At 67.3% G+C, this 113,739-nt stretch carries 98 protein-coding genes, 2 tRNA genes and 3 pseudogenes (1 of these 103 only partly in view); 56 read left to right on the top strand and 47 right to left on the bottom strand.

What is annotated here, in order from left to right; translation table 11 throughout:
- The 3 genes from AC1RU4_RS17195 to moaA form a co-directional block, all read right to left on the bottom strand.
- Window positions 1-169, bottom strand: partial view of a DMT family transporter gene (locus AC1RU4_RS17195; RefSeq protein WP_492892340.1) — the 5' portion only. It extends 758 nt beyond the left edge of the window; the window shows 169 of its 927 coding nt (coding positions 1-169); it begins with the start codon at window positions 167-169; the stop codon falls past the left edge of the window.
- A gap of 105 nt (window positions 170-274) precedes the next feature.
- On the bottom strand, window positions 275-1,498 hold the full coding sequence (locus AC1RU4_RS17190; protein WP_492892339.1) for an MFS transporter: 1,224 nt from the start codon (window positions 1,496-1,498) through the stop codon (window positions 275-277).
- 139 nt (window positions 1,499-1,637) lie between these two features.
- On the bottom strand, window positions 1,638-2,687 hold the full coding sequence (gene moaA, locus AC1RU4_RS17185; protein WP_492892338.1) for a GTP 3',8-cyclase MoaA: 1,050 nt from the start codon (window positions 2,685-2,687) through the stop codon (window positions 1,638-1,640).
- 200 nt (window positions 2,688-2,887) lie between these two features.
- Between moaA and AC1RU4_RS17180 the strand changes: the two genes are divergently transcribed.
- The gene (locus AC1RU4_RS17180; RefSeq protein WP_492892337.1) at window positions 2,888-3,292 is read left to right on the top strand and encodes a gamma-butyrobetaine hydroxylase family protein; all 405 of its coding nucleotides are present in this window, start codon (window positions 2,888-2,890) and stop codon (window positions 3,290-3,292) included.
- An 82-nt stretch (window positions 3,293-3,374) separates the two neighbouring features.
- Here AC1RU4_RS17180 and AC1RU4_RS17175 read toward each other — a convergent pair whose 3' ends face one another.
- From AC1RU4_RS17175 to AC1RU4_RS17160, 4 genes are all read right to left on the bottom strand, one after another.
- A complete protein-coding gene (locus tag AC1RU4_RS17175; protein WP_492892336.1) occupies window positions 3,375-3,977 on the bottom strand; it encodes a L,D-transpeptidase in 603 nt (200 codons plus the stop codon).
- Window positions 3,978-4,210: 233 nt separating this feature from the next.
- Window positions 4,211-4,792, bottom strand: coding sequence for a DUF2059 domain-containing protein (locus AC1RU4_RS17170; protein WP_492892335.1), 582 nt, complete (start codon window positions 4,790-4,792; stop codon window positions 4,211-4,213).
- Between the two features lie 17 nt (window positions 4,793-4,809).
- Window positions 4,810-5,517: a ribose-5-phosphate isomerase RpiA gene (gene rpiA, locus AC1RU4_RS17165; RefSeq protein ID WP_492892334.1), complete on the bottom strand. Its 708-nt coding sequence runs from the start codon at window positions 5,515-5,517 to the stop codon at window positions 4,810-4,812.
- Between the two features lie 108 nt (window positions 5,518-5,625).
- The gene (locus AC1RU4_RS17160) at window positions 5,626-6,117 is read right to left on the bottom strand and encodes a hypothetical protein (protein ID WP_492892333.1); all 492 of its coding nucleotides are present in this window, start codon (window positions 6,115-6,117) and stop codon (window positions 5,626-5,628) included.
- 187 nt (window positions 6,118-6,304) lie between these two features.
- Here AC1RU4_RS17160 and AC1RU4_RS17155 point away from each other — a divergent pair, with 187 nt between their 5' ends.
- The gene (locus AC1RU4_RS17155) at window positions 6,305-7,003 is read left to right on the top strand and encodes an HAD-IA family hydrolase (protein ID WP_492892332.1); all 699 of its coding nucleotides are present in this window, start codon (window positions 6,305-6,307) and stop codon (window positions 7,001-7,003) included.
- Between the two features lie 74 nt (window positions 7,004-7,077).
- Window positions 7,078-7,152: transfer RNA gene (locus AC1RU4_RS17150), tRNA-Val, on the top strand.
- 129 nt (window positions 7,153-7,281) lie between these two features.
- Here the strand turns inward: AC1RU4_RS17150 and AC1RU4_RS17145 are convergent.
- Complete coding sequence (locus AC1RU4_RS17145; RefSeq protein ID WP_492892331.1) at window positions 7,282-7,563, bottom strand: hypothetical protein; 282 nt, start codon at window positions 7,561-7,563, stop codon at window positions 7,282-7,284.
- 287 nt (window positions 7,564-7,850) lie between these two features.
- Complete coding sequence (locus tag AC1RU4_RS17140; protein WP_492892330.1) at window positions 7,851-8,309, bottom strand: hypothetical protein; 459 nt, start codon at window positions 8,307-8,309, stop codon at window positions 7,851-7,853.
- Window positions 8,310-8,986: 677 nt separating this feature from the next.
- On the opposite strand from AC1RU4_RS17140, the gene AC1RU4_RS17135 reads away from it, so the two are divergent.
- Complete coding sequence (locus AC1RU4_RS17135) at window positions 8,987-9,424, top strand: hypothetical protein (protein ID WP_492892329.1); 438 nt, start codon at window positions 8,987-8,989, stop codon at window positions 9,422-9,424.
- A gap of 37 nt (window positions 9,425-9,461) precedes the next feature.
- Here AC1RU4_RS17135 and AC1RU4_RS17130 read toward each other — a convergent pair whose 3' ends face one another.
- Both AC1RU4_RS17130 and AC1RU4_RS17125 read right to left on the bottom strand, forming a co-directional pair.
- Complete coding sequence (locus tag AC1RU4_RS17130) at window positions 9,462-9,812, bottom strand: hypothetical protein (RefSeq protein WP_492892328.1); 351 nt, start codon at window positions 9,810-9,812, stop codon at window positions 9,462-9,464.
- Window positions 9,813-9,814: 2 nt separating this feature from the next.
- On the bottom strand, window positions 9,815-10,567 hold the full coding sequence (locus AC1RU4_RS17125) for a hypothetical protein (protein WP_492892327.1): 753 nt from the start codon (window positions 10,565-10,567) through the stop codon (window positions 9,815-9,817).
- A 338-nt stretch (window positions 10,568-10,905) separates the two neighbouring features.
- On the opposite strand from AC1RU4_RS17125, the gene AC1RU4_RS17120 reads away from it, so the two are divergent.
- Window positions 10,906-11,598, top strand: coding sequence for a GIY-YIG nuclease family protein (locus tag AC1RU4_RS17120; protein WP_492892326.1), 693 nt, complete (start codon window positions 10,906-10,908; stop codon window positions 11,596-11,598).
- Between the two features lie 19 nt (window positions 11,599-11,617).
- Here AC1RU4_RS17120 and AC1RU4_RS17115 read toward each other — a convergent pair whose 3' ends face one another.
- The 12 genes from AC1RU4_RS17115 to AC1RU4_RS17060 form a co-directional block, all read right to left on the bottom strand.
- The gene (locus AC1RU4_RS17115) at window positions 11,618-13,012 is read right to left on the bottom strand and encodes a phage terminase large subunit (protein WP_492892325.1); all 1,395 of its coding nucleotides are present in this window, start codon (window positions 13,010-13,012) and stop codon (window positions 11,618-11,620) included.
- A 53-nt stretch (window positions 13,013-13,065) separates the two neighbouring features.
- The gene (locus AC1RU4_RS17110) at window positions 13,066-13,530 is read right to left on the bottom strand and encodes a hypothetical protein (protein ID WP_492892324.1); all 465 of its coding nucleotides are present in this window, start codon (window positions 13,528-13,530) and stop codon (window positions 13,066-13,068) included.
- Window positions 13,527-14,138: a recombinase family protein gene (locus AC1RU4_RS17105; RefSeq protein WP_492892323.1), complete on the bottom strand. Its 612-nt coding sequence runs from the start codon at window positions 14,136-14,138 to the stop codon at window positions 13,527-13,529. Before AC1RU4_RS17105 ends, AC1RU4_RS17110 begins: the two co-directional genes overlap by 4 nt.
- On the bottom strand, window positions 14,135-15,010 hold the full coding sequence (locus tag AC1RU4_RS17100) for a hypothetical protein (RefSeq protein ID WP_492892322.1): 876 nt from the start codon (window positions 15,008-15,010) through the stop codon (window positions 14,135-14,137). The genes AC1RU4_RS17105 and AC1RU4_RS17100 overlap by 4 nt, the downstream gene beginning before the upstream one ends.
- Window positions 15,011-15,028: 18 nt before the next feature.
- Complete coding sequence (locus AC1RU4_RS17095; protein WP_492892321.1) at window positions 15,029-15,259, bottom strand: hypothetical protein; 231 nt, start codon at window positions 15,257-15,259, stop codon at window positions 15,029-15,031.
- 600 nt (window positions 15,260-15,859) lie between these two features.
- Window positions 15,860-18,184, bottom strand: a complete 2,325-nt coding sequence (locus AC1RU4_RS17090; protein WP_492892320.1) for a DUF5906 domain-containing protein — start codon at window positions 18,182-18,184, stop codon at window positions 15,860-15,862.
- Between the two features lie 200 nt (window positions 18,185-18,384).
- A complete protein-coding gene (locus AC1RU4_RS17085) occupies window positions 18,385-18,627 on the bottom strand; it encodes a helix-turn-helix transcriptional regulator (RefSeq protein WP_492892319.1) in 243 nt (80 codons plus the stop codon).
- Between the two features lie 213 nt (window positions 18,628-18,840).
- A complete protein-coding gene (locus tag AC1RU4_RS17080; RefSeq protein ID WP_492892318.1) occupies window positions 18,841-19,035 on the bottom strand; it encodes a helix-turn-helix transcriptional regulator in 195 nt (64 codons plus the stop codon).
- Window positions 19,036-19,127: 92 nt separating this feature from the next.
- A complete protein-coding gene (locus tag AC1RU4_RS17075; protein ID WP_492892317.1) occupies window positions 19,128-20,186 on the bottom strand; it encodes a hypothetical protein in 1,059 nt (352 codons plus the stop codon).
- Window positions 20,177-21,352, bottom strand: a complete 1,176-nt coding sequence (locus AC1RU4_RS17070) for a tyrosine-type recombinase/integrase (protein ID WP_492892316.1) — start codon at window positions 21,350-21,352, stop codon at window positions 20,177-20,179. Before AC1RU4_RS17070 ends, AC1RU4_RS17075 begins: the two co-directional genes overlap by 10 nt.
- Before the next feature lie 463 nt (window positions 21,353-21,815).
- Window positions 21,816-22,643 (bottom strand): hypothetical protein, encoded by an 828-nt coding sequence (locus tag AC1RU4_RS17065; RefSeq protein ID WP_492892315.1) that lies wholly within the window; start codon window positions 22,641-22,643, stop codon window positions 21,816-21,818.
- Window positions 22,644-22,775: 132 nt separating this feature from the next.
- Window positions 22,776-25,697, bottom strand: a complete 2,922-nt coding sequence (locus AC1RU4_RS17060) for a glycosyltransferase family 25 protein (RefSeq protein ID WP_492892314.1) — start codon at window positions 25,695-25,697, stop codon at window positions 22,776-22,778.
- Window positions 25,698-26,207: 510 nt separating this feature from the next.
- Here AC1RU4_RS17060 and AC1RU4_RS17055 point away from each other — a divergent pair.
- The gene (locus tag AC1RU4_RS17055) at window positions 26,208-26,921 is read left to right on the top strand and encodes an SOS response-associated peptidase (RefSeq protein WP_492892313.1); all 714 of its coding nucleotides are present in this window, start codon (window positions 26,208-26,210) and stop codon (window positions 26,919-26,921) included.
- A gap of 53 nt (window positions 26,922-26,974) precedes the next feature.
- On the opposite strand, the gene AC1RU4_RS17050 is transcribed toward AC1RU4_RS17055, so the two are convergent.
- The 3 genes from AC1RU4_RS17050 to AC1RU4_RS17040 all read right to left on the bottom strand — a co-directional run bounded on the left by AC1RU4_RS17050 (window position 26,975) and on the right by AC1RU4_RS17040 (window position 30,237).
- The gene (locus AC1RU4_RS17050) at window positions 26,975-28,486 is read right to left on the bottom strand and encodes a tripartite tricarboxylate transporter permease (RefSeq protein ID WP_492892312.1); all 1,512 of its coding nucleotides are present in this window, start codon (window positions 28,484-28,486) and stop codon (window positions 26,975-26,977) included.
- A gap of 12 nt (window positions 28,487-28,498) precedes the next feature.
- Window positions 28,499-28,984 (bottom strand): tripartite tricarboxylate transporter TctB family protein, encoded by a 486-nt coding sequence (locus AC1RU4_RS17045; protein WP_492892311.1) that lies wholly within the window; start codon window positions 28,982-28,984, stop codon window positions 28,499-28,501.
- A 284-nt stretch (window positions 28,985-29,268) separates the two neighbouring features.
- Entirely contained in the window at window positions 29,269-30,237 is a 969-nt protein-coding gene (locus tag AC1RU4_RS17040) for a Bug family tripartite tricarboxylate transporter substrate binding protein (RefSeq protein ID WP_492892310.1), read from the bottom strand.
- Window positions 30,238-30,460: 223 nt separating this feature from the next.
- Here AC1RU4_RS17040 and gor point away from each other — a divergent pair, with 223 nt between their 5' ends.
- The 3 genes from gor (at window position 30,461) to AC1RU4_RS17025 (ending at window position 35,202) form a co-directional block, all read left to right on the top strand.
- Window positions 30,461-31,870: a glutathione-disulfide reductase gene (gene gor / locus AC1RU4_RS17035; protein ID WP_492892309.1), complete on the top strand. Its 1,410-nt coding sequence runs from the start codon at window positions 30,461-30,463 to the stop codon at window positions 31,868-31,870.
- 183 nt (window positions 31,871-32,053) lie between these two features.
- Window positions 32,054-33,439, top strand: coding sequence for a class II 3-deoxy-7-phosphoheptulonate synthase (locus tag AC1RU4_RS17030; RefSeq protein WP_492892308.1), 1,386 nt, complete (start codon window positions 32,054-32,056; stop codon window positions 33,437-33,439).
- 137 nt (window positions 33,440-33,576) lie between these two features.
- Window positions 33,577-35,202 carry an FAD-dependent monooxygenase gene (locus AC1RU4_RS17025; RefSeq protein WP_492892307.1) on the top strand — a complete coding sequence of 542 codons (1,626 nt, stop codon included), beginning with the start codon at window positions 33,577-33,579 and terminating at the stop codon, window positions 35,200-35,202.
- Window positions 35,203-35,209: 7 nt separating this feature from the next.
- On the opposite strand, the gene AC1RU4_RS17020 is transcribed toward AC1RU4_RS17025, so the two are convergent.
- A complete protein-coding gene (locus tag AC1RU4_RS17020; protein ID WP_492892306.1) occupies window positions 35,210-36,214 on the bottom strand; it encodes a zinc-binding alcohol dehydrogenase family protein in 1,005 nt (334 codons plus the stop codon).
- A gap of 181 nt (window positions 36,215-36,395) precedes the next feature.
- Here AC1RU4_RS17020 and AC1RU4_RS17015 point away from each other — a divergent pair, with 181 nt between their 5' ends.
- From AC1RU4_RS17015 to AC1RU4_RS16995, 5 genes are all read left to right on the top strand, one after another.
- A complete protein-coding gene (locus AC1RU4_RS17015) occupies window positions 36,396-36,749 on the top strand; it encodes a winged helix-turn-helix transcriptional regulator (protein ID WP_492892305.1) in 354 nt (117 codons plus the stop codon).
- A gap of 57 nt (window positions 36,750-36,806) precedes the next feature.
- Window positions 36,807-38,156, top strand: a complete 1,350-nt coding sequence (locus AC1RU4_RS17010; RefSeq protein WP_492892304.1) for a glycosyltransferase family 4 protein — start codon at window positions 36,807-36,809, stop codon at window positions 38,154-38,156.
- A gap of 93 nt (window positions 38,157-38,249) precedes the next feature.
- Entirely contained in the window at window positions 38,250-39,923 is a 1,674-nt protein-coding gene (locus AC1RU4_RS17005) for an NAD+ synthase (protein WP_492892303.1), read from the top strand.
- Between the two features lie 155 nt (window positions 39,924-40,078).
- Window positions 40,079-40,882: a pentapeptide repeat-containing protein gene (locus AC1RU4_RS17000; protein WP_492892302.1), complete on the top strand. Its 804-nt coding sequence runs from the start codon at window positions 40,079-40,081 to the stop codon at window positions 40,880-40,882.
- A gap of 47 nt (window positions 40,883-40,929) precedes the next feature.
- The gene (locus tag AC1RU4_RS16995) at window positions 40,930-42,276 is read left to right on the top strand and encodes a glutamate--tRNA ligase (RefSeq protein WP_492892301.1); all 1,347 of its coding nucleotides are present in this window, start codon (window positions 40,930-40,932) and stop codon (window positions 42,274-42,276) included.
- Window positions 42,277-42,313: 37 nt separating this feature from the next.
- Here AC1RU4_RS16995 and AC1RU4_RS16990 read toward each other — a convergent pair whose 3' ends face one another.
- Entirely contained in the window at window positions 42,314-43,378 is a 1,065-nt protein-coding gene (locus AC1RU4_RS16990) for a DUF2865 domain-containing protein (RefSeq protein ID WP_492892300.1), read from the bottom strand.
- 235 nt (window positions 43,379-43,613) lie between these two features.
- Here AC1RU4_RS16990 and AC1RU4_RS16985 point away from each other — a divergent pair, with 235 nt between their 5' ends.
- Window positions 43,614-44,144, top strand: a complete 531-nt coding sequence (locus tag AC1RU4_RS16985; RefSeq protein WP_492892299.1) for a CreA family protein — start codon at window positions 43,614-43,616, stop codon at window positions 44,142-44,144.
- 156 nt (window positions 44,145-44,300) lie between these two features.
- Entirely contained in the window at window positions 44,301-45,377 is a 1,077-nt protein-coding gene (locus AC1RU4_RS16980; RefSeq protein WP_492892298.1) for a D-alanine--D-alanine ligase family protein, read from the top strand.
- A 143-nt stretch (window positions 45,378-45,520) separates the two neighbouring features.
- Here the strand turns inward: AC1RU4_RS16980 and AC1RU4_RS16975 are convergent, their stop codons facing one another.
- Window positions 45,521-45,826, bottom strand: a complete 306-nt coding sequence (locus AC1RU4_RS16975) for a hypothetical protein (protein ID WP_492892297.1) — start codon at window positions 45,824-45,826, stop codon at window positions 45,521-45,523.
- A gap of 270 nt (window positions 45,827-46,096) precedes the next feature.
- Here AC1RU4_RS16975 and cysS point away from each other — a divergent pair, with 270 nt between their 5' ends.
- From cysS to AC1RU4_RS16960, 3 genes are all read left to right on the top strand, one after another.
- Entirely contained in the window at window positions 46,097-47,506 is a 1,410-nt protein-coding gene (gene cysS / locus AC1RU4_RS16970; protein WP_492892296.1) for a cysteine--tRNA ligase, read from the top strand.
- Window positions 47,503-48,015: a GNAT family N-acetyltransferase gene (locus AC1RU4_RS16965; RefSeq protein WP_492892295.1), complete on the top strand. Its 513-nt coding sequence runs from the start codon at window positions 47,503-47,505 to the stop codon at window positions 48,013-48,015. Before cysS ends, AC1RU4_RS16965 begins: the two co-directional genes overlap by 4 nt.
- 149 nt (window positions 48,016-48,164) lie before the next feature.
- Entirely contained in the window at window positions 48,165-48,413 is a 249-nt protein-coding gene (locus AC1RU4_RS16960; protein ID WP_492892294.1) for a DUF2188 domain-containing protein, read from the top strand.
- Between the two features lie 30 nt (window positions 48,414-48,443).
- On the opposite strand, the gene AC1RU4_RS16955 is transcribed toward AC1RU4_RS16960, so the two are convergent.
- On the bottom strand, window positions 48,444-49,055 hold the full coding sequence (locus AC1RU4_RS16955) for an LOG family protein (RefSeq protein ID WP_492892293.1): 612 nt from the start codon (window positions 49,053-49,055) through the stop codon (window positions 48,444-48,446).
- A gap of 230 nt (window positions 49,056-49,285) precedes the next feature.
- Here AC1RU4_RS16955 and AC1RU4_RS16950 point away from each other — a divergent pair, with 230 nt between their 5' ends.
- The 7 genes from AC1RU4_RS16950 to pssA all read left to right on the top strand — a co-directional run bounded on the left by AC1RU4_RS16950 (window position 49,286) and on the right by pssA (window position 56,179).
- Window positions 49,286-49,789: a peptide deformylase gene (locus AC1RU4_RS16950; protein ID WP_492892292.1), complete on the top strand. Its 504-nt coding sequence runs from the start codon at window positions 49,286-49,288 to the stop codon at window positions 49,787-49,789.
- 143 nt (window positions 49,790-49,932) lie between these two features.
- Window positions 49,933-50,820, top strand: coding sequence for a YghX family hydrolase (gene yghX, locus AC1RU4_RS16945; RefSeq protein WP_492892291.1), 888 nt, complete (start codon window positions 49,933-49,935; stop codon window positions 50,818-50,820).
- A gap of 168 nt (window positions 50,821-50,988) precedes the next feature.
- Window positions 50,989-51,414 (top strand): ArsR/SmtB family transcription factor, encoded by a 426-nt coding sequence (locus AC1RU4_RS16940; protein WP_492892290.1) that lies wholly within the window; start codon window positions 50,989-50,991, stop codon window positions 51,412-51,414.
- A 19-nt stretch (window positions 51,415-51,433) separates the two neighbouring features.
- Entirely contained in the window at window positions 51,434-53,359 is a 1,926-nt protein-coding gene (locus tag AC1RU4_RS16935) for an ABCB family ABC transporter ATP-binding protein/permease (RefSeq protein ID WP_492892289.1), read from the top strand.
- An 80-nt stretch (window positions 53,360-53,439) separates the two neighbouring features.
- Entirely contained in the window at window positions 53,440-54,456 is a 1,017-nt protein-coding gene (locus AC1RU4_RS16930; protein ID WP_492892288.1) for a patatin-like phospholipase family protein, read from the top strand.
- Between the two features lie 68 nt (window positions 54,457-54,524).
- A complete protein-coding gene (locus AC1RU4_RS16925; RefSeq protein ID WP_492892287.1) occupies window positions 54,525-55,223 on the top strand; it encodes a phosphatidylserine decarboxylase in 699 nt (232 codons plus the stop codon).
- 95 nt (window positions 55,224-55,318) lie between these two features.
- A complete protein-coding gene (pssA, locus tag AC1RU4_RS16920; RefSeq protein ID WP_492892286.1) occupies window positions 55,319-56,179 on the top strand; it encodes a CDP-diacylglycerol--serine O-phosphatidyltransferase in 861 nt (286 codons plus the stop codon).
- An 85-nt stretch (window positions 56,180-56,264) separates the two neighbouring features.
- On the opposite strand, the gene AC1RU4_RS16915 is transcribed toward pssA, so the two are convergent.
- Together AC1RU4_RS16915 and AC1RU4_RS16910 are read right to left on the bottom strand one after the other, a co-directional pair.
- Window positions 56,265-56,531 (bottom strand): transferase, encoded by a 267-nt coding sequence (locus AC1RU4_RS16915; protein ID WP_492892285.1) that lies wholly within the window; start codon window positions 56,529-56,531, stop codon window positions 56,265-56,267.
- Between the two features lie 345 nt (window positions 56,532-56,876).
- The gene (locus AC1RU4_RS16910) at window positions 56,877-57,461 is read right to left on the bottom strand and encodes a protease inhibitor Inh/omp19 family protein (protein WP_492892284.1); all 585 of its coding nucleotides are present in this window, start codon (window positions 57,459-57,461) and stop codon (window positions 56,877-56,879) included.
- 270 nt (window positions 57,462-57,731) lie between these two features.
- On the opposite strand from AC1RU4_RS16910, the gene AC1RU4_RS16905 reads away from it, so the two are divergent.
- Window positions 57,732-58,508 carry an SDR family NAD(P)-dependent oxidoreductase gene (locus AC1RU4_RS16905; protein WP_492892283.1) on the top strand — a complete coding sequence of 259 codons (777 nt, stop codon included), beginning with the start codon at window positions 57,732-57,734 and terminating at the stop codon, window positions 58,506-58,508.
- Between the two features lie 12 nt (window positions 58,509-58,520).
- Here the strand turns inward: AC1RU4_RS16905 and AC1RU4_RS16900 are convergent, their stop codons facing one another.
- Complete coding sequence (locus AC1RU4_RS16900) at window positions 58,521-59,390, bottom strand: LysR family transcriptional regulator (RefSeq protein ID WP_492892282.1); 870 nt, start codon at window positions 59,388-59,390, stop codon at window positions 58,521-58,523.
- 201 nt (window positions 59,391-59,591) lie between these two features.
- On the opposite strand from AC1RU4_RS16900, the gene AC1RU4_RS16895 reads away from it, so the two are divergent.
- Together AC1RU4_RS16895 and AC1RU4_RS16890 are read left to right on the top strand one after the other, a co-directional pair.
- The gene (locus AC1RU4_RS16895; protein ID WP_492892281.1) at window positions 59,592-60,608 is read left to right on the top strand and encodes a DMT family transporter; all 1,017 of its coding nucleotides are present in this window, start codon (window positions 59,592-59,594) and stop codon (window positions 60,606-60,608) included.
- Window positions 60,609-60,714: 106 nt separating this feature from the next.
- On the top strand, window positions 60,715-61,053 hold the full coding sequence (locus AC1RU4_RS16890) for a rhodanese-like domain-containing protein (RefSeq protein WP_492892280.1): 339 nt from the start codon (window positions 60,715-60,717) through the stop codon (window positions 61,051-61,053).
- 39 nt (window positions 61,054-61,092) lie between these two features.
- Here the strand turns inward: AC1RU4_RS16890 and AC1RU4_RS16885 are convergent, their stop codons facing one another.
- Together AC1RU4_RS16885 and AC1RU4_RS16880 are read right to left on the bottom strand one after the other, a co-directional pair.
- Complete coding sequence (locus tag AC1RU4_RS16885; RefSeq protein WP_492892405.1) at window positions 61,093-62,472, bottom strand: transaminase; 1,380 nt, start codon at window positions 62,470-62,472, stop codon at window positions 61,093-61,095.
- Window positions 62,473-62,646: 174 nt separating this feature from the next.
- A complete protein-coding gene (locus AC1RU4_RS16880; protein ID WP_492892279.1) occupies window positions 62,647-64,029 on the bottom strand; it encodes an aspartate aminotransferase family protein in 1,383 nt (460 codons plus the stop codon).
- Between the two features lie 264 nt (window positions 64,030-64,293).
- Between AC1RU4_RS16880 and AC1RU4_RS16875 the strand changes: the two genes are divergently transcribed.
- The 4 genes from AC1RU4_RS16875 to AC1RU4_RS16860 all read left to right on the top strand — a co-directional run bounded on the left by AC1RU4_RS16875 (window position 64,294) and on the right by AC1RU4_RS16860 (window position 68,505).
- Complete coding sequence (locus AC1RU4_RS16875; protein WP_492892278.1) at window positions 64,294-65,703, top strand: glutamine synthetase family protein; 1,410 nt, start codon at window positions 64,294-64,296, stop codon at window positions 65,701-65,703.
- Between the two features lie 173 nt (window positions 65,704-65,876).
- On the top strand, window positions 65,877-66,986 hold the full coding sequence (locus AC1RU4_RS16870; protein WP_492892277.1) for a polyamine ABC transporter substrate-binding protein: 1,110 nt from the start codon (window positions 65,877-65,879) through the stop codon (window positions 66,984-66,986).
- Between the two features lie 121 nt (window positions 66,987-67,107).
- Window positions 67,108-68,082, top strand: a complete 975-nt coding sequence (locus tag AC1RU4_RS16865) for an FkbM family methyltransferase (RefSeq protein ID WP_492892276.1) — start codon at window positions 67,108-67,110, stop codon at window positions 68,080-68,082.
- A 27-nt stretch (window positions 68,083-68,109) separates the two neighbouring features.
- Complete coding sequence (locus tag AC1RU4_RS16860; RefSeq protein ID WP_492892275.1) at window positions 68,110-68,505, top strand: VOC family protein; 396 nt, start codon at window positions 68,110-68,112, stop codon at window positions 68,503-68,505.
- A 7-nt stretch (window positions 68,506-68,512) separates the two neighbouring features.
- Here AC1RU4_RS16860 and AC1RU4_RS16855 read toward each other — a convergent pair whose 3' ends face one another.
- The 8 genes from AC1RU4_RS16855 to AC1RU4_RS16820 all read right to left on the bottom strand — a co-directional run bounded on the left by AC1RU4_RS16855 (window position 68,513) and on the right by AC1RU4_RS16820 (window position 75,498).
- Window positions 68,513-69,109: a cation efflux transmembrane domain-containing protein gene (locus AC1RU4_RS16855; protein WP_492892274.1), complete on the bottom strand. Its 597-nt coding sequence runs from the start codon at window positions 69,107-69,109 to the stop codon at window positions 68,513-68,515.
- Window positions 69,110-69,126: 17 nt separating this feature from the next.
- The gene (locus AC1RU4_RS16850) at window positions 69,127-70,035 is read right to left on the bottom strand and encodes a lipid A biosynthesis lauroyl acyltransferase (protein ID WP_492892273.1); all 909 of its coding nucleotides are present in this window, start codon (window positions 70,033-70,035) and stop codon (window positions 69,127-69,129) included.
- Between the two features lie 43 nt (window positions 70,036-70,078).
- A complete protein-coding gene (locus AC1RU4_RS16845) occupies window positions 70,079-71,101 on the bottom strand; it encodes a zinc-binding dehydrogenase (RefSeq protein WP_492892272.1) in 1,023 nt (340 codons plus the stop codon).
- Window positions 71,102-71,137: 36 nt separating this feature from the next.
- Complete coding sequence (locus AC1RU4_RS16840; protein ID WP_492892271.1) at window positions 71,138-71,890, bottom strand: SDR family NAD(P)-dependent oxidoreductase; 753 nt, start codon at window positions 71,888-71,890, stop codon at window positions 71,138-71,140.
- 162 nt (window positions 71,891-72,052) lie between these two features.
- On the bottom strand, window positions 72,053-73,333 hold the full coding sequence (locus AC1RU4_RS16835) for a beta-ketoacyl-ACP synthase (RefSeq protein ID WP_492892270.1): 1,281 nt from the start codon (window positions 73,331-73,333) through the stop codon (window positions 72,053-72,055).
- A gap of 149 nt (window positions 73,334-73,482) precedes the next feature.
- Window positions 73,483-74,667: a beta-ketoacyl-ACP synthase gene (locus AC1RU4_RS16830; RefSeq protein ID WP_492892269.1), complete on the bottom strand. Its 1,185-nt coding sequence runs from the start codon at window positions 74,665-74,667 to the stop codon at window positions 73,483-73,485.
- On the bottom strand, window positions 74,660-75,175 hold the full coding sequence (locus AC1RU4_RS16825; RefSeq protein WP_492892268.1) for a 3-hydroxyacyl-ACP dehydratase FabZ family protein: 516 nt from the start codon (window positions 75,173-75,175) through the stop codon (window positions 74,660-74,662). Before AC1RU4_RS16825 ends, AC1RU4_RS16830 begins: the two co-directional genes overlap by 8 nt.
- A 41-nt stretch (window positions 75,176-75,216) precedes the next feature.
- Window positions 75,217-75,498 (bottom strand): acyl carrier protein, encoded by a 282-nt coding sequence (locus tag AC1RU4_RS16820; RefSeq protein ID WP_213360002.1) that lies wholly within the window; start codon window positions 75,496-75,498, stop codon window positions 75,217-75,219.
- Window positions 75,499-75,778: 280 nt separating this feature from the next.
- On the opposite strand from AC1RU4_RS16820, the gene AC1RU4_RS16815 reads away from it, so the two are divergent.
- A complete protein-coding gene (locus AC1RU4_RS16815; protein ID WP_492892267.1) occupies window positions 75,779-81,154 on the top strand; it encodes an alpha-2-macroglobulin family protein in 5,376 nt (1,791 codons plus the stop codon).
- The gene (gene pbpC, locus AC1RU4_RS16810) at window positions 81,151-83,232 is read left to right on the top strand and encodes a penicillin-binding protein 1C (protein ID WP_492892266.1); all 2,082 of its coding nucleotides are present in this window, start codon (window positions 81,151-81,153) and stop codon (window positions 83,230-83,232) included. The genes AC1RU4_RS16815 and pbpC overlap by 4 nt, the downstream gene beginning before the upstream one ends.
- Before the next feature lie 3 nt (window positions 83,233-83,235).
- On the opposite strand, the gene AC1RU4_RS16805 is transcribed toward pbpC, so the two are convergent.
- Window positions 83,236-83,442, bottom strand: coding sequence for a DUF1127 domain-containing protein (locus AC1RU4_RS16805; RefSeq protein ID WP_492892265.1), 207 nt, complete (start codon window positions 83,440-83,442; stop codon window positions 83,236-83,238).
- Between the two features lie 480 nt (window positions 83,443-83,922).
- Between AC1RU4_RS16805 and AC1RU4_RS16800 the strand changes: the two genes are divergently transcribed.
- Window positions 83,923-83,996: transfer RNA gene (locus AC1RU4_RS16800), tRNA-Gln, on the top strand.
- Between the two features lie 138 nt (window positions 83,997-84,134).
- On the opposite strand, the gene AC1RU4_RS16795 is transcribed toward AC1RU4_RS16800, so the two are convergent.
- A complete protein-coding gene (locus AC1RU4_RS16795; RefSeq protein WP_492892264.1) occupies window positions 84,135-84,920 on the bottom strand; it encodes an SHOCT domain-containing protein in 786 nt (261 codons plus the stop codon).
- Window positions 84,921-85,345: 425 nt separating this feature from the next.
- Here AC1RU4_RS16795 and AC1RU4_RS16790 point away from each other — a divergent pair, with 425 nt between their 5' ends.
- Together AC1RU4_RS16790 and AC1RU4_RS16785 are read left to right on the top strand one after the other, a co-directional pair.
- A complete protein-coding gene (locus AC1RU4_RS16790) occupies window positions 85,346-86,482 on the top strand; it encodes a Ppx/GppA phosphatase family protein (protein WP_492892263.1) in 1,137 nt (378 codons plus the stop codon).
- Window positions 86,479-87,228, top strand: coding sequence for an RlmE family RNA methyltransferase (locus AC1RU4_RS16785; RefSeq protein WP_492892262.1), 750 nt, complete (start codon window positions 86,479-86,481; stop codon window positions 87,226-87,228). Before AC1RU4_RS16790 ends, AC1RU4_RS16785 begins: the two co-directional genes overlap by 4 nt.
- Here AC1RU4_RS16785 and AC1RU4_RS16780 read toward each other — a convergent pair.
- On the bottom strand, window positions 87,225-88,673 hold the full coding sequence (locus AC1RU4_RS16780; protein ID WP_492892261.1) for an MFS transporter: 1,449 nt from the start codon (window positions 88,671-88,673) through the stop codon (window positions 87,225-87,227). The genes AC1RU4_RS16785 and AC1RU4_RS16780 overlap by 4 nt on opposite strands.
- A gap of 303 nt (window positions 88,674-88,976) precedes the next feature.
- Between AC1RU4_RS16780 and guaB the strand changes: the two genes are divergently transcribed.
- The 7 genes and pseudogenes from guaB (at window position 88,977) to AC1RU4_RS16745 (ending at window position 100,065) form a co-directional block, all read left to right on the top strand.
- Complete coding sequence (gene guaB, locus AC1RU4_RS16775; RefSeq protein ID WP_492892260.1) at window positions 88,977-90,467, top strand: IMP dehydrogenase; 1,491 nt, start codon at window positions 88,977-88,979, stop codon at window positions 90,465-90,467.
- Between the two features lie 61 nt (window positions 90,468-90,528).
- The gene (locus AC1RU4_RS16770; protein WP_492892259.1) at window positions 90,529-90,966 is read left to right on the top strand and encodes an MAPEG family protein; all 438 of its coding nucleotides are present in this window, start codon (window positions 90,529-90,531) and stop codon (window positions 90,964-90,966) included.
- 31 nt (window positions 90,967-90,997) lie between these two features.
- Window positions 90,998-92,299, top strand: coding sequence for an RsmB/NOP family class I SAM-dependent RNA methyltransferase (locus AC1RU4_RS16765; RefSeq protein WP_492892258.1), 1,302 nt, complete (start codon window positions 90,998-91,000; stop codon window positions 92,297-92,299).
- Window positions 92,300-92,394: 95 nt separating this feature from the next.
- Window positions 92,395-93,996 carry a glutamine-hydrolyzing GMP synthase gene (gene guaA, locus AC1RU4_RS16760; protein WP_492892257.1) on the top strand — a complete coding sequence of 534 codons (1,602 nt, stop codon included), beginning with the start codon at window positions 92,395-92,397 and terminating at the stop codon, window positions 93,994-93,996.
- 316 nt (window positions 93,997-94,312) lie between these two features.
- Window positions 94,313-95,568, top strand: a pseudogene (locus AC1RU4_RS16755) (tyrosine-type recombinase/integrase).
- A 298-nt stretch (window positions 95,569-95,866) separates the two neighbouring features.
- Entirely contained in the window at window positions 95,867-98,188 is a 2,322-nt protein-coding gene (locus AC1RU4_RS16750; protein WP_492892256.1) for an AAA family ATPase, read from the top strand.
- On the top strand, window positions 98,185-100,065 hold the full coding sequence (locus AC1RU4_RS16745) for a UvrD-helicase domain-containing protein (RefSeq protein WP_492892255.1): 1,881 nt from the start codon (window positions 98,185-98,187) through the stop codon (window positions 100,063-100,065). The genes AC1RU4_RS16750 and AC1RU4_RS16745 overlap by 4 nt, the downstream gene beginning before the upstream one ends.
- 112 nt (window positions 100,066-100,177) lie before the next feature.
- Here the strand turns inward: AC1RU4_RS16745 and AC1RU4_RS16740 are convergent, their stop codons facing one another.
- Window positions 100,178-100,669 carry a helix-turn-helix transcriptional regulator gene (locus AC1RU4_RS16740; protein ID WP_492892254.1) on the bottom strand — a complete coding sequence of 164 codons (492 nt, stop codon included), beginning with the start codon at window positions 100,667-100,669 and terminating at the stop codon, window positions 100,178-100,180.
- A gap of 262 nt (window positions 100,670-100,931) precedes the next feature.
- Here AC1RU4_RS16740 and AC1RU4_RS16735 point away from each other — a divergent pair, with 262 nt between their 5' ends.
- From AC1RU4_RS16735 to AC1RU4_RS16685, 11 genes and pseudogenes are all read left to right on the top strand, one after another.
- Complete coding sequence (locus tag AC1RU4_RS16735; protein WP_492892253.1) at window positions 100,932-101,285, top strand: DUF2958 domain-containing protein; 354 nt, start codon at window positions 100,932-100,934, stop codon at window positions 101,283-101,285.
- Window positions 101,286-101,645: 360 nt separating this feature from the next.
- The gene (locus AC1RU4_RS16730) at window positions 101,646-102,191 is read left to right on the top strand and encodes a S26 family signal peptidase (RefSeq protein WP_492892252.1); all 546 of its coding nucleotides are present in this window, start codon (window positions 101,646-101,648) and stop codon (window positions 102,189-102,191) included.
- A 45-nt stretch (window positions 102,192-102,236) separates the two neighbouring features.
- The gene (locus AC1RU4_RS16725) at window positions 102,237-102,572 is read left to right on the top strand and encodes a DUF736 domain-containing protein (protein ID WP_492892251.1); all 336 of its coding nucleotides are present in this window, start codon (window positions 102,237-102,239) and stop codon (window positions 102,570-102,572) included.
- 4 nt (window positions 102,573-102,576) lie between these two features.
- A pseudogene (locus AC1RU4_RS16720) lies at window positions 102,577-103,500 on the top strand (lytic transglycosylase domain-containing protein); the annotation flags it as partial.
- A pseudogene (locus tag AC1RU4_RS16715) lies at window positions 103,479-104,840 on the top strand (TrbI/VirB10 family protein); the annotation flags it as partial. The pseudogenes AC1RU4_RS16720 and AC1RU4_RS16715, both read left to right, overlap by 22 nt.
- Before the next feature lies 1 nt (window position 104,841).
- Window positions 104,842-105,072 (top strand): DUF2274 domain-containing protein, encoded by a 231-nt coding sequence (locus AC1RU4_RS16710; RefSeq protein WP_492892250.1) that lies wholly within the window; start codon window positions 104,842-104,844, stop codon window positions 105,070-105,072.
- Between the two features lie 192 nt (window positions 105,073-105,264).
- Window positions 105,265-105,573, top strand: coding sequence for a ribbon-helix-helix domain-containing protein (locus tag AC1RU4_RS16705; RefSeq protein ID WP_492892249.1), 309 nt, complete (start codon window positions 105,265-105,267; stop codon window positions 105,571-105,573).
- Window positions 105,570-108,782: a helicase-related protein gene (locus AC1RU4_RS16700; RefSeq protein ID WP_492892248.1), complete on the top strand. Its 3,213-nt coding sequence runs from the start codon at window positions 105,570-105,572 to the stop codon at window positions 108,780-108,782. The genes AC1RU4_RS16705 and AC1RU4_RS16700 overlap by 4 nt, the downstream gene beginning before the upstream one ends.
- A complete protein-coding gene (locus tag AC1RU4_RS16695) occupies window positions 108,779-109,564 on the top strand; it encodes a DUF4391 domain-containing protein (RefSeq protein ID WP_492892247.1) in 786 nt (261 codons plus the stop codon). The genes AC1RU4_RS16700 and AC1RU4_RS16695 overlap by 4 nt, the downstream gene beginning before the upstream one ends.
- A complete protein-coding gene (locus AC1RU4_RS16690; RefSeq protein WP_492892246.1) occupies window positions 109,561-111,510 on the top strand; it encodes a GmrSD restriction endonuclease domain-containing protein in 1,950 nt (649 codons plus the stop codon). Before AC1RU4_RS16695 ends, AC1RU4_RS16690 begins: the two co-directional genes overlap by 4 nt.
- A 41-nt stretch (window positions 111,511-111,551) precedes the next feature.
- Complete coding sequence (locus tag AC1RU4_RS16685; protein WP_492892245.1) at window positions 111,552-113,588, top strand: site-specific DNA-methyltransferase; 2,037 nt, start codon at window positions 111,552-111,554, stop codon at window positions 113,586-113,588.
- Window positions 113,589-113,739: the final 151 nt, after the last annotated feature.

The raw sequence follows: 113,739 nt of genomic DNA, 5'->3' as shown, positions 1-113,739 counted from the left end.
GCGTGCACAGCATCAGCGCGGCGATCAGCCCGCGCACCGCCATCACCTGCGAGGGCGGCAGGCCCTGGCCCGCCAGCACCAACTTGGAGAAGGCATCGTTGCCGGCGAAAAACACCGAGCCGGCGACCATCAGGAGGATGCCGCGTCGATTAGCTTTGGTATCGTACATGGAACATGGCCGGGGAAGGCGGGCAGCGGGATCGGGCAGCGGGGGAAGCCTCGGCGGGGCGGCGCCGTCCGGCCCTCGCCATCGACGAGATAGCAGGGGCGTGGTTCAGCAATCCTTACCGGCGGCGACGGCATCCGGCAGCGTGTCGGCATCGTCGATCTCGGCGGGCTGATGCACCACCGGGGCGCCGCGGCGCTCCAGCGCGTAGGACCAGGCGCACAACGCCAGCGCGGCGAGCGCGATCACCGCGCCGACCCAGGGCAGCGACGCGTAGTCGATGCCGAGCGTGAGCGCCGCGCCGCCGATCCAGGCGCCGGAGGCGTTGCCGAAATTGAACGCGCCCTGGTTCAGCGTCGAGGCGAGGTTGGGCGCGCCGACCGCGCTGTCCACCACCCGCATCTGGATCGGCGCCACCACCGCGAAGACGAGGATGCCCCAGACGAAGACGGTGACGATGGCCGGCATCTCATGGGCGCTGGCGAACACCAGCACCACCAGCACCAGCGCGAGGCCGACGAAGATGCCCATCAGCGAGGGCATCAGCTTCCAGTCGGCCAGCTTGCCGCCGAGGATGTTGCCGATGGTGATGCCCACCCCGAACAGCAGCAGCACGATGGTGACGGCGTGCGGCGTCAACCCGGTCACGTCGCGCAGCAGCGGGGCGATATAGGTGAAGACGGTGAACAGGCTCGCCGAGGCGAGCACGCTCATGCCCATGGCGAACAGCACCTGCGGGCGCTTCAGCACCCCGAATTCGCGGATGATGTTGCCGCTGGTGTGCGGGATGTTCGACGGCAGCCACACCGCGATGGCGGCGACCGCCAGCATGCCGATCAGCACCACCGCCCAGAAGGTGGAGCGCCAGCCCAGCGCCTGGCCGAGCGCGGTGCCGAGCGGCACGCCGAGCACGTTTGCCAGCGTCAGCCCCGCGAACATCAGCGCGATGGCGCTCGCCCGCTGCCTGGGCGGCACCAGGCTCGCCGCCACCACCGCGCCGATGCCGAAGAAGGCGCCGTGGCAGAAGGCGGTGACGACGCGCGCGCCCATCAGCGTCCAGTAGTCCGGGGCGACGGCGCACAGGAAATTGCCGAGCACGAACATCGCCGACAGGCCGATCAGCGTCGCCTTGCGCGGCAGGGCGTTGGTGATGATGGCGACGATCGGCGCGCCGATGACCACGCCCATGGCGTAGCCGGTGACCAGCAGGCCGGCGGCGGGGATGGTCACGCCGAGATCGGCCGCCACCTCGGGCAGCAGGCCCATGATGACGAACTCGGTGGTGCCAATGCCGAAAGAGGCCATGGCCAAGGCCAACAGCGGCAGCTGCATGGGGGACTCGCGTAAGCTGAAGCGGTGGATTCGGCCGTTACCTAGCAGTAAGGACCGCTCTCACAAATGCACATGCTGTTGCAATGCAGCAATATCATCTCACGCGATGCAGCCATGCAGGCGGCGCGGGAGCGGAAAATCAGCCGCCGGTCACGCTCATGTGACGACGAAGCGCCGGCGGACGGCCGGGGCGGTCGATGACGAAATCGTGACCCTTGGGCTTGCGGAAGATGGCGTCGTCGAGCGCGACATGCAGGCTCTCGTCGCTCTCCGAGGCGCGCAGCGGCGCGCGCAGGTCCGCCGCATCCTCCTGGCCGAGGCACATGTAGAGCGTGCCGGTGCAGGTGACGCGCACCCGGTTGCAGCCCTCGCAGAAATTATGCGTCAGCGGGGTGATGAAGCCGAGCCGCCCGCCGGTCTCGGCGATGGAGACATAGCGCGCCGGCCCGCCGGTGCGGTAGGCGATGTCGGTGAGGCTCCAGCGCTGCTCCAGCCGGGCGCGCACGGTGGAGAGCGGCAGGTACTGGTCGAGCCGCTCCGCCCCGGTATCGCCGAGCGGCATCACCTCGATGAGCGAGACGTCCATGCCGCGCCCGTGCGCCCATTCGATGAGGCCGGGGATCTCGTCCTCGTTCTCGCCGCGCAGGGCGACGGCGTTGAGCTTCACCTTGATGCCGGCGGCCTGCGCCGCGTCGATGCCGGCCATCACCTTGCCGAGGTCGCCCCAGCGGGTGAGCGCGCGAAAACGTTGCGGATCCAGCGTGTCGAGCGAGACGTTGATGCGCTTCACGCCGCAGGCGGCGAGCTCGGAGGCGAATCTGGCGAGCTGCGAGCCATTGGTGGTGAGGGTCAGTTCTTCCAGCGCGCCGGTGTCGAGATGGCGCGACAGCGAGCGGAACAGCGTCATCACGTCCCGCCGCACCAGCGGCTCGCCGCCGGTGAGGCGCAGCTTCTTCACGCCGCGCACCACGAAGGCGGAGCACATGCGGTCGAGTTCCTCCAGCGTCAGCAGCTCCGGCTTCGGCAGGAAGGTCATATGCTCGGCCATGCAGTACACGCAGCGGAAGTCGCAGCGGTCGGTCACCGAGACGCGCAGATAGGTGACGGCCCGGCCGAACGTGTCGACGAGCGGCGCCCGCGGAACGTCCCGCAAGGCGAGGTCGATGCGATGTTCGCTGGCTGAGGCCAAGGCGCAAGCTCCCGTGACGGCTCCGGCAATGCGGGGCACCCCCCTTATCTATTGGCTCGGAGCCTCCGTGCCAAGTCGGCCACCCCTATCGCTTGATCGCTGATATCACTCGATTTTGCCGCATCGCACGCGGATGTGACGGGCTTGGCGGCGCCCGCACCCTCGCTTATGTGAAAGGCGACACCCGAGAGGAACCGCCCGTGACCGAACCCGCGCCCAACGCCTCGTCCACCGCGTGGCCGACCGAGCTGCGCGTCCACAAGGACCGCCGCACCCTGACCGTCAGCTTCGAGGACGGCGCGAGCTTCGACCTGCCGGCCGAATATCTGCGCGTCGAGAGCCCGTCCGCCGAGGTGCAGGGCCATTCGCCCGCCGACCGCAAGCTGGTGGACGGCAAGCGCGAGGTGCGCATCCAGGAGGTGCTGCCGGTCGGTCACTATGCCGTGCGCCTGCTGTTCGACGACACGCATTCCACCGGCATCTTCACCTGGGAGACGCTGCACCGGCTCGGCGTCGAGCACGAGGAGCGCTGGAAGAGCTATCTCCAGCAGCTCGCCGCCAAGAACCTGTCGCGCGACCCGGCGGGCACGGTGCGCCGGCACTGAGCGCGCCGATCAGCACTGAACGTGCCGATGACGGGCGCCGGCCTCGAGGCCGGCACCCGGTTCGCAGGAGCCGCCCGGCGGCTCAGTTCTGCAGCACGTAGACGGTGGTGCCGACCCTGACGCGCTCGTAGAGGTCGGCGACGTCCTCGTTGGTCATGCGGAAGCAGCCGGAGGAGACCGCGTGGCCGATGGTCTCGGGCTCGTTCGACCCGTGGATGCGGTAGAGCGAGGAGCCGAGATACATGGCGCGGGCGCCGAGCGGGTTGTCGATGCCGCCGGGCATGTAGCGCGGCAGCTCCGGCCGGCGCTTCAGCATCTGCGGCGGCGGCGTCCAGCCGGGCCATTCGGCCTTGCGGGTAATGGTCTTGGTGCCCGACCAGCGGAAGCCGTCGCGGCCGACGCCGATGCCGTATTTCAGCGCCGTACCGTCCGGCTGGATGAGATAGAGCCGCCGCTCGCCGGTATTGATGACGATGGTGCCCGGCTGGTACCTGCCATTATAGGCCACGGTCTGCCGCCGGATCGGCGAGGAGGCCCCATAGCCCGATTTCGGGCCGACGCCGAAATCGAACGGCCTGGGGAAGATGCCGAGAAAGGCATTGTCGAGCGCCATGGCCGGTGCCGCCGCCAGCATGGCCGAACCGGCCAGGATCGCCGCGGCGGCGAAAGTCTTCAGTCCCATCATATGCCCCATAGGAATGGACAGCCCAAACGGGCGCACACGCGTCCGTGCATCCCGGCTTTGCCGCGCAACGGAGGCGACGCCGACGGAACATCGCCGTCATTATGCCGGGCAATCGCAAACGCATGGTTGACGTTCGCGTGACGCTGCGACGCGGAAAAGGACGACGTCCGAAGGCGTTAGGCGGGCCGTCGCCGCGCCCGCGCGCACCCGCCCTCGATCCGCCCGACGCGAGGTCAGATGGTGAAGCCGCGCTTCTTCATCTCCGCGCGCACCCGGCCCTCGATCTCCTGCGCGAACTTGGCGCTCCAGGTCTGGATGCCCTTCAGCCCGTCGTCGAGCAGTTCCTGGCGCTGGGCCACCAGCTTGCGTCCGGTGGGCGAGCGATAGAAGGTCAGCAGCTCGGTGAGCTCCGCCTCGGTGAACTGCGCCGCATAGGTGCGGGCGAGGATGGCGGTGATCTCCGAGCGGCGGGCCTCATATTCCGGCACCAGCGACGTCGCCACGTCGCGCAGGTCGCGGATCAGGTCCGGGTTGGCCTGCACGAAGCTGCCGGCCGCCTGCTCGATGATGGTGGGGATGATCGAATCGAAGCTGCTGGCCTCGCCATTCGCCACCAGCAGCTCGTTGGCGAGCTTCATGCGCTCCGGGCTCGGCGCCGCGGGAGTCGCGGCCGGGGCGGTCTGGGCCATGGTGAAGGGCTTGGTCTGGGCGAAGGCCGGCGCGGCGCCCCCTGCCGCCGTCAGTGCCAGCGCGACCAACGACGCGCCGACAATCCCGAACCCGGCCGCGCGACGTCCTGAAAACGGAACGTTCATTCAAATCTCCCTGACGCTCATGATTCGGCGCGGTTGATGGTGGTCGCGCCGGCGGGGCTCGCGAGGATGACGCGGCTCGCCAGATTTATGAAGAGGCCGTGTTCCACAACGCCCGGCACGTCCGCCAGCCCGGCGGCCAGCGCCGCCGGATCCGGGATCGCGCCAAAGGCGGCATCGAGGATCAGGTGGCCCTGATCGGTGACGAAAACATGACCGTCGGCGGTGCGGCGCAGCGTGAGCACGCCCTGGCAGCCGGCGGCGCGGGCGGCGGTGGCGATGCCGCGCCGGATCGCGGCGACGCCGAAATCCACCACCTCGATCGGCAGCGGGAAGGCGCCGAGCGTCTTCACCAGCTTGGAGGCGTCGGCGATGACGATCATCTCGCGCGAGGCCGCCGCGACGATCTTCTCGCGCAGCAGCGCTCCGCCGCCGCCCTTGACGAGGGCGAGGCCCGGCCCGACCTCGTCGGCACCGTCGACGACGAGGTCGAGCACCGGATGGTCGTCGAGCGTGCCGAGCGGCACGCCGAGCTTCTCGGCCAGCGCGCGCGTCTGCTCCGAGGTCGGCACGCCGACCACGTCGAGCCCCTCGGCGACGCGCTCGGCGAGCAGCTCGACGAAATGCTTGGCGGTGGAGCCCGTGCCGAGGCCGAGCTTCATTCCGCCGCGCACGGATTCCAGCGCCAGCGCAGCGGCCTGACGCTTCAGGGTTTCGACATCGGACACGTGGACGCTCCCGGCATAGTGGACACGCTGCCTACCTCCGAAATCCAGCCGGAACAAGCCCGCGCCGGGGGAATAAGCGCGTGCCGTCCCGCCGTCGGTCCGCGCATTTCAGCGCGCGGACGCGGTGCACACGACCGAGGCTTCCACCCCGCCGCCCTCCTTGGGCATGTCGCGCACATAGCAGACGCTCATCGCGCCGGTCTTCACGTTGACGCGGAACACGCCGGTTTCGCCGGAATAGCGGGTGGAGACCATGTCATAGGTGCCGGGCTCGCCGGGGCCGGCGCTGGCGTCGCGCGGGAAGCACTTGGTGACGCCGATGACGCTGCCTTCCGGCCGCTCGAACTGGCAGGCGGAAACCTCGCCGGTACGCGTGTTCACCGAATAGAGCCGGTTGGCCTGAACCGAGGGCGGGGAGCCGAACACATAGGGACCGTCGCTGCCGCCCGCGGCGGCGGGCGCCGAGGAGGTGCCGGCGGGCGGGGTGGCCGGCGGCGTCTGCGCCAGCGCGAGCCCGCCTGCCAGTACGGCCGCCGGAAGGCCGAGCGCGGCCGAAAAAGCAGTCCGGCGCAGGAAGGCAGGGAATCGCATCGTCGTCATAGGGTCTCTCCCGAATGCGTCGCCTCAATAGCATCGCGGCACGTGCGGCGCACCGTCGCCGAGGCACGGTCAAGCTGGACAGGGAAAGCGGCAGGATTGTAGGCATGTTGCATCCCGTGCCCGCCGATTTCGCCAGACCGTCTTCGCCAGGTCGATTTCGCCAGGCCGTCCACCGGAAAGCCGCCCCATGACCTCCGCCGCGCCGTCCGCCTCCCGTCCGGCCGTCATCGCCTTCGATCTCGACGGCACGCTGGTCGACACCGCGCCCGACCTGCTCAACACGCTCGACATCGTGCTGCGCGAGGCCGGCGCGGCGCCGCTGCCGCGCGAGGAGACCCGCAAGATGATCGGCGCCGGGGCACGGGCGCTGGTGCTGCGCGGGCTGGATGCGGCCGGCATGGTGCTGGACGAGGAGCAGCTGGAGCATCTCTATCTGCGCTTCCTCGACCATTATGCCGACCATATCGCCGACGAATCGCGCCCGTTCCCCGGCCTTCTCGACGCGCTGGACCATCTCTCGGCGCAGGGCCATGTGCTGGCGGTATGCACCAACAAGCTGGAATGGCTGTCGCGCCGGCTGCTGGAGCGGCTGGAGCTCGCCGATCGCTTTGCCGTCATTGCCGGGGCGGACACGTTCGCGGTCCACAAGCCGGATGCCGGCCATCTCATCGGCACCATCCGCGAGGCGGGCGGCGATCCGGCGCTGGCGGTGATGGTCGGCGACAGCCTCACCGACGTGACGACGGCGAAGAATGCCCGCGTTCCCTCCATCGTCGTGCCGTTCGGCTATACCGACGTGCCGGCCGCCGAACTGGGCGGCGACGTGCTGATCGGTCACTTCGACCTGCTGCCGGAAGCGGTGGCGCGGCTGCTGGCGCGCGGCTGAGGCGTGGAAGAAGCGCTCACGCCGCTTGACACCTGTCGGGTGGACCCAGTAAATCCCGCCACCTTGATGGCGGCGGGCGATTAGCTCAGCGGGAGAGCACTCCCTTCACACGGGAGGGGTCGCAGGTTCAATCCCTGTATCGCCCACCATCGATTTCAAGGACTTAGCGGAAATTCACAGGCCGGCGGACGGCTCCGGGGTAACTCCTGGGGTAGCGGCGACCGCTGCCGCGCCGCGCGTCTCGCCGGGTATCTTCGGGTAACGGCGCGGCGCGCGATTCACGAATCAAGCCCGCCGAAGCCGGCCGGGCGCTCATACGCAGCATCATGGATCGCCGCGTTAAGCTGCATGTCCATCAGAATCAGCGCGTGGTTCAGGATGTCGCAGCCAAGGTAGGCCGTCGTGCCGACCGGGACCTTGGATGCCCAGCGGCAGACGGATTGCCGGAACGCGCGAAGCTCGCGCTGCATCTCCTCGGCCTCCGCTGCCGACAGGTGCTCTGCGTCCGCCTCGCCATTTCCGTCACGCCTCCTCACGCGGGCGCCGAGACGGCCGGCCACGGACATATCCCCAGCTCGCCTCCCGCCGCGCCTCGCCAAGCGCGGCCTCAAGGAACTGCTGCCCTATCAGGAGGGCACGGACGGTGGCGCGCGGGTCGCCACCGCAGGCGGCGACGGCCTCGTCAACATCAGCGTCGGAAATCGGCTCAGGCGCCGGAGGCGGCGCTCGGTCGGGCTCGGCCATGGTGGTTGCTCCTCTTGGGCACCCACTACAGCACAGGAACAAATAGGGAACAAGGGAAACCCCGCCGGATCGCTCCGGCGGGGCTGGTCTTCATCGGGACGGTTCAGGCGGCGGCCATCCTGTCTGCTTGGGCGACCAGCGCCCGCGCGTGCTCCACCTGCTCGTCGAAGTTCTGGAGAGCCGCTTCGTCCTCGTCAGGGCGCTCCTCCCAGTAGGTCCCGAGAGCACCCACCGCGTTCACGGCCGCGTCGATCAGCGCAAGGGCCTCCTCGTCCTCGGCATTCTCCTCGCGGCGCCGCGCCTTCAGGAGGAACCGCTCCACGCAGGTCATCAGTTCGGCGGGCATGTCGAAGTCCTCCTCGCCCTCCTCGCAGGTCGCGGCGGCGTCGGCCATCAGGTCCACAAGGGCCAAGAAGATGGCCCCCGTGCGGGTGCCAATCCGCTCCACCCGCCCCCGCTCCACGAGCCCGGCGATGTGCCGGAGCTCAACAGCAGCCCGGAAGAAGTCGGGCTGGTCGTCACGGTCCCGGAGGACCGCGTCAATCGCCTTGTTCACGTACATTTTCAAACAACCATGTTGTTCGGCGCTGTCGGCGCCGGGTCACGTCTCCGGCCGGAGTGGCCATCGATCTGGCGCGAGCAAAGCGCACCGGCAGTTGGAGGCCCATCACACCAGTTCAGGAGGGCAGAGGCGGCGAACTAGCGTCATCGCCAAGCACGGCGCCGGGCGCGGGACGCACCTGTGCTGGGCCGAGTGGCCGATCCCGGTGCCGGAGCGCCCACTGGAGGCGGCGTAGCAAAAAACCTCTCGGCGGCCCCTTGCGCCACTGCAGCAACCTCCCCATCTCGGTAGAGGTAACGAAATAGCCGCAGCGGTTCGGGGGCATCTCGTAGGCATAAAACAGCAGAACCCCCACTGTTGGCCTAACCACCACGAAGGCGGCTACCGAAAGGGACCCTCGTGGGGAGATACAGGAGGATGCGAGTGATCGCATTTGTCTGTGTCGAAGCCAGCCGGTCGGGAGCGTCGAGCACTTACCGTCTCGTCGTGGGGTGTACCATTCACCCGGCGGTGGCTTCGGTGGTCGCTTGGTTCGCCCGGCTGTTCTGAATGGAAGGGCGCCCCGGGAACGGGGCGCCCTTCTCTCGTTTTTGGGCAGCCTTTTCTCTCGCCACGCCGCAGCCTGCCATGCCAGATTTACCGCTATCCCTCGCGTTCACCCATTGGCGGTTAAGGCAATGCGTTTTCTGGCTCTCCTCCCGGCCTTGGCCTTGGTGGCCCAGCCGGCCCTTGCGCAATCGTCGAAGGAGTACGCGGCGATGGCGCGGCGTTCATGGGCAGCCTTCGAGTGCGCCTCGGTCGCTAGCTACTCAAAAAACAAGGAGCAAGGTGAGCGGCTATTCAGGCTAGGATACGAACTTGGAAAGAAATATTTCGACGCCCTATCACAGAAGAAAGTAGACGAAGTAGACGTAAAATCTGTACCAATTTATTTTTATTTGACATCTGATATACCAAGTACAGACTTTGCACTTGGGTCAATATGGATGCTGGCTCAATACAGTAGCGAAATAGATATTACAAAAGATGCTGTTGGAAAGGCATTCGATTTCAATATTTGGGAGGCGAATGCGAAGACAAAATTCAACAAAGCCAATTGCGATCTGATTCAGTAGAGGGCGAGCGCGGCGGCCTGTAGCCGCCGCCCCTCATTCAATGCACCGTCCGCTCGCGGCTGCAAAGCGACATGCTGGCGAGGAAGAAGCCGTAGGCAACAACCTGCTGGCGGGAGAACTCGCCCAGCCGGCCGGACGGTGGCGACTGGATCCAAGCGACCCGCCGACCCACTCGCCTCGACATCAGCCCGAACATGGCGCCGAGCGGCGCGGCCGGCACGCCGTAGCAGCGGGCAAACCGGACCACATCAGCCGGCTCCGGCCAGCGGTCGCGGCTCCCGGCCCAAGCGAGAAGGGCGAGGTGTGCAAGGCGGAGGTCCTCGCCGAGGACGGCGCCGTAGCCCTCGGCAATCCGCCGGTCAGTCTCGGCCAGTTCAGCGCGCGTCATCGTCACGCCTCCTTCGCGGCAAGCGCGTCAATGTCGCGCTGGGCGAGCGCGGCGCCGATCCGGGCCGCGCCGTTGCGGCGGCCGGACGCGAACTCGCGGTCGGCATTCATGGCGCGCTGCTGGGCCTGCCGGACGGTCAGGATGGCGGCCTGCGCCCGCCGCGTCTCCTCACCAACCAGCCGCTCGGCCAGCTCGGCCGGCGAGGCCGTGCGCTCGCGGCGCGGCGTGCGGTCAAGGAGCGCGGCGACGGCGGCGCCGAGCACCGTGTCGCTGGTCGAGATGGCGAGCACGGCGGCCGTCTTCAGCTCGGCCGGGCCGGCACCGGAGAGCTGGGCGACGATGTTGGTGCGGCGGGCGTCACCGAGGCCGTGGCGGGCGAGCGCAATGGTCGGCGAGGCCCAGAGCGCATCGGAGGCACCAAGGCCGGTGCCGAGGGCGTCGAGGGCGCGCAGGATGGTGTAGCGGTCCTCCTCGCTGGCGGCGCGGACATCGGTGCGGGCCTTGGCGCCCATCCGCTTCCCGGCATTCTCGGCCTCCGCCCGGCCGAAGCCAGCGCGGCGCGCGCTCTCGGCGGCGTTCTCGGCCTCCTTGGCGATGGCGGCCTCCAGCCGGTCGATCAGCCGGCGGTGCCGCTCCTCAAGGCCAAGGGCGGTGGTGGCAGCCTCGGCCAGCTCAGGCACGCCAAGGAACTTGCCCGGCGCCGGGAGCGTCGGGGGTGCTTCATGCTGTAGCGAGGGGGTGGTGTCGTCGGCCATGGGGCTCTCCATCAAGAGGGTTGCCGGGCCGAGGCGCGCCGCCATGCGCGTGTCGGGGACGCCACCGCCCCGGATGTGCGGACAACTCTAGGTGGAGGCTTGGCGTTGGGCGAGTGCTAGTCGTTGGTGCGAAGAATTTGGTACAAAAATGTCGTGTTTTCCGGTTGCAAAGACTGTTGGCATCTGATTGCTGTGGCGTCATGCCAATGATGTTAAACACCCTTTTGTCCGCAGCCGGCTTCGACTTGGGAGCAGTCCGGCTCATCCGACACCGAGACAAGAGCGCCGACAAAGGGCGGACGCCATATGACCTGTGGCGAGACGCGCCGGACGACTTCATGGCCTACCAGTCGGCGCAGAACGGGCGCAATCTAGCCCTGAGCGATGCGACGTGGGCGGTATTCGTCGTAACTCCTGAGCAAGATACGCTTTTCGCCGGCATGTGGCAGGCAAAGTATCGGAGCAAGAACGAGACGCCATACCCACGGGTCCACGCCAGTGGAGTTGACGAGGTCGGGACGATTGACCTCTACCATTTGGAACATGACGCACGACTGGACGACCTTTGCGGACGCCTTGTCATAGATTGGGGTGCGGGCACCCGGTCATGGGTGCAGTATGCCAACCGTCAGAACAAAAGGATTTTGGAGGTTCGGCGACGGTTCTCTGAACCCGAATTTCCGGGATACCTGCATCTCCGAGAGCCGCTCTCGCGAGTAGCAAGTTTTCCAGCAGGATGGCGGACCGCATTAACAGCGGCACGCGGCGTCTACCTGCTGACATGCCCGCGTACCCGTGAACAGTATGTTGGTTCAGCCACCGGCAATGAAGGGTTCTTTGGCCGGTGGATGGAGTATGCTTCCAATGCCCATGGAGGTAATATCGGCCTCAAGAGTCGAGAGCCCTCGGACTATATGGTTTCAATACTTGAGGTCGTTGGATCGTCTGCGACAATTGTAGCGATTTTGAGCCTTGAAGATACGTGGAAGAGCAAACTTCAAAGTCGCGAGATGGGTTTAAATCGAAACTAGCGAGCGAACTGATCTGCTCCTACATCACCCTGCGCTCAAGGCGGGGCGGGTCGGTAGAGACGAGGTAGGAGCAGGCGTCCAGCGCGTGGTCGGGACCATCGGTCTGGCAGTCCTCGGGGTTGCGGTGCGAGCGGCCGAGGTATGGCACGGTGTTTAGGAAGTAGGCACAGCGCGCCGAGACGTAGAGCCCCGGCCGCACGCCATCTCCGGCATCACGCATCAGCTCGCGCAGCTTCGGCAGCCGGGCCGTCCGGCGCCCCTTCACAGAGGGCCAGAAGAAAACCCCCTCGCGGCGGAACAGCGTGGCGACGTCGGCCTGGTCCATGGCCTGCGAGGCGAACTGCGCGCAGTCGAGGATGCCGCTCGCCCGGCGGGCGGGGATGCCCCAATGGGCGAGCCGGTCGCGGATGTCGCCGGCCACCTCGGACACCGGCGCGCGGGTCCCCCGGTTCAGGTCATCCTCGTATGCGGTGTGGACCTCATCGAACAGGAAGAACGACCCCTTGGGCATGAATGTACTGCCGATGTAGGCACCCGGGGAGATGGCCGCGAACAGGACGACGGCCGGCGCGGTGGTGCCCCAGTCGCACGAGAACCGTATCGCCCAGTTCACCGGGCGGGAGAACGGCCGGTCCAGCGGGTCGGGCGGCGCAACGACGTTCCGCGCCTCATCGAACACGCCGCCGAAGTAGTCACCGGCGATGGCGGTCCAGTCACCATCTATCCATGCCTGCGCCAGGCCGGGGTCAACCTTGGCGACGGCGGCGAGCTGCTTCTCATACTCCGCCGGCAGGCGCGGGTTGTCGGTCAGCTTGGACGGGCAGCGCACATAGGTGCGGCCCGATATCGGGTCCTCGACCGGGCGCCACGCCGGCCGGCGGAAGATGTACCGCTTGGCGATCACCGCGTGCCCCGGGCCGCCCGGGTTGGCGGTCATAATCATCCGGGTCGGGATGCCGGCGGCCGAGCGCAGGCATCCCCGGAGGAAGTCGAACAGCGAGAGGTCAGCGTACTGGCCCACCTCCTCGGCGACAATGCAGTCGAAGCTCTTGCCCTGTAGCGGCAGGAGGTCCTTCATCGTCTCAAGGTGGCGCATCTCGATGTAGGCGCCGTTCGGCAACCGGAATATGTGCTCGGCGGCGTTGTGGCGGACGCCCGAGCCGAAGCGCAGCCGGAACACCGAGAGCAATTCGTGCTCCAGCTCCGACAGCGCGCCCTGGGTCTGGCGGGTCACGAGGGTGCGGGACTGTGCGCCCCACCGCTCGGCGCGGCGGAACACCTCAAGGATCACAGCGTAGGTCTTGCCGCCACCGCGCCCACCGTCGAGGAGGAGGTCCCACTCCTGCGGCAGCGAGAGCACCCGCTGCTGGAAGGGGGTCGGGGCGATGTCGATGGTGCCGGCGCCGGGGAGCATGGCGGTACTATATTGCTGCCGCCAATGCCCCGCCCGCGCGGATCGTTGTTGCCCTACTCGGTGTCGGGATCGGGCTTCGCGTCGATCATCTTGTTGTAGTCCTCGGGCGACATCGCCGCCGGCAGGTTTATGTTCACCTGCACATTGTTGGTGCCGGCCGCCGCCTCGCCCTCGCGGTATCCGTGGCGGGCCTTCAGCAGGAAGATGCCGGCGACGATGTTGCCCTCATCGGACGCCCGGCGGAGGTTGTCCACCAGCGCGTCGTGCTCGCGGGCGAGCCCCTGCTGGAATGCCTCGTCCACCTCCGGCTGCTCACGGCGGCAGCGCACGAAGGCGCCGTGGCCCATGCCGAGGGCGCGGGCGATGGTCGCAACGCTGCAACCCCGGCCGGCCAGCTCCTCGACAAGGGCGAGGCCATGCTCTGTCACCACCCACTTGGATCGGCCTCCGGTGCCCTCGGGCGGCATCTCAAGGCGGGCGGGGAGCGGCGGCTTGGCCTTCTGGGGATGGTCGGTCACGGTGGAGCCTCCTGTTGCTCGGCGTCAAACTCTTGGCAGATGCGGTGGGCGAGGCCCTTCCCGCAGTGCAGCTCACGGGCGATGGCGTTCACGCCCAGCCCCCGGGCGCGCAGGCCACGGATCGCGGTGGCGACGGTGTCGGGCGCGGGCGGGCGCCCGAGCCGGGTGCCGGCGGAGCGGGCGCGGGCGAGGCCGGCGCAGGTCCGCTCGACGATCATCGCCCGCTCGAACTCGGCGAACACGCCCGACATCTGGAGCAGCGCGCGCCCGGCGGGCGTCGAGGTGTCGAGGGCCTGCTGCTCAAGGAACAGGTCGCAGCCGAGCGAGCGGAGCGCCTCGAACAGCCCAACGAGGTCATGGAGGGAGCGCCCGAGGCGGGAGACGTCCCACGCCATCACGATGTCGAAGCGGCGGCGGGCGGCGTCCCGCATCAGCCGGTCCAGCCCCGGGCGCACAGAGCTGGCGCCGGATGCCGTCTCGACATACTCGTGGACGACGGCCCAGCCGGCGCGGGACGCCACATCCCGGAGCCGGAGGAGCTGGTTATCGGCCGTCTGGTCGCCGGTGCTCACCCGGGCGTAGATCGCGGCGCGGCGGCGGGGGCTCACTTGCGCCCCCAGTGCCAGACCGGCTCGCCGTCGCCCGGCGCAAACTGCTGCATCTTGTCGACGATGTGGCCGCCGCCCTCATGCGGGATGGGCGCGTCCAGCCCGGCCGGCAGCACGAGGTGGTAGACCGGGATCATCTGCGCGGGGTCGAAGCCGAAGGACTGGATGGCCTCGGCGCGGATGGCGTCCCGCTGGTCGGCGGGGAACTCGTCCGGGTGCTGCGAGCCGTGGCGGCGGCCGAGCTCATCCATCATCGCGCCAAACGTCCCGGCGCCCTCCCAGTCGCAGGCGAGCCACCGCTGGAAGCCGTCCTCAAAGGTCGTGCGGATGCCGTAGCCCTTCAGGTGGTGCATGTCCCAGGACAGGCCCGAGCGGACGGTGGCGACCCGCCACGGGTGGAGGTGGCGCAGCAGCTCGGTCAGGCTCGCACCCTCGGGCCGCCAGAGGAGGTCGACCAAGAGCGCCTGCTTGGTGCCGGCCCGGCAGGGCTTGGCCTCGGCCTTGGCCGCGAGGTTCATGCCGCGCGGGCGCTTGGTGGTGGTGGGCTTCTTGGCGAGGGCCGGGCGCACGAGGCGGTCGATTGCTGCCTCGCGGCGGTCGCGCTCCTCGGCCTCGGCAGCGCGGGCCTGCCCGAGGGTGGCGATGGCGGCCCAGACGCGGCGGCGGCCCGCCTTCACGTCGGCGAACCGCTTCACCGGCTCGGCGCTGGCGGCATTGTACAGGGCGACAAGCTGCGGCCCGGAGAGGGGCGACAGGTCATCTTCGCCGCCGATCCATAACAGGCCGAGGTCAACGGCCGCCTGCTCGGCGGCGGTGGCGGTCGGGTGGAAGGCGATGGACAGGGTGGCGGGGTCGATGGTGGCGAAGGTCATGGTGTGGTTCTCCATTTCTCAGAGGGGGCGGCAGGCAGGGCGGCGGGACGGGCTCGCCCGGCCGCAGCGGTGGACGACGATCACAGTCTCGGCGGAGGCACGCTCCCGGGCGCGCAGGTCGGCGAGCAGGGCGAGGCCCCGCGCCTGTGTCGCCGAGATGTGCGTGGGCGGGGGCGTCACCTTCACCGGCTGCGCGTGGGCACAGCCGGCGAGGAGGAGCGCGAGGGCGGTCGGGGCAAAGGCTCTCAAGTGGCTCTCCATTTCTCATCTCAATCAGGGGTTGTATATCGAGCGGAACGTAGCGTGGAGTGGTGGTATCCGTCTACCCCGGAAACGACCGTTTGCGGGGCGCCCAGAAGGGACCGATTCAGCCTTGGAAACGCTGGCTTCCGGCGAGGTCACCGCGAGGGGGTTTTCGGGGCGGCTGGCCGCCGATCTTGTTGCCGAGGCCCCGGCTGCCATCCGGCAGGCACCAACGGCCGGCCGGCGCGCCCTTTTTGGCAGGTCGATGCGTGGTGTTGCGTGGCACTATGCCCAAAGACATCGGCGAGGGAACCGCGAGACGGTTTCCGACCGGGCGGGAGAACCGTCTCGGAACCGTCTCGCCCCTAACCTCTTGCTCGCCTTACTCTTTCTTCTTCTATAAGACGGTTAGACGGTTAGACGGCAGAAAGCGTCCCGGTGCCGGAGCCGTGGGCAAGCCGCCGCTCGGCCGCCCCTCGGGTGCCCGGCACCGGGAAAGCGGGAACCCCCGGCTAACCGTCTAACCGTCTCGCGAACCACTTTTCTTCCACGGCACCAGACACTTAGCGCCGAGACGGTCGCGAGACGGTTCGAGCAGCGAGACGCCTAGAACGGGACGTCATCGCCCGGCAGGCACACGACGTCCCAAGCCGCCACGCCGTCCTCGCCCCACTCGACCACCAGCCCGCGAGCCTGCGCCCAGCTCCGCCGCGCCTCGGGCAGGGGCGGCATCCACCACCCCCGCGCCTGCCTGCTATGCACGCGCACACGGCCGGCCTCGCCGCCTGCCTGCTTCAGCTCATGGGCGATCCGCTCGCTCAGGCCCGGCTTCACCTCGCTCACCAACCGCCGCGCGACCGCCCATGTCAGCAGGTCGCCAATCGGCAGGAACACGCGCTGCCCATCATGCAGCGTCGGCCACCGACCGTCCTCGCGCTCGACCGGCGGCGTCTCGCCACGCATCAGCAGCTCATGCACCACCGCCGCCGCGCCGCTCAGGCTCGCCATCTTCTGGGCCATCAGCTCGCCGGTCTGCGGGACGTTCCAGCGCGGGTGCCAGCCGTCGAGGTCCATCGCCAGCAGGTCGTGCAACATCGCCGCCAGCCCGCCATTCTCCATTTCCTCAACGAGGGCGGAGAAGTAGGCCTTGTCCCCCTTCCGGGCGTCGGACACCGAGAACGCGGCGAAGCGGCGCTCGTCAATGGAGGCCGGCACCACCCAGTCCTCGTTGCTCGACATCACGATGTGGAGGTGGTTCGGCGACTGGAAGGAGTTGGTGCCCTTTCCCTCGATCTGGAGCGTTGGCTCCGTCACCATCAGCTTCAGCGCCGCCTCGGCCTCGCGGTCGCCGCGCCACTCCACCTCATCGGCAAAAAGCAGGCAGCAGTCGCGCAGGTGGAGGTTAAACCGGCTGGTCAGCAGCCGGCCACCGCCGATGTGCAGGCCATGCTGGCCGAACATCCCCGCCATCGCCCGGGCGAACAGGCCCTTGCCGGTGCCCTTCCTGCCCCGGAAAACCAGCGCGACCTCGGCCGGCACCGCCGGCTGCTGGACGGCGAAGGCGGCCCACCGCACGATGTACTCGGCCGCAGCCTCGTCGCCACCGGCGAGCACGTCGTGGATGTGCGCGCGCATCAGCGGCCACCCGCCGGCCTTCGGCACGACACCGAAGCCGCGCCACAGGTTCATCTGCTCGCCAACCTCCTCGCCCTCGCCGGGCGCGAAGACGAGCGAGTGGCTCTGGCGGCGGTGCGGCCACCGGAGCCACGCCTCGCCGAGCGGCTTCCGCACCGGGTTTCCCTCCTTGTCCCTCGCGACCTCCACCTGCCGGTTCATGTATCGGTTTCGGAAGTCGTCGAAGCTCTGGAGCGTCACGACGTTGCGAAGCTCGCCCTTCATCCCGCTGGGCGCCGGCACGAACTCCAGCACCCGCGTCTTCCCCTGCTCGTTCATGAGGACGACATGGCGGAGGTTCAGCTCGGCCAGCTCGGGCTCGTGGGCGACCTCGCGCGCCCGTTCGATCTGCCGCGCCGCATACCGCTGCGGCTTCGGTTGGTCGAGGACATGGCCGGAGATGACAAAGTCGGGATCGAGGATCACCGCCGCCATCTGGTCGTCGGTGCAGCCGGCCCGCACCATCTCGGTCAGCACGGCGAACAGCGCCTCGGACCGCGAGGGATACCGGGTCGGGTCGTCGGGATCGTCGCCGTTCTGGATCAGCGCCTTGGTGCGGGTCGAAACCGCCGCTGGCAGATCGTCGAGGCTGTCGAGCCGGGGCAGGTCGCCGGAAATCTCGACGCGGCCCGGCGCGCCGCCCGCTGTCGAGCGGGCACTGCCGGCTGGCGATCCCGGCGTGGCCGGGAATTCCTCCAGCCGGTACCGGCGGCCCCAGTCCTCGGCCACGACGCGGGCGAGCGCCGGCTTTCGGCCCTTCTCGCGCTTCTTGTCGCCGGGGACGTTGATAGTGCCCGGCAGACGCATGATGCGGTCAATGTTGTGGCAAGCGTCAGCCTGCAACGCGACCTCAATCGCAAGGTTGCGGCGCTCGACCGGCAGGTGCCGCTCCTCGTCTCCGGTCTCGCCCGGCAGCGGCACCGCCTCGGCAAGCAGCCAGAAGGCCTGAAAGCCGCCGCCGCTGTCGATGATGATGCTGGGCGGCGGATCGTACGCACGCAGCAGGCGCTCGGCACGCTCTCGCTCCCTGTCGAGCGGCTCGCCGTGCCGGGGGTCGACATCGACATGCAGGGCACGTGCGGCGGCGATGTCCGCCTTTTTAGCCTTCTTGGTGAGCGGTCGGAAGGCATCATTGACCATGAAGTAGAGGTTCCGCTTGCCGGCCCACCGCACGAGCCACGCACGCATCTCGGACTCCCGCTCGGGCGAGAAGGTCTTGGTCTCGGTCGAACCATCCGGGATGATCGCCGTCAGCACCCATGGTCCATCGGCACGCCACGCCCGGAGGAACCGCACGGACGCATCAATGTCCGGCTTCGGCGCCAAGCCTTCGCCCTCGACCGGGACAGCGGAGGCCACTACCTTAGGGGTGCTAAGGTGGTGACCGAAGCTCTCCTTCTCGCCCCCGGCGGCCGTCCCAGCGGCGTCGGGGGCGGTCCCCCTCATCTCCTCCTCCATCACGCCATCGCCTCCATCCACGCACGCACGTCAGCGGCGCGGTAGCGGACAGCCCGGCCGACCTTCAGGAAGGGCGCACCGGCTCCGGTGGCGCGGTACTCCTCGAGCGCCTTGGGCGAGATGCCGGTCATCTGGGAAACCTGCTCGGTGGTCAGGTACTCGGGCGTCACCGGGACGCGCCAGCGCGGCAGGATGCGCGCGGCGACCGCCTCGGCGATTGCGTCAATCGTCTTCTGGTCCATGGACTTTCACCAAGGGGGCCGCCAGAGGCAGGCGGCCGGTTGGCGACAGGGCGTCGGCGCAAGCGCGCCCGCTGGGTTGCCCCGCGCCCTGCATCGGGCGCTCCCCGCGCGCGGCACGTCCCAGCCAGCCGGCGCGGTTTCATAGTCCAATTGCGTACGCTACCGCTGCCGGCAGGGCGGCGAAACCCCGTCCGGCCCGCGATCCGTTGTTGCTCAGGCGCGCCGCGCCTCGGCGCGCCCGGCGACCCAAGCGGCGACCTCGCGCTCCAGCCAAGCGACCTTGTTGGCGGAGAGGTGGAGCTGGCGGGGAAAGTCCCCGCGCCGCACCATCTTGTAGATGGTCGGCTTGGAAAGGCGGGTGCGCTCGGCGACCTCGCCGATGGTCAGGAGGGTGTCAGGGTTCAGCATGTGCGGCTCCTCGGTTAACTGCGGGGAGCCTCGCCGATATCGCCGTCCGCCGAAATTCCGAAACACGCCCCGGTCCGGCCGGGGAGCGTCTCCTAACCTGCCGGTGTCTTTCGGGGGCGCTTCTCGAAGACGCCCAGTGCCACCAGCCGCTCTAGGGTAGAGACTGCATCGTACTGCGCCCGCTGTTTCTTGGCATCGTCGGTCTTAAAGACCGCCGTGTCAGAGTAATTCTGCCACAAATACTTCAGAAAGACGTCTCGCACAAAGCGGCTCATTTCGGAGGGTTCATCACGCCGCCCCACCGCGAACTCACCTCCGGCCTGCCACCACATCTCTACAGCAGCTTCGGCGAGGGCGTTCTCGTGTTCACTCGGGCGGCCGGGCAGCCGGAGCATGGCCCGGATGTCGTCGAGCACCAGCGAGAGGTCGAACAGGCTGTGTGCCAGATCATCCCGGAAGGGAGGCTCGGCTTCAAAGCCCAGCTCGACCGGCAGCCGGCTCTCGACCCTCGCCAGCATCTCGTCGGCGACGAGGGCACGGAGGGAAAGCGGGGCACGCTCCCAAGCGTTCCTCAGGGCCTCAATGGCGGCGACACCGTCCTTGCCGAACTCCGCCCGGAGCCCGCGCGCTTGGTCATCACCGAGGCTCCTGCGCTTACCTTCGACCCTCGCCAGCAAGAGCCTGCGTTCCTGTTGGGCTCCGGCTTCAACTGCCGCCAACAGGAGCTTCCGCTTTTCCTCGGCACCGGCTTTGGCCGCCTCCAGCAAGAGCTTTTGCTCGCCATCGGCCACAGCTTGCCGGAACTTCCGCTCATGTTCGGATTGGGCCGCGACCGCCGCAAAAAGGAGCTTCCGCTTCTGCTCTCGCTCGGCTCCGCCTTCAGCCTCAGCCAAGGCCTGCCAGAGCTTCTGCACTTCTTCTGCCGCCAGCAGCGAGAGCTTCCGCTCTCGTTCGGCTTCGGCTTTGGCCGAAGCCGGCAGCACCAAGAGCTTCTGCTCCCGCTCTTGTTCACGTTCGGCCTCGGCCGCCGCCGACAAGAGCAATAGCTTCCGCTCCCGCTTCCGCTTCTGCTCGGCCTTGTCCGCCAACAAGAGCTTCCGCTTCCGCTTCCGCCGTTGCTTGGTCGGCCGCTTGTCGACGTTCAGCTCCACTCCTGCCCCCACCGCACCAGCGCCGCGCGCTTCTCGTCGAGGTAATTGTATCGGTTGTAGATGCCGGCGACACCGTCGAGGACATGGCCGAGCACACGCTCTATGTGCTCCTGCGGCACGCCGAGCCGCGCCATGTGCGTCGCGGCCGAGCGCCGGAGGTCATGCAGCGTCCAGTCCTCGACGCCCGACAGCTTGTCCAGCCGGGCCTTGGCCTTGGAGAAGCCGGAGACGGGCCGCCGGCCGGCGGTTGTCGAGAGGAGGAAGTCACCCCCACTCCAGACCGGCAGCGCGTCCACGATGGCGAGGGCCGGCGGCGACAGCGGCACCACCTGCGGCCGGTCGGTCTTGTAGTGGCTCGCCGGGACCTCAAAGGCATCCATCTCGGGCAACCGCCATCCGCGCTGTAGCTGGGCGACCTCGGCCCGCCGCTGTGCCGTCAGGATCAGCAGCCGGACCATCGAGCCGAAGGGGTAGTTCATCTTGCCGGCCGCGTCCCAGACCGCCCGCAGCTCCTCCATCGTCAGCACCCGCTCGCGCGCCGCGTAGGCGAGGTTGGGCCGGCGCATCCCAGCCATCGGGCTCGCCGGGATTAGGCCCCGGTCGGCAGCCCAGTTAAACAGCTTGGTCACGTGCTTTCGGACCTCGCGCGCGAGGCTCACGCCGCGCTCCTTCTCGACCTTGTCGAGCAGCTCATGCACCGCCGGCCGGTCGATGTCGGTTATCGGCACTCCCCGCCATGTCGGCAGCACATGGTTCTCGAACAGCTTCTCGGTGTCCCGCCACTTCACCGTGTGGGTCTTGGCGTACCGCTCGATGAATGTCTCGCACACGAGGTCAAAGACGCGCTCGCCCTTCTGGCGGACCTCGCTGCGGTGCTGGTCGGCGGGATCGTCACCCCGGTCGGCGAGGGCGAGCGCCGAGCGCGCCCGCTCGCGGGCTGCCGACAGGTCAATCAGCGGGTAGGAGCCCAGCGTCATCCGGCGCAGCGGCCCGCGCTTCCCGCCCTCGCCACGCCCGGCGACCCGGTACATCACCGACCAGCTCTTGCTCCCCTTCTCGGTCACGCGGAGGGCGAGGCCGGGCATCGCGAGGTCGAACACCTCCAGCCTCTGGCCCGGCTCCGGCGCGATCTTCTGGACCCCCATCTCAGTCAGCTTCTTCTTCACCCTAGCACCTCCCGGGTAACTCTGGGGTAACGTATCAGCCCGCCTTTCGGCGCCGCTGGACGATATGCCCGGAGACGGGTATAGCCTACAGGTGCTTGAGATTAAAGGGTTTCAGTAGATGCGGCGAGAAAAAGGAATCCCGGCCTAGACTGCGGTTCCGTCCCTTCACACGGGAGGGGTCGCAGGTTCAATCCCTGCATCGCCCACCATCGCCGTCGTTTCCAATGACCGAGCCTGTTCCGCAGACCCGCGGGTAGCGCATCCCTCGGGTGCGCCCCTGCGCGACGGGCCGCCCCGCGGTGAGGCGGCGCCTGCTCCCGGCGCCTTTGCCGTCCGCCGCGCCTCCCGGCTAGGAAGCCGCGACGCGGGAAACTCTGGCACCGAACGATCAATGCGCCGGGTTCAGGTCGAATGGCGTTTCATGCCGCAATCATGCAGATGAAAGATCGAGAAATTCCGATAATCAAGATGCGTGATCGTCTGCGCGGGTTTTCCATTCCAGAAGATCGATGTTCTTATAATTGTCTTTGATGGAACTGTGAAACAGATCCTGAATCTTCCGATAATTTCCAGGGAACAGTTCCGTGTCTATACCAAGAAGGGAGGCTGCGATTCCGACATGCATCCGATCGGTGAAAATCTTGGAATATCCTGACACGATCTTGAAAAATGGAACGATGTCCTTCATTTCGTTGGCCAGGCTGCTGATGTCGAACCCGTTGCCAAAAGGCAATGCATCTGGATGCCGTTCCTTGTCCGTGCGGAAGAAATATCCAAACGGGCTATGAGCTTTGCCTTCTCCAAGATCGATGTCCAGATAAAACGCCATGTCATGGCAGAATATCGAAAATGGATTGGTGGTTTTGCTGCAAAATTCGTCGCGGCAAAAATAAGTCACTCGTCCGTCGTCATTCGATATTGGAGAAAGTTCATAGGTTGTAGGAAGAACGATAACGTGAGAAGCAATTTTCATCATCTTTGCAACGAAATCGCGAGATCCCGGCCAGTTCTTGCACCATGCCCCGCCGCCGCCCGCTAGGATCACGCAGTCATTCATGCGGTAGCCAATCTTGAGAAGATTGTCTGCTATATCGGACAGGGTTCTGCGCGGTGTGATCTTGACGTCGAGATTCCGGTGAAAGAAAAACTGGGTCGTGCCGGTATGAATAAGGGCATCGCCCCAGTTTCCGGTATTCGGAACATAAATCGCAATTTTTCCTTCGCACGTCTTTCTTATGTGCTCGTGAAGGACGTCATAGCATTCGGCATTTCGGAGATTTATGGTTTTCATGAATTTTTCCATAAAACATGAATATCCTTTATCCGGCCGTGCATCCGAATGCGGCTCTGCCCCGAGGGGCATGGCGGTCCGGGTCGCCCTGCAACCTTCGCCGTCCTGCCGGCGGGCCGATGAGCCTTGAGGCTACATGTCATAGTCCGGCAGATACCAGCGATAGGTCTGCGCCACGCTTTCCAATGTACGGATTTTCTGGAATTCCGAGGTGCCGATATCGCTGTCCTTCAGCACCTGAATGGCGGCGTTCGGCCTGATGACAAAGCAACGCTCCTTATAGGCGAAGGTCAGGGCGGACAGTGGCCCGACGTCGAAGGGCAAGTCGCGCCGCTTCACAAGCTCCAGCAAAAAGGCAAAGCTGTCGAAACGCAGGCCAACGGCATGCGAGCCTATGGCGGAGCCGTCGGTCCGGTAGAGGTATTTTCCGGCCGGTTTGATCCACTTCGAATCCCAGTTGTACTGCAGCGTGCCCAGCTGCATGACCATCCAGTCCTTCGGAAGCTCGTCGAAGGCGGCGGCGAATAGTCTTTTTACATTTTGGTGAAAAGCCACGTCATCATCGAAGACCATCAACGTCTCGACCCGGTCGGCAATGGCATGCTCCAGGATCGTCTGCCAGGTCGCGAGATAGGCCCAGGCGCCGGCCGAGGCGATGGCCTTGCGTTTGGCGCGCTGCTCTTCATAGGCCACGCGGGCGACCTGGCTGTCATAGTCGCGATAGAACTGCCACGAGGACCTGACCGGCCGCACCGCAACAGGCGTGCTCGCCAGCGGCAGCGACGAATAGGCCTCGAACGCCGCCGCGATCTCGGGCGACCGGCCGTCGATCGCTGAAATCCGCTCGGCAGCGATTCCCGCGCGGGACAGGCGCCGCTGCACTGCGTCCCAGCGATCGGGCCTGCGATCGAGATTGATGACGCAAACGCGCTGGAACGTGCCGTTTATGCTGCGGTCCACGATGGCCGGAGCGGTGATGCGGCTCCAGCCGATCTTCGGCCGCAATGCGTGCCTGTCGAGCAGGAGGGAAGCGGGCAACGCAGATGCCGCCGACGCGCCGAGATCCGCCGCTATCTCGGGCAGGGTCGACGCCGCGCCGGAAGATCCAGCCGATTGCGCCAGGGACAGGCGGACGAGCCAGTCGCCAAGCGCGGCCGGGGTTTCAGGGCGCTGGTCGACATCGCCGACCGCGGCCACCAGCGGCGCCGCCGCGATGGCGATGACCGGCAACCGGCCATGGCCATCCAGTGGTCGCTGGCTGAGCTGGATGGTGCCGTCCGTGCCGCGGTGCCCGAACGTTGCGGCGTTTTCGAAGCGTTTCGACGCCTCCAGCACGGAGTCGATCCACATGCCGCCGGCCACGCGCAATTCATCCGTGGCAAGGCAAAAGAACTGACCGCCGAGTTGCCGCGCCAAATCGATCGCTTGTCCGAGCCGCGTGTTGGGCGATCGGCGCAGATCATGCAGGAGATGCACCTCCTGGTGAATGCTTAGCGCCTTGATCCACGCCTGTAGTTGCGGATCCTGCGTGATCGAACAGATGATCAGCGCCCAGTCGTAGTCGGTGGAGGCATGGGCAAGCCATGCTTCCAGCGCTTCCTTCGTCTCGTCCAGCGTGGAGGCGAGCAGGCAGAAGACGATCTTCGGGCGAGCCGTGGGCTGCAGCGTCAACGGCCAGGCGTGGCGGATGAGGCCGGTCTGTACCAGGGAGGTGTCGAACTGCGATCGGGTCGCGTTGAGAGACGATTTGTAGATCGTTTCGAAGCCGCCCTCCTGCTCGTTCTGCTGCACCCAGCGCCGACGGCGTGCCATGGCGATCATCGGAATCTTCTGCCGCTGGGCATACAGGGCGACGAACACGTCGGCCATGTTGCGGTGGGCAAAATCGGCCCATCGCAGATCCAGTTTGCTGCTGTGGTAGCAGAATGCGTTGGTGCCCAGTGCATGCACCGTGCGGTCGTGGAGCAGTTCGAGAGCAAAGTAGAAGACGTTGCGGGAGACCGGCTCGTAAAAGTTCTTGAGCGGCTGCTGCAGCAAGGACCCATGCAAGCCGACAAAGGCATGATTGGAGTAGCGTCGCAGGGCGGCGACCGATTTTTCAACATAGTCGAGCGGGTAGACGAGATCGTCGTCGACGACGACGCGATAGCCCGGCTCGTCCTGGACATCGATCCAGCCGAACTTTCCCGCATCGCCCTTGTCGTCCCAGTCCTGCGAGCGGCGGATCTCTATCCGGGGATGGATCAGGAAGCCGGGGACGTCGGGATAATCGTTCAGGAATACCCGGACGATGTCGCATTGCGGCAGCAGGCAGGCCACGGCATCGGCGAGCATCGTCCGCCGTTGGGGGATCGAGGCGAGGGAAGCGATCACCGGCTCGCCCAGATCGTGGCGCGTCCGTGCCTGATGGCTGTCCACATCGACCGCGGCGATCTCGATAGACCGGACGGCAAGGCGGGCGCCCATCTTGGGCCCGGTCGCCACGAGCTGGAGGCAGATGCGCGGAATCCGCGCCGGAACGAAGATGAGATGCTCGGTGACGCCATTGCCGCAAGGCAGCCGGGGTCCCCATTGAGTACCCGCTTCATCGAACACAAGCAGCATCGGTCGCAGGTTGCTTCCCGCCGGCTCCGCCAGATTCACGCGGATGCGCAGCGGGCGGTGGCAGGGCACGGGGATGGGGGAGGATGCGATCCCCGGTGCGCCGTCGGCCTGGTCGAGTTCGATAATGCCGCCGTCATGCAGCCTTACCGATCGGTGGCGGCTCCAGCCGTCCCACCCCTTCGCCAGATCGTAGGACAGCAGCTTGGTCAGCTGCAGGGCCGGACGCGGCGACGGACCGGCGGGTTCTGCCTCCGTCGCCGGAGGAGCGGATCCGGCCGGTGCCACCACGTTCTGTTTCAGCAGCGCGCCCCAGGCATCCAGCCTTGTCTCGACCTGGGCGAGATGCGCGTTGAACAGCGTCGCCAGGATCGACCCGGCGTCATCCGGCGCAGAAGCCGGCGGCTGCCCCGATGCCGCCGGGTTGTCGTTTTCCGATTCAGGGACGTTCATGAGACGGTTTCTGGCTCCAATTGATCTACAGCACGTGCAGCGCGACCGGCCCGGCGATGGCGCATGGCGAGACGATGGGCTGAAACCGCATCGCTACCCTTTCGCCGGCTTGCCGGCGGGGGCCTGCCGGCGGAGGTGGAAACGACACGTCGTGCCCCGCCGCCGGGCCGGGCAGGGGGCTCGATCTCCCGGATGGCGGCTCGGCGTGCCGTCCCCGAGCGACGTCTGTTCCCCGGCCCTGCGCGTGCGAGCGAGCGTTACCGGGCTACGGGCCTTCCACAACGTCATTGCGCACTCTTCGTAAAGGTTATGGGGGGAGCCTATACGCCCGGTCGAAGAGGCGGCAATACAAACCGACCCGGAATCGACGGCCCTCTTGGCGCATCCTGTCGCAGGACGATCTCGCTGCCCGGTCCGTGCCGTCGCCGCGGCCGGTGGCGATGCCGCCAAGGCTGTGCGCGAGGCGCCCGGCGCGGTTGATCGGCCGCCCGCACCCGCTAGGCTGGCCCCATGTGCAATCTCTACAGCCTCAGGACCAATGCGCAGGCGATCGCCGATCTCATCGGCACGCTCGACAATCTCGCCGGCAACATGCCGCCGCAGCCGGGGATCTTTCCCGACCAGCCGGCGCCCATCGTGCGGATGGCGGCGGACGGCACGCGCGAGCTCGTCCGCGCCCGCTGGGGCATGCCGCCGCCCGTGTCCCTTGGCGGTCCGCCGGTCACCAATATCCGCAACCTCGCCTCGCCGCACTGGCGAACATGGCTCGGGCCGGCGCATCGCTGCCTGGTGCCGTTCACCAGCTTCTCCGAATACGCGCCGGCGCCCGATCCGGCCACGGGACGCCGGGATCTGGTCTGGTTCGCCGGCGACGCCTCGCGCCCGCTCGCCTTCTTCGCCGGGCTGTGGACGCCGTGGCACGGCCGGCGCGGCACAAGGGCCGAGCCGGTGGAGGGGCGGCACGAACTGTTCGGCTTCCTCACCTGCGAGCCGAATGCCGTGGTGGCGTCCATCCATCCCAGGGCGATGCCGGTGATCCTCACGACGCGGGAGGAGCGCGAGGCGTGGCTGCGCGCCCCCTGGGACGAGGCGCGTGCGCTGCAAAGGCCATTGCCCGACGACGGGCTCGCCATCGTCGCGCGGGGACCGGCGAAGGCGGATCCCCCCGAAGCGGAAGAGCGGGAGACGGCGCGGCCGGCTGCCGCGCAGCTCAGCCTGTTCTGAAACGGAAATGCCCGGCGCGAGGCCGGGCATCCCATGGTGCGGCGGAAGCGGGCTCAGTCCTCGTCGGCGCCCACCGGGGCCTTGCGGCCGGTGAGGAGATAGAACAGCAGCGGCCCGAACAGCGCCAGCGCCGCCAGCGCATAGAGCGTCGCGGCGATCGGGCTCTGGAACAGCACCAGCGGGTCGCCGACGCTGATGGCGAGCGCCCGGCGCAGCTGCTGCTCGGCCAGCGGGCCGAGGATCAGCCCGACCACCACCGGGGCGATGGGATAGTCGTAGCGGCGCAGCACATAGCCGAGCAGGCCGAAGATCAGCAGCATGCCGAGCTCGACCAGCGACGGGTTGGCGCCGAGCGTACCGAGCGTCGCGAAGACGAGGATGCCGCCATAGAGCCACGGCCGCGGGATCGCCAGCAGCCGCACCCAGATGCCGACCAGCGGCAGGTTGAGGATCAGCAGCATGATATTGGCGATGAACAGCGAGGCGATCAGGCCCCAGACCAGGTCCGGGTTGGTGGCGAACAAGAGCGGGCCGGGGTTCAGCCCATATTGCTGGAAGCCGGCCAGCATGATCGCCGCCGTCGCCGAGGTCGGCAGGCCGAGGGTGAGGAGGGGCACCAGCACGCCGGCGGCGGCCGCGTTATTGGCCGCCTCCGGCCCGGCGACGCCTTCGATGGCGCCGTTGCCGAACTCGTCCGGCTTCCTGCACAGCCGCTTTTCCAGGGCATAGGACAGGAAGGTCGGGATCTCGGCGCCGCCCGCCGGCATGGCGCCGATGGGGAAGCCGAGGAAGGTGCCGCGCAGCCATGGCTTCCACGAGCGCTTCCAGTCCTCCCGGTTCATGAACACCGAGCCGCGCACCGGCTCGATGATCTCGTCCGCCCGCGCGCCGGCGGCGGCCACCGACAGCGTCTCGCCGATGGCGAACAGCGCCACCGCCAGCGTCGTCACCTCGACGCCGTCGAGCAGGTCCGGCACGCCGAAGGAGAGGCGCGCCTGGCCGCTCTGCAGGTCGATGCCGATCAGGCCGAGCGCGAGGCCGATGAACAGGCTGGTGAGCCCGCGCGTCACCGAGGAGCCGAACGCCGCCGACACCGTGGTGAAGGCGAGGATCATCAGCGCAAAATAATCCTCCGGCCCGAAGGAGATGGCGATGTCGACGATGGTCGGCGCGATCAGCGCCAGGCCGATGGTGGCGATGGTGCCGGCGACGAAGGAGCCGATGGCGGCGGTGGCGAGCGCCGGCCCGCCGCGCCCGGCGCGGGCCATCTTGTTGCCTTCCAGCGCGGTGACGATCGAGGAGCTCTCACCCGGCGTGTTGAGCAGGATCGAGGCGGTGGAGCCGCCATACATGCCGCCATAATAGATACCGGCGAACATGATCAGCGAGCCGGCCGGGTCGAGCTTGAAGGTGATGGGCAGCAGCAGCGCCACCGTGAGCGCCGGCCCGATGCCGGGCAGCACGCCGACGGCGGTGCCGAGCATCACGCCGAAGAAGGCGAAGACCAGGTTCATCGGCTGCAGCGCGACGAGAACACCCTGGCCGAGAGCGGCAAATGTTTCCATGACAGGGAACCCTTAGAACAGCCGCTCGAGCGGGCCGGCCGGCAGCGACAGCTGGAGGCCCTTGGCGAAGACGATGTAGATGACGAAGCACATCACCGTGCCGGCGAGGAAATGCGCCCAGATCGGGCCGCGGCCGAAACCCTTCGCCGTGGCGGCGAACAGCCAGCCGGTGGCGATGGAGAAGCCGAGGAAGGGCAGCAGCGCGATCTGCCCGATCAGCCCGGCGAGCACCCAGGCGATGGGGCGGATCTCGTCGCGCGGGCGCGCCTCCTCGATGCCCTTCATCGCCTCGAACAGATTGGCGATGGCGAGCAGGGCGAGGCCGGCGGCGATGAGGGTCGGGAAGGCGGCCGGCCCGACCGACGAATAGGAGGGGATGGACGCCAGCCGCCACGCATCCCAGCCGATGACGGCGGCCAGCACGGCCAGCGCGAAGGCGATGACGAAGAGGGCCTTGTCCGGCTTCGACCGGGACGGAACGGGGTTCGGATGGGACATCGGGTGCCTCTCATGGACAAGGCGCATCGGGGATGGGGCAGAAGCCGGCGCGGCCCGGCAGGGGCGTCCGGCGCGTTTCAGGAGGCGGGCACGGGCCGGGCAGCGACCTCGGGTGCAGGTCGCGTACGGGGCCGGGTGCGGGCCAAGGCGTGGCATGGGGCGGTTGTCGGGCGGCTATCGGGCGGCCATGGGGCGGCTAAGCAAACGCCCGGGCGCACGAGGCGTCCGGGCGGGGAGGGAGCGGCGGGCGGGCGGCCTGTGCCGCCGGCCTCAGGCGGTCGCGCTCACTGGGCGAGACCGATCTCCTTCAGGATGGTCGTGGTGTTGGCGATGTCGAGGGCCAGCTGCTTGTCGAACGCCTCGCCGGCGAGGAAGGTGTCGGCCCAGCCCTTCTGCGCTAGCAGGTCGGTCCAGGTCTTGGACTTGGCCATCTTCTCGATGGTCTCGGTGATCGCCTTCTTCTGCTCCGGCGAGATGCCGGGGGCGGCGGCGACCATGCGCCAGTTCTGGATCTCGACGTTGACGCCGGATTCCTTGAGGGTCGGCACGTCCTTCGCCTCGGGCAGGCGGGCGGCGCTGGAGACGCCGAGGATGCGCAGCTTGCCGGCCTTGGCCTGGGCGTCGAACTCGGAAAGGCTGGAGATGCCGACCGTCACCTTGCCGCCAAGGATGGAGGCGAGCGATTCGCCGCCGCCGGAGAAGGCGATGTAGTTGAGCTTCTTCGGGTCGACGCCGAGCGACTTCATGATCAGGCCGGCGGCGATATGGTCGGTGCCGCCCGCCGAGCCGCCCGCCCAGGAGACCTTCTGCGGATCGGCCTTCAGAGCGGCGACGAGGTCGGCCATCGTCTTCAGCGGCGAGGAGGCCGGCACGGCGATCGCCTCATACTCGCCGGTGAGGCGGGCGATGGGGGTGACCTGCGAGAGATTGACCGGCGACTTGTTGGTGATGATGGCGCCGACCATGACATAGCCGCCGACGATCAGCGCGCTGGGGTCGCCCTTGCTGGTATTGACGAACTGGGCGAGGCCGATGGTGCCGCCGGCGCCGGGCACGTTGGCGACCTGGACGTTGGAGACCAGCTTCTCGGTCTGCAGCGCGTGCTGCATCGAGCGGGCGGTCTGGTCCCAGCCGCCGCCGGGGGCGGCGGGCGCCATGATCTTCAGCTCGCTCACCTGGGCGTTGGCGCCGCTCATCGGGACGAGGCTGGCGAGCGCGGCAGCGACGACGACACCGCGAAACATCTTGGACATTGGTTTCCTCCGCATTTTTTGGCTCAGGAGAGCGACGTGCCCGAGGCTTATCCCGCCCCTTTACCGTAGCGCGAAGCTAGTGCGCCGCCGGGGTCGTGTCGAGTTCCACGGAAGGATGAGAAAGCCGACGATCAGCCATGCGCCGGCTTGACGTCGGCGGGAAGCGGGGCGACATCCAGCAACGGCGTCGCAAGGGGCGGCGCCACGGGCCGGGAGCCGCGCCATGACCAGTTACGACGTCGATCTGTTCGTGATCGGGGCGGGTTCCGGCGGCACGCGCGCCGCCCGCATTTCCGCCGGCTATGGCGCCAAGGTGAAGGTCGCCGAGGAATACCGCGTCGGCGGCACCTGCGTCATCCGCGGCTGCGTGCCCAAGAAGCTGCTCGTCTACGCCTCCCGCTTCGCCCATGAATTCGAGGACGCCGCCGGCTTCGGCTGGAGCGTGGAGGGCGCGCGCTTCGACTGGCCGACGCTGATCGCCAACAAGGACCGGGAGATCGCCCGGCTGGAGGGCGCCTATCGCGCCAATCTGGAGCGTTCGGGCGTGGAAATCGTGCCGCAGCGCGCGGTGGTGGAGGGGCCGAACGAGGTGCGCCTCGCCGACGGCACGCTGGTGGTCGCCCGCAACATCCTGATCGCCACCGGCGGGCGGCCCAATCTCGGGCCGGCCATCCCCGGCCGCGAACTCGCCATCACCTCCAATGAGGCGTTCCATCTCGGCCATTTGCCCAAGAGCATCGTCATCCAGGGCGCCGGCTATATCGCGCTCGAATTCGCCTGCCTGTTCGCCGGCCTCGGCTCGAAGGTCACGGTGGTGCATCGCGGCCTCAGGCTGCTGCGCGGCTTCGAGGACGAGGTCGCCGAGCGCCTCGTCGCCGAGATGCGCGCCAACGGCATCGCGGTGGAGCTCGGCGCCACCATCGACGCCATCGCCCCGTGCCGCGACGGGCGCCGGGTGAGCCTGCATGACGGGCGGGAGATCATCGCCGAGCAGGTGATGCTCGCCATCGGCCGCTCGCCGAACTCCGCCGGCATCGGGCTGGAGGCCGTCGGGGTCGAGATCGGCGGGAACGGCGCCATCAAGGTCGATGCCGGCTCGCGCACCAATGTGCCCTCGATCTACGCGGTGGGCGACGTGACCGACCGGGTGCAGCTGACCCCGGTCGCCATCCGCGAGGGGCACGCCTTCGCCGACACGGTGTTCGGCGGCAAGCCGTGGACGGTCGACCATTCGCTGGTGCCGACCGCGGTGTTCACCGAGCCGGAGATCGGCGTCGCCGGCCTCACCGAGGCGCAGGCGCGCGCGCAGGGCCGCCGCGTCGACATCTACAAGACCGATTTCCGCCCGATGAAGGCGACGCTGTCGGGCCGCGCCACCCGCACCTTCATGAAGCTGGTGGTCGACCAGAAGGACGACAGGGTGATCGGCGTGCACCTGATGGGCGAGGCCTCGGCGGAGATGATCCAGATCGTCGGCATCGTCATGACCATGGGCGGCACCAAGGCGGATTTCGACCGCACGCTGGCGCTGCATCCCAGCGCGGCGGAGGAGCTGGTGACGCTGCGCACCCGGCACGCGTCGAGCGACCAACTGCTGCCGGAGCAATCCGCCGAATCGACGCCGGCGATCTGAGCGGCTGCCTTCTTCCCTCTCCCCGTCGGGAGAGGGAGCCGAGCCGTTCGGTGGGCGCCGCTGCAATCGGGCGACGGCGCGGGTGCTCTGGCATTGGCCGCGCGCTTGGGTGTATAAGGCCGGCCTTTCCGCGCGGGAAAGGAGAAAACAGCCCGCGCGAATTTGCCGTATGAGGAGGCAGACATGTCTGAACGCTGGACGCCGGATAGCTGGAGGGCCAAGCCCATTCAGCAGGTCCCGGATTATCCGGACGCTGCGGCGCTTGCCGCGGTGGAGCGTCAGCTTGCTTCGTTTCCGCCGCTGGTCTTCGCTGGCGAGGCCCGCCGGCTGAAGCGCGAGCTCGCCAAGGTGGCGAAGGGCGAGGCGTTCCTGCTGCAGGGCGGCGACTGCGCCGAGAGCTTCGCCGAGCATTCGGCCGACAATATCCGCGATTTCTTCCGCGTCTTCCTGCAGATGGCGGTGGTGCTGACCTATGCCGGCGCCTCCCCGGTGGTGAAGGTCGGGCGCATCGCCGGCCAGTTCGCCAAGCCGCGCTCGGCGCCGATGGAGAAGATCGGCGATGTCGAGCTGCCGTCCTATCGCGGCGACATCGTCAACGACATCGAGTTCACGCCGGAGGGGCGCATCCCCGATCCGCGCCGGCAGCTGGAGGCGTACCGCCAGTCGGCGGCGACGCTGAACCTGCTGCGCGCCTTCGCCAATGGCGGCTATGCGAATCTCGCCAATGCCCACCAGTGGATGCTGGGTTTCATCAAGGACTCGCCGCAATCCGGCCGCTACCAGGCGCTGGCCGACCGCATCACCGAGGCGCTCGACTTCATGCGCGCCATCGGCATCGACCCGGAAACCAACCCGGACATGCGCTCGACCGATTTCTTCACCAGCCACGAGGCGCTGCTGCTCGGCTACGAGCAGGCGATGACCCGCGTCGATTCCACCACCGGCGACTGGTACGCCACGTCCGGCCACATGATCTGGATCGGCGACCGCACCCGCCAGCCCGACCATGCGCATCTGGAATATGCCCGCGGCGTGAAGAACCCGCTCGGCCTGAAATGCGGCCCGTCGCTGAAGCCGGACGAGCTCATCCGCCTCATCGACATGCTGAACCCGCAGGACGAGGCCGGCCGGCTGACGCTGATCGCCCGCTTCGGTGCCGACAAGGTGGGCGACCACCTGCCGGCGCTGGTGCGCGCGGTGCAGCGCGAGGGCCGCACCGTGGTGTGGTCGTGCGACCCGATGCACGGCAACACCATCAAGGCCGGCTCGGGCTACAAGACCCGGCCGTTCGACCAGATCCTCAAGGAGGTGAAGGACTTCTTCGCCGTCCACGCGGCCGAGGGCACCTTCGCCGGCGGCGTGCATCTGGAGATGACCGGCAAGAACGTCACCGAATGCACCGGCGGCGCGCGGGCGATCTCGGATGCCGACCTGAAGGACCGCTACCACACCTATTGCGACCCGCGGCTCAATGCCGAGCAGGCCATCGAGATGGCCTTCCTCGTCGCCGAGCTCTTGAAGCAGGAGCGCTCCGGCCGCGCCCGCCCGGCTTTCGTCGCCGCCGAGTGACGAACGGCTTCTGAGATCTTCGGACGGCGCCCCCCACGGCGCCGTCCGTTCTCGTCTCTCTTGCCTCCCGCCGTCCGCTCTGGCCTTTGGCCGCGCTCTCTTTTAACCAGGAGACCGATCCAGCGGAGGCGATGCCCGTGCCGAACTCCCCCCAGGATGTGCTCCAGGATGTGCTCATCGTCGGCGCCGGCCCGGTCGGGCTGACGCTTGCCGCCGTGCTTGCACGCCACGGCGTGCGGGCGCGCGTGGTCGACAAGCTCGCCGGGCCCTCGCCCTATTGCCGGGCCATCGGCGTCACCCCGCGCACGCTTGAGGTGATGGAGGACCTCGGTCTCGCCCGCGACATGATCGAGGCCGGGCTGTGGCTCGACGGGCTGCGCACCATCGTGCACGGCTATCCCCCGCGCGATGCCGAGAACGAGTTTTCCGATCTTCCCTACGCCCAGCTCGGCGTGCCGCAATATGCCACCGAGCGCATCCTCGCCGGCCATCTCGCCGGCTGCGGGGTGGAGGTGGAGCGCGGGGTGGCGCTTGCCGGCCTGGCGCAGGACGCAGACGGGGTCTCGGCGACCTTCGCCGACGGTTCGACGGCGCGCTTTGCCTATGTCGTCGGCTGCGACGGCGCCCATAGCGCGGTGCGCCGGGCGCTCGGCATCGCCTTCGAGGGCGAGGCCCTTCCGATGGAGTTCATGCTCGGCGACGTGCGGATCGACTGGGACCTTTCGCGCGCGCGGGCGCTGTTCGCCATCAGGCCGATCCCGGATGCCGCGCCGGACTTCCTCGTCGCCATTCCGCTGCCCGAGCGCGGACGCTACCGCGTTTCCATGCTGGCGCCGGAGCGGCTCTGGTCGATGGGCGCAGGCACCGATCAAGGCACCGATCACGGCATCCAGGCCGACCGGCCGGGCGCGACCCTGGCCGACATGCAGGACGTCGCCGACCGGGTATTGCCGGACCCGGCGCGGCTCTCGGACCTGCGCTGGTCGTCGATCTTCCGCATCTCCATGCGGCTCGCCGCCCGCTATGGCGAGGGGAGGGCCTTCATCGCCGGCGACGCCTGCCACATCCACCCGCCGACCGGCGGGCAGGGCATGAATACCGGCATCCAGGACGCCTATAATCTCGGCTGGAAGCTGGCGCTGGTGCTTGGCGGGCAGGCCGATGCGGGCCTTCTCGCCAGCTACGGGGCCGAGCGCCGGCCGGTGGCCGAGGGCGTGATCGCCCGCACCACCGAGCAGACGATGAATTTCGGCCGCGCGCGCAAGCCGGAGGACCGGCTCGCCGACACCCAGCTGCTGGTGAACTACCGCGGCGGGCCGCTCAGCCGGTCCGCCGCGCCGGATTCCGCCGGCGCCGGCCCGGTGGCTCCCGGCGACCGGCTGCCGGACGTGCAGGGCTTGCGCCGGCATGGGCTCGGCTTCCCGCTCCGCCTGTTCGATGCGGTGCGCGGGCCGGAATTCGTGCTGCTGACCACTGCGCGCATGGGCGAGATGTCGGCGCTGGAGACGCTGGCGGAGCGGTTGCGCAGCCATGCGCGCATCCCCTTGCGCATCGTCGCGGTGGCGCCGGGGGAGACGCGGCTGGAGGAGCCGCCGGGGGCGACGCTGCTCTACGACGCCGCCGGCATGTTCGCCGCCGCCTTCGGCCCGGCACCCGGCGCCATGCTGGTGCGGCCGGACAAATATGTCGGCTGGTGCGGACCCGCCGGCGACGCCGAGGCGGTGCTCGCCTATCTCGAGGCGATCGGGCTGGCTGTCGCCTGAACCGCCATCACCAGCCCTCCAGCACGATCTTGCCGATGGCGCGGCCGCTCTCCAGCGCCGCATGGGCGCGCTTGAGGTTCCCGGCGGTGATCGCCCCGTAATGCCCGCCGAGCGTGGTGCGCACCGTGCCGGCGTCGACGAGCCGCGCCACCTCGTCCAGCAGGCGGTGCTGCTCGATCATGTCGGGCGTCTCGAACATCGAGCGGGCGAACATGAACTCCCAGTGCAGCGAGGCGCTCTTCTGCTTCAGCATGCGCACGTCGATGAGGTCGGGGTCGTCGATCAGCGCCACCTGCCCCTGCGGCTTCAGCGCCTTGATGATCTCCTCCCAGTGCCGGTCGGTGGCGGTGAGGCTGAACACATGGTCCGCCCCGTCGATCCCGGCCTGCGCCAGCTCGTCCGACAGCGGGCGGGAATGGTCGATCACCACATGCGCGCCGAGCGTCTCCAGCCATTCCCGGCTCTCCGGCCGCGAGGCGGTGCCGACCACGGTGAGCCCGGTCAGCGCGCGGGCGAACTGCACCGCCAGCGAGCCGACCCCGCCGGCCGCGCCGACGATGAGGATCGCCCCCTTGCTCTCCCGCGTCAGCCTGAGCCGGTCGAACAGCCCCTCCCAGGCGGTGATGGCGGTGAGCGGCAGCGCCGCGGCCTCGGCAAAGCCCAGCGAGGCGGGCATGTGGCCGACGATGCGCTCGTCGACGAGATGATATTCGGCATTGGTGCCGGGCCGGGTCAGCGCGCCAGCGTAATAGACGCGGTCGCCGGGGCGGAACAGCGTCACCTCGGCGCCGACCGCCTCCACGGTGCCGGCGGCGTCCCAGCCGAGGATGACCGGCGCCTCCGGAGTTCCGGCGCGGCGCATGCGCACCTTGGTGTCGACCGGGTTGACCGCGACGGCCGCCACCGCGACCTTGAGGTCGCGCGGGCCGGGCACCGGGGCCGGGGCGTCGAAGCCGAAGAGCGCGCGCTCCTCGGCGATGGGCAGCGAATCGATATAGCCGATGGCCTTCATGGCAGGTCTCCTGCGCGGGCGCGAATGGTGCATTTCGACGCCGAATGTCGGCAAGCCATTGAAAAGACGCAAGAACGTACGAAATTGTCGGCTGGTATCGAAAATGTAAGCACCTTCCGCCGCCGCCATTCGCGCCCTACATTCGGCGCTTCGGGCGGAGGCGTTCCGGCGGAGATCGGCCATGGCGAGGCGTCACAGCAATTATACCCGCGGTACCGGCTGCCCGGTCGAGGCGGCGCTGGAGATCATCGGCGCGAAGTGGAAGGGCGGGGTGATCTATCACCTGCTCGGCGGCGAGCTGCGCTTCAGCGAAGTGCAGCGGCGCATGCCGACCGTGTCGCAGCGCATCCTTTCCAAGGCGCTGCGCGAGCTGGAATCCGACGGGGTGATCGCCCGCACCGTCTATCCCACCGTGCCGCCGCAGGTCGGCTACCGGCTGACCCCCGAAGGCGAGATGCTGCGCGCCGCCGTGCTGAACCTGCGGGAGTGGGGCGCGCGGCGCACGCAGCAATACGACTTCGCCGCGGCGGAATAAGACGCTAAGTACGCGGTGGGGATTCGTTCCGCATGGGGGCGGGACGCGGATCATGCGATGCCTGACGACATTTCTCTGCGCGCCGGCGGCGGACCGGCGCGGATCGTTCTCGATCTCACCGACGTGGTGATCCTGATCTGCGGCGGCGGCGGCGTCGGCGGCATCATCCGCGTGGTGGTGCGGCTGGCGCGCCATGCCAGTGCCGCCGAGGCAAGCGCCGCCGACGCTGGCGCTCCGGTGACGCTCGCCTTCTACCATCCGGTCCGCCGGGCCTATGTCGCCATCGACCCGGCGCTGTTCGCCGACGACACCTGGACGCGGCCGACCGACCTGCGCGTCGCGCTCGGGCTGATCGGCGTGCCGGTGCCGTTCATCGGCACCCGGCATTTCGGCGAGCCGCTGCGCCGCTTCTGGCACATCGCCCGCCGCCGCTTCAACAACTGGCGGGCCGCCCGCCGCGAGAAGGTGCCGGCCGGCGGTCCGCCGCTCGGCTGGGCGCTGCGCCCGCTCGATATCGCGCCGGGCGAGCGCATCCGCGCGGCGGTGCTCGGCATGGCCTGGATGGTGCCGAACCATGTCGAGCGCCTGCGCGCGCTCGGAAATGACGTCGAGATCGTCACGCTGATCCACGACCTCATTCCCATCGTCGCCGCCGACGAGGAGGCCGCGCCCAACCCGGCCTTCGTGCACTGGTTCGGCAATCTCATCCGCGAAACCTCGCGCTTCCTCGCCGTCTCCCGCTACACGGCCGACGAGGTGAAGCGCGAGATGGCGAAGCGGGGCGTGTCCGTCGAGCGCATCGACGTGGTGCCGCTCGCCCACGAGTTCGAGTTCGACGGCACGCCGGACCGCTCGGTGGTGCCGGCCGGCGATTTCGTGGTCACCGTCGGCTCGCTCGGCCACAAGCGCAAGAATCTCGACCTGCTGCTGGAGGTCTGGGGGCTGCTCGCCGAGCGGCTCGGCGCCGAGCACCTGCCGGCGCTGGTGATCGCCGGCGCGCATGGCAAGCAGGCCGCGCGGCGCGAGGCGGCGATCGCCCGTCATCCGGGCCTCAAGGACAAGGTGGTGCTGGTCGACCGCCCCAACGACGCCAGGCTCGCCGCGCTCTACCAGGCCTGCCTGTTCAACGTGTTTCCCAGCCGCTACGAGGGCTGGGGCCTGCCGATCGGCGAGGCGGCGTGGTTCGGCAAGCTGAGCCTCTGCGCCAATGTCACCTCGATCCCCGAGGTGATGGGGCCGGCGGCGGACTATTTCGACCCGCTCGACGCGCAATCCATGGCCGCGGCGCTGGAAAAGCCGATCCGCGACCGCGCCTATCTCAAGGGCCGCGAGGAAGAGATCGCCGCGATGGGCTTGCGCACATGGGCGGATGTCGGCCGCAACCTCGTGGCCAAGCTGTCGAGCTGAGAGACCGATTGCCGCCCATCCCGCGCCGCCGTGCGAGTTTCATTGCCGAGTTGCCGGCGAGCCATTAAATCAGTTTCCATGTCCAGCGCCCCGATGCCCAACGAACCTCGCGACCAGCTCCTCATCGCCTTCGCCCAGCTCAATCCCATCGTCGGCGACATTGCCGGCAATGCCGAGAAGGTGCGCGCCGCGCGCCGGCTCGCCGCCGAACAGGGCGCCGACCTCATCCTGTTCACCGAGCTGTTCGTCTCCGGCTACCCGCCGGAGGACCTGGTGCTGAAGCCGGCCTTCCAGCTCGCCTGCCGGCAGGCGGTGGAGGCGCTGGCGGCCGAGACCGCCGATGGCGGGCCGGCGGTGCTGATCGGCACGCCCTGGGTCGAGGCGGGCAAGCTCCACAACGCCGTGGCGCTCCTGGACGAGGGGCGCATCGCGACGCTGCGCTTCAAGGTCGACCTGCCCAATTACGGCCCGTTCGACGAGAAGCGCGTCTTCGTGCCCGGCCCGATGCCGGGGCCGATCCCGTTCCGGGGCGTGCGGCTCGGCGTGCCGATCTGCGAGGACATCTGGACGCCGGACGTCGTCGAATGCCTCGCGGAGACCGGCGCCGAGCTGCTGCTGGTGCCGAACGGCTCGCCCTATCGCCGCTCCGTCTATGACGAGCGCACCAATATCGCGGTGGCCCGCGTGGTCGAGAGCGGCCTGCCGATGGCCTATGTCAACCAGGTCGGCGGCCAGGACGATCTGATCTTCGACGGCGGCTCCTTCGTGCTGAACGCCGACCGTTCGCTCGCGGTGCAGCTGCCGAATTTCCAGGAGCGCGTGCGCATCACCCGCTGGGAGCGCTGGGCCGATGGCTGGCGCTGCGAGGAGGGCGCGCGCGCGCCGCTGCTGGTCGAGGACGAGGCGGATTATGCCGCCTGCGTCGCCGGACTGCGCGACTATGTCGAGAAGAACCGCTTTCCCGGCGTGGTGCTCGGCCTGTCCGGCGGCGTCGATTCGGCGCTGGTGGCGGCGATGGCGGCCGATGCGCTGGGGGCCGCGCGCGTGCATTGCGTGATGCTGCCCTATCGCTACACCTCGAACGAATCGCTCTCCGACGCGGCGGCGGTCGCCGAGGCCGTGGGCTGCCGCTACGACATCGTGCCGATCGCCACGGCGGTGGAAGGGCTGGAGGCGAGCCTCGCGCCGCTGTTTTCCGGCACCGAGCGCGGCGTGACGGAGGAGAACCTGCAGTCCCGCGCCCGCGGCACCATCCTGATGTCGATCTCCAACAAGTTCGGCTCGATGGTGGTGACCACCGGCAACAAGTCGGAAATGTCGACCGGCTACGCGACGCTCTATGGCGACATGAACGGCGGTTACAACCCGCTGAAGGACCTCTACAAGACCGAGGTGTTCCGCCTGTGCCACCTGCGCAACCGCTGGAAGCCGGCCGGGGCGCAGGGGCCGGACGGAAGGGTGATACCGGACAACATCATCACCAAGCCGCCGACCGCCGAGCTGCGCGAGAACCAGAAGGACCAGGACAGCCTGCCGCCCTACGAGGTGCTGGACGCCATTCTCGAAGGCCTGATCGAGAAGGAGATGCCGGTGGCCGACATCTGCGCGCTCGGCTTCGAGCCGGCGCTGGTGGCGCGGGTGGAGCGGATGCTGAACATCGCCGAATACAAGCGCCGGCAGGCGGCGCCGGGGGCGAAGATCACCACCCGCATCTTCGGCCGCGACCGCCGCTACCCGATCACCAACCGGTTCCGCGAGACGGCATAGGGTCTTGCGCTGGCCGTCCCGGTTTCACGGGGCGGACACGGCGCCCTGCTTCCAGTCCCGCAGTCGTGATGCGCGGACCCGGCATCCCGATGCTATCACCTGTCCTGCCTGTGGTTTCGCAAGGCTTGCTGCCCTGGGTTGAGCGGAGGCGCGCTGTGAAGGCGGCGGTGACGATCGGGTTTGCGACGCTGCTGGCCGGATGCCTCGCGCTTGCGCCCGTCGCCGCACAGGACATGCTGCGCCATCTCGACCTGAACTCGCCGCAGATGACGATGGCGGAGATGAGCCGCGCCGATGTCGAGGCCCTGATCGCCGCGGCGAAGCCGGGCGCGCCCGTCGATCTCGCGGGGCGCCGGCTCAACGGCCTCGATCTGTCCGGCCTCGACCTGACCGGGGCCAACTTCCGTACCGCGCTGCTCAACCGGGTGAATCTCTCCGGCGCGCGGCTCGATGGCGCGGTGTTCGATCAGGCCTGGATGCTGAAGGCCGACCTTTCCGGCGCCAGCCTGAAGAAGGTCGGCCTGTTCGGGACGCAGGCGCAGGACGGCCGGTTCGTCGGCGTCGATCTCTCCGGCGCACGCATCGCCGGCGATTTCTCGCGCGCCGACCTGGGCAAGGCCAATCTCTCGGGTGCCGATTTCAGCGCCGACATGCGCAACCAGTCGATGGGCCTGATGCGCGGCGTGCTGAACTCGGCCAATCTCGAGGGTGCCGATCTCGCAGGCGCCAATCTGTCTCGCGCCCAGCTCCGCTATGCCAATCTCCGGGGAGCCAATCTGGCGGGTGCCTCGCTGGTCGGCATGGAGGCCGCCGGTGCCGACCTCACCGGCGCCAATGTGGCGGGCGCGGATTTCAGGAACGCCGATGTCGATTCGACACGGCTGATCGGCCTGGTCGGCCTCGCGGCGGCGAAGAATCTGGACGCTGCCAAGAATCTCGGCCTGTCGATACGCAAGTGACGAGCCGGCGCGGTTGTAAGCTGGCCCCGCCTCGGCGATAACGCGCCATGACTGCTCCCACGCTTCGCTTCGCCCCTTCGCCGACCGGCCTCCTGCATGTCGGCAACGCCCGCACCGCGCTCTACAACGCGCTCTATGCCCGGCGCGAGGGCGGATGCTTCATCCTGCGCTATGACGATACCGACACCGCCCGCTCCACCGCCGCCTTCGCCGACGCCATCGGCGAGGACCTCGCCTGGCTCGGCATCGTGCCGGACCGGGTGGAGCGGCAGTCGGCGCGCACCGCGCTCTACGATGCCGCGGTCGACAGGCTGAAGGCGCTCGGCCGGCTCTATCCCGCCTACGAGACCGAGGAGGAGCTGGAGGCCCGCCGCCTCAGCCGCCGCCGGCGTGGCCTGCCGCCGGTCTATGACCGCGCCGCGCTCGCCCTCAACGACGCCGACCGCGCCCGGCTGGAGGCCGAGGGGCGCCGGCCGCACTGGCGCTTCAGGCTGCAGGGGCGCGCGGTCGCATGGGACGACCTGGTGCGCGGGCCGCAGAATGTCGATACCTCGGCGCTGTCCGACCCGGTTCTGGTGCGCGGCGACGGCTCCTATCTCTACACGCTGCCCTCGGTGGTGGACGATATCGACCTCGGCGTCACCCATGTGGTGCGCGGCGAGGACCATGTGACCAATACCGCGGTGCAGATCGAGATTATCGAGGCGTTGGGCGGCGCGGTGCCGGCTTTCGGCCATCACAACCTGCTCACCCTGCCGAGCGGGGAGGGGCTGTCGAAGCGGCTCGGCCACCTGTCGCTGCGCGCCATGCGCGAGGAGGGGGCGGAGCCGCTGGCGGTGGCGGCGCTGGCGCTGTTCACCGGCACCTCGCTGGCGGTGGAGCCGGCCGCCGATCTCGACGCACTGGCCGCGAAGATCGATTTCTCGGCGATCTCCCGCGCTCCCGCCCGCTTCGACCCGGCCGATGTCGCGGCGCTGACCGCCGGCACGCTGCACATCTTGCCCTTCGCCGCGGTGGCGGAGCGGCTGGAAGTGCGGGGCGTCGGCGGCGGCGAGCCGTTCTGGCTGGCGGTGCGCGGCAATCTGTCGAGATTCGACGATGCGGCGCGCTGGTGGCGTGTGGTGGAAGGTCCGGTCGCGCCGGTGATCGGCGCGGAGGATGCCGGCTTCCTCGCCGAGGCGGCGCGCCTGCTGCCGCCCGAGCCATGGGCGGGCGAGGTCTATGCCGACTGGCTGGCGGCGGTGAAGCCAGCCTCCGGCCGCAAGGGGCGGGAGCTGTTCCACCCGCTGCGCGCCGCGCTCACCGGCGCCGGGAGCGGGCCGGAGCTGAAGGCGCTGCTGCCGCTGATCGGGCGCGAGAAGGCCCGGGCCCGCCTGCTCGGCAAGACCGCCTGAGCATCTCGCCGCCCGAACATCCTGCCGCCTGAACTGCCTATTGCGGCTGCGGCACCGGCGCCGGCTGCACCTTGGGCGCCTGGCTCTTGGGGGCCGGCGTGCCGGGCGGGGTCGCCGGGCGCGGCTGCGCCATCTCGCGCGAGGCGTCCTCGGTCACCACGATGTCGCCCTTGCGCAGCGTGGCGTCGGTCTCGCTGCTCAGCGCCTGCGCCCAGCTCATGCCCGCCGGACGGCAGGAGCAGGCCGCGGAATACTGCTTCTTGAACAGCAGGGCGTTGGGCAGCGACATGTAGGTCTGGCCGCTGACGCTCACCGCGTTCTCGATATTCTCGCCGGGATTGCGATAGACGAACAGCCGCGCCTCGGTGCCGGGGCACTGGCGCTGGCACTGCGCCTCGTCCTGGCCGAAGCGGGCCGGGGAGCCGGCATAGGAGATCGGAAAGAAGAAGCCGTCGCAGGTGCGCACGCACACGGTGCGATAGGACGAGACCTTCGGCATTTCCAGCGGCTGCACGTCGAGCGGGCCGGCCTCTTCCTCCGGCGCGCCGGGCACGCCGAACAATTGCTCGAAGAAATTGCGCGGCCTGCGCGCGCCGCCGCCGCCCTGCGGCTGGCCGAGCGCCGCCTGGTATTGCGGGCCGCAATTGTTCTGCGCCAGGGCGTAGATGAGCTGGCGGCGCTGCTCGTCATTGCCGCTGCGCTGGCCGCGCGCGTCGATCATGGTGCGGTCGAGCGCCGAGCGTGCCTGGGTGAGCCGGCGGTTGAGGCCCTCGCATTGCGGCGGCAGCTGCGGCTGGAAGATGAGGAAGCCGCGCTTGTCGCAGCCGAGCTGGCGCACCTGCGCGGTCAGGTCGGCAATGTCCTGCTGCTGCTGGGCGATGACCGGGCCGAGATCGCGCTGGCCGCCACCGCCGCCATTGTCGAGCTGGGCGAGCTGGCCTTCGAGCCGGATGCAGGCGCCGGCCGCCTCGCCGCCGCCGACATTGCCGGGCGGCAGGCCCTGCGCCGGGGCGGAGCCCGCGCTCAGGGTCAGCAGCGCGAGCGCGGCGGCGAGGGCGGAGCGCAACGGGCGGGCGCTGATATGGGAGGCGCGTGCGGTCATCGGTCGGTACTGTCCCTGCGCGTCACGGCCATTCGGCCTGTCGGCGCGCGAATCCAAGGTTCCGCGCACAAGGCACGGCGAGATTGGCCAAAGTTTGAACCCGCATCCGTCCGCCGAGGCAAGCCCGCCGGAAATCGTACCGGCGGACGCCCTGGCGCGCGAAGCGGGCCGGCGCGTTGTATGCGCCGCGGCGCTCCCCATATCACGCTCGCCCCGGCTTTGGAGACACAAGTCCATGAACATGCGCCGCCTCTCTGCCCTGCTCGTCGCCGCCGTGCTCGGTTTTGGCCTCGGCGCGGGCCTGTCCACTGCGGCGCGGGCCGACGGCCCCGACCTGATTTTCAAGAAATCCACCGTGTGGAAGTTCCTCACCCCGGACGACAAGCTCGCCACCTATGCCATCGACGATCCGGTGGCGGAGGGGGTCGCCTGCTATTACACGGTGCCGGAAAAGGGCGGCGTTTCCGGCATGCTCGGGGTGGCGGAGGAAGTGTCGGATATTTCCATCGCCTGCCGGCAGGTCGGGCCGATCGCCTTCAAGGGCAAGTTCGAGCAGGGCGAGGTGGTCTATCGCGAGAGCCGCTCGCTGATCTTCAAGAAGATGCAGATCGTGCGCGGCTGCGACGTCAAACGCAACGTGCTGGTCTATATCGTCTATTCCGACAAGCTGATCGACGGCAGCCCGAAGAACTCCACCACCAGCGTGCCGGTCATGCCCTGGGGCGCGCAGACCGAGGCGCCGCGCTGCGCCGATTTCGTCAGATAGGCCGCGCGACGGCCGGGCGTCGGCGGCGGGCGTTTTGTCGCGCCTTAACGATTTGGTGACGATCCCGGACCCTCAATCGCCGCCAGCCGCGTGATGCGGCCGCTTCCGCACGCATCCGGTCGCGGCCGGTAAACCAGAACTTCCGGGGACGTTTCCGTGACCGATCACTCCGCCGCCGCCAAGCTTCGCATCGCCGTGCTGTTCGGCGGACGCTCGCCCGAGCATGACGTCTCGGTGCTGTCGGCGACCAACGTCATGCGCGCGCTGGACCCCGCCCGCTACGACCCGGTGCCGGTCTTCGTCACCCGTGACGGGCTCTGGCTGCTGAGCGCGTTCGAAGACGGCAGGCTGTCGAAGCCTGCGGGCGGGACCGAGCTCTGCCTGGTGCCCGGCGGGCGCGGACGCATGATCGGCCTCCCGGCCGACGGCGCCGCCCATGACCTGCCGCCGATCGACATCCTGTTTCCGGTGCTGCACGGCATGCACGGCGAGGACGGCGCGGTGCAGGGGCTGGCCGAGGTCGCCCGCGTGCCGCTGGTCGGCTGCGGCATTCTCGGCTCGGCGACCGCGCTCGACAAGGATATCGCCAAGCGGCTGCTGCGCGAGGCCGGCGTGGCGACGGCGCGGTCGATCGCCATACACGCGTCCTCTCCGCCCTCCTTCGCCACGGTCGAGGCCGAGCTCGGGCTGCCGGTCTTCGTCAAGCCGGCGCGGCAGGGTTCCTCGGTGGGTGTCAGCAAGGTGGCGAGCGCCGATGAATTCGAGGCGGCGCTGGCGGAAGGCTTCAAATACGACACCAAGCTGCTCGCGGAGGAGTTCGTCCGCGGCCGCGAGATCGAATGCAGCGTGCTGGAGGATGTCGACGGCGGGCTGTTCGTCTCGCGTCCCGGCGAGATCGTGCCGGCCGAGAGCCACGGTTTCTACAGCTACGACGCGAAATATATCGACGCCGACGGCGCGGTCATCAAGGTGCCGGCCGAACTGCCGCAAGGCATGGAGAGCCTCGTGCGCGAGGTGGCGGCGGATGCGTTCCGGGCGGTCGGCTGCGACGGCATGGCGCGCGTCGATTTCTTCCTGACCGATGACGGGCGGGTCCTGCTCAACGAGCTCAACACCATCCCCGGCTTCACCGATATCAGCATGTATGCCAAGGCGATGGCGGCGAGCGGCGTCGACTATGCCGAGGTCATCGACCGCCTGGTGGCGCACGGGCTGGCCCGCGCCGGCCGGTAGGCGCAAGAGCCCTGTAGGCATCGGAACGCCGCGTCGAAAAGCGAAGCTGCCCGCGGCGTTCGGCTGCGGGCGGCTTCAAAATCCGGGCGTCGGCCGGTTTCGCGCGCCGACCCGAGGGGGTTAGCGCGTCACGTGCAGCCGCGTTATTTGCAGGTGATGGCGACGGTATCGCTGGTGGTGCGCACCGACTTCGCCGAGACCGAGACCGGCATGGCGTCGGTCTTCACCTTGCCGAAGCTCACCGCGCGCTCGAAATCGTGCACCCGGCACCAGGCATCGGCGATGGCCTGCCCGCAGACGCCGCCGGCGGCGACGCAGCTGTCGATTCCGTAGCCGTCCGACATGTCGACGACGAAGATGTTGTCCGCTTCCTCGGCCATGGCGAGCGTGGGCGCGAAGAGGAGGGCGGCGGCGAAGAAGGCGGTACGGATCATGGGGGCGACGCGCATGGCTGGCTACTTCTGCGGGAGTGCTCGTTGGTGGCGAGCGGACAACGCAGAGGACGACAAAAAGTTTAAGCCGACGCTAAAGATTCACGGCTGAGCGAACCGCGCGTCGAATTCGGCGTGTGGATAGCCCTCCGACCCCACCGCCGTCAATCGGGAACGGCCGCGTCATGCCGCGGCCTTGACGCGGCCGTGCAAACGGAACAAGACGCGCGGCCGCCCCCGCGAACACCCATCGCGGGCATTTCCGGCGGCATGAGGGAAGGCGAACATATGTCGGCAGCGTCCGGGGCAGAAAATTCGGGAACCGCTCTGCCCGAGCTCAGGCTCTACAACACGCTCACGCGCCAGCGCGAGGCCTTCGCGCCGCTCGATCCGGCGCTGGTGCGCATGTATGTCTGCGGCCCGACCGTCTACGACCTCGCCCATATCGGCAATGCACGCCCGGTGATCGTGTTCGATCTGCTGTACCGGCTGCTGCGCCACCTCTATGGGCCGGCCCATGTCAAATATGTGCGCAACATCACCGACGTGGATGACAAGATCAACGCCCGCGCCGCCAGCGAATTCCCCGGCCTCGACCTCAACGAGGCGATCGGCAAGGTGACGTTCTCCACCGAGGCGCAGTTCCACGACGATCTCGAGGCGCTCGGCGTCCTCCACCCCGATGTCGAGCCGCGCGCGACCGAGCACATCGCCGAGATGCGCACGCTGATCGACCGGCTGGTGGCCTCCGGCAACGCCTATGTCGCCGAGGACCATGTGCTGTTCTCGGTGCCCTCCATGCCGGATTACGGCGCGCTGTCGCGCCGGCCGCTGGAGGACATGATCGCCGGCGCCCGCGTCGACGTCGCTCCCTACAAGCGCGACGCGATGGATTTCGTGCTGTGGAAGCCGTCCAAGCCCGGCGAGCCCGGCTGGGCGTCTCCCGCCGGCATCGGCGTGGCCGGCCGTCCCGGCTGGCATATCGAATGCTCGGCCATGTCGTGGGCGCATCTCGGCGAGACCTTCGACATCCATGGCGGCGGCATCGACCTCGTCTTCCCGCACCATGAGAACGAGGTGGCGCAGTCGCGCTGCGCCTTCCATTCCGGCATCATGGCCAAGGTGTGGATGCATAACGGCTTCCTGCAGGTGGAGGGCGAGAAGATGTCGAAATCGCTCGGCAATTTCGTCACCATCCGCGACCTGCTCGCCGACTGGCCGGGCGACGTGCTGCGCCTCAACATGCTGAAGACGCATTACCGCCAGCCGATCGACTGGACGGTGAAGGGGCTGGAGGAGACGGCGAAGACGCTGGAGCAGTGGTTCGACGCCGCCGCCCCGGACGCCTATCCGCGCCCGGCCCCGGCGGTGCTGGAGGCGCTGGCCGACGACCTCAACACCCCGAAGGCCATCGCCGAGATGCACGGGCTGAAGGACCATGCCGGCAAGAAGGCGCTCGGCGGCACGCTGGCCTTCCTCGGCTTCGAGGCGTCGCGCATGGCGCAGTGGAGCGCCGCCCGCGCGCCGGAGCTCGACATCGGCGCCGTCGAGGTGGAGGCGCAGATCGCCGCGCGCATCGAGGCGCGGCGCAACCGCGACTGGGCGACCTCCGACCGCATCCGCGACGAATTGCTCGCCCGCGGCGTGGCGCTGAAGGACAACAAGGACGGCACCACCTCATGGGAGCCGAAGCGATGAGCGCCAACCGCACCGCCCGTCCCGCCGCAAGCCTGCGCCCGTTCCTGCCGAGCGACACGCCGGCGCTTGCCGCGATCCTCTCCGCCGCGATCTTCGAGCTGACCAGCGAGGATTACGATCCCGACCAGCAGGATGGCTGGGCGGCGGAGTTCAGCGACGAGCCGTCCCTGGCCGAGCGGCTTGCCAACTGCCTGACGCTGGTGGCCGAGCGCGACGGCGAGCCGGTGGGCTTCGTCGCGCTCGCCGACAACCGGGTCATCGCTTTCCTCTACGTGCACCCGGAGGTCGCGGGGGAGGGCGTCGCGGCGCTGCTGTGCGACGCCATCGAACGCCTGGCCGCGGCGCGCGGCGCCACCAGCCTCATCGCCGATGCCAGCGATACCGCGCTCGGCTTCTTCCAGAAGCGCGGCTACGTGGCCCGCCAGCGCAACACCGTGCTGCACGGCGCGGTCTGGCTCGGCGATACCACGGTGGAGAAGAACCTCGCCGGGACGGCTGCCGACAGCTGATTCCGAAGTGGCGCGGAGACGCTGCGCGACCGCTCCAAAGAGCCGGCATGGAGCGCGGTGCTGAAGGGCGGTCTTGCCTACCGAGCACTTGCTTCTTCGTATGTTCCTGATATGTTCTGATTCTTGTCACGGGCTTCCGGGAGGTTGGAATGAGTAAGGATCAGGATCGTACCGTCTATCGAAATGCCGATGGCCATTGGGTCAACAAGCGCAACGATGCCGATAAGGCATCGAGCGTCCACGACACTCAGGCCGAAGCACAGGCTGCGGCACGTCAGATGTTGGCCAAACAGGGCGGTGGAGAACTGACGCTCAAGGGCGTCGATGGCCAGATTCGCAGTAAGGACACCATCGCTCCGGGCAACGATCCAAACCCACCCCGCGACCGCGAGCATTGATCTGCGGGTCGCGGGACCTGTTCCCGCCCCTCACATCCGGTCGAGCACCTGCTCGGCGGCGGCGCCGTGCAGTTCGCTCTCGCTGACATTCGAGACGGCGGTGGCGAGCTTGGGCATCACCGCCCGCACGTTGTGGGCGACCAGCAGCTTCACCGGGCGGGCGACATTGACGAAGCCCGAGCCCTGCATGTGCTCGAACAGCCGCAGCAGCGGATCCCAGAACCCGGCGACATTGAGCACCATGACCGGCTTGCGGTGGCGGTTGAGCTGCACCCAGGTGAGCTGCTCGACCAGTTCCTCCAGCGTGCCGATGCCGCCGGGCAGGGCGAGGAAGGCGTCGGCGCGCTCGAACATCAGCCTTTTGCGCTCGTGCATGTCGCGGGTGACGATGAGCTCCTCGGCGGGCTCGAAGGCCTGTTCCTTGCCGAGCAGGAAGTCGGGAATGATGCCGGTGACATGGCCGCCGGCCTCGGCGCAGGACCGGGCGACCGCACCCATCAGCCCGACGCCGCCGCCGCCATAGATGAGGCGGATCTCCTCATTGGCGAGCAGGCGCCCCAGCTCCAGCGCGGCTTCGAGATAGATGGAGTCGTCCCCGGAGGACGCTCCGCAATAGACGCATAAGCTCTTGATCTTCGACATGCTCACCATGTTGCTATGGCCGGAGGACGCATTCAAGCATGCGGCCTCGACCTGAATCATGGCATCGCGCCGGGGACTGTGCAATGCAGCATGTCGCCCCGCACCCGAAGCGGGCCGGGCGATGGCCTCCCGACCGCGGGAACGGGGCGAGGGACATGCAAGGAACGGACATGCAAGGAGATGAGGCCCATGCGCATTGGTGACACGCTCACGACCACCCGGACCTGTTCATGACCGCCCGTCCCCTCGTCATGTTCCCCGATCCGCGCCTGCAGCGGGCCTGCGAGCCGGTGACCGTGTTCGACGATGGCTTGCTCAGGCTCGCCCTCGATCTCGTCGATACGATGCGGGCCGCACCCGGCGTCGGCATCACCGCCGGTCATGTCGGGGTATCCGCGCGGCTGGTGGCGCTCGAGCTGCCGGGCGATCCCGAGCCGCAGATCTATGTCAATCCAGTCATCGTCTGGACGTCGGATGAGCGGATCCGCCACGCGGAGGGCAGCGTCTCGATGCCGGGGGCCACCGAGGAGGTCGAGCGCGCGGCGCGCCTGCGCGTGGTCTATCAGGACATCGAGGGCGCCCGGCACGAGGAGGAGGCCGAGGGCTTGCGCGCCGTATGTCACCAGCACGAGATCGACCAGCTCGACGGCATCTTCTGGCTGCAGCGTCTGTCGCGGCTGAAGCGCGAGCGCGTCATCAAGCGTTACGAGAAGCTTCAGCGCAGCGGACGCTAGGGCGATGTCCCGATCCCCGTCGCGGCCGCCGGCCAGGCCGGCGGCTCTCCCGAAAACTTGATACGCACCGGGCCGTTGCTGTCCTTATTGTCGCATGAGGGCGTGGCCGACGAGGGGCTTGGCCGACGAGGGAAATGGACAGAATGACCCGTCTCACCGCGAAGGATTTCCCGCAGGAGCTGCTGGAGCTCTACGATTTCTATGCGCATGGCAGGATCACCAAGCGCGAGTTCCTCGATCGCGCCGGCACGTTCGCCGTCGGCGGCGTGACGGCCGCGGCGCTGCTCGCCTCGCTCAGCCCCGATTATGCCCTGGCCCAGCAGGTGCCGTTCACCGATCCCGACATCGTCGCCGACTACATCACCTATCCCTCGCCCAATGGCCACGGCCAGGTGCGGGGCTATTTCGTCCGGCCGGCAAAGGCGGCGGGCCCGGTACCCGGCGTGGTGGTGGTGCACGAGAACCGGGGGCTCAATCCCTATATCGAGGACGTGGCGCGCCGCCTCGCCAAGGCCGGGTTCGTCGCGCTGGCGCCGGACGGGCTGTCGTCGGTGGGCGGCTATCCCGGCAACGACACCAAGGGCCGGGAGTTGCAGAGCCAGGTCGATCCCACCAAGCTGATGAACGATTTCTTCGCGGCGATCGAATTCCTCCGCGCCAGTTCCGCGACCATCGGCAAGGTCGGCATTACCGGCTTCTGCTATGGCGGCGGGGTGGCGAACGCGGCGGCGGTCGCCTATCCCGAACTCGCCGCCGCCGTGCCGTTCTACGGACGGCAGGCGCCGGCCTCGGACGTGCCGCGCATCAAGGCGCCGCTGCTGCTCCACTACGCCGAGCTCGACGCCGGCATCAATGCCGGCTGGCCGGCCTATGAGGCGGCGCTGAAGGAAAACGGCAAGACCTACGAGGCCTATATCTATCCCGGCACCAATCACGGCTTCCACAATGATTCGACGCCGCGCTACGACGAGGCGGCGGCGAAGCTGGCCTGGGATCGCACGCTCGCCTGGTTCAACCGTTATCTGGCCTGAGTTTCCGCCCTGAGTTTCCCTGCCTGAACCTCCCGGCCTGAGCGGACGAGCGCGTGCGGCTGCGGAAAGCCGCGCGGCCGTGCGCCCTGCTTCGCCCTGAGCGGGGGAGGGTGGCATTCTGCCGCCCGTCGCTTGCGTTCATCGTCCATCGACGATAAACGATCCCGCATGTCCTGCGCCTCGATACCCTCGCCCGACGACGATCTCCTCGCGGCTCGCCTGCGCGCGCTCGGCCATCCGGCGCGGCTCGCCATCCTGCGCGCGCTCGCCACGCGCGAGACCTGCCTGTGCGGCGAGATCGTGCGGGTGCTGCCGCTCGCCCAGTCCACCGTCTCGCAGCATCTCAAGGTGCTGAAGGAGGCGGGGCTGATCGCCGGCACCGTCGAGGGGCCGCGCTCCTGCTATTGCCTCGATCGGGACAATCTCGCCGCGCTCGGCGCCGAGGTCGCCGCTTTGCTGGCCGATGTCGCCGCACTCGCGCAGCCCCCCGCCCAGCGCAACCCAGCCCTGCCGGAACCCGGCGAGCCCTTGGCAGCCTGCCCCGATCGTCCTATTTCCACAGCGCCCGCCGGCGAAATGCCGGCCGGCTCCTGATCACCCGGAAAGCGTTCCCATGTCCGCACCCGAGGGCGGCACCGCCCTGTCGCGCCAATCCACCAAACCCGATGGGTCGCCGAATGGCAGCCTGCTGGTCGCGCTGCGCGGGCTGACGCCCTATCTGTGGCCGGCCGACCGGATGGACCTGCGCGCCCGCGTGCTGTGGGGCCTGCTGCTGCTGGTCGCCGCCAAGATCATCACCATGTCGACCCCGTTCCTGTTCAAATGGGCGACCGACGCGGTGGCGGAGGGCGAGGGCGCCCGCATCTCCACCGATACGATCAGCCTGATCGTCGCCGCGCCGGTGATGCTCACGCTCGGCTACGGCCTGTCCCGCGTCGCCATGGCCGGCCTCACCCAGTGGCGCGACGGGCTGTTCGCCAAGGTGGCGATGCACGCGGTGCGCCGGCTGGCGCTGGAAACCTTCGAGCATATGCACGCGCTGTCGCTGCGCTTCCATCTGGAGCGCAAGACCGGCGGGCTGACCCGCGTGCTGGAGCGCTCGCGCGAGGGCATCGAGACCATCGTGCGCATGCTGGTGCTGCACCTGGCGCCGACCATCCTCGAATTCGTGCTGGTGGTCGCCATTCTGCTCTGGCAGTTCGACTGGCGCTACGCCGCCGCCGCGGTGGCGATGATCGGCGCCTATACGCTGTTCACCTTCATGATGACCGAATGGCGCATGGGCATCCGCCGCTCGATGAACGAGAGCGACACCGACGCCAATGCCAAGGCGGTGGACAGCCTGCTCAACTACGAGACGGTGAAATATTTCGGCGCCGAGAAATGGGAAGCCGATCGCTACGACCGCTCGATGGCCCGCTACGAGCGCGCCTCCATCCACACCCACACCTCGCTTGCCTGGCTGAATGCCGGGCAGGCGACGATCTTCACCCTCGGCCTCACCGCGGTGATGGTGCTGTGCGTGTTCGACATCCGCGCCGGGCGGCAGTCGGTCGGCTCCTTCGTCATGGTCAATGCCATGATGGTGCAGCTCTACCAGCCGCTGAACTTCCTCGGCATGATCTATCGCGAGATCAAGCAGTCGCTCATCGACATCGAGGCGATGTTCGCCATCCTCGCCCGCTCGCCGGAAATCAGGGACAAGCCCGGCGCCGTGCCGCTGGCGCTGAAGGGCGCCGCCATCCGCTTCGAGGATGTGCGCTTCTCCTACGATCCCGAGCGCGAGATCCTCAAGGGCGTGTCCTTCGAGGTGCCGGCGGGGCGCACCGTCGCCATTGTCGGCCCCTCGGGCGCCGGCAAGTCGACCATCTCGCGGCTGCTCTACCGCTTCTACGACGTGGCGGGCGGGCGCATCACCGTGGACGGGCAGGACATCCGCGATGTCAGCCAGAAGAGCCTGCGCGCCGCCATCGGCATGGTCCCGCAGGACACGGTGCTGTTCAACGACACGCTCGCCTACAATATCCGCTACGGCCGGCCGGACGCCGCCGACGCCGAGGTCGAGCGCGCCGCTGAGCTGGCGCAGATCGACGGCTTCGTGAAGCGCACGCCCAGGGGCTACGCCACCGAGGTCGGCGAGCGCGGCCTCAAGCTCTCCGGCGGCGAGAAGCAGCGCGTCGCCATCGCCCGCACCATCCTGAAGGACCCGGCGATCCTGCTGCTCGACGAGGCGACCTCGGCACTCGACAGCCATACCGAGCGCGAGATCCAGGATGCGCTGGAGCGCGTCTCGCGCGGGCGCACCACGCTGGTGGTGGCGCATCGCCTCTCGACGGTGGTGAGCGCGGACGAGATCATCGTGCTGGAGCACGGCCGCATCGCCGAGCGCGGCACCCATGCCGAGCTGATGGCGCGGCGCGGCCTCTATCACTCCATGTGGGAGCGCCAGCGCGAGGTCGACGAGGCCAAGCGCACGCTGAGCCGCGGCGAGGACGATCTCGCCGACCCGATCGTCAGCCCGGCCGACGCCGCCGCCTGAGGGCAAATGAACGGTTGCGGCCGCCGCCGGCGCGATCATAATGCCGGCAGTTCCGATGGGTCGAACCCCGAGGGCGGCACATGGATAGGCGCAGGGTCGCGATCGCGTGCCAGGGGGGCGGCAGTCATGCCGCCTTCGCCGCCGGGGTGTTGCAGCACCTGCTGACGACCCGCATGGATGAGATCGACATCAAGGGCCTCAGCGGCACCTCGGGCGGCGCCATCTGTGCGGCATTCGCCTGGGCGGGGCTCGTCGACGGAAAGCCGGACGAGGGCGCGTCGGGTCTCCAGCATTTCTGGGACATCGCCAAGGCCGACGATCTCCTCGACCTGTGGACGAATTATTGCGCGCGGTTCGCCGGCAACCTGCCATGGACGCTGGAGCTCAGCCCCTACCACTATCCCGCCACCGCCGCCGCGACCCTGCGCGGCTGGCTCGCCGGCACCCTGCCGCTCGACCGCCTGCCGCGGGGCGCGGGGCGCAACGAGCCGCGGCTGTTCGTCGGCGCCACCGACGTTCTGTCCGGCGAGCGCTGCATCATCGAGGGCGCCGATCTCACCTATGACGACCTTCTCGCCTCGGCGGCGATCCCGAGCCTCTATGAGGCGGTGCATACGCGCGGACGCCATTTCTGGGACGGGCTGTTCAGCGTCAATCCGCCGGTTCGCGAGCTGATCCGCCTCGACATCGACGAGGTCTGGGTCGTCCAGATCAATCCCGGCGTCAGCGCCGGCGTGCCGACCACGGTGAACGACATCGTCGACCGCCGCAACGAACTCGCCGGCAATGTCTCGCTGGCGCAGGAGCTGCACTTCGTCGCCACGGTGAACGAGCTGCTGTCGTTGAACGGCGGGGCGCTGGTCAGCGAGCACGGGCCGCTGCGCCATGTGCAGATCCGCGTCGTCGACGCCGAGCTCGCCCAGCACGACTACGCCTCCAAGCTCGACCGGCGGGCCTCCTTCATCAACGAGCTGATGGACCGCGGCCACCATTACGCGCATCGCTTCTTCGACGAGCGCTCGCTGTGGCCGCGCGAGGGCGCCTTGCCGCGCCGCCCGAAAAATGTGAGCGCGGCGCCGCATTCCGCGGCGGTTTGACCCTCGCCGCCATTTGACGCCATCCCCGTGCGGCACTACCTGTGCCTCAGCATCGTGCGGGAGAGGTCATGTCGGTCATCGATTCCATCCGCGGCGGCCTCGTGCCGATCCACCGCGAGGGCTACCCCTTCATCCTCATCGGGGTCGCGGTCTCCCTGCTCCTGCTCTGGCTGTTGCCGCCGCTCGGCTGGATCGCGGTGCTGATCACCGTGTGGATCTGCTATTTCTTCCGCGATCCCGAGCGCGTCACCCCGCTGCGCGCCGGCCTCGTGGTGTCGCCGGCGGACGGGCGGGTCTGCCTGGTCGGGCCGGCGGTGCCGCCGCCGGAGCTCGGGCTCGGCGCGGAACCCATGGCGCGCATCTGCATTTTCATGAACGTGTTCGACGTGCATGTGAACCGGTCGCCGCTTGCCGGCCGCATCGAGCGCATCGCCTACAAGCCCGGCAAGTTCCTCTCCGCCGATCTCGACAAGGCGAGCGAGGACAACGAGCGCTCCGGCCTCGTGCTCGACACCGCGCTCGGGCGCGTCGGCGTGGTGCAGATCGCCGGGATGGTGGCGCGGCGCATCGTCGGCTTCAAGCAGGAGGGCGACGTGCTGGCGCCCGGCCAGCGCTTCGGCCTCATCCGCTTCGGCTCGCGGGTCGATGTCTACCTGCCGGTGGGGATCACCCCGCTGGTGGCGGAAGGCCAGCGGGCGGTGGCGGGCGAGACCGTGCTGGCCGACGCGGCCGTGCTGCCCGGCGCCGTGACGTTCCGGGTGGATTGAAAGCCGGGGGACCGGGTTGCCGGGCGGAGCGTCCGCCGGGTGGACGAAATGCCTCCCGGCAGCTTCCCGTGCCCTGATGTGAGTGAGGCGGACCGATGTCGAACTTCTTCGAGCCCGATGCGCCCGAGACGCGCCGCCGCCGCTTCCAGGCGGTGCCGGTGCGCATCCTCATCCCCAATGTGGTGACGCTGCTGGCGCTCTGCGCCGGCCTCACCGGCATCCGCATGGCGATCGAGGGGCGCATGGAGCTGGCGCTCGGCGCCATCGTCATCGCGGCGGTGCTGGACGGCGCGGACGGGCGGCTGGCGCGGATGCTCAAGGGCACCTCGCGCTTCGGCGCCGAGCTCGACAGCCTGTCGGACTTCGTCTGCTTCGGGGTGGCGCCGGGGCTGGTGCTGTATATGTGGGGCCTCGACACGCTGGGCTCGGTCGGCTGGATCGCCGCGCTGGCCTTCGCCATCTGCGCCGCGCTGCGCCTCGCCCGCTTCAACGTGATGCTGGAAGACCCCAACAAGCCGGCCTTCGCGGCGGATTTCTTCACCGGCGTGCCGGCTCCCGCGGGGGCGATCTGCGTGCTGCTGCCGGTCTATCTGGAGCTGATCGGCCTGCCGCGCCTCGTCGCCTCGCCGGCGGTGGCGGCGTTCTACTGCCTCGCGGTCGCCTTGCTCATGGTATCGCGGCTGCCGGCCTGGTCCGGCAAGAAGCTCGGCAGCCGCATCCCGCGCGACGCGGTGCTGCCGCTCTTCGTCTGCGTGGTGCTGTTCGTGGCGGTGCTGGTCACCTGGCCGTGGACGGTGCTCGCCGTCCTGTCGGTGGGCTATCTGGCGGCGCTGCCCTTCTCGGTGCTGCGCTATGCCAGGCTCGCCCGCGAGCACGAGGCGCAGGTCGTCGCGGGCCTGCCCTTCCCGCATGCGGAGGCCGACAAGGCGCTGGGACGCCCCGACCACCTCAATTGAGCGGCCGGGCGCAGCGCGTCGTCAAAGGCGGCAGAAGCTTAAAATCAGGGCAGCCATCGAGGCAGCCGACGGGCGGCGCAAAGGCTCAGCGCGCGCGATCCGCCATGGCGGCGACGCGGGCGGCGAGCGGCGCGGCGGGAAACGCCTGGCGCAGGATCCGCAACGCCTCGGCATCGGTGCGCGGGCGCGCCATGTCGAGATGGCTGCGCATCAGCGCCGCCACCGAAGGCATCTCCAGCTGCCGGCGCGGAAAACTCGGCGACAGCGTCGCGCGCTCATCGAGCCGCGAGGTGAAATCCCCGTTCTGCTCCATCGCGCTCGCCGACATCATCGTTCCCTCGTTCCCCAGCATGACAACCGCCTCCGATTGGAATCGCGAATCAATCAGCTTTCCTCATGCACACCATGGGCCAGCCCCGGTGCCAACGCACGGATAATCTCTAAGTTCCCGACTTTGTGAAGATAAGCTGTGTTGTCGCGAACACATCCGCAATAGCCCCAACACTAGTGTCGATGTGCAGGATTTTATTTCGAATACTGTCGCATTTGTTTCATTTTCGCCCGAAAAAAGGTCGGGCGGCAGACGATCACACGCGCCGCAACGCCGGCGCGGGCGGGGTACGGTGCCGAAAATCCCGTCGATGCAATGGGTTAACCCAAGCGGGCCCTTGGCGCGCCGCGTTGATTGTGAGCCCGTTCAGGTGCGGCTGAGCGCCACTCTGGCGCCATCGCCGGTCGCGGTGCCGTCATAGCGGCCGTCGCCGGCCGGCTGCAGCCGGGCGGTGACCTTGCCGAGATGGTTCTGCAGCACGATCTCGTTGCCCCAGACGTCCCAGCCCTTGGTCATGAAGATATCGTTCGGGCAGCCGACATCGGCATTGGCGGCGAAGCCGGACATGCCGCGCTCGGTGGAGAGCGTCACCTTGCAGCTCTTGGCGCCGTTGTCCCAGGTGAAGTTCCAGTTGCCGGCGAGCTGGGTGCGCGCGGCGCCTGGGTCGGCATAGGCGACGCCGCCGGGGGCGGTGGCGGCGGGCGGGGTCAGCGGAACGGAGGTGGCGGCGCTGGCGGTGGCGCGCGGGGTGACGGCGGCGTCGGCGGTGGCGGCGGCCGCGCCATAGGTCGGGGGTACCGGAGAGCTTTCGACCGAGCCGGTCGGGGCGGGGGTGATGCGGTTCGGGTCGACCGCCGCCGCCTTGGGCTCGCCGAAACCGTCGAGAGCGGTGCTGCATCCTGCGAGCAGAATCGCGACGGCGGATACGGCGGCGACGGCGGTGATCTTCATCGACTTCAAACTCCCCGCGGGCTCTCACCGAGCCTGCGCCGACTCCGATACCTTTTTTGGGCACCGGCGCCTTCATGTGCAACCCATTTCTTGTCGCCAAGGATCGTGGCGTCAGCATGGCCCCCTTGCGGCAACCCGTTGCGGCACGCGCCGGCTCCCCAACTTGGACAACGAAGCCTTAACCGCGCGGCAGGCCCGTCTCCGCCGCTGTGGACGAGGCGCCGGCGCCGGAGTATGTGCGGTGCAGCAACCTTGCCGTGGAGTGCGCCCATGTCCAGCTACCAGATGCTCGATCCCTCGACCCTCGTCGTCCTGATCACCGGCGCCACCTCCGGCATCGGCGCGGCGACGGCGCGGCGTTTCGTCCTCGCCGGCGCCAAGGTCGTCGCCACCGGCCGCCGGGCCGACCGGCTGATCGCCCTGCGCGACGAGCTCGGCCCCGCCCTGCTGCCGCTGGAAGTGGATGTGCGCGACAACGAGGCGCTCACCGCCGCGCTCGCCGGCCTGCCGCCGGCCTTCGCCGGCATCAACGTCGTCTTCGCCAATGCCGGCCTCGCCCTCGGCCTCGAGCCCGCCCACAAGGCGAGCCTGAAGGACTGGGAGGACATGGTCGACACCAATATCAAGGGGCTGCTCTACACCGTGCGCGCCACCCTGCCGGGCATGGTGGCGCGGGGAGAGGGTCACGTCGTCTTCACCGGCTCGATCGCCGGCGACTATGCCTATCCCGGCGGCAACGCCTATGGCGGCACCAAGGCCTTCGTGAAGCAGTTCGCGCTGAACCTGCAGTCCGACCTCGCCGGCACGCCGGTGCGTGTCACCAATATCGAGCCCGGCATGGTGGAGACCGAGTTCTCGCTGGTGCGCTTCCATGGCGACGAGACCAGGTCGGAAGCGGTCTATGACGGCGTCGAGGCGCTGACCAGCGAGGACATCGCCGAGCAGATCTTCTTCTGCTGCACCGTGCCGCGCCATGTCGTCATCAACAGCCTGCAGGTCTTCCCGGTCGCCCAGACCTTCGCCGGCTTCAAGGTCGCGCGCGGCTGAGGCCGCTGCGCCTCACGCGGCGGCGACGGCGCTCGGCGTCGCCAGCGCCGCGCGCAGCGTGTCGGCGAGGCGCCGCGCCGCCGCCGAGGCGCCGGGCGAGATCAGCAGGCCGATCTCGCTGTCCGGCAGCGGCGGCAGCCCCTCGGCGGCGCCGAGCCGGCGCCATTCCGGCGGCGCCGCGCATTCCGGCAGCGCGGTGATGCACAGCCCGGTCTCCACCGCCGAATGGATGCCGCTCTGCGAGTTCGACGTGCAGGCGACGCGCCAGCGCAGCTCGGCGGCGTCGAGCGCGGCGGCGATGTGCGGACGGGCGCGGCAGCCGGTGGGGAACAGCGCCAGCGGCAGCGGGTCCTGCCGCTCCGGCCGGTGGCCGCGGGCGGCGAGCCAGAGCAGCTTCTCACGCTTCAGCAATTCCCCGCTCGGCCGGTTGAGGTCGCGGGTGAACAGGGCGAGGTCGATCTGCCCGCGCTCCACCTCCGGCTCCAGCACCTTGGACAGGTCGCAGCGAATGGAGATCTCCACCCTTGGATAGGCTGCGGCGAAGCGGGCGATGGCGGGGGTGAAATAGGCGTCGATGTAATCGTCCGGCATGCCGAGCCGCACGCTGCCTTCCGGCGTGCCGCCCTTGAGATCGGCCAGCGCCTCGCTCTCGAAGGCCAGCATGCGCCGGGCATGCGCCACCAGCCGCTCGCCGGTCTCGGTCAGCGCGATGCCGCGCCGCGAGCGCTCCAGCAGCCGCACGCCGAGATTTTCCTCCAGCTGGGCGATGCGCGCCGACACCGCCGACTGCGTGCGCCCGACCCGCTCGGCCGCGGCGGTGAAGCCGCCATTGTCGACGATGGCGATGAGCATGCCGAGCGATTCGGTATCGAGATGGCGCATCGTGAAATCCGGCTGTCCGCTGCTGGACCGATCCTATCGAATTTGCTCATCCAATCACAAATTAAATTCGTTTTCACGATTTTAGTGCATCGTGTTAAGGCATTTTTGCTGGTCGATTGCCTATCAGCCGAGCGTTTCGACGCCGCGGCCCTTGGGTCAGGACCCATCCCTGCCGCTCTTCTTTACATCCGAGTCCGGTCCATGTCCCCGCCGCCCCCCGCTTCCGCCGCGCTGTCGCCGACAGGCATGGCCGATGCGTCGCTGTTCCCGTCCGTCGTCACGCTGGCGGAGGAGGCGCGGCTGCGCCGGCAGGCTTTCGCGGCGGTGGTGCTGGCGGCCCTGTTCATCGGCTTCTCGCCGATCTTCGTGCGCTTGTCCGATGTCGGGCCGGCGGCGATCGGCTTCTGGCGGCTGTTCTTCTCGCTCGGCCCCACCGCCCTGTGGGCGCTGGCGGAGCGGCGGGAGGCGCAGGCGCTCGCCCGCCGCCGGGCGCAGCCGGTGCCGCGCATCGCCGGGCGGCAGGTGCTGCTCCTGCTGCTGGCCGGCTTCGCCTTCGCCGCCGACCTGGTGCTGTTCCATGCCGGCCTTGCCCGCACCAGCACGGCGAACGGCGTGCTGATCGGCAATCTCTCCGTCATCTTCGTCTTCGTGCTGGGCTGGCTGTGCCTCGGCGAGCGGCCGACCCGCGGCCTCGTCATCGCGATGGCCTTCGCGCTGGCCGGCGCCGGGCTGATCGTCGGCAGCAATCTCGGCGGCGGCGCCCGGCCGGGCAGCGCGCTCGGTGACCTCCTGTGCATCGGCGGCGCGCTGGCCTATGCGTTCTACATGCTGTTCGTGCGGCTGCTGCGGCGCCACCGGCCCGACCAGCCGGCGATGGGCGGCGGCATGACGGCGCTCATGTCCAGCGCCGCCGGCATGGTGTTCTGCCTCGCCTGGGCGCTGGCGGCCGGCGAGCGCATCATCCCGGCCGGCACGGGCGGCCTGCTGGCGGTGGCCGGGCTCGGCGTCATCGTGCATGCCGGCGGGCAGGGGCTCACCACCTTCGCGCTCGGGCGGCTGCCGGCCGGCCTCATCTCGATGGTGATGCTGCTGCAGATCCTGGTCGGCACGGCGCTGGCGGCCCTGCTGTTCCATGAATTCCCGCCTGCGATGGTGCTGCTCGGCGGCGGCCTGCTGGTTGCCGGCGTGGTGGCGGCCCGCCCGCGCTCCGGCAGCTGACGCGCCGGCCTTCGGCGCCCCCGCCTTCGACTCCCCGCACCCGGCGCCCCTTGCGCTGCGGCGCCGGCGGCATTAGGTCGAAGGGCAGGTTCAAGGAGTGCGCGCGATGCAGCCCAATCCGTTCGGTGGCGTTATCGAACATCTGTCGGTCGAGGACGTGAAGGCCGGCCTTGAGGCGGGCACCGTGCTGCTGGTCGACGTGCGCGAGCCCAACGAGCTCGCCGCCGAGCGCATTCCCGGCGCCGTCGGCTTCCCGCTCTCGACCTTCGATGCGTCGGCGCTGCCGGATGCCGGCGACAAGATTCTGGTGTTCTCCTGCCGCTCCGGCCAGCGCTCGCAGAAGGCCGCCGCCGCCGCGCAGGCGGCCGGGCTCGACCTGCACCGTCACATGGCCGGCGGCATCCTCGCCTGGAAGGAAGCCGGCTTCCCCACAGAGCAGGGCTGACTTTCCGGCCCGCCGGGAAACGCCAGGCCCGGCCGGGCGTCAGCCCGCCAGCCGGTCCAGCACCTCGCCCATGGCGCCGGCCATGCGCTCGACCTGCGCCTCGCTGGTCGCCGGGCTCGCCAGCATCATGTCGTGGAACGGCGAGATCAGCGTGCCGCGCACCAGCATGGCGAGGTGGATCGTCGCCTCCAGCGCGCTGAAATGCGCCGCCTTGGCCTCGAAGCCGTTGAGGAGCGGCCTCGGCGCCCGCACCACTTCCACCCGCGCGCCGCAGCGCGCCACGTGCCAGGGCAGGCCAGCCTTGCCGATGGCCGCACTGAGCGCCGCCTGCATCCGGTCGGCGATGGCGTTCATGTGCGCATAGGCGGCCGGCGTCGCCACCTCCTCCAGCGTCGCGCGCAGGGCGGCGAGCTGCAGCGGGCTGCCCGACAGCGTGGTGCCGATGCCGGAATGGCCGGGCGGCACGCTGGCGCGGGCGGCGTTCAGCCGCTCCACCACCTCGGTGCTCATGCCCCAGACGGCGGCCGGAATGCCGCCGGCAATCGCCTTGCCGACCACGAACAGGTCCGGCTCCAGCCCATGCGCGCCGGCATAGCCGCGCGGGCCGGTGGAGAGCGTATGCGTCTCGTCGATCAGCAGCAGCGTGCCGAAGCGGCGGGTGAGGGCGCGCAGCCCTTCATGGAAGCCCGGCTGCGGCAGCACCATGGCGCAATTGGTCATCGCCGGCTCGGTGATGACGCAGGCCACCGTGCCGTCGGCCAGCGCCGCCTCCACCGCGTCGAGGTCGTTGAACGGCACCACGCGGGTCAGCTGGGTGAGGTCGCGCGGCTCGCCGACCAGCCCGGCCTTGTTGGCCGGCCGTCCGCTGCGGTCGATCTCGACGAAGGTCTCGTCCACCGCCCCGTGATAGGCGCCGTCGAACACCAGCAGCCGCGCCCGCCCGGAGGCGGCGCGCGCCGCGCGGATGGCGAAGCGGTTGGCATCGCTGGCGGTGGTGGCGATCTGCCACTTGGCGAGGCCGAAGCGCTCCGCCAGCAGGTCGCCGACCGCCGCCGCGTCCGGGCTCGGCAGCATGGTGGCGAGGCCGCGCTGCGCCTGCGCGACGATGGCGCGCTGCACCGGCGCCGGGCCGTGGCCGAACAGCGCCGCGGTGTCGCCGAGGCAGAAATCGTCATAGCCGTTGCCGTCGATATCGACGAGCCGCGCGCCGGTCGCCTCGAACACCACCAGCGGCACCGGCGTCGACCAGTCGCTCATCCAGTGCATCGGCACGCCCTCGAACAGGTGCGCCGCCGCCCCGGCCGCCGCCCGCGTCTTCGGGCGGGTGCCGAGATAGAGCGCCTCCACCTCGGAGCGCAGCGCCGAGACGCGGGCGGGGTCGACGCCGCCCGGATCGAGCGGGGCGAAAGGCGCGTTCATCGGCCAGTCCTCCGTGAGGTCCAAGGCGTTTTCCACGGCGTTTTCCAGGACGCCTTCCGGCGCCGCGGATGCCGGTCGGCGTGAAAACGCGGCAGCACCTGAACGTGGTGCCTGCTTCGCGTTTCCGTAAGGCGCGAAGCGAGCACCATGTTCATTCAAGCACGATGTGGCCGTTCAGCCCACCCAGCCGCGGCGCTTCAGCTCGGCATAGGTCTGGTCCAGCGTCTTGCGGGCGCGGGCGACCAGTTCGTCGATCTCGCCGCGCGAGATGGTGAGCGGCGGCGCGATGATCAGGCGGTCGCGGGTGGCGCGCATGATCAGGTTGTTCTGGAACGAGAAGTCGCGCGCCAGCGTGCCGACCTTGCCGACCTCGGGGAACTTGGTGCGCCCGGTCTTGTCGGGCGTCAGCTCCAGCGCGCCGAGCAGGCCGAGCGTCGGCGCCTCGCCGACCAGTGGGTGCTCGGCCAGCGCCCCCCACGTCCTGGTGAGATAGGGCCCGACATCGTCCGCCACCCGCTCCACCAGCTTCTCGCGCTGGATGATGGCGAGGTTGGCCAGCGCCGCCGCGCAGGCGGCCGGATGGCCGGAATAGGTGTAGCCGTGGTTGAAGTCGCCGCCCTCCATCAGCGCGTCGACGACGCGGTCGGCCACCATCACCCCGCCGAGCGGCAGGTAGCCGGAGGTGATGCCCTTGGCCATGACCAGGAGGTCGGGCTGGGTGCCGAAGGTCTCGCAGCCGAACCACGAGCCGGTGCGCCCGAAGCCGCAGATCACCTCGTCGGAGACGAACAGGATGTCGCGCTCGCGGCAGATGCGGGCGATTTCCGGCCAATAGGTCGCGGGCGGGATGATGACGCCGCCGGCGCCCTGCACCGGCTCGGCGATGAAGGCGGCGATGCGGTCCTCGCCGAGCGCGTCGATGGTGGCCTCCAGCGCCTGCGCGGTGCGCAGGCCGAATTCCTCCGGCGTCTCGCCCTGGCGCGCCTCGCCCCAGAAATAGGGCTGGGCGATATGGACGATGCCGGGGATCGGCATGCCGCCCTGCGCGTGCATCGGCGCCATGCCCCCGAGGCTGGCCGAGCCGATGGTGGAACCGTGATAGGCATTGCGCCGGGAGATGATGATCTTCTTCTCCGGCTTCTCCTTGATGTCGAAATAGCGCCGCACCAGCCGGATGACGGTGTCGTTGGATTCCGAGCCGGAGCCGGTGAAGAACACCCGGTTGAACTGCGGCGGCGTCACCTCGGCCAGCTTGGCGGCGAGCTCGATGGCCGGCTTGTGCGTGGTCTTGAAGAAGGTGTTGTAATAGGGCAGCTCGCGCATCTGCGCCGCCACCGCCTCGACGATCTCCTCCCGCCCGTAGCCGACATTGACGCACCACAGGCCGGACATGGCGTCGAGGATGCGGTTGCCGTCGGAATCGGTCAGCCACACGCCATCGGCCTTCACCATCACGCGCACGCCCTCGGCGTTGAGCGACCTGGTGTCGGAGAACGGGTGGAGATGGTGCGCGGCATCGAGCGCGCGCAGCTCGGCGGTGGTCTTTGGGAGCGTCATTTGTGCAGCCTGTGTGAAGCGTTTTCGAGCGAAATATGTAGCGGTTCGCGTCGGGAAAACGCGACGGAGGAATGGTTTTGGGCCATTCGGCGACGGCGTGAAGCGCCGAATGGCTCAGGGTTGGCCCACAATGTGATCACATTTAACGTGCGTCAAGCCTTTCCCCGTGCCACAAGAGAGGCGCATCGCGGCGCGGGGCGGCCGGCTTGACCGACCCCCCGGCCGCGTGACCACAATGAAACAGGGCCTCACCCGGAACCCATCATGCCGTCCACCGAAGCCGCGCCGGTCGCGGTCGCCGATCCCGACATCGCCCGATCCGAAATCGCCGACGAATTCGGCGCTCATGTCGCCCGCGCGGGCGTGCCCGAAATCGTCGAGGTGCTGCTGCCCGACACCCATGGCGTGCTGCGCGGCAAATGGATTCCCGGCACGGCCGGCGCCAAGATCTGGTCGGACGGCGTCGCCATCCCGCTCTCCATCTTCGGGCTCGACATCTGGGGCCGCGAGGTCGAGGAGACCGGCATCCATATCGAGACCGGCGACCGCGACGGCCTGTGCCTGCCGGTGCCGGGCACGCTGAAATCGGTGCCGTGGTCGCCGCGCCCCTCGGCGCAGGTGATGATCTCCATGTACGAGCCGGACGGCAAGGGCGGCCTGTCCCCCTGGGAGCTGGACCCGCGCCACAAGCTCGCCGCGCAGGTGGCGCGCCTCGCCGCGCTCGGGCTCCACCCCTGCGTCGCCTTCGAGCTGGAATTCTACCTGATGCGCCCGGCGCCCGGTCCCGGCGGCGTGCCCGAGCCGGTGTTCCCGGTGTCGAACGGCCCGGCGCGGCAGAACATGTATTCCATGTCCGACCTCGACGCCCATGCCGGCCTGCTGCACGACGTGCGCGAGGCCGCCCGCATCCAGGGCCTGCCGGCCGATACGGTGATCTCCGAGGCCGCGCCCGGCCAGTTCGAGGTCAACCTCTATCACCGCACCGACGCCATGGCGGCGGCCGACGACGCCATCCTGCTGCGCCGGCTGATCGACGGCGTCGCCCGAAAGCACGGGTTGCGTGCCAGCTTCATGCCGAAGCCGTTCCTGGAATTCGCCGGCTCGGGCATGCATGTCCATGTCAGCCTGACCGATAGGGCCGGCGGCAACGCCTTCGGCGCCGGCGAGGCGGGCGAGGCGCTGCTGCGCCATGCCGCCGCCGGCATGCTCGCCACCATGGCCGACACCGCGCTGTTCTACGTGCCGAGCTATAACGGCTTCCGCCGCCTCGTGCCGGGCAGCTACGCGCCGACCGGGGTGAGCTGGGGCTATGACAACCGCTCGGTGGCGGTGCGGGTGCCGAACGGCCCGCCCAAGGCGCGGCGGCTGGAGCACCGCATCGCCGGTGCCGACGCGCATCCCCATCTGGTGCTCGCCGGCATACTCGGCGGCATGCTGGAGGGCATCGAGCGCCGCCTCGAGCCGCCGGCGCCGCTCACCGGCGACGCCTACAAGGCGCAAGCGCCGCTGCTCACCTATGAGATGGCCGAGGCGATCCGCCGCTTCGAAGCGTCGGACTTCGTCGCCCGCGCCTTCGGCGCCGAATACCGCCGGGTTTTCGGCATCATGAAGCAGGCGGAGCTTGCCGCCTTCCAGCGCAGCATCAACCCGCTCGAATACGACACCTATCTCTGAGGCGCCCGCGGGCGCCCGGAACCGGAACTGCTTGCGTTTCGATGAAATGTGATCAGATTTCGGGCATGATCATGACTTGAGCAGGCCGCGGCAAGTCACTAGCCTTGGCCTGATCGAAGACGAACCGCCTGCGGTTCGCCGTCACCTGGCCAATCTTCCCGAAGGAGAACGCAATGGCCCGCCTACTCGCGACGATCGCGGCCGGCTTCCTGGCTGCGCTGGCGATCACTCCCGCCAGCGCGCAGGACAAGGTCGTCAACGTCTATAACTGGTCCGACTATATCGACGAGTCGGTGCTGGAGGAGTTCACCAAGGAAACCGGCATCAAGGTCCGCTACGACGTCTTCGATTCCAACGAGGTGCTGGAGACCAAGCTCCTCGGCGGCAAGACCGGCTACGACGTCGTGGTTCCCACCGGCTCCTTCCTGCAGCGGCAGATCCAGGCCGGCGTGTTCCTCAAGCTCGACAAGTCGAAGCTGACGAACATTTCCGAGCAGTGGCCGATGATCGCCGAGCGGCTCGCCGTCTACGATCCGGGCAACGAATATGCCGTCAACTACATGTGGGGCACCACCGGCATCGGCATGAACATCGACAAGGTGAAGCAGCGGCTCGGCGACATGCCGCTCAACACCTGGGACATCATCTTCAAGCCGGAGAACCTGAAGAAGCTGAAGGATTGCGGCGTCTACATGCTGGACGGGCCGGAGGAGGTCATCCCCACCGCGCTGCGCTATCTCGGCAAGGACCCGAATTCCAAGGATCCGGCGGATATCGAGGCCGCCGGCAAGCTGCTCGGCGCCATCCGGCCCTTCATCAAGAAGTTCGATTCGTCGGGCTATATCAACGCGCTGGCCGGCGGCGACATCTGCATCGCGCTCGGCTGGTCGGGCGACGTGTTCCAGGCCAAGTCCCGCGCCGAGGAAGCCGCCGAGAAGACCGGCAAGAAGCCGATCAACATCGAATACGTCATCCCGAAGGAAGGCGCGCTGATGTGGTTCGACAATTTCGCCATCCCGAAGGATGCCCCGCACCCGGAGGAAGCGCTGGCCTTCATCAACTACATGATGAAGCCGGAAGTGGCGGCGAAGAACTCGGACTTCATCTCCTACGCGAGCGGCAATCTCGGCGCGCAGAAGTTCATCAGCAAGGACATCCTGGAAAATCCGGCCATCTACCCGGATGCGGAGACGCAGACCAAGCTGTTCACCGTCACCACCTATCCGCAGAAGGTGCAGCGCGTCGTCACCAAGACCTGGAACGACTTCAAGCGCGGCCGCTGAGTTTGGAATTGCTCTCATCCACTGGTAGAGAGCGATCTATAAGACATCCCTGACTAGTATGCCGGCCGATGCTCCCCTAGAGTATCGGCCGGTTTCGTTTGACTCGGGGGGGTCTTCGCCAATGAAACTATTCTCCCGCCGGCCTCGAATTCCGGTCGGGTTGCGGGTGCTGGCCAGGCCGCCGGCCAATGACATCACCGACGAACACGTCGCGTGGTGCTATCGCATTCTCCTCAACCGCGAACCGGAAAGCAAAGCGGCCCTGAACAGCCATCGCAGGGCGCCTTCGCTGAGGTGGCTCGTCGATTGCTTTCTCGGATCGAACGAGTTCAAGGTCGCCCATCCCCAGTTCTTCGCGCATCTCGTCGACAAATGGGCGCTTGTCACCTCCGCCCACGGCTTCGACATCTGGGTGAACCTCGGCGACGCCTTCGTTTCCTGGCCGATCATCGACGACGATTTCGAGCCGCTCGAGACCGCTTTCGTCAAGGACCACGTGACGCCGGGGATGCGGGCCATCGATGTCGGGGCGAATATCGGGTTCTTCTCGCTGCTGCTTGCGCGCCTCGTCGGGCCGAACGGCACCGTCGCCGGTTTCGAGCCGATGCCCACCATCTGGGAACATGCCTCGCGCTCCGTCGCGGCCAACGGCTTCGACTGGTGCCGGATCGTCAATGTGGCGCTCGGCGACCGGGACGGCACGGTAGAGATGCTCGATGCGTCGGCATCGGTGAACAAGGGGGCCGCGCAGCTGCGGGTCGAAACGGCGGTGCCGCCGGGCCTGCGGGCGACGGAGGTGCCGATGCGGCGGCTGGCCGACGAGTGGTCCGGCCCGGTCGATTTCATCAAGATCGATGTCGAGGGCGCCGAATATCTCGCCCTGGCGCCGTTCATGGAGGAGATCCGCCGCTACAAGCCGGTGATCATGTCGGAAGTGCTGCCGGACGCCCTGAAGCGCATCAGCGGCGTGTCCTCCGCCCGGTACATCTCGATGTTTCTCGATGCGGGATATGATTGCGTCGACCTCGTCTCCTCGAAGACAATCGGCCGCGACGGGGTCGACCGGCTGACCAATGTGGGCTTCCTGCCGCGCTGAGCCGGCCGTTCATGCGCAGGAGGCGCGATGTTCTCGCATGTCCATATCGGCGTGAGCGATTACCGGCGCGCGCTTGCCTTCCATGCGCCGCTGATGGCGCTGATCGGCCTCGATCTCAAATTCGCCGAGCCGGAGGCCGGATGGGCCGGCTGGAAGGCGACGGGCGCCGACCGCCCGCTCTTCCTCGTCGGCCGTCCCCATGACGGCGCGCCGCACGATGCCGGCAACGGCCAGATGACCGCCTTCCTCGCGCCGAACCGGGCGCTGGTCGATCGCTGGCACGCGCTCGCGCTGTCGCTCGGCGGCACCGACGAGGGCGCGCCCGCCCTGCGCCCGCACTATCATCCGAATTATTACGGCGCCTATATCCGCGACCCGGACGGCAACAAGCTCTGCCTCTGCTGCCACGCGGCGGAGGGTTAGGGGCGGATCACGCCGCGGCCTCGCGATGCTCCTCCCGCGCGGCTTCCCATACTTCATGCGCGGCATCGGCATTCATCGCGGCGATGCCGAGCCCGACGATCAGGTCCGGCCACGCCGACAGCGTCGCCGCGGTGGCGAGGCCGGCGCCGATGATCGCGACATTGGCCAGCGCGTCGTTGCGAGCCGACAGGAACGCCGCCTTGGTCAGGCTGCCGCCGTGATGGCGGAAGCGGGCGAGGATCAGCGCGCTGGCGAGGTTCACCGCCAGCGCCCCGAGCCCGGTCAGCGACAAGGCGAGCGGCGCCGGCGGTACCGGCGCCATGAACTTGTCCCACGCCATCCACAGCGTCGCGAGGCCGGGGACGAGGATGACGGCGGCGAGCGCCATGCCGAGCCGCGCCCGCTTGCGCATCGACCAGCCCAGCCCGATCAGGATCAGCACGTTGATCGCGGTGTCTTCGAGGAAGTCGACGCTGTCGGCGAACAGCGACACCGAGCCGATGGCGAGCGCCACGGCGAATTCGATGCCGAAATAGCCGAGATTGAGCGCCGCGACGATGGCAACCACCCGCCGCAGCCCGTCATGGTCGGTCGGCACGCTCATGCGATCCTCTTGCGGCGTCATGCGTCGCGCCAGCGGCGATAGAACCAGGTCCACTGCTCGGGATGCTCGCGCACCCAGCCCTCGACCACTGAGGTGATCATCTGCATCGAGGCGTCGACGTCGATCTTGCCGCCGGCGTCGCGCGGCAGGTCGAGCGGCGGCGTGCAGGTGATGCGGAAGCGCCCGCCGGGCAGGCGGATCACCCGCACCCCGTGCACCGGGCATTCGTAGAGCCGGGCGAGGCGGGCGATGGTCGGGTTGGCGGTGCAGGGATGGCCGAAGAAATCCACCATCGGCCCGCCGCGCCGGTCCTGGTCGACGAGGATGCCGAGATGCTTGCCCTGGTCGAGCACGGTGGCGAGCTCGAACACCGCGACATGCGAGGCGGCGACCAGGTTGCCCATCACCTTGCCGCGCTGCCGGAGCAGTATCTCGGCGAAGAAATCATTGTCCGGCGGGCGGAACAGCACCGCGCTGTCCAGCCCCTGCGCGGCGGCGGCGATGGCCGGCAGCTCCCAGTTGGCGAGATGCGCGGTGAAGATCAGCGCCGGCTTGCCGTCGTAGCGCATGGCGACGAACTGGGTGGCGCCCGATACCTCGATCCGGCTCCTGGCCGGCTCCCACATGTTGTATTGCCAGATGCGGTCGAGATGCACGAACTCGCCGGCGACGCGGCCGAGATTGTCCCACATGCCCCGCGCGATCGCCTCGCGCTCGGCCTCGGTCTTCTCGGGATAGGCGCGGGTGAGGTTGCGCAGCGCCCGCTGGTGCACCGAGGTGCGCGGGCCGATCAGCTTGGCCCAGAACGCGCCGGCATTGGCCGCCGTGTCGGCGCTGACGGCGCGCAACAGGCGGATCAGCCCCCACACCGTCGCGGAGAGGACGTGGTCGCGTAGCCGCTTGTGCCAAGGCAGGGCGGTGCTCACCCGCGTGTCTCCGGCTCGATCAGCAAAGGGCGTGGCGACGGGATCAGAATGTGATGACCACCTTGCCGAATACCCGACGGGTCTCCAGCCGCTCCAGCCCGGCGCCGAAATCGGTCAGCGGGAACTGCGAATCGATCACCGGCCTCACGCCGCGCGCCATGCGCACCAGCCCGTCGGAAATGGCGCGGATCGGCGCGCCGAACGAGCCGATGATGCGGTACTGGCGCTGGAACAGCTGCATCAGGTTCATGTTGACCGACACGCCGGAGGTCGAGCCGCAGGTGACGAGGCGCGCGCCGGGCTTCATCGAGAGCAGCGAGCCGTTCCAGGTCTCGGCGCCCACATGCTCGAACACCACGTCGACGCCCTTCTTCCTGGTGATCTTGCGCACCTCGTGCTCGAAGCGGTCGGTCTTGTAGTTGATGACGTGATCGGCTCCCAGCGCCAGCGCCTTGGCGCATTTCTCGTCGTCGCCGGCGGTGGTGATCACCGTGCAGCCGATCTCCTTGGCCATGCGGATCGCCACCGTGCCGATGCCCGAGCCGGCCGCGTGCACCAGAATGGTCTCGCCCGGCTCCAGCTTGGCATTGTCGAACAGCATGTGCTCGACGGTGGAGAAGGTGACCGGCGCGGTCGCCGCGTCCACCCAGTCGATGCCGTCCGGGATCGGCACGCAGAGCCGTTCCTTGATGTTGAGCGCGTCGCGGGCGAAGCCGTCGACATGGAAGCCCATGACGCCGGCGACCTCCTCGCACAGGTTGTCGCGCCCGGCGCGGCACATCTTGCACTGGCCGCAGGTGAGCGCGCCATACATGGCGACCTTCGAGCCGGGCTTGAAGCGGGTCACGCCCTCGCCGATGGCGGTGACTTCGCCCACCGCTTCCGCGCCGACCACGAGCGGCATCTTGCGCTTGGCGAAGGCCATGCCGCGCCAGCCCCACACGTCGATATGGTTGAGCGCCAGCGCTTTGACGGAGACCTGCACCTCGCCGGGAGTCGGGGCGTCCGGGGCGGGGAGATCGACGAGATCGAGCTGGCGGTCGGAGACGAGTTGAAGCGCGCGCATGGCGTGGCTCACTCCTGCAAAGAGGATAGGAAAACTTCAGCGCTGGATGGCTAAAGCAGCCGTTAGGCCGCCGTCAACCGGCAGCGTCGCGCCGGTGATATAGGCCGCGCCGGGCGAGAGCAGGAAAGCCACCACCCCGGCCACGTCCTCCGGCCGGGCGAAGCGGCCGGCCGGGACCTGCTTTTCGACATTGGCGCGATAGGCGGCATAGGGCGCCAGCATCTCGGTGTCGACGAAGCCGGGGGCGACGACGTTCACCGTCACCCCGCGCCGGGCGCTCTCGATGGCGAGCGTGCGGCAATAGCCGCCGAGCGCCGCCTTCGAGCCGGCATAGATGGAGTTGCCGGCATTGGCGACCTCGGCGGCGATCGAGCCGATGGCGATGATGCGCCCGGTCCGCGCGCGGGTCATCGGCCGCACCAGCGTGCCGGCGAGCCGCACGAAGGACCAGTAATTCACCTGCATCAGCCGCTCGGCCTTGTCCTGCTCGACCATGGCGGCGAGCGTGTCGTAGCTCATGCCGGCATTGTGGACGAGGCCGAAATAGGTCGGCTCCTCGGCGATCTGCGCGGCGAACGCATCGACCGCGCCCTTGTCGGCGAGGTCGAGCGAGCGGGCCTCCAGCACGGCCTCGGGCCGTGATTCCCGGATATCGGCGATCAGCGCCCTGGCCTGTTCCTCGGCGGTGCGCACGGTGAACACGACGTCGAAGCCGGCCAGGGCGGCGGCGCGCACGATGGCGGCGCCGACGCCGCGGCCGCCGCCGGTGACGAGGATGCGGTCAGCCATGAGCCGCGGTCCCTTTCTTTACCTCTCCCCGAGGGAAGAGGTCGGCGCGCAGCGCCGGGTGAGGGGTGAGGGCGGTCGGGAATTCCGTGCGCACGCAGGACCCCTCGCCCCGGCCCTCTCCCCCACGGGGAGAGGAGGCCGGGTTTCGCGCGAACCCGGCGCTCACGCCGGCTCGCCCGTCATGATCAGGCAGACGTTCTGCCCGCCGAAGCCGAAGGAGTTCGACATGATCCGCTTTACCTGCGCGTCGCGGGCGACGTTCGGCACCACGTCGAGCGGGATGGCGGGGTCGGGGATCTCGTAGTTGATGGTCGGCGGAATGCGGCCGTTCTGGATGGTCAGCAGCGAGATCACCGCCTCGATGGCGCCGGCGGCGGTCAGCGTGTGGCCGATCATCGACTTGTTGGAGGAGAGCGGAATGCTGCCCAGCCGCTCGCCGAACACCGCGCTCATGCCGGTGAACTCCATGCGGTCGTTCTCCGGCGTCGAGGTGCCGTGGGCGTTGATATAGTCGATGTCGTCCGGGCTCACCTGCGCGTCGGCGAGCGCGGCGCGCATGCAGCCGATCACCGGCTTGGCGTCCGGCGAGGAGCGGGTGCGGTGGAAGCTGTCGGCCATCTCGCCGACGCCCTCCAGAACGCCGAGGATCCTGGCGCCGCGCGCCGTGGCGTGCTCGAGGCTCTCCAGCACCAGCGCGCCGGCGCCTTCGGCGATGATGAAGCCGTCGCGGTTCTTGGCGAAGGGACGCGAGGCGGCTTCCGGCACCTCGTTATGGGTCGACAGCGCCGAGAGCAGCGAGAAGCGGATGAGCGCTTCCGCCGTCACCGAGCCGTCGGTGGCGATGGACAGCGCCGCCTCGCAATCGCCGCGGCGGATCGCCTCGACCGCGAGCTGGATCGAGGTGTTGCCCGAGGCGCAGGCGGTGGACAGCGAGATCGGCTGGCCGCGCGTGCCGAAGCGGTCGGCGAGGTGGTCGGCGATCGAGCCGTAGAGGAAGCGCTCGTGCCAGGCGTCGTGCCCGCCGGTTTCGGCGGCGCGCAGCAGGTCGTCATAGGTGATCGGGCCGTTGGCGGCCGATTCCTGCGCCAGGATGCGGCGCTGCGGCCATTCGAGCTCGATCGGCGGCACCGCGCAGAACAGCGGGCCGGGGAAATTGCCCTTGCTGCCGATGCCGGATTCCGCCACCGCCTCGTCGGCCGCCAGCTGGGCCAGCTCCTCGGAGAGGTCCGGCGCCGTGCGCCCGCTATCCCTGAGGAAGTCGACCGTGCCGGCGATGGTGGTGCGCAGCGCGTCGATCGGGAAGCGGGTGATGCGGTGGATGCCGGACGCGCCGGCGGTGAGCTTCGCCCAGTTGTCCTGCTTGCCCTGGCCGAGCGAGGTCACCATGCCCATGCCGGTGACGACGACGATCGGCCGGCCGGCCTTGTCGGTATAGGACGCCATAATGTGCTCCTCGGGAGCGTTGCCGCTCCCATGCGGTTAAGCCCTTTCCGATCGGGCGAAACCGCCCGACCGGCAAGAAGGCGCTCCAGAGTCGACGAACTGGAACCTGTTCCGACCGCAAAAGCCTTTCGACCTTTGCGCGACAGGCCCTAGCCCGCTCGCTCGACGAGCGCCACGCCCTCACCGCGCCAATGCCCCACTCCCGTGACGATGGCACGCGAGAGCGTCCCATCGAAAGGCTTTTCCAGCGTCTCGCCGGCGAGCGGCGGGAACAGCTGCCCGCGCGACACGGCAAGCGCCGCGATGGCCAGCGCCACCGGCATCTGCGCCTCCAGCCCGTGGCCGACCCGGTCGGTCACCGAGCGCACCGGCAGGCCGGTGCGCTCCAGCACCGCGGCTTCGGCCTCGGTCGGCTCCGGCGCGCCGCAGGCGGCGGAAAGAATGGCGGTCTCCTCGGAGGTGTCGCCGCGGGCGGTGGCGATCATCGCCGCCAGCGTCGCCTCGACCGCGCCCTTGTCGTTGCGCCGCGCGCGCTCGGACCACACGCCGGACAGCTTGGCGATCGGCCTGGCGCCGCGCGCCGTCGCGTGCTCGGGCGATTCCAGCACCAGGAAGGCGCCGGCCGATCCGGTCGGCACGCCCTTGGGGTCGGCGAAGACCGGCGCCCACGGCGTCATCCGGGCGAGGCGCTTCAGCGCGAACAAGAGCAGCATGTCGCGCCGCTCGGCATTGTAGGCGCCGCCGACCAGGGCGATCTCGCTGGTGCCGGCCGCGATGCGCGACCAGCCGATTCGCACCGCGTCGGTGCCCGAGCTCTCCTCGCCCATGAAGGTGCGCGAGGAGCCGGTGACGCCGTGCACGATGGAGATGTTGCCGGCCAGCAGGTTGGAGAGCTGGGCGAGGAACAGCGTCGGGCGCAGGTTGGACTGCAGCTGTTCGTTGAGGAACACGTCCGGCTTGGCCTGCTTCTCGATCTCGGTGAGGATGGCGCCGTCGACCGACTGGTCGCGCTCGCCGCCGCCCGCCGCCACCACCATGTCGGTGGCGCCGAGGATGGCCTTGTTGCCCTTCAGCCCGGCGGAATCGAGCGCGAGGCCGGCGGCGAAGGTGCCGATCCGCTGCCACGGCTCCATCTGCCGCTGATCGCCCTTCTTGGGGATCTGCTGGTCGAAATTGATCTTGGCCAGCGGGTGCACGACGTAAGGCGCGAAGGTCGTTTCGTCGACATTCGGCCGCGTGCCGTCATTCAGCGCCGACCAATGGGCTTCGAGCCCTTCACCGAGCGACGAGACGAGCCCGATGCCGGTGATCCAGACCTCGCGACGTTCAGACATGCGTAAGATTTCCTGCGCTCGCCGGCGCGGCGGAGCCGAATTCGGCCGGCGGTTCCATCGGCATGCCGATGCGTGTGGCGGTGTCGAGAAGATAGCCGCGCAGCTCCGGTGCCGGGAACGCCATGGTCTTCAGCGTCACCTCGGCATTGCACACCAGCTTGCCCTCGACCCGGCCGCTGGCCTTCAGCCGCGCATAGCCCGAGCCGTCATGCACCATCTCGGCATGCACCTCGATGATCTGGCCGGGGGTGACGAAGGTGCGCAGCTTGCCCTTGTCGACCGAGGCGAGGAACGCCATGCGGTCGTAATTGTGCAGGCGCAGCAGCAGCATGCCGCAGCTCTGCGCCATGATTTCGAACAGCAGGACGCCGGGCAGCAGCGGGTGGCCGGGAAAGTGCCCCTCGAAGATCGGGCTCTGTTCCGGCACGACATTGGCGGTTTTCAGGGTGCGGGCCTCGAGATCGAGCGTCAGCACCTTGTCGACCATCTGGAAATATTCGAGCCGCATGACCGCCTGTGCCTGCCCTGCCTACCTGTCCGCCGCGCCGCTCACGCGGACTTGGCGGCGATCAGTTCGTCGATGCGGGCGCAGAGATTCTTGAGCACGAAATATTGCTCGGTGGTCGCCTTGCCCTCGTTGACTTCCTGGGTCCAGCTTTCCAGCGGCAGCTTGATGCCGAACGCCTTGTCGATGGCGAAGGCGATATCGAGGAAGTCCAGGCTGTCGATGCCGAGATCGTCGATGGCGTGGCTCTCCGGCGTGATGTTCTCGCGCGGGATGTCGCAGGTTTCGGCGATGATGTTGGCGACGGTCTCGAACGTGGAAGACATGGAATGCCTCTGGTCTCGGTGGCCGCGTCCGGCCACGGTGTGAATCGGAGCATGCCCGCCGGGGCTCCCGTCCCGGCCGGCCTCCCGCGTGGGTGACGGCCCGTATACCGAAGCGCGACCACCTATTCAATGGCGCTGGCGCAGCAATCGCAGGTGCCCACAGCAGGCCCGTCGCATGCCTGTCATGCGTGCGACATGGCGGGAGCGTCGATTCCGGCCTATCGTGGCGTCACTGGCGTGACCGTCGCCAAGACGGTCCGGCGTGCCGGGGGAGAGTTCGATGTCCGCTGCAATTGGTCCCGCAACCCTTGCGCGGATGCTCGCCGCGCCCTTGTTCCTGGCCCTGCTGCTCTCGCCCGCCGGGGCACAGACCGCCCCGCCCAAGCCACCGGCGAAGACCACGGCGCCCGCCAAGCCCACGCCTCCCGTCAAGCCGGCGGCGCCCGCCAAGCCGGTCGCCGTGCAGCCGGCCCCCGAGCCGGCCCTGCCGAAAACCTATAGCCGTCCCGACCTCGTCGAGAGCGCCCGCCGCCTGCAGGCGCTGGTGGACCGCGACCGCACGCCGCTGGAAAAGCCGGCCGCGCAGCTGCGCAAGGAGGCCGACGCCGCGCTCGCCGCCGGCGACGCCCGCAGCGCGGCGGAAAGCTATGCCCGCCTCGCGCGGCTGTCGCCGGACGATTCCGCCTCCTGGATGCGGCTCTCCCGCGCCTTCGCCCGCATCAAGCCGAAGGATGACGAGAGCTCCGACACCTTCCTCGACCGCGCCTCAGCGAGCGCCTTCCTCGCCTATCGCAAGGCCAGGACCCGCGACGAGCAGGCCTCCGCGCTCTACGCCATCGGCCATCTCTATGCCGACCGCTCGCTCTACCGCGCCGCGCTCGACACGCTGAACCTCGCCCTCGACGTGCGCGACGTGCCCGCCGAGCGCTCCTATTACGACAGCCTGCGCGCCGAGAAGGGCTTCCGCATGCTGGATTACACTGTCGATTCGGATGCGGCGAACCCGCGGGTCTGCGTGCAGTTCTCCGAGGAGCTCGCCAAGGGGCCGGTCGATTTCGCCGCCTTCGTCGGCCTTTCCGGCCCCGGCGGCGCGGTGGACAAGCCGGCGGTCTCCGTCGACGGCTCGCAGCTCTGCGCCGAGGGGCTGCGCCATGGCGACAGCTACGAGCTCACCCTGCGCGCCGGGTTGCCCTCGGTGGTGGTGGCGGAAAAGCTGCAGGAGCCGGCCGACCTCACCATCTATGTGCGCGACCGCAAGCCCGGCGTGCGCTTCACCGGCCGCGCCTATGTGCTGCCGCGCACCGGGCCGCGCGCCATTCCCGTCGTGACGGTGAATACTTCCCGCGTTGCCGTCGAGGTGCTGCGCGTCAATGACCGCTCGCTGCTGCCCACCGCGCTGGAGGGCGATTTCCGCCGCGATCTCGGCTCCTACGACCTCTCGCAGCTGAAGGACGGGCAGGCCGAGCTGGTCTTCTCCGGCGAGCTGGAGACCGCCTCGCCCTTGAACGAGGACACCGTCACCGCCTTCCCGGTGGACGAGGCGGTCGGCACGCTCAAGCCCGGCGTCTATGTGCTCGCCGCCCGCCCGGCCGGCGAGGCCGCCAACCCGGACGACGACTACGCCACCCGCTCGGCGCAATGGTTCGTGGTCTCCGATCTCGGCATGACCGCGCTGTCGGGCACCGACGGCCTGCATGTCATGGTGCGCGCGCTCGGCACCGCCCAGCCGGTCGAGGGCACCGAGGTTCGCCTGCTCGCCAAGTCGAACGAGGTTCTGGCCACCCTGCGCACCGACGCCGCCGGCATGGCGGTGTTCGATGCCGGGCTGACCCGCGGCGAGCAGGGCTACGCTCCCGCCGTCGTGGTGGCGCGACGGGAGGGCGCCAGCGCGCAGGGCGACGACTACGCCTTCCTGTCGCTGGAGGATCAGGCCTTCGATCTCACCGACCGAGGCGTCGGCGGCCGCGCCGCGCCGGCGCGCATGGACGCCTTCGTCGCCCCCGAGCGCGGCGTCTACCGTTCCGGCGAGAGCGTGCACGTCACCGCGCTGCTGCGCGACCCGCAGGTCGCCGCCGTGCCGGGCGTGGCGCTCACCCTCATCCTCAAGCGCCCGGACGGCGTCGAGGATCGCCGCCTCCTCGCCGACGACCAGGGCGCCGGCGGCCGCGCCGCCAGCTTCGCGCTGATGGCGGGCGCCATGACCGGCACCTGGCGCGTCGAGGCCTATGTCGACCCGCGCAGCGCCCCGGTCGGCGCCGCCACCTTCCTGGTCGAGGACTACGTGCCCGAGCGCCTGGCGCTCGACCTCTCCACCACGGCCAAGCAGATCGCCCCCGGCGCGCCGGTCACGGTGGACGTCGAGGGCCGCTGGCTGTTCGGTCCGCCCGCCGCCGGTCTGGATGTCACCGGCGAGATCGAGCTGCGGGTGGCGAAGGAGCGCGCCGGCTGGCCCGGCTGGCGCTTCGGTCGCGCCGATGACGGCTTCACCGCCGAGCGTCAGCCGCTGCCCGACGCGCCGGTGACGGATGCGCAGGGCAAGGCCCGGCTTTCCGCCGCGCTGCCCACCGCGCAGCCGACCGGCCAGCCGCTGGAGGCCGAGATCTTCGTCGCGCTCGACGAGGGCGGCGGGCGCACCATCCGCCGCTCGCTCGCCCTGCCGGTCGCCGCTGCGGCTCCCGCCATCGGCGTCAAGCCGCTCTATTCCGGCAGTGGTCCGGCGGAGGGCGCCAGCGCCGGCTTCGAGGTGGCGCTCATCGACACCGCCGGCCAGCAGCAGGCGCGCAGCGGCGTGGGCTGGGCGCTCTACCGCATCGAGAATCGCTATCAATGGTACCGGGTCGGCAATAGCTGGGACTTCGAGCCGGTCGAGGCCACCCGCAAGGTCGCCGACGGTACGCTCGACCTCGCCGCCGATGCGCCGGCCAGGCTCGACGTGCCGGTGGAATGGGGACGCTACCGGCTGGAGGTGACGTCCGGCACCGGCGCCGCGCAGCTCGCCACCGCGGTGGCGTTCCAGGCCGGCTGGGGCGGCGGCGCTACCGCCGACGCGCCCGACCGGCTCGACCTCACCCTCGACAAGGCCCAGTACATGGAAGGCGAGAAGCTCGCCGTCCATATGTCGAGCCGCACCGCCGGCTCGGCGACGGTGATGATCGTCGGCGACGGCGTGCTCGCCTCCCGGACGCTCGACGTCAAGGCCGGCGACAGCACGGTGGAATTCGACGTCGCCGCCAAATGGGCGCCCGGCGCCTATGCGCTCGCCTTCCTGCACCGCCCGCTGGACGTCGCCGCCGGCCGCAATCCCGGCCGGGCCATCGGTATCGCCTGGTTCGGCGTCGACCGCGCCCAGCGGGTGCTCGATGTGGTGCTCGCGCCGCCGGAGCGCATCAGGCCGGAGACCACGCTGTCGGTGCCGGTCCAGGTGAAGGGCGCCGGTTCGGGGGAGGCCTATGTCACCCTCGCGCTGGTGGATGTCGGCATCCTCAACCTCACCGGCTTCGAGGCGCCGAGCCCGGACGGATTCTATCTCGGCCAGCGCCAGCTCGGCACGCAGGTGCGCGACTTCTACGGCCAGCTCATCGACGGCATGCAGGGCGCCCGCGGCCGGCTGCGTTCCGGCGGCGATTCCATGGGCGACGCCCTGCAGGCCGAGCCGCCCACCCAGCCGCCGCTGGCGCTGTTCTCCGGTCCGGTGAAGCTCGATGCCGAGGGGAGGGCGACCGTCTCCTTCGACGTGCCGGCCTTTGACGGCACCGGACGGCTGATGGCGGTGGCGTGGTCCGGGCCGGCGGTCGGCCACGCGCAGGCGGATGTCGTCATCCGCGACCCGGTGGTGGCGACCACGACGCTGCCGCGCTTCCTCGGCAAGGGCGACATCTCGACCCTGCATCTCGACCTCGCCAATGTCGACGGCCCGGCCGGCGATTACGGCCTCGCCTTCGCCGTCGACGGTCCGGTCCTGCTCGGCGCCGCCCCGGCGACCGTCACGCTGGCGCCGGGCGGGCGGCAGAGCCTCGACGTGCCGCTGCAGGGCACCGGCATCGGTGCCGCCAGGGTTTCGGTGCGCATTTCCGGCCCGGAGGGGCTGAGCGTGGTGCGCGACTACGCGCTCGACGTGCGCCCCGCCTATCCCGCCATCTCGCGCCGCATGGTGACGACGCTCGCCCCCGGCGCGGCGATCACCTTCAGCGCCGATCTGGTGGCGGACCTGGTGCCCGGCACCGGCAGCGTCGCAGTCTCCGCCGGCGGCGATGCCGCCTTCGACGTGCCGGCGCTGATGGTGGCGCTCGACCGCTACCCCTTCGCCTGTTCCGAGCAGCTCACCAGCCGCGCCATGCCGCTGCTCTACTCCGCCGAGCTGGCGCGCGGGCTGGAGCTGAAGAACGACCCGGCCAAGACGGTGCGCGACGCCATCGCCCGCCTCGTCGCCCGGCAGGGTTCGGACGGCTCCTTCGGCCTGTGGCAGGCCGGCGGCAACGATGTCTGGCTCGATGCCTACGTCACCGATTTCCTGACCCGCGCCCGCGAGCGGGGCTACGCGGTGCCGGAGGTGCCGTTCAGCCTGGCGCTCGACCGGCTGCGCAACGCGCTCGCCTATGCCGGCGACGGCGCGACCGACGACGGCGCCGCCTATGCCATCTATGTTCTGGCCCGCAACAACCGCGCCCCGCTCGGCGACCTGCGCTATGTCGCCGATGCCAAGATGGCGGACGTGTCCTCGCCCTTCGCCCGCGGGCAGATCGCCGCCTCGCTCGCCCTGCTGGGCGACAAGGGGCGGGCCGAGAAGGCGTTCGGCGCGGCGCTGGAGCTGCTGCCGTCGCCGCCGGAGGCGGACGTGCTCGGCCGCGCGGATTTCGGCTCGCTGCTGCGCGACGCCGCCGGGGTGGCGACGCTGGCCGCCGAGGGCGGCTTCCCCGGCCCGGCGCGCACCGCCCGCGCCCGCGTCGCCGCGCTCGGCGACGATGCCGGCCCGACCTCGACGCAGGAGGATGCCTGGCTGCTGCTGGCCGCCCGCGCCGCCCGCGAGGGCAGGGGTGTCAGCCTCGACATAGACGGTGCCGCCCATGCCGGGCTGTTTGAGCGCATTTTCGAACCATCCGGTCTCACCGTACACCCCACTGTACTGACCAACCGGGGCACCGCGCCGGTCGACGTCGCCGTCTCCATCGACGGCCCGCCGGCCAGCCCGGAGCCCGCCGATGCCGACGGCTTCGCGCTGAAGCGCGCCTATTTCGACCTTGCCGGCAATCCGGTCGATCCTTCGAATGTCCAGCAAAATCAGCGGCTTGTCGTAGTTCTGGAGGCGCAGGAGGACGAATATGCCCCCTCGCAGGTGATGATCGTCGACTATCTCCCGGCCGGCTTCGAGATCGACAACCCGGCTCTGGTCGCCGGTTCCGATGCCGGGGCGCTCGCCTGGCTGGGGGAAACCACCGAGGCGGCGCATGCCGAGTTCCGCGACACCCATTTCATGGCGGCGTTCGATCGCACCCAAGCCTCTGAGGAACCAGAGCTTTTGCGTGTCGCCTATATCGTGCGCGCCGTCTCTCCGGGTACCTATGCCCACCCGCCGGCCATCGTCGAGGACATGTACCGGCCGGGCCGTTTCGCCCGCACCGAGGCCGGCACCACATTGGTGCGGGGGCGCGGGAAATGAGCGGGAAGACGCGTCCGCCCTGGCAGCGCCTGGCCGCCGGCGGGGTGCTGGCGGGTGTGATTTTCGTAGGCGGATCATATGCTTGGCTCGCCGGCGTGCGCGCCGCCGCTCCACTGCCGCCGGCGATTGCGACCTCGGTCGAGGTCCTGGACCGCGACGGCAGGCTGCTGCGCCCCTTCGCGCTGCCGGACGGCCGCTGGCGGCTCGCGGCGGAGGTCTCGGCTGTCGACCGCCGTTATGTCGACATGCTAATTGCTTATGAAGACAAGCGTTTTTACGATCACGCCGGTGTCGACCCGCTGGCGCTGCTGCGCGCGGCCTGGCAGCTCGTCACCCATGGCCGCATCGTTTCCGGCGGCTCGACCCTGACCATGCAGGTCGCCCGCCTGCTGGAGCCGCGTCAGGGGCGGAGCTGGAGCGCGAAATTCGCCGAGATGCGCCGCGCCATCGAGCTGGAAGCGCGACTGTCCAAGAAAGAAATACTTAATCTTTACATGAGCTTGGCGCCGTTCGGCGGCAATCTTGAAGGCGTGCGCGCCGCCAGCCTCGCCTATTTCGGCAAGGAGCCGCGCCGGCTGTCGCTGGCCGAGGCGGCGCTGCTGGTCTCGCTGCCGCAGGCCCCCGAGGCCCGCCGCCCGGACCGTCAGGCCACGGCCGCGCGGGCGGGACGGCGGCGGGTGATCGAACGCATTGAAAAGACAGGATTATTCGGCGAACCGGAAGCGCGATTCGCCTTGGCCGCCGACCTGCCTTCCGCCCGCCGGAACCTGCCGGACCTCGCCTTCCATGCGGCGGAGGAGGCGCGTCGGGAACGTCCGGCGGCATCGGTACATCGCCTCGCCATCGACGCGGCGGTACAGGAGCGGCTGGAGAAGCTGGTCGCCGAGCGCGCGGCGACGTTGGAGCCCGGCATGTCGGTGGCCATGGTGGTGGTCGACAACGCCACCGGCGAGGTGCTGGCACGGGTCAGCGGCGCCGACCCGCAGGACCGCGCGCGCGCCGGCGCGGTCGACCTCACGCGGGCGTTCCGTTCGCCGGGTTCGACGCTTAAGCCGTTGATTTATGGGATGGCTTTTGAAGACGGTCTCGTGCATCCCGAGACGCTGATCGACGACCGGCCGATGCGTTTCGGCGCCTATCGGCCGCGCAATTTCGACCTCGACTATCAGGGCACGGTGAGCGTGAAGCGGGCGCTGCAGATGTCGCTGAACGTCCCCGCGGTCGCCTTGCTGCAGGCGGTGGGGTCGCAGCGGCTGGCGAGCCGGCTCGCCGATGCCGGTGTCGAATTGCGGTTGCCGCCCGGCGAGGTGCCGGGGCTGGCCGTCGGGCTCGGTGGCGCCGGCGTGACGCTGGAAGGGCTCGCCTCGCTCTATGCCGCCATCGGCAATGGCGGTGCGGTGCATTCGCCGGGCCGGAGGCTCGACGACGACCTTATCCGTCAAGGTATTGAAGAAAAAAGGCTTTTATCGCCGGTGGCCTGCTGGTACCTGGCGCAGGCGCTGGCCGGCTCGCCGCCGCCCCGCAATGCGCGCGGCGGATTGATCGCCTTCAAGACCGGAACGTCCTTCGGCTATCGCGATGCATGGTCGGTGGGGTTCGACGGTCGCCGCACGGTCGCCGTGTGGGTCGGCCGGCCAGATGGGCAGCCGGTTCCGGGCATGATCGGGCGCGAGAGGGCGGCACCGCTGCTGTTCGATGCCTTCGCGCGGCTGGCAACGCGACCGGCGCCGCTGCCGGCGGCACCGCGTGAGGCGCTGGTGGCGCGAAATAACGAGCTGCCGCCGACGCTTCGCCACTTTCAGGGTAGCGAAATCGGTTCAAATGCCGGCACGGTGCCGCGAATCGCCTTTCCCCCGCCGGGGGCGACGCTCGACGTTGCGCCGTCCGACCCGGTGGCGCTCAAGGCGCGCGGCGGGGCCGGGCTGCAGGTCTTCGTCGACGGCATGCCCGCGGGGATGACGGATGCCGGCGGCGTGTTCTTATGGCAGCCGGCGGGCGAAGGCTTCGCCCGGCTGACCATCATGGACGCTGCCGGTTCGACCGACAGCGTGTCCATACGTGTGCGCGAAAGCCGGTAAGGCTCAGCGGCCGGCGACGGCGGCGCGGGCAATGTCCTGACGGGTCAGGCCACGGCGGGCGAGAGCGGCGTCCGACAGGCGCGACAGCTGCTCATAGCGCTGGGCGATGCGACGGCCTTCGCCAATGGCTTCGAAGAAGGCGACGACGGATTCGACGATGCGCGAGAAGAAGTCGGGCGAGGTGCGGTGGGAAAGCGATGCGGTGCTCATGGGAGCCTCCAATCAATTGCATTCTGTATGCCACGGAATATAGACGGATTGGTGCGTCGCAAAAGACGATATGCTGCATGGCAGCACTGAATGCAACGCATGCCGCTACGTGATGATAACGGTGCGTTAAGCATGATCGGAGAGCGGGAGCGGCCTGAATACCTCGAAAAAGGTATCCTGAGGCCGTTATATCCGACAGCTATGTGCTTTCCGCAGGCGCTGCATGAGATTTGGTCATGCGTCCGGCGCGGGTGGCGATCTGTGGATTCTGCCGCTCCTCGCTGCGTATCCCTGGTGATGGAGGCGTCGTCCGGCGCGCCGCGCCTCGTAGCTGTTCATCGATGGGGAGTTTGTGGCGGAAGGGGTAGACCGGCGCGGCGGGAAGCGCTATAGACCCCGCCACTGCCGCCGGACTGGCGTCGCTTCAACCGCGATTGCCCGGCTCGGCCCCGAAAAGCCCTGCAAGTTCAGGCGCTTCGGTGGGGGATAGTTTAACGGTAGAACTGCGGACTCTGACTCCGTTAGTCCTGGTTCGAATCCAGGTCCCCCAGCCAAAACCTCCGAAGATTCAATTCTTTGGATGATTGCGGGACGGCGAGCTGCCTCGCTGTCCCTGAGGGCAATCGCCCTGCCGGCGCGGAATTATCGATCAGGGATGCCGCTTCGGGCTCCGGGCGCGGTCCTTCATCGTGTCACAGGCGGGCCAGGAGCTCGGCCTTCTTGGCACGGAATTCCTCGTCGCTGACGATGCCCTTGCCGTGCAGCTCCGCAAGCCGCTCGAGCTTGGTGAATATGTCATCCTGACCGCCGGTCGGCGCAGCTGGCGGCGGATCGGAGCGAGGCGGCGGCGGGTTGAAGGGTTCCGTGGCGGGCATCTCGGCGGTCGGGCTGGCGATAGGGGGCGCCGCCGGAATGTCGACCGGCTCTACGCCGGGGGGCGACACGCGCCTCAGCGAGGCGAGGTCGACCGGGCCATACTGGCTGGAAAAGCTCAGATTGTAGCTTCCGCCCTGCTGCTGGGATACGCCCGATATCGCGTGGTCGCCGGTATCGTAAAGCGTCACCACGCCGTTCTGAAGGACCGCCAGCCGGCGGTCGGACGGAAAGAAGGCGTAGCGCATGTCGTTCTGCGCCCCGGACGTGCTCGGCGCGCTGAGGCCGTCCGGCCACCAGCGATGCCCGCCGAAGCCGCCACCCATGGAGACGGGGGCAGGCGGCTGGCGGGCGGCGAGGTCGGCCAATTCCGTGCAGAGGCGATCGACCCGCGCCTTGAGCGAGTTGTTGAACATGTCGCCGATCATCAGCATGCCGCCGCTGGACCATTGGCCCATGCCGCCGAGCTCGGGATGGCTGAATTGCGCCATCCGGCCTCCGCCGAGCATGATGGCATCGAACAGCGAACGCGCGGCCTCCAGGCTCACCCCGTTCGCATAGGCAATCGTGCCGAGACTCTGCTCCAGGGAGGTGGCGTCGGGCATGTCGCGGGGCTTTCCTTGATGAAGGGGGCGGCGGATCGGCGGCGCGAAGAGCAGGGATGGGGAGCCGCGCGAGTTCGCCCCCGATCCCGAGAAACCCAGGATACGCCATCCTATGCTTCACACGGGTGACCGAAGCAATGCGCGAATGGCGTCGCCCCGGCGCGATGGGGCCGGCGGCATGGGAAATGTCGTGCCCATCCCGCGGTTCCATCGCCATGGATGCGTCCTTCCCGCGGAATGCGTGGATGCCGCGGGCGATGAGCCTGTCCGGCGCTTGGGGAGGCGCCCGCCGACGCCGCCGTTTCGCATCAAGCTCATTGCACAAGTGGGCGTCGATGCTACATTTCATGCAACTCATGAAATCCGACCGCGCCGCCGCCTCCGGCAGGTGGCCGGTTCGAACGGCTTCGGCCGGGGAATGCATAATGGTCGACGAGACCCACAAGCCGGCAGATCCCCGGCCGGCCGAGCGGTCGTTCAGGGAGGATCACCCGCATTCACGCCACCGTTCGCGGCATTGGCATGGAAGGCGCGGGGCGAGCGAGGGCGCCGGTTCGCCCGACCGGATGCGGAGCGCCGATGCCTGCTATGCGGCGCTCGATCTCGGCACCAATAATTGCCGCCTGCTGGTCGCCCGCCCGACGCCCGGCGGCTTCCGCGTCGTCGATGCCTTCTCGCGAATCGTCCGCCTGGGCGAGGGGCTGATCGGTTCCGGCCGGCTCGGCGAGATGGCGATGACCCGTGCCGTCGAGGCGCTCGGCGTCTGCGCGGCGAAATTGTCGGCGCGGCGCATCGCCGGCCAGCGGCTGATCGCCACCGAAGCCTGCCGCTCGGCGGCCAATGGCGCTGCGTTCATCGCCCGCGTCGAGGCCGAGACCGGCCTCAAGCTGGAGATCGTCGACCGCGAGACCGAGGCCCGCCTCGCCGCCGCCGGCTGCACGCCGCTGGTCGATCCCGTGTCCGACGGCGCGCTGCTGTTCGACATTGGCGGCGGCTCGACCGAAGTGGTCTGGCTCGATCGGGTGGAGACGCAGGATGGCGGCCCGCCGGCGGCGGTCATCCGCGCCTGGGTCTCCGTGCCGCTCGGCGTCGTCACCGTCGCCGAGCGCCATGGCGGCGTGCTGGTGACGCGCGAGGGTTTCGAGGCGATGGTGAACGAGTTTCGCCCGCATCTCGACGGCTTCGTGCGCGCCGTCGGCCCGCACGATTGCGGACGGCTGCATCTGCTCGGCACGTCCGGCACCGTCACCACCATTGCCGGCGTGCATCTCGACCTGCCGCGCTATGACCGCTCGCAGGTCGACGGCACCTGGCTCGACACGCCGCAGGTGCGCTGCGTGGTGGATCGGCTGCTGGAGATGCCGTTCTCCGAGCGGGTCGCCAATCCCTGCATTGGCGCCGAGCGGGCCGATCTGGTTCTGGCGGGCTGCGCCATTCTGGAAGCCGTGCGCCGCGCCTTCCCCTGCGATCGCCTGCGGGTGGCCGATCGCGGCCTGCGCGAGGGCATTCTCGTTGAACTGATGCGCGCCGACGGCGTCTGGCGCGCCGGAGCCGGCCGATGAGCGAACGCGTGCCGGGAAAAGGGCCAAGCGCCACCCGAGGTGAGTCGCGCCCGCTGAAAGTGCGGCTGAAGAAGGCGCGTTCGCTGTCGAACTCGTCGCAGAAATGGTTGCAGCGCCAGCTGAACGATCCCTATGTCGCGCGCGCAAAGCGCGAGGGGTGGCGTTCGCGCGCGGCCTTCAAGATCATCGAGATCGACGAGAAGCTGAAACTGCTGCGTCCGGGCTTGCGGGTGGTCGATCTCGGCGCCGCACCGGGTGGCTGGAGTCAGTATGCGGCACAGAAGGTGAAGGCCGAGACCGGCGGCGGCAAGGTGGTGGCCATCGATCTTCTGGAGATCGACCCGATTCCCGGCGTCGCCTTCGCCCAACTCGACTTCCTCACCGCCGACGCGCCGGACCGGCTTAAGGAGATGCTCGGCGGCGAGGCCGACCTCGTGCTCTCCGACATGGCGGCCAACACCACCGGACATCGGCCGACCGACCATCTGCGCATCGTCGGCCTGGTGGAACTTGCCATCGAATTCGCCCGGCAGGTCTTGGCACCGGGCGGCGCTTTCGTCGCCAAGGTGTTCCAGGGCGGCACCGAGGGCGCACTGCTCGCCGAACTCAAGCGAGATTTCAGCGTGGTGAAGCACGTGAAGCCGCAGGCCAGCCGTGCCGATTCGGCCGAACTCTATGTGGTGGCGACCGGCTATCGCGGCCGGCGCAGGCATGAGGCCGGCGAGGAAGACGCGGGCGAAGACTAGCCCGCCGTCCCGACCTCGCCGGCGGCGGTCTCGCTCGCCAGAGGAGTGGTCTCGCGAGTCTTGCGGCCGCGGCCGGAGAGTTCGGCGCCGGCGTCGGCGGTCAGCCTGAAGAAGAAGAACACCGAGGTGAGGCTGATCGCGCCCACGATCAGGAACGCCACCGAGAAATCCGACGTCACCAGCGCGGTTTCGCCGCGCGTCGCCCGCATCGTCTCCAGCACCAGCGCGCCGATGGCCACGCCGCTCGAGATCGAAACCTGCTGCGCCACGCTGGCGAAGCTGGTGGCCCGGCTCATCGCCTCGGACGGCACGTCGGCATAGGTCAGCGCGTTGATGCTGGTGAATTGCAGCGAGCGGAAGAAGCCGCCCATCAGCAGGCAGCCGATCAGCACGACGTGGGGCGTGCCCGGCGCGAACAGCGCCGTCACCGCCACGAACCCGCTGGCTATGAAGCAGTTGACGATCAGGACCGGACGGAAGCCGAATTTGCGGATGATCGGCGCCGCGGTGGCCTTCATCGCCATGGCGCCGGCGGCGGAGGCGAAGGTCACCATGCCGGAGGCGAACGGGGTCATGCCGAAGCTGAGCTGAAGCAGCAGTGGCAGTAGGAACGGCATGGCGCCGATGCCGATTCGGAACAGCGAGGCGCCGGCCACGCCGACGCGGAAGGTCGGTATCCTGAGCAGCGCGAGGTCGAGGATGGCGCGGTCGGTGTGGCGGGCATGGCGGATGTAGAAATACATCGCCACCGCGCCGACGGACGCGACGCCGAGCGAGATGCGCAGGTCCACCGATTCCTGCCCCAGCAGCGCGAAGCCGAACACCAGGCCGGCAAGGCCGATGGCGGACAGCAGCATGCCGTGCAGGTCGAAGGGCGGCACGTCCTCTTCGCGTATGTCCTCGATGTAGCGGGTCGCCAGAATGACGCCGAGCACGCCGATCGGCAGATTGAGGAAGAAGATCAGCCGCCAGTCGAAATAGGTGGTGATGAAGCCGCCGATCGGCGGACCGAGCACCGGCCCCAGCAAGGCGGGGATGGTGAGCCACGCCAGCGCGGAGACCAGCTCCTCCTTGGAGACGGTGCGCAGGATCACCAGCCGGCCGACCGGCACCATCATCGCGCCGCCCATGCCCTGGATGACGCGGTAGAGCACGAAATCCGGCAGCGACTGCGCGAGGCCGCACAGCACCGAGCCGAAGGTGAACACCACGATGGCAGCGCGGAACACCGTGCGGGCGCCGAACTTGTCGGCGACCCAGCCGCTGGCCGGAATGAAGACGGCGAGGCTCAGCAGATAGGAGGTCAGCGCCAGCTTGAGCGCGATCGGATCCTCGTGCAGGTCGGCGGCGATGGCCGGCAGCGATGTGGCGATCACGGTCGAATCGAGCTGCTCCATGAACAGCGCACAGGCGACGATGAGCGGTACGAGGCGTTCGGAGCGCACGGGCAGGTTCCGTCGAGATCGCCGCGGGATCGGCGTCCGCCTCTATAGTCATCTAATTCAGGCTTCGCGAGTGTGCCGCTGCGTCATCTCGCGATATCGTCATGCCAATGCGCAAGAGGCGGCGGAACGCGCATCGGCATTGCGTCCGGCACAGAGCGACAAGCCTAGGAAAGCCGCAAGCACCATGGTATGAGCCCTCGCCAACTCGAAGAGAGCGGGCGACGTCGCTGCCCGTGTCGCTTTGACCATCCATCCATCGGGCACGTGCGGGTCGTTCCGCCTGCCCTAAATCGGGAGTTGGCGATGCCGCACATCGACGGTCTCGCGCAGGAAGCGCTTACGTTCGACGATGTCCTTCTGAAGCCCGGCCTGTCCGATGTGATGCCCGGCCAGGCGGATGTGCGCTCGCGGGTCACCCGCTCCATCATGCTCAACCTGCCGATCCTGTCGTCGGCGATGGATACGGTGACCGAATCGCGCATGGCGATCGCCATGGCGCAGGCCGGGGGCCTCGGCGTCGTCCACCGCAATCTCGATCCCGAGGTGCAGGCCGAGCATGTGCGGCAGGTGAAGAAATTCGAATCGGGCATGGTGGTGAATCCCGTCACCATCCATCCCGACCAGACGCTCGCCGACGCGCTGGCGCTGATGAAGCTCTATTCGATCTCCGGCATTCCGGTCGTCGAGCGCGGCCCGAACGGGCGCGGCGGGAAGCTGGTCGGCATCCTCACCAACCGCGACGTGCGCTTCGCCACCCATCCCGACCAACCCGTCGCCGAGCTGATGACCAAGGATCGGCTGATCACCGTCGCCGATGGCGTCGAGCAGGCCGAGGCCAAGCGGCTGCTGCATCAATACCGCATCGAAAAGCTGCTGGTGGTGGACGACGACTATCGCTGCGTCGGCCTCATCACCGTGAAGGACATCGAGAAGGCGGTCGCCAACCCCAACGCCACCAAGGACGAGCAGGGGCGCCTGCGCGTCGCCGCGGCCACCACGGTGGGCGAGGATGGCTACCGTCGCACCGAATTGCTGGTCGATGCCGGCGTCGACCTTGTGGTGGTCGACACCGCCCATGGCCATTCGCGCAAGGTGCTGGACCAGGTGAGCCGCATCAAGCAGCTCTCCAACAAGGTGCAGATCCTCGCCGGCAATGTCGCCACCGCCGAGGGGGCCCGCGCCCTCATCGACGCCGGCGCCGACGCGGTGAAGGTGGGCATCGGCCCCGGCTCCATCTGCACGACCCGTATCGTCGCCGGCGTCGGCGTGCCGCAGTTCACTGCCATCCTCGACGCGGTGGAAGAGGCCCGCAAGTCCGACACGCCGGTGGTCGCCGACGGCGGCATCAAGTTCTCCGGCGACCTCGCCAAGGCGCTGGCCGCCGGCGCCGAATGCGCGATGATCGGCTCGCTGCTTGCCGGCACCGACGAGAGCCCCGGCGAGGTCTATCTCTACCAGGGCCGCTCCTACAAATCCTATCGCGGCATGGGTTCGGTCGGCGCCATGGCACGCGGCTCGGCGGATCGTTACTTCCAGGCGGAAGTGAAGGACACGCTGAAACTGGTGCCGGAAGGCATCGAGGGGCAGGTGCCCTACAAGGGCCCCGCTTCCGGCGTCCTGCACCAGCTTGCCGGCGGCCTGCGCGCCGCCATGGGCTATGTCGGCGGCGCCACCCTTGAGGATTTCCGCGACAAGGCGCAGTTCGTGCGGATTTCCGGTGCGGGCCTGCGCGAAAGCCATGTCCACGACGTGACCATTACCCGCGAGAGCCCGAACTATCCTTCGCGGACCTGATACGGGACGCCGCCGGCAGGCTGATCCGCCGGCGGCACCTCCATCTCCGGGGGCGAACGCCATGACCTACACCGCCGTGCTGTTGCCGGTCTTCGCACAGGTGTTGCTCGCCTTCGCCGTGCTGCTGCGTCTCGGCTGGTTGCGAGGACAGGCGGTGAAGGCGGGGCTCGTCACGGACCGCGACGGTGCGGTGCTGGGCGACGAGGTGGTCTGGCCGGTGAAGGTGCGGCAGGCCTCCGCCTGCTTCCGCAACCAGTTCGAAGTGCCGGTGCTGTTCTATGTGCTCAGCGCGCTGCTGCTGGTGACGCGCAAGGCCGACTATCTCACCCTGGTGCTTGCCTGGGTGTTCGTCATCAGCCGTTACGTCCATGCCGTCATCCATGTCGGCCCGAATGTCATCGGCGCCCGCTTTTCCGTTTTCTTCGTGGGCGTGCTCGCGCTGATGGCGATGTGGGCGATCTTCGCCCTCGCCATCATTCTCGCTCCCGTCGTGCCGTGATGTCGTGCCTTGATTTGCGGATATTGACCCCATGACCCCTGCTGCGCGGCTTGCCGCCGCCATCGACATCGTCTCGACCATCGGCGCCGACCGGCGTCCGGCTTCCGACGTGCTGAGGGAGTGGGGCCGCAGTCATCGCTTCGCCGGCTCCGGCGATCGGGCGGCGATCGCCGCGCTGGTCTATGACGTCGAGCGCCGCCGGGCCTCGGCCGCCTGGCTCATGGGCGCGGAGGAGGGGCGGGCGCTGGCGCTGGGGGCCCTGAAGCTGGCGCGCGGTCTCGACGCCGACGCCATCGGCCAGCTTTGCGACGGCGGTCGCTTCGGTCCGGCCCCGCTCACCGCCGAGGAAGCCGGACGCCTGAATGCGGCGAGCCTTGACGACGCACCCGCCCATGTCGCCGGCGACTATCCCGAATGGCTCGATGTGCCGCTTGCCGCGGTGTTTGGCGAGGCGCGGGCGCTGGAAGGCGCGGCGCTCGCCGAGCGTGCGCCGCTCGATCTGCGCGTCAACACGCTGAAGGCCGATCCCGCCAAGGCCGCCGAGGCATTGGCGCATCTGAACCCGGCTGCCACGGATTGGTCGCCGCTCGCCCTGCGCATCGGTTTCGAGGCGGACGGCAAGGCGCATGCGCTCACCGCCGAGCCGGCCTTCATCAAGGGCCAGGTCGAGATCCAGGACGAGGGCTCGCAGGTTGCCGCCATCCTCGCCGCCCCGCCGCGCGGCGGACAGGTGCTGGACCTGTGCGCCGGTGGCGGCGGCAAGACGCTCGAACTGGCCGCGCTGATGGACAATGCCGGCCAGCTCTACGCCTATGACAGCGACATGCGCCGGCTGGCGCCGATCCACGAGCGGCTGCAGCGCGCCGGCGTGCGCAACGTTCAGGTCCGCACGCCGCGCGGCGCCGCCGACGTGCTCGCCGATCTCCAGGGCCGCATGGACCTCGTGCTGGTCGATGCGCCCTGCACCGGCACCGGTACCTGGCGCCGCAACCCGGATGCCAAATGGCGTATCCGGCCCGGCGCCCTTGCCGAGCGCCAGCGCGACCAGGTCGAGGTGCTGGACGCCGCTGCCCGCTTCGTGAAGCCGGGCGGGCGCATCGCCTATGTCACCTGCTCGCTGCTCGACGAGGAGAATGGCGGGCAGGTCCGCGCTTTCCTCGCCCGACATGCCGATTTCAAGGTCGTCCCCGCCGAGGAGACCGTGCTCGCCCTCGGCGAGCGCGGCATCCGCCTGAAACAGGCGGCGCTGGTCGGGCCGGAAGGACTTCTGCTGACCCCGCGCCGCACCGGCACCGACGGTTTCTTCGTCGCCGTACTGACGCGGGCGGCCTGATATCGACCGCCCCGCCATGCGTGGGTTCGTGCCTATTCGAGAATGTGCCTATCCGACATGTGGACGTGAAACCGGACAGCGATTAGAAGCCCGCCATGACAAAGATTGCGACGCCGCAGAGCGCTGACACGCCTACCCACGACACCATCCTGATCATCGACTTCGGCTCGCAGGTCACCCAGTTGATCGCCCGCCGGGTTCGCGAGGCTGGAGTCTATTGCGAGATCCACCCGTTCCAGCACGCCGAAGAGGCTTTCGCCCGGCTCAACCCGAAGGGCGTGATCTTCTCTGGCGGCCCGGCCTCGGTGCTGGACGCGGGCAGCCCGCGCGCGCCGCAGGCGGTGTTCGACGCCCACGTGCCGATCCTGGCCATCTGCTATGGCCAGCAGACCGCCTCGCTCCAGCTCGGCGGGCGGGTCGAAGGCGGCCATGCCCGCGAATTCGGCCGCGCCGATGTCGAGATCAGGCAAGCGAGCCCGCTCTTCGAGGGCATCTGGGAGGTCGGCGGCCGCTACCCGGTGTGGATGAGCCACGGCGACCGCGTCACCGAGCTGCCGGAAGGCTTCCACGTCGTCGGCACCTCGGAAAACGCGCCCTTCGCCATCGCGGTGAACGAGGATCGGCGCATCTACACGACGATGTTCCACCCCGAGGTGGTGCACACCCCGGATGGCGGCAAGCTTCTCACCAATTTCGTGCAGAAGATCGTCGGCGTGAAGGCCGACTGGACCATGGCAGCCTTCCGCGAGGAGGCGATCAAGCGCATCCGCGATCAGGTCGGTACCGGGAAGGTGATCTGCGGCCTTTCCGGCGGCGTCGATTCCTCGGTGGCGGCGGTGCTGATCCACGAGGCGATCGGCGACCAGCTGACCTGCGTCTTCGTCGACCACGGCCTGCTCCGCCTCGGCGAGGCGCAGAAGGTGGTGACGCTGTTCCGCGACGCCTACAACATCCCGCTGGTGCATGTGGACGCCGAGGAACTGTTCCTCAAGGCGCTCGAGGGCGTCACCGATCCCGAGGTCAAGCGCAAGACCATCGGCAAGCTGTTCATCGACGTGTTCGACGAAGAGGCGAAGAAGATCGGCCGGGACGGCACGGGAATCCCGGCCTTCCTTGCCCAGGGGACGCTCTACCCGGACGTGATCGAGAGCGTGAGCTTTACCGGCGGTCCTTCGGTGACCATCAAGAGCCACCACAATGTCGGCGGCCTGCCCGAGCGGATGAACATGAAGCTCGTCGAACCGCTGCGCGAGCTGTTCAAGGACGAGGTGCGTGCGCTCGGCCGCGAGCTTGGCCTGCCGGAAGTGTTCGTCGGCCGCCATCCCTTCCCGGGGCCGGGCCTCGCCATTCGCTGCCCGGGCGAGATCACCCGCGAGAAGCTCGACATCCTGCGCCTTGCCGACGAGATCTATCTCGAAGAGATCCGCCGGGGCGGTCTCTACGACGCCATCTGGCAGGCCTTCGCGGTGATCCTGCCGGTGAAGACGGTGGGCGTGATGGGCGACTACCGCACCTATGACTATGTGGTCGGCCTGCGGGCGGTGACGTCGGTGGATGGCATGACGGCGGATTTCTATCCCTTCGACATGGCCTTCCTCGGCCGGGTGGCGACCCGGATCGTCAACGAGGTGAAGGGCGTCAACCGCGTGGTCTACGACGTGACGTCGAAGCCGCCGGGGACGATCGAGTGGGAGTGAAATGATGTGGTTCGCGGCGTTTCGCGAACTATCGCCACATCGTCATAACTAACTGAAATCAAACAGAAAATCAAGCGCTCACTATCGGAGCCTATCGCCCTGAAGCGGTGGGATCTGACGGTGTGCGCGACGGTATGCGTTTTTCGCCGTCAGCCGGATTTTTGCCCTACCGTCAGGCCAGAAACGGAAGCACCTCACGATAATTCAAGCTAATGCACTGTTATGTAACGGTTATTCTCATCGATTGACGGTATCGGATTTGACGGTAAAATTGGGGCTCGAAAAGGCGTTTTCGATCGTCAACGAGGCCGTCCCCATGCTCACAGACATGGCCATCAAGAGGCTGAAACCAAAAGATAAATTGTACAAGGTGGCCGATCGTGACGGTATGTACGTTTCCGTCGCCACGACAGGTCAAACACCTTCCGGTACGACTACCGTCTGAACGGCCGCCGGGAGACGCTGACGATCGGCCCCTACGGTCCCGATGGCTTCACGCTCGCCGAAGCGCGCGAGCGCTGCATCGCGGCCCGCAAGCAGGTGGCGGAAGGACTTTCACCGGCTCACGAGAAGCAGCGCGACAAGCGGCGCAAGGCCATGGAGCGGAGCTTCGGAGCGGTGAGCGGTTTATGGATCAAGGAAGCGCGCATGGCGGAAAGTACCCGCTCGATGCGCAAGGCCATCCTCGATCGCGATATTCTCCCTGCCTGGAAGAACCGCCTTCTGACTGAGGTAACGCCGGACGATCTGCGCCAGCTCTGTGCCAAGGTGAAGGAGCGCGGCGCCCCGGCGACCGCCATCCACGCTCGCGACATCGTCAAACAGATCTACGCCTTCGCCATCCTGCATGGCGAGAAGGTGCCGAACCCGGCCGACGAGGTCGGGCCTGCCTCGATCGCGACCTTCCAGCCGAAGGACCGAGCGCTGTCGCCGGCTGAAATCAAGATCATGCTCCAGCAGATCGAGCATGTGCCGACCCTGCCGACCATCCGCCTCGGCCTGCGTCTGATCCTGCTCACCATGGTGCGCAAGAGCGAGCTGACCGATGCCGTCTGGGACGAGGTCGATTTCGAGAACGCCGTCTGGACCATTCCGAAGGAGCGGATGAAGCGGTCGAAGGCGCACAACGTCTATCTGTCGCAACAGTCGCTCGACATTCTGATCGCCTTGAAAACCTGCGCCGGCAATTCGCGCTTCCTGCTGCCGTCCCGCTACGACGCCGACGCCCCCATGTCGCGCGCGACCTTCAATCGCGTGACCGCGGCCGTCGTTGTGCGGGCGAAGAAGGAGGGGCTGCCGTTGGAGCCCTTCACGGTCCACGACCTGCGCCGGACCGGCTCGACGCTCCTGAACGAGATGGGATTCAACAGCGACTGGATCGAGAAGTGCCTAGCCCATGAGGATGGACGCTCATCACGCGGCGTCTACAACAAAGCGGAATACGAACCGCAGCGCCGGCACATGCTCCAGGAATGGGCCGATATGATCGATGCCTGGGTGAACGGTCAGAAGCGCGCGCCGGCGCTGTTGCCGCCGTCGATGGCGTTTATGGTGAGGGAAACGGCACCTTGATCGTAGACAACGCAGTAGCGACCGATGCCTCGACAGCTTCTGATTTCCCGGGCCGGCCCTGCAGAAACAGATGGAATCGATCCGGCCTTAGCAAGCGGTTGACCCTCTCCAACCCTCTTCGCGGGGCGAGACGGACCTGTGGCGATCAGCAAAGCTAAGCCTAAATCAGCCACCTGTTCCAAATGATCACCAAAGAACATAGACTGCAAACAGCTCTTGAGTGAATTTCTCCTTCGCCATCGCGAGGTGAGCAAACGGAGGGGCTGAAGTAATTAAGCTATTGCTCCGGGGGGAGAACGTGCTCATCAAATTCATTGAGATTGCGAACTTTCGTAAATTGCTGTCGGTGCGAATCGACCTCGCTGAGAAGCAGACGTTGTTCGTCGGTGCCAACAACAGTGGCAATAGCTCGGCAATGCTTGCATTGCGGCGCTTCCTCGTACCGCGACGTTGTCCGTTCGAAATTTATGACGTTACGCTATGTCATTGGCCGGCGATTGATCGGATAGGCCGGAGTTGGATCGACGCGAAGCGGACCGATGAAGTAGTCGAGCTCACACTTGAGACGTGGCTACCGCTGCTCCCCACGCTAGATCTCTGGTTCGACGTAGATCCAGGGGAGATGCACCACGTTCGCGACCTGATTCCGACGCTGGATTGGGAAGGCGGTCTGCTCGGGGTGCGACTCCGCTACGAGCCAAGCAATCTTGGTGATCTCTATAAGGATTTCTTGGCTGCGGTTGCCGATGCCGAGGCACTGCGCGCCGCTGCGACGCAGGCGCATGCCGAGAAGATTGCTGCCGAGGGTCAGGAGAGGCCGGAGCCCAAGCTCACGCTATGGCCGTCGACACTTGTCGATTACTTGAGTCGGCGGCTGGCCAAGAGCTTCACCATCCGCGCATTCACCCTCGATCCCGCGCAGCTCCAAGCTCCGCTCAATGGCCAGGCGCACCCGCAATCGCTGCCCGCCGCTTCACTCAGCCTTGAGGGCGAACCGCTGAAGGGGCAGGTGCGCATCCACGATATTCCGGCGCAGCGCGGGTTCGGCGAGGAAGCGCCGAGCGATGAGGACGAGGAGGCGCCGGCCGGATCGTCCGGCAGTCGGCTCTCCGATCAGCTGCGCAGCTATTACTCCAAGCACCTCGATCCGACTAAGGTACCGGATGTCAAGGATTTGGGGGCGCTGCAGGCGATCGAAGCGGCGCAAGACGCTTTCGATCAAAAGCTTACGGAGAGCTTTGAAGCTGCGTTCAGCGAGGTCGAGGGCATGGGCTATCCCGGTGTCACCGACCCTAAGCCCAAGGTGTCGACTCGGCTAAAGGCGATCGACGGGCTCAACCACTCCTCGGCGGTGACCTTCGTGGTCGACGTGACGCCAGCAGAGGGCGAAGCGGTGGTGCCGGTGCTGCGCTTACCCGAAAACAACAACGGGCTCGGCTATCAGAACCTCATCTCGATGATCTTCCGACTGATGAGCTTCCGGGATTCGTGGATGCGTGTGGGAAAAGCCGCGATCACCAATCCCGCTGCCGTGATAGAGCCGCTGCACCTCGTCCTAGTCGAGGAGCCCGAGGCGCATCTCCACGCGCAGGTGCAGCAGGTGTTCATCAACAAAGCCTACGAAGTACTTCGCGCCCATCCAGATCTCAGAGACACCAAACTGCGGCGCAGCCAACTCGTGGTCAGTACGCATTCGAGCCATGTCGCGCATGAGGTATCGTTCGAATGTTTGCGCTACTTCCGGCGCCTGCCCGCCGGCATGGTGTCGCGGATACCAGTCTCCACGGTTATCAATCTCTCGGAGGTGTTCGGTGCGGGCAACGAGACGGCCCGGTTCGTGACGCGCTACTTGCGCGCGCAACACGCCGACCTGTTCTTCGCGGATGCCGCCATCCTGGTCGAAGGACCGGCGGAACGCATGATCGTTCCCAACTTTATTCGCCACAAATTCGAGGCACTCAGCAAGAGCTACATCACCCTGCTTGAGATCGGCGGCAGCCATGCCCATCGCCTTCGTCCGCTGATCGAACATCTTGGTCTGCTCACGCTGATCATCACCGATCTCGACAGCCAAGCGTCCGGAACGACCACATCGGCACCGCCCAGACCGGGTGAGGGACAGAGCACCAACAACACAACGCTTCGACAATGGGTGCCGGCGCGAACCAGCGTCGACGCGTTATGGGAAGCCACGCCGGCGGAGCGAACACTCGAACCCGCAGGTGATCCGCTGTTCGCGGTGCGCGCCGCTTATCAGTTGCCGGTCGATGTGACGCTTCCGGGCGCCGCCACGAGTGAGACCGCCTATCCCTATACGTTCGAGGATGCGCTCGCATTTGAGAACCTTTCCTTCTTCGCTGCGCTTCCGGGAACCGGGCTGGTCGCCAAGTTCCGCGACGCGATCGCTGCGGGTGGCGGCGCGACCACGGTTGGCGCGGCGATGTTCACGGCACTCAAAACCGGGAAGAAGGCTGAGTTCGCTCTCGACGTACTTGATGCCGAGATGTTCGAGACCCTGAGCGTGCCGCGCTATATCAACGAAGGTCTGACCTGGCTGCAGGAGCGACTCAAGAAGAAACAGATCGAGATATTGCCGGCCAAAGAGGGAGTGGCCGCATGACCGGCGCGAATGCCGACGATTTGGTTGATGCGAAGGCGGACGAGACTATTCTCAGTTGTCTGGATCTTGCCGCGCCACGCAGCTTCTTCCTCTACGCGGGTGCCGGTTCTGGCAAGACCCGGTCGCTGGTCCAGGCAGTACGTGACCTGTGCGAGCGCCAAGGCCGCGAGCTGAAACTGACCGGTCAGAAGGTCGCGATCATCACCTATACCAATGCCGCTTGCGACGAGATCGTGCAGCGGCTCGAATTCGATCCGCGGGTCGACGTTTCTACCATCCACGCTTTCGCGTGGTCGCTGATACGCGGCCATGACGACGACATTCGCAAGTGGCTCGACACAAACCTGCTCGCCGAGATTGCCGATCTCGAGGAGAAGCAGGCGAAAGGTCGGTCGGGCAAAGCCGCGATTGAGCGTGCGCAGTCGATCGAGAGCAAGACACGGCGCCGTGATGGCCTCCCAACGATAGCGAGGTTCATCTACAGCCCAACCGGAGACAATCGTACGCGCGATTCGCTCAATCACGCCGAGGTTATTGCCATGACCGCGGCGTTTCTGAACGCAAAGCCGGGTCTGCGCCGGCTCCTGATTGCCAGCTATCCGATCCTTTTGATCGACGAGAGCCAGGACACCGCAAGACGCCTTATGGACGCGCTGCTCGACGTCCAGGCGGCTTTCCCAGCACAGTTCTGCTTGGGACTATTCGGCGACACCATGCAGCGCATTTACGCTGATGGTAAGGTCGGCCTCGCCGAGGCAATTCCTGAAACCTGGGCAAAGCCGCGCAAGGCGATGAACCACCGCTGCCCCAAGCGCGTGATTGCGCTCATAAACAAGATCCGCTCCGACGACGACAAACAGGAGCAGCAGGCGCGCAGTGACGCTCCCGAGGGGACCGTTCGGCTGTTCCTCGCGCCAGAAACTGTCGGCAACAAGAGGGATGTCGAAGCGACAGCGGCAACGAAAATGGCCGAGCTGACTGGCGATGAGGCTTGGCTCCCCGACCGCGACGGGGTGAAGATGCTCGCCCTTGAACACTTAATGTCGGCGCGCCGTTTCGGGTTCGAACATTTCTTTGGGTCGCTTTACGCCTACGAACCGATGCGCACGGGGTTACTCGACGGCACGGGCCGCGGTCTGGGCTTCTTCACCCGCGAGTTGCTCCCGTTGGCGAACGCGCTGGCGGCGGGCGACCGTTTCGCGACCGCAGCGGCGATCCGCCGGACCTCACCGTTGCTTGATCGCCAGCGGTTGGCGGACGCTGGAGATAAGCAGCAAGCGGAGCTTGAACGCGCGAAGGTTGCGTGTGATGGCCTCAAGGTGTTGTTGCTGGCGGAGAACCCGCCGATCCTACGCGCCGTACTGCGCTACGTGGCCGCGACAGAGCTTTTTGTCATTCCCGAGGTGCTGCAACCGTTCGTTCCCGAGGTGCTCGCGGATGCGGCGACCGAGCTGGAAGATGATGCGAGCACCGAGGCGGGTGCTTGGCGTCGGGCGCTCGACGCACCTTTCCCCGAGATCGAAAAATATGATCGCTATGTCCGTGGCGTGTCGCAGTTTGATACCCATCAAGGTGTGAAGGGGCGCGAGTTCCCGCGTGTTATGGTGGTGATCAGCGACGATGAAGCACGTGGCTTCCTGTTCAGTTACGGCAAGCTCATGGGAACCAAAGAGAAGACCAAAACCGACCTCGAAAATGAGGCAGCGGGTAACGACACCAGCATCGCCCGCACTCGTCGTCTCTTCTACGTGACCTGCAGCCGAGCGGAGGAGAGCCTCGCCATCGTCTATTATTCCGACGATCCCGGCTTGGCGCGCACCGCGCTCCTTGAGCGTGGCTGGTTCGCCGATGACGAGATCGAGATTGTTGCCGCCTGAAGGGTGGTCGCGGACAGTACTGAAGGTGTAATCGGATGAATTCGATGCGCTCAGTCGGCAGTAACTCTCAGGGACGCCGGTGAGCTACCTAAGTGTGGCTTATGGCGCCGTGTTACCGGTCATGCCGCTGAAGCGATGATTTCACTGGTCGCGCACGCCGTTGACGAACATCTGGCGGAGATGCTTTGCGCACGATGTCCGCATCCGATGCGCGGCGCCGTTCATCGAGCCAGGTCTCAACCTCGGCCAAATCCCACACCACGCAACGCGGCGTCAGAAAAAAGCGCTTTGGGAACTCGCCGCGCTGTTCCATCTCGTAGATCGTCGTGTCGGCGAGCGGCACGATTTTGCGAAGCTCCGGGCGACGGATCACCCGCTTGAGCAGATCAGCGGGCGGCTGAAACCGCTTGGAGCCGCTCTCGACAGGCTCGTTGGCGGGTGGCTGCACGGTGTCGGAGGCCAAGGTCCGATCTTCTTGAGAAATCGTGTGTTCGCGTTTCATGTCGATCGCCCTCGATCGCAGTGGAATGACTGCGACCAAGGTGACGCGCACTGCCTGCGTATTGAAGACCCCAGAGGTGGGCGTGCGGAAATCGGCGGCCATCGCGAAAGAAACGGAAGGTGAGCGCGGGCGACTCCACGACCCTTGCTACCGGAGGTCCGGGTTTGTCGTTTCTTCGAGTGTGCGCTGCCTGTGGCCTTCGATCATCCCCTCTCGACAAGCTGCGGTAACGCTGGCCGCCGCCGCAGCGCGGTCAAGCCCGGCCCGCACCAGACACCGAGTAGGGCCTGACCGCTCCGCTCGATTGCGCCGGCCGAACGCCTCCTTGCCCTCGATCGGAGGGTGACATCGAAGGGAGGCCGACATGGCCGCAGCGCTCATCACCAACGAACTTTACACCCGGCTTCTCGCCAATGGGGCTCGCAGCGCCACCGGCGAGGACATCGATCCGCGTCCCGTCGTCAAGCTCTTCACACCGGACGCCGGCGCCACCTGGCTTCTCACCGAAGCCGATCCCGAAGACCCTGACCGTCTATTCGGCCTCTGCGATCTCGGCCTTGGCGAACCCGAGCTCGGCCATGTCAGCCTTGCCGAAATCCGCACGGTTCGCGGACGGCTCCGGCTTCCGGTCGAACGTAACCTCCACTTCAAGGCCGAGCATCCGTTGAGTTGGTACGCTCAGCGCGCCCGCCAATCCGGCAGGATCGTCACCGACTGACGATCGCAACCGCGCCCCGCCTTTGGGCGGGGCGCTTCGTCGTACTCATGAAGAAAGACGGCGATCAGGATGCACGGCTTTCAGGTTCTACGGCTTTGCGCATCCTGATCCGGTCATCATTCCCGGCGCTCGCTTTCGCTCGCGCCGGTCGGGTGCTTGGGGGCGCCGCCCCCTGGCGCGGCGCAAGGGATCGCTGACGCTCGGCCGGGACGGTTTCCCCGGCCTTCCGCGCTGATGCGCGTTTCAGACTCTCATCGCCGGTCTGGATCACGCGAGCCTCATGGCCTTGCTCGGACACGAGCCACGCGCCTACACCGTCGATCAGCATCGGGCGTTTCTGTTGCGCCGGAGGGCGGAACCATGACCCGGTTCGGCTACGTCATGGTGACGTACTTCTCCGTGATGGGCGTTGCCGTCGCATCATTCATTCCCACGCCATTGCGACTCGTTTGGAACGCATCCGCGAGTGTTCCAATCGGCCTTTACGCTCTCTCCCCGACGCCGGACCTGGAGGTCGGCGATCTCGTCGCGCTCCTGCCCGACAAGCCGCTCGCCGACTTCATGGTGGAGCGCGGCTACATCGGAAGCGGCGTGCCGCTGCTGAAGCGCGTCATGGCCCTGCCGGGACATGAAGTCTGTCGCTCGGGACGCACCATAACGGTCGATCATGTGCCGCTCGGTGACGCGCTCGATCGCGACCGCGCGGGCCGCGATCTGCCGGTCTGGCAGGGCTGCCGGACGGTAGCACTGGACGAGTTCTTCCCGATGAACCCGGACGTGCCCGACAGCCTGGACGGTCGCTACTTTGGCCCGATCCCGGTGCGCACCGTCATCGGCAAGGCGACGCCGATCTACACCGATGAGGAGGGCGATGGCCACTTCGTCTGGCGTGCTCCGACGCGGTGAGTGCCGCACCACCGTTCATCCCACCACCAGGTCACGGAGATTCCAATGCCACAGATTGGCGAGTTTACCCGCGAAACCACCGGCTTTGTCGGGCGCGTCCACACCTTCACGCTCTTTCGTGAGATCACCATCGTTCCGGCAGAGCCGACCGATGCCGACAACGCTCCGGGCTACCGCATTCACCACGGCAACGAGGAAGGGCCTGAGATCGGTGCGGGCTGGAAGCGTACCGGCGAACGCGCGGGCGAATACATCGCGCTACTGATCGACGATCCGGCCTTGCCGCAGCCAATCCGCGCCAACCTGTTCCGCGACGATGAAGCTGGCGCGTCCTGGTCGCTGCACTGGAACCGTGCTCCGAAGCGCGGCGAGCGGGAGTGACATCATGCGATCCGACAGCCTGCGCGCGTGCGCGATCTCCTTGCGATCGGTCATCCCTTTGTTCGCGGAAATGCCGCATCATCCCTTCGCCCCGCTCGACGACCGGTCGGCCGGTGCGCGCAGCGGAGGTCAAGGGCGATCGAAGATCGGCGCAGTGCGCGGACCCTTGACCGCAGCGAGCACGCTGGCAGGCTGGTGTCGCAGCGGAGAAGGCGCGCCTGTTCGAATGGCGGTCATTCTACTCTCGGGCTTGCTTTACGGCGTTGCAATTCCGGCGATTGCGCTGGCGCAGACGAAACCCGCCGCTCACCCGTCTGCGCGCGATCCCTATGGTGATCACATCGCTGAAGCGGCACAGCGCTTCGAGCTTCCCGCCGCCTGGATTCTCGCGGTGATGCGCGCCGAGAGTGACGGTGATCCACGTGCCACCTCGCCCAAAGGGGCGATCGGGCTGATGCAGATCATGCCGGAGACCTGGGCCGAGCTGCGCGTGCGTTACCGCCTGGGTGCCGATCCTTTCGACCCGCACGACAACATCGTGGCGGGCGCGGCCTATATCCGCGAACTGTTCGATCGCTATGGATCGCCAGAGTGGATCGCGGCGTACAACGCCGGTCCTGGGCGCTACGAGGAGGCGCTGAAGGGCCGACCACTTCCACCGGAAACCCGCGCTTATGTCGTCGCCCTCGCGCCGATCATCGGCGGTAGCGAGCCTCACGACGCGGTCATGATTGCGTCCGCCGATCCGCTCTCCTGGACCCGTGCTCCGCTTTTCGTCATGCAGCCTTTGAGCAGAACGACGGTCCCTCTCGTGCAGTCCGACGAGCACAAGGCCGACGCTCCGCAGGCGATCACCGTGCGCGACCTGTCCGCCATCGTGCCCCAGTCGGGCGGTCTGTTCGTCGCGCGGGCGGATGGAGCCACCGCCAGCCCGGCAACCGCCGTGTCATCGTCAAATCCCGTTCCGTCCGGGGCGCGGGCAAGAGCGGAAAGGCCGCCGCGCATCTGCGCTATATCCAGCGCGACGGCACGGCTCGCGACGGTGAGCGCGGTCGGCTCTATTCCGCGACGGAGGATCGCGCTGATGGCGACGCTTTCCTCGATCGTGGCCAAGACGATCGCCACCAGTTCCGCTTCATCGTCTCGCCGGAAGACGCGACCGATCTTGCCGACGTCACCGGCTACACCCGCGAGCTGATGGCCCAGGTCGAAACCGACCTCGGCACCAAGCTCGATTGGGTCGCGGTCAATCACCACAACACCGGCCATCCGCATGTCCACGTCATCGTCAACGGCCGCGATGCGCGCGGCGAAGATCTCGTCATCAACGGCGACTATCTCGCCAATGGCATCCGTGAGCGGGCGAGCGAACTGACGACGCTGGAACTTGGCCCCGTCACGGAGATCGAGCAGCGTCGCAAGCTCATGGCGGAGATCGATCAAGATCGGCTCACCCGCATCGACCGGGCGATGGTGGCCGAGGCCGAAGACCGTTTGCTTGACCTCCGATATGAACCGGGCGATCTGCGCGGCCAGTCTGACCGGACCATGCGGCTACGCCGTCTCGGCAAACTGGGCGACATGGGCCTTGCCACCGAGCACGCACCGGGTGTCTGGGAATTGAGTGAGCGGCTGGAGCCGGCCCTGCGCGAGATGGGCGAGCGCGACGACATCATCCGCACCATGCAGAAGGCGCTCCGGGCCGACGGCGCCGAGCGCGACCCGATGAGTTTTGAGATTCACGACGGCGCCCCCGCGGCGCCGATCGTCGGCCGCGTCATCGACAAGCATCTCTCCGACGAACTGGGTGAGACCCTGACGCTGGTGGTCGATGGCATCGACGGACGCACGCACCATGTCATCGGCCAGTACGACAATGGCGTCGGCTTCGGCCAGCGCCGCGTGCTGCTGGTCTGGAACCGGCTGATCTTCCCCAATGGCCGCTCGATCGTGTTGGAGCGCCAGCCGGGCACAGACGCCGAGGGCTATGCCGGGCTCGAAGATGGCGTCGACTACCATTGGGGTGAGCTGTTTAAAGCCGCGGCGCTGTCGACGCTGCTCAGCGTTGGCGCCGAGGCGGGATCATCCGGTCAGGAGAGCGATATCATCCGTGCGCTGCGCAACGGCGCGTCCGACAGCATCAACCAGACCGGCCAGCAGATCGTGCAGCGTCAGCTCAACATCGCCCCGACGCTGACCATCCGACCGGGCTTTCCCGTCCGCGTGATCGTCACCCGCGATCTCGTTCTTGAACCCTACGGAGGCTGACATGGCGAAGCTGAAACTCGGCCCGATCACCGACGACAAGCCGGTGAAGGTCACGCTGGAGCTGCCCGCCAGCCTGCATCGCGATTTGACCGCCTATGCCGAAATCCTCGGGCGGGAGGGAGGACAAGTCGCCGCCGATCCCGTTCGTCTGATCGTCCCCATGCTGGAGCGGTTCATGGCAACGGACCGGGGATTTGCAAAGGTGCGGCGGGGCAGGCCTGACCCCCATTAAGAAATTAATGTGGGCCGCCGAACCATCGCAGTCCTCGCTTTCGGCGTGCACGCATTCTCGGTATTTCGGAGCATCCGCTTCGGAAAAGAGCTTTAGATAAAGTGCCTTACCGGCAAAGCGTGTCCGGTTGCAGCATTCCCCATACGAGTGCCGAACACTTCCATTCGCGCTTCGGGTCATCTTGTTCAGCCCATGCAGCACGGCTTCGGGCACCCTTCTGGTGAAAAGTGCATCACTTTGTTGAAGTCTGATGCGCGAGCCGGTAGGTTGATACGAGGAACCGTGGGGATGGAAATGAACGAGCGTCCGCGCAAGGCAACGCGACTGACCGTGAGTCTGGAAGAACAAGATTATCAGACTCTGTGCCAGATCGCGCTATCGAGGGACGCTTCGGTTTCGTGGGTCATCCGCCAGGCGATCCGACAATTTATCGAAAGCTCGTCCGAAGCCCGTGGCCCATCGTCTATGCCTAGACCCCCTCGGAAGGGTGGTGAGGCATGAGGCTTATTAGGAACAGCGGGACGGACCGTGCCATCGACAGATTGCGCGAATGGCTGGATCAGGGCGCCCTCATAGACATCGTTTCCCCGTCCTTTTCACTGCTTGCATTTGCCGAGCTTCGAGGCGTTCTCGATCGGATCGAGCGATGCCGGCTGTTGCTGGGAGACGCCAGTTCCGTTCTTCCTAGCCTTCTCGGCGGTGAAGCTGACATCGTCTTCCGGGGACAACTTCAAGGGCGTTGGCTTGCCCGTCTCGTCGCCGAATGGGCGCGGAAGCGGGTTGAGATTCGGCACGCACGTCGAACACCGCCACAGTCGCTAGTACTCGTCAACGGCAAACCCGACTTCCGCCGGGCCATGGTCGGGACATGCTCATTCACGTCCGATGGTCTGGGTGTCACCCCGAGCGGTCGATTGGGGTTGGTTCAAGCAACCGAGTCGGATGCCGAGACCTCGGATTTTTCGGAATGGTTTCGCTCGAACTGGGAGGACATCGAGGCGAGCCCATCGGCGAAGGCCCACTTTCTGAACGCACTGGAGGAAATCGCCTCGCAGCGCGCGCCATCTCTCGTCTATTTCCAGATACTCTATCAAGTCTTCAAGGACCTGGGTGATGAGCTCGACGAGGAGCGGATCATCAAGTCGGCGACGGGCATTCGAAACACCGTCGTGTGGAAGAAGTTGTTTCGCTTCCAACGCGATGGGGTGGTGGGTGCGATCGACAAATTGGAGAGGATCGGCGGCTGCATTATTGCTGACAGTGTTGGCCTCGGAAAGACATTCGAAGCGCTCGCAGTTGTAAAGTACTATGAGCTTCGCAATGATCGCGTTCTCGTGCTTTGCCCGAAGCGCCTTCGTGATAACTGGACCCTTTATAAGGCAAATGACCGCCGAAACATTCTGGCTTCAGATCGGTTCAATTATGATGTTTTGAACCACACGGATCTGTCGCGCGATGGCGGTGTATCCGGCGACATTGATCTTGCTCACGTAAACTGGGGCAATTACGACCTCGTGGTCATCGACGAGTCGCACAACTTCAGGAACAAGCCGACCCATAAGGACCGCGACAGCCGCTACGACCACCTCATGAAACGGATCATTCTGTCGGGGGTGAAGACCAAGGTGCTGATGCTGTCTGCAACGCCGGTCAACAACCGTCTTGCCGACCTCAAGAACCAAATCGCATTTGTAACAGAAGGGAATGACGTGGCTCTTGCGGCCAATGGCATTCCAAGCATCGAAGCGACGATCCGGAAAGCGCAAGGCCAGTTCAATCGTTGGCTCGACCTTCCGGAAAGCGAACGTCGGCCCGCTAAGCTTATGGACATGCTCGGCTTTGACTATTTCAAGCTGCTCGATATGTTGACGATCGCCAGGTCACGAAAGCATGTGCAACGCTATTATGGGATCGAGGAAACGGGGCAGTTTCCTGACCGGCTGCCGCCGGTGAACATCAAGGCGGACGTTGATCTTACGGGTGAGTTTCGGCCTATTCGCGAGGTCAACAACGAAATTCGTCGCCTTACTCTCGGTGCCTACGCGCCACTGCGATACGTGCTGCCACACAAGCAGGCTGCGTATGACGAGAAGTACAGTACAAAGATTCGAGGTGGCGATCAGTTCTTCCGGCAGCTCGATCGCGAGGAAAGCCTCACCCACCTTCTGCGTGTGAATATCCTGAAGCGCATGGAGAGTTCCGTTGCGTCGTTCTCCCTGACCATCGAACGCCAACTCGCGGACGTTGATGCTCTGCTAGCCAAAATCGACTCCCATGACGACGCGATCGAGGAAATCCCGATTGACGACGTGGATGTGGACGATCCCGCATTCGAGCCGCTGCTCGTCGGCCGAAAGGTCAAGGTGCTTCTCCAGGACGTTGACCGTATTCGCTGGCGACAGGATCTCGTTGAGGACCATGAACGTTTGGCGGCGCTTCTATCGGCCGCGCGTCTTGTTATCCCCAAACGGGATGCCAAGTTGGCTGCGCTCAAACGACTTGTCGTTGAGAAGGTTCGTAATCCGATAAACCCGGACAACCGGAAGATTTTGCTGTTCACGGCGTTCGCCGATACGGCTGACTATCTCTATCGCGAGTTGGCCGATTGGGCGCGATCAGCGCTCGGCCTACATAGCGCGGTCGTTACCGGCGCTGGGGCGAATAAGACCACATTGCCGGGCGTTCGCGGGGACATGAGCAGCATTCTGAGCGCTTTCTCTCCAAGGTCCAAAGAACGGCCGGCAGAGCTTGTCGCCGAGGGAGAAATCGATCTTCTGATTGCCACGGACTGTATTTCGGAAGGTCAGAACCTTCAGGACTGCGATTACCTCGTCAATTACGATATCCATTGGAACCCTGTCCGGATCATCCAACGATTTGGCCGTATCGACCGGATCGGCTCCCGAAACGCTAGGATTCAGTTGGTCAACTTCTGGCCGAATATGGAGTTGGACGAGTACCTCGACCTCGAATCCCGCGTCAGCGGGCGCATGATGCTCCTTGATGTGTCGGCTACCGGCGAGGAGAACGTCATCGAGTTCCAGGCGGGCAACGAGATGAACGATCTGGAATACCGTCGCGCGCAGCTTCAGAAGCTGCAGGATGCTGTGATCGATCTCGAGGACTTGTCCAGTGGCGTTTCCATCGCGGATCTCACACTCAACGATTTCCGGATCGATCTGGCGGGCTATCTGGGTGCCAATCGGGAGCGGCTCGATGCGTTGCCGCTCGGCACCTATGCCGTCACGGAGGCTTCCGACGACGGAGAGAGCCCAGTTCCGCCGGGCGTCATCTTCTGTTTGAGGGCCGTTGGCGAGGCAGCTTCCTCCGTCGTCGAGCCGGGCTATCCGCTGGCTCCCCATTACGTTGTTCATGTCGGAGAGGATGGAGAAGTCCTGCTTCCCTACACGCAGGCGAAGCAGGTGCTCGATCGCCTGAAGAAACTCAGTCTCGGCCGTGACCAGCCGGACCAGGCGGCTTATGGGCGATTCGACAAGACCACGCGCGCCGGTCGCGACATGGAGCCCTACCGCAAGCTGCTCGCCCGCGCCGTCGGTACGATTGTCGGCAAACGTGAAGAGCGAGCGGTTGCCAGCCTGTTCCAAATGGGTGGCACCCACGCGGTGAAGGGGGAGTTTGCCGGCATCAATGACTTCGAGGTTGTCGCGTTTTTGGTGGCTCTGGCTCCGACGACGGACGTGGCGCCATGACGGAGGTGGCGGCAACTGACCCGATCATAACGGCTCTCGATTTGCCGCCGGGCGCGCGCCTTGACATGCGCGTGCCGAAGAAGGCGCTGCTTGAGCAGGGCGCGCCGACGGCGACTGACAAGCGGGCCATTCAAGACGGCATCGAAGAGATGCAGTGGATCGCGGCTCTCAAGCCCAACACCGTCGCCATACCGGCACTCGTGAACGAAGGCCGGAACTATTCGGAGATTGCGGTCCTATCCGCGACGCTTCGGCCGGAGGCACGCTCGCCCCGCCTCACGGAGCTCATTCATCGTGCCATTCCCTATCCGGTTCTGCTGATCACTCTGTCGGGCTCGCACGCGGCCTTGTCGGTCGCACCTAAGCGGGCGGCTCAGAACGAGGGCAACAAGATCGTGGTCGAACGCATCGTGCTCGCGGACGAGATCGATCCTGGCGCACCGTCTGCGATCGAACGGTCATTCCTGGAAAGCCTGGCACTTGCACGGCAACCCGGACGCGATCTATCGACGGTGTACGACGGTTGGCTGGTTCGGATCGAGGCGCTGAACGCGGCTCGCATCTCGGGCCATTTCACGCTCACCAACGAAGCCGACCGGATCGACCGCCGTCGCTCGGCGCTGGAAGAGCACGCTCGGCTTTTGCGCGAGATCGCACAGTTGCGGGCGCGGGCCGGTCGCGCCAAACAGATTAATCAACGGGTTGATTTGAACCAGAAAATCAAGGCGGTCGAAGCCGCGATCGATCGCGCCAAGCGGTTGATGCTGGGGGATGTTGAATGAAGATTTCCACGATCCTGGACCATATCGACAGTGGGCACATGGCGTTGCCCGAATTCCAGCGCGGTTATGTCTGGAACCGCGATCAGGTCCGGGGCCTGTTCGACTCGCTCTACCGGAGGCATCCGGTCGGCGGCCTGCTTGTGTGGGCGACGGAGGCCAAAACGGCCGCACATCGCGGTGACGGTCCGATCGCGGCGGGCATCGTCAAACTCCTGCTCGACGGTCAGCAACGCATGACATCGCTCTACGGTGTGGTGCGCGGGCATCCGCCGAAATTCTTTGATGGCAACACCCAGGCCTTCAGTGGCTTGCGTTTCCATCTCGGAACAGAGACCTTCGCCTTCTACCAGCCGGTCAAGATGCAGGACGATCCGCTTTGGATTGATGTCACCGCCTTGATGAAGGCGGGGAACGCCGGTCTTGGGGCGTTGATCGCTCAGCTTTCCGCCGATCCTGCCCATGTGGCGAATGTCGGCGCTTATGTCGGCCGGCTTGGCGCTCTGCTTGGTGTCACCGAGATCGATCTGCACGTCGAGGAGGTCACCGGTCAGGACAAGACCCTCGATGTCGTCGTCGATATCTTCAACCGGGTGAACAGCGGCGGCACCAAGCTGTCGAAGGGCGACTTGGCGCTGGCCAAAATCTGCGCCGAATGGCCGGAAGCCCGCGACTCCATGAAGGCCAAGCTGAAGGAGTGGACCGCCGCCGGCTACCAGTTCAACCTCGATTGGCTGCTTCGCTCCGTCAACACGGTTCTGACCGGCGAGGCCAAGTTCAGCTATCTCCACGACAAGGGCGCACTCGACATTCAGGACGGTTTGAAGCGCGCCGGCAAGCATATCGATGCGAGCTTGAACTTTATCGCCGGACGCTTGGGCCTGGATCATGACCAAGTCTTCTTCGGGCGTTTCGGCGTGCCCGTCATGGTGCGCTACATGGACAAAGCGAAGGGGCCGCTGGACGCCAAGGAACGCGACAAGCTTCTGTTCTGGTTCGCCCAGGCGGGCATGTGGGGGCGCTTTTCGGGGTCGACGGAAACGTTCATCGATCAGGATCTGGCCGCCCTCGAAGGGCTGAACGGTGGCCTGGACACGCTGTTGGAACAGCTCCGGCTCTGGCATGGCGGCCTGCGGGTTGAGGCGGGCCACTTCACCGGCTGGAGCCTCGGCGCGCGGTTTTATCCCGTGCTCTACATGCTGACCCGCATGGGCGAGGCGCGGGATTGGGGGACGGGGTTGCCTCTGCGCGCCAGCCTGCTCGGGAAAATGAGCCGCCTGGAGGTGCATCACATCTTCCCCAAGGCGCAGCTCTACAAGCTGAAACACCGCCGGGCCGACGTGAACGCGCTTGGCAATTTCTGCTTCCTGACCAAGGACACGAACCTCAACATCAGCGATCGCCTGCCGGAAGAGTATTTCCCGGAGATCGAGGCACGGCATCCCGGCGCGCTGGCGTCGCAGTGGATACCGACCGATCCCGCGCTGTGGAAGATCGAGCGCTACCTCGATTTTCTCGAAGCCCGTAAGGCGTTGCTGGCCGCGGAAGCAAATCGGCGCTTTGAAGATTTACTCCATGGCGATACGCGCTGGCTCGGCACGGCGGCGCCGGTGGCGGAAGCCGAGGCGCAGGCCGTGGGCAGCATCACGAGCGAGGTCGAGGAAGCCGAACTCGAAGCCCTCAACGATTGGGTCGACGGCCAAGGCTTGCCGCGTGGCCTGCTCGGCTTCGACTACGCCGATCCGGTTACGGGTGCGCAGAAGGCGCTGTTCGATCTGGCGTGGCCGGACGGTCTGCAGCCTGGCTTGAGCGCTCCCATCGCCGTGTTGCTCAATGAAGGCCCGGAGATCCTCGCCCTGGCGAGCAAGGCGGGATTCCGCTGCTTCACTTCCTCGGCCGATTTCCGCACCTATGTCGAAACCGAAATTCTGCACCTGGAAGCGGCCTGACCGCTGCCGTGCCCCGTTTGCACCTGATTGAGTTGGATAAAATGAAGAAACTTGATGCCGAGAGCCCCGAGACCAAGAGCGCCGATATCATCTCCGGCAACGTCGAGGTGCTGAAGTCCCTGTTCCCCGACGCTGTCACCGAAGGGAAGATCGACTTCGAGGTGCTGAAGCAACTGCTCGGCGGCGTGGTGGACGTGCGCGAGGAGAAGTACGGGCTGAACTGGCATGGCAAGCGCCGCGCCCGGCAGATCGCGTTAACCCCGTCGGTGGGGACGTTGCTTCCTTGCCCGGAAGAAAGCGTCGAATGGGACACGACGCGAAACCTGATGATCGAGGGCGACAACCTCGAAGTCCTAAAGCTCTTACAGAAGAGTTACGCTGGCAAGGTAAAACTGATTTATATCGATCCGCCCTACAACACCGGAAACGATTTTGTTTATTCTGATGATTTCAGAGATAATATTTCAAACTATCTAGAGCTAACTGGACAAATAGAAGGCGGGCGCAAGATAGCATCAAATACAGAAGCCTCCGGGCGCTTTCACACCAATTGGCTGAATATGCTTTATCCGCGGCTGCGCCTTGCCAGGCAGCTAATGCGACAAGATGGCGTAATTTTCATAAGCATAAATGACAAGGAGCTATCGAATCTAGTTTCCATTTGCAGAGACATATTTGGGGAGGAAAACTTCATTGCTACGCTTGTTTGGGAGCGTGGGCGTAAGAATGACGCGAGACGCTTTTCTTTAGGACACGAATACATCGTCGGGTTTGCAAAGGATCTGGCTCTTATAGAGGAGCTTCTACCAGCTTGGCGTGAGCCCAAAGAGGGCGTAACCGAAATTGTGCAAGAATATCATAGGCTAAAAACGATCCACTCGAATGACTATGACGCTATTTCGAATGGCCTTGTCGAATTTTACAGATCGCTACCTGACGAAAATCCGTCAAAAAAGTATGCAAGGTCGCGATTCGTCGACGCACGAGGAATTTGGCGCGACAACAACATCTCTTGGCCCGGCGGCGGTGGACCTAAATATATCCTTCCGCACCCAATTACTGGGCAGCCCTGTAAGATTCCAGACGACGGCTGGAGGTTCGTTGAAGAAACAATGACGGAGAAGATTCGCGATGGCTACGTCCAGTTTCGTGAAGACCACACGAAGTCTCCATTTCTAAAATCATATCTCTATATCGATGGTCAGGGAGTTTCGGGCGAAAACGATAGCGCCGGTGAAAAACTGCAGGTCATGGGAAGTGTCTTCTATAGACATTCCCAGCCATCGAACGATGTGATGAAGGACATTTTTGGTGAAAAGGTTTTCGACAACCCGAAGGATCACATCGTTCTTGCGCGGATGATAAGATACTGCACTGGACCGAACGATATAGTCTTAGATTTTTTCGCAGGTTCTGGCTCGACAGGGCATGCTGTGTGGGAGTTGAATCATCGTGAGGGGACTAGTCGCCGTTTAGTTTTAGTCCAGTTACCAGAGCCCCTCGATCCAGACGATCGAGATCAGCTTCTGGCGGTGAAATTCTGTGACGAGAATGGAAAGAAGCGCGTTTTGTCTGAACTCACGAAGGAGCGGCTCCGTCGGGTAGGTGCGACTTTCAACGATAGTGCCGATCTCATGCGGAACGACTTTGGATTCCGTGTTTTCAAGCTCGCGTCGTCAAACATCCGCGCGTGGGAACCTGACACCTCCGATCTCGAAGACAGCCTTCTGAAGAATGCCGAGCACCTCGTTCAGGGCCGCAAGGAGCAAGACGTGCTCTATGAGCTCTTGCTCAAGCTCGGTCTCGATCTCTGTGTACCGATCGAGACGAAGACGATGGCCGGCAAGACAGTTCATTCCATTGGTGGCGGCGCGCTGATCGTCTGCCTCACGGACGGACTGACCAAGGGCGTGGTGGAGGAGATCGCGAACGGCATCGTTGAATGGCGGAAGGCGCTGGCGCCGGCTGTCGACACGCGCGTCGTGTTCAAGGACACTGGCTTCGCCGATGACATCGCCAAGACCAACATGGCCGCGATCCTGAACCAGGCCGGTATCGCTGACGTTCGCAGCCTGTGAGGACGGTTCGATGAAGCTTCATTTCGAGCCCGATCTCGACTACCAGAAACGCGCGATCGAAGCCGTCGCGGATCGGGACTGTCAGGAATTTCGTGTGCAGGGCGGCCATACTGGAGCTGATGGAGGTTCCCGATGGCACGACGCAAAGCCC

Source organism: Ancylobacter sp. GW821-FHT10E12 (assembly GCF_058809335.1).
Note: the sequence above shows the minus strand (reverse complement) of the source record. Positions and strands in the feature narration are given on the sequence as shown.

Bases quoted from the DNA above. Each gene is read 5' to 3' on its own strand.
- AC1RU4_RS16835 (WP_492892270.1), bottom strand. From the start codon at position 73,333: ATGGCGTCCTATACCGACAAGGCCGGCCGGCCGATCGTCGTCGTCACC.
- AC1RU4_RS16710 (WP_492892250.1), top strand. From the start codon at position 104,842: ATGGCGAAGCTGAAACTCGGCCCGATCACCGACGACAAGCCGGTGAAG.
- AC1RU4_RS16745 (WP_492892255.1), top strand. From the start codon at position 98,185: ATGACCGGCGCGAATGCCGACGATTTGGTTGATGCGAAGGCGGACGAG.
- AC1RU4_RS16815 (WP_492892267.1), top strand. From the start codon at position 75,779: ATGTCCGCTGCAATTGGTCCCGCAACCCTTGCGCGGATGCTCGCCGCG.
- AC1RU4_RS17065 (WP_492892315.1), bottom strand. From the start codon at position 22,643: ATGAAAACCATAAATCTCCGAAATGCCGAATGCTATGACGTCCTTCAC.
- AC1RU4_RS17175 (WP_492892336.1), bottom strand. From the start codon at position 3,977: ATGATGGGACTGAAGACTTTCGCCGCCGCGGCGATCCTGGCCGGTTCG.
- AC1RU4_RS16985 (WP_492892299.1), top strand. From the start codon at position 43,614: ATGAACATGCGCCGCCTCTCTGCCCTGCTCGTCGCCGCCGTGCTCGGT.
- AC1RU4_RS16690 (WP_492892246.1), top strand. From the start codon at position 109,561: ATGAAGATTTCCACGATCCTGGACCATATCGACAGTGGGCACATGGCG.
- AC1RU4_RS17050 (WP_492892312.1), bottom strand. From the start codon at position 28,486: ATGGAAACATTTGCCGCTCTCGGCCAGGGTGTTCTCGTCGCGCTGCAG.
- gor (WP_492892309.1), top strand. From the start codon at position 30,461: ATGACCAGTTACGACGTCGATCTGTTCGTGATCGGGGCGGGTTCCGGC.
- AC1RU4_RS17125 (WP_492892327.1), bottom strand. From the start codon at position 10,567: ATGGCCGACGACACCACCCCCTCGCTACAGCATGAAGCACCCCCGACG.
- AC1RU4_RS16855 (WP_492892274.1), bottom strand. From the start codon at position 69,109: ATGAGCGTGCCGACCGACCATGACGGGCTGCGGCGGGTGGTTGCCATC.
- AC1RU4_RS17115 (WP_492892325.1), bottom strand. From the start codon at position 13,012: ATGCTCCCCGGCGCCGGCACCATCGACATCGCCCCGACCCCCTTCCAG.
- AC1RU4_RS16820 (WP_213360002.1), bottom strand. From the start codon at position 75,498: ATGTCTTCCACGTTCGAGACCGTCGCCAACATCATCGCCGAAACCTGC.
- AC1RU4_RS16960 (WP_492892294.1), top strand. From the start codon at position 48,165: ATGAGTAAGGATCAGGATCGTACCGTCTATCGAAATGCCGATGGCCAT.
- AC1RU4_RS16685 (WP_492892245.1), top strand. From the start codon at position 111,552: ATGAAGAAACTTGATGCCGAGAGCCCCGAGACCAAGAGCGCCGATATC.
- AC1RU4_RS16940 (WP_492892290.1), top strand. From the start codon at position 50,989: ATGTCCTGCGCCTCGATACCCTCGCCCGACGACGATCTCCTCGCGGCT.
- AC1RU4_RS16795 (WP_492892264.1), bottom strand. From the start codon at position 84,920: ATGCCCGACGCCACCTCCCTGGAGCAGAGTCTCGGCACGATTGCCTAT.
- AC1RU4_RS16910 (WP_492892284.1), bottom strand. From the start codon at position 57,461: ATGAAGATCACCGCCGTCGCCGCCGTATCCGCCGTCGCGATTCTGCTC.
- AC1RU4_RS16790 (WP_492892263.1), top strand. From the start codon at position 85,346: ATGGTCGACGAGACCCACAAGCCGGCAGATCCCCGGCCGGCCGAGCGG.
- AC1RU4_RS17060 (WP_492892314.1), bottom strand. From the start codon at position 25,697: ATGAACGTCCCTGAATCGGAAAACGACAACCCGGCGGCATCGGGGCAG.
- AC1RU4_RS16915 (WP_492892285.1), bottom strand. From the start codon at position 56,531: ATGCTGGGGAACGAGGGAACGATGATGTCGGCGAGCGCGATGGAGCAG.
- AC1RU4_RS16990 (WP_492892300.1), bottom strand. From the start codon at position 43,378: ATGACCGCACGCGCCTCCCATATCAGCGCCCGCCCGTTGCGCTCCGCC.
- AC1RU4_RS16905 (WP_492892283.1), top strand. From the start codon at position 57,732: ATGTCCAGCTACCAGATGCTCGATCCCTCGACCCTCGTCGTCCTGATC.
- cysS (WP_492892296.1), top strand. From the start codon at position 46,097: ATGTCGGCAGCGTCCGGGGCAGAAAATTCGGGAACCGCTCTGCCCGAG.
- AC1RU4_RS17160 (WP_492892333.1), bottom strand. From the start codon at position 6,117: ATGACGACGATGCGATTCCCTGCCTTCCTGCGCCGGACTGCTTTTTCG.
- AC1RU4_RS16880 (WP_492892279.1), bottom strand. From the start codon at position 64,029: ATGACGCTCCCAAAGACCACCGCCGAGCTGCGCGCGCTCGATGCCGCG.
- AC1RU4_RS17140 (WP_492892330.1), bottom strand. From the start codon at position 8,309: ATGTACGTGAACAAGGCGATTGACGCGGTCCTCCGGGACCGTGACGAC.
- AC1RU4_RS16785 (WP_492892262.1), top strand. From the start codon at position 86,479: ATGAGCGAACGCGTGCCGGGAAAAGGGCCAAGCGCCACCCGAGGTGAG.
- AC1RU4_RS16895 (WP_492892281.1), top strand. From the start codon at position 59,592: ATGTCCCCGCCGCCCCCCGCTTCCGCCGCGCTGTCGCCGACAGGCATG.
- AC1RU4_RS16885 (WP_492892405.1), bottom strand. From the start codon at position 62,472: ATGAACGCGCCTTTCGCCCCGCTCGATCCGGGCGGCGTCGACCCCGCC.
- AC1RU4_RS17040 (WP_492892310.1), bottom strand. From the start codon at position 30,237: ATGTCCAAGATGTTTCGCGGTGTCGTCGTCGCTGCCGCGCTCGCCAGC.
- AC1RU4_RS16950 (WP_492892292.1), top strand. From the start codon at position 49,286: ATGACCGCCCGTCCCCTCGTCATGTTCCCCGATCCGCGCCTGCAGCGG.
- AC1RU4_RS16740 (WP_492892254.1), bottom strand. From the start codon at position 100,669: ATGGCCGCCGATTTCCGCACGCCCACCTCTGGGGTCTTCAATACGCAG.
- pbpC (WP_492892266.1), top strand. From the start codon at position 81,151: ATGAGCGGGAAGACGCGTCCGCCCTGGCAGCGCCTGGCCGCCGGCGGG.
- guaA (WP_492892257.1), top strand. From the start codon at position 92,395: ATGACAAAGATTGCGACGCCGCAGAGCGCTGACACGCCTACCCACGAC.
- AC1RU4_RS17055 (WP_492892313.1), top strand. From the start codon at position 26,208: ATGTGCAATCTCTACAGCCTCAGGACCAATGCGCAGGCGATCGCCGAT.
- AC1RU4_RS17130 (WP_492892328.1), bottom strand. From the start codon at position 9,812: ATGACGCGCGCTGAACTGGCCGAGACTGACCGGCGGATTGCCGAGGGC.
- AC1RU4_RS16930 (WP_492892288.1), top strand. From the start codon at position 53,440: ATGGATAGGCGCAGGGTCGCGATCGCGTGCCAGGGGGGCGGCAGTCAT.
- guaB (WP_492892260.1), top strand. From the start codon at position 88,977: ATGCCGCACATCGACGGTCTCGCGCAGGAAGCGCTTACGTTCGACGAT.
- AC1RU4_RS16870 (WP_492892277.1), top strand. From the start codon at position 65,877: ATGGCCCGCCTACTCGCGACGATCGCGGCCGGCTTCCTGGCTGCGCTG.
- AC1RU4_RS16860 (WP_492892275.1), top strand. From the start codon at position 68,110: ATGTTCTCGCATGTCCATATCGGCGTGAGCGATTACCGGCGCGCGCTT.
- AC1RU4_RS17030 (WP_492892308.1), top strand. From the start codon at position 32,054: ATGTCTGAACGCTGGACGCCGGATAGCTGGAGGGCCAAGCCCATTCAG.
- AC1RU4_RS17020 (WP_492892306.1), bottom strand. From the start codon at position 36,214: ATGAAGGCCATCGGCTATATCGATTCGCTGCCCATCGCCGAGGAGCGC.
- AC1RU4_RS17135 (WP_492892329.1), top strand. From the start codon at position 8,987: ATGCGTTTTCTGGCTCTCCTCCCGGCCTTGGCCTTGGTGGCCCAGCCG.
- AC1RU4_RS17085 (WP_492892319.1), bottom strand. From the start codon at position 18,627: ATGGACCAGAAGACGATTGACGCAATCGCCGAGGCGGTCGCCGCGCGC.
- AC1RU4_RS17120 (WP_492892326.1), top strand. From the start codon at position 10,906: ATGGCCTACCAGTCGGCGCAGAACGGGCGCAATCTAGCCCTGAGCGAT.
- AC1RU4_RS17155 (WP_492892332.1), top strand. From the start codon at position 6,305: ATGACCTCCGCCGCGCCGTCCGCCTCCCGTCCGGCCGTCATCGCCTTC.
- AC1RU4_RS17080 (WP_492892318.1), bottom strand. From the start codon at position 19,035: ATGCTGAACCCTGACACCCTCCTGACCATCGGCGAGGTCGCCGAGCGC.
- AC1RU4_RS16725 (WP_492892251.1), top strand. From the start codon at position 102,237: ATGCCACAGATTGGCGAGTTTACCCGCGAAACCACCGGCTTTGTCGGG.
- AC1RU4_RS16805 (WP_492892265.1), bottom strand. From the start codon at position 83,442: ATGAGCACCGCATCGCTTTCCCACCGCACCTCGCCCGACTTCTTCTCG.
- AC1RU4_RS16830 (WP_492892269.1), bottom strand. From the start codon at position 74,667: ATGTCTGAACGTCGCGAGGTCTGGATCACCGGCATCGGGCTCGTCTCG.
- AC1RU4_RS17010 (WP_492892304.1), top strand. From the start codon at position 36,807: ATGCCTGACGACATTTCTCTGCGCGCCGGCGGCGGACCGGCGCGGATC.
- pssA (WP_492892286.1), top strand. From the start codon at position 55,319: ATGTCGAACTTCTTCGAGCCCGATGCGCCCGAGACGCGCCGCCGCCGC.
- AC1RU4_RS16825 (WP_492892268.1), bottom strand. From the start codon at position 75,175: ATGCGGCTCGAATATTTCCAGATGGTCGACAAGGTGCTGACGCTCGAT.
- AC1RU4_RS16705 (WP_492892249.1), top strand. From the start codon at position 105,265: ATGCAGCACGGCTTCGGGCACCCTTCTGGTGAAAAGTGCATCACTTTG.
- AC1RU4_RS17015 (WP_492892305.1), top strand. From the start codon at position 36,396: ATGGCGAGGCGTCACAGCAATTATACCCGCGGTACCGGCTGCCCGGTC.
- AC1RU4_RS16730 (WP_492892252.1), top strand. From the start codon at position 101,646: ATGACCCGGTTCGGCTACGTCATGGTGACGTACTTCTCCGTGATGGGC.
- yghX (WP_492892291.1), top strand. From the start codon at position 49,933: ATGACCCGTCTCACCGCGAAGGATTTCCCGCAGGAGCTGCTGGAGCTC.
- AC1RU4_RS16840 (WP_492892271.1), bottom strand. From the start codon at position 71,890: ATGGCTGACCGCATCCTCGTCACCGGCGGCGGCCGCGGCGTCGGCGCC.
- AC1RU4_RS16965 (WP_492892295.1), top strand. From the start codon at position 47,503: ATGAGCGCCAACCGCACCGCCCGTCCCGCCGCAAGCCTGCGCCCGTTC.
- AC1RU4_RS16875 (WP_492892278.1), top strand. From the start codon at position 64,294: ATGCCGTCCACCGAAGCCGCGCCGGTCGCGGTCGCCGATCCCGACATC.
- AC1RU4_RS16935 (WP_492892289.1), top strand. From the start codon at position 51,434: ATGTCCGCACCCGAGGGCGGCACCGCCCTGTCGCGCCAATCCACCAAA.
- AC1RU4_RS16845 (WP_492892272.1), bottom strand. From the start codon at position 71,101: ATGCGCGCGCTTCAACTCGTCTCCGACCGCCAGCTCGATCTCGTCGAT.
- AC1RU4_RS17005 (WP_492892303.1), top strand. From the start codon at position 38,250: ATGCCCAACGAACCTCGCGACCAGCTCCTCATCGCCTTCGCCCAGCTC.
- AC1RU4_RS17045 (WP_492892311.1), bottom strand. From the start codon at position 28,984: ATGTCCCATCCGAACCCCGTTCCGTCCCGGTCGAAGCCGGACAAGGCC.
- AC1RU4_RS17100 (WP_492892322.1), bottom strand. From the start codon at position 15,010: ATGACCTTCGCCACCATCGACCCCGCCACCCTGTCCATCGCCTTCCAC.
- AC1RU4_RS16765 (WP_492892258.1), top strand. From the start codon at position 90,998: ATGACCCCTGCTGCGCGGCTTGCCGCCGCCATCGACATCGTCTCGACC.
- AC1RU4_RS16865 (WP_492892276.1), top strand. From the start codon at position 67,108: ATGAAACTATTCTCCCGCCGGCCTCGAATTCCGGTCGGGTTGCGGGTG.
- AC1RU4_RS16975 (WP_492892297.1), bottom strand. From the start codon at position 45,826: ATGCGCGTCGCCCCCATGATCCGTACCGCCTTCTTCGCCGCCGCCCTC.
- AC1RU4_RS16770 (WP_492892259.1), top strand. From the start codon at position 90,529: ATGACCTACACCGCCGTGCTGTTGCCGGTCTTCGCACAGGTGTTGCTC.
- AC1RU4_RS17190 (WP_492892339.1), bottom strand. From the start codon at position 1,498: ATGCAGCTGCCGCTGTTGGCCTTGGCCATGGCCTCTTTCGGCATTGGC.
- AC1RU4_RS16890 (WP_492892280.1), top strand. From the start codon at position 60,715: ATGCAGCCCAATCCGTTCGGTGGCGTTATCGAACATCTGTCGGTCGAG.
- AC1RU4_RS16955 (WP_492892293.1), bottom strand. From the start codon at position 49,055: ATGTCGAAGATCAAGAGCTTATGCGTCTATTGCGGAGCGTCCTCCGGG.
- AC1RU4_RS16900 (WP_492892282.1), bottom strand. From the start codon at position 59,390: ATGCGCCATCTCGATACCGAATCGCTCGGCATGCTCATCGCCATCGTC.
- AC1RU4_RS16925 (WP_492892287.1), top strand. From the start codon at position 54,525: ATGTCGGTCATCGATTCCATCCGCGGCGGCCTCGTGCCGATCCACCGC.
- AC1RU4_RS16995 (WP_492892301.1), top strand. From the start codon at position 40,930: ATGACTGCTCCCACGCTTCGCTTCGCCCCTTCGCCGACCGGCCTCCTG.
- AC1RU4_RS16735 (WP_492892253.1), top strand. From the start codon at position 100,932: ATGGCCGCAGCGCTCATCACCAACGAACTTTACACCCGGCTTCTCGCC.
- AC1RU4_RS17170 (WP_492892335.1), bottom strand. From the start codon at position 4,792: ATGAACGTTCCGTTTTCAGGACGTCGCGCGGCCGGGTTCGGGATTGTC.
- AC1RU4_RS16700 (WP_492892248.1), top strand. From the start codon at position 105,570: ATGAGGCTTATTAGGAACAGCGGGACGGACCGTGCCATCGACAGATTG.
- AC1RU4_RS16695 (WP_492892247.1), top strand. From the start codon at position 108,779: ATGACGGAGGTGGCGGCAACTGACCCGATCATAACGGCTCTCGATTTG.